108 protein-coding genes and 1 tRNA gene (1 of these 109 running past the window's edge) are annotated in these 113,423 nt (G+C 62.7%); 63 read left to right on the plus strand and 46 right to left on the minus strand.

Features of this window, described 5'->3' with window-relative positions; translation table 11 throughout:
- Together LLW23_RS10280 and LLW23_RS10285 are read right to left on the minus strand one after the other, a co-directional pair.
- A protein-coding gene (locus tag LLW23_RS10280) for an SDR family NAD(P)-dependent oxidoreductase (RefSeq protein ID WP_228945222.1) crosses the window boundary here: on the minus strand, window positions 1-765 show its 5' portion. The gene continues 18 nt to the left of window position 1, outside the view; the window shows 765 of its 783 coding nt (coding positions 1-765); the start codon lies at window positions 763-765; its stop codon lies off the left edge, out of view.
- Between the two features lie 125 nt (window positions 766-890).
- Window positions 891-2,096: an acetyl-CoA C-acetyltransferase gene (locus LLW23_RS10285; RefSeq protein ID WP_228945224.1), complete on the minus strand. Its 1,206-nt coding sequence runs from the start codon at window positions 2,094-2,096 to the stop codon at window positions 891-893.
- Between the two features lie 80 nt (window positions 2,097-2,176).
- Here LLW23_RS10285 and LLW23_RS10290 point away from each other — a divergent pair, with 80 nt between their 5' ends.
- Window positions 2,177-2,842, plus strand: a complete 666-nt coding sequence (locus LLW23_RS10290) for a nitroreductase (RefSeq protein ID WP_228945226.1) — start codon at window positions 2,177-2,179, stop codon at window positions 2,840-2,842.
- An 88-nt stretch (window positions 2,843-2,930) separates the two neighbouring features.
- Here LLW23_RS10290 and LLW23_RS10295 read toward each other — a convergent pair whose 3' ends face one another.
- The 3 genes from LLW23_RS10295 to murI form a co-directional block, all read right to left on the minus strand.
- Window positions 2,931-3,800, minus strand: a complete 870-nt coding sequence (locus LLW23_RS10295; RefSeq protein WP_228945228.1) for a 3-hydroxybutyryl-CoA dehydrogenase — start codon at window positions 3,798-3,800, stop codon at window positions 2,931-2,933.
- A gap of 190 nt (window positions 3,801-3,990) precedes the next feature.
- Window positions 3,991-5,235 (minus strand): 5-aminolevulinate synthase, encoded by a 1,245-nt coding sequence (gene hemA / locus LLW23_RS10300; protein ID WP_228945230.1) that lies wholly within the window; start codon window positions 5,233-5,235, stop codon window positions 3,991-3,993.
- Window positions 5,236-5,321: 86 nt separating this feature from the next.
- Entirely contained in the window at window positions 5,322-6,110 is a 789-nt protein-coding gene (gene murI, locus LLW23_RS10305; RefSeq protein WP_228945232.1) for a glutamate racemase, read from the minus strand.
- Between the two features lie 116 nt (window positions 6,111-6,226).
- Between murI and plsY the strand changes: the two genes are divergently transcribed.
- From plsY to LLW23_RS10320, 3 genes are all read left to right on the plus strand, one after another.
- Window positions 6,227-6,811 carry a glycerol-3-phosphate 1-O-acyltransferase PlsY gene (gene plsY, locus LLW23_RS10310; protein ID WP_228948539.1) on the plus strand — a complete coding sequence of 195 codons (585 nt, stop codon included), beginning with the start codon at window positions 6,227-6,229 and terminating at the stop codon, window positions 6,809-6,811.
- A complete protein-coding gene (gene dprA, locus LLW23_RS10315) occupies window positions 6,804-7,898 on the plus strand; it encodes a DNA-processing protein DprA (RefSeq protein ID WP_228945234.1) in 1,095 nt (364 codons plus the stop codon). Before plsY ends, dprA begins: the two co-directional genes overlap by 8 nt.
- A gap of 154 nt (window positions 7,899-8,052) precedes the next feature.
- Window positions 8,053-8,232, plus strand: a complete 180-nt coding sequence (locus tag LLW23_RS10320; protein ID WP_228945236.1) for a hypothetical protein — start codon at window positions 8,053-8,055, stop codon at window positions 8,230-8,232.
- A gap of 141 nt (window positions 8,233-8,373) precedes the next feature.
- Here the strand turns inward: LLW23_RS10320 and LLW23_RS10325 are convergent, their stop codons facing one another.
- The 4 genes from LLW23_RS10325 to LLW23_RS10340 all read right to left on the minus strand — a co-directional run bounded on the left by LLW23_RS10325 (window position 8,374) and on the right by LLW23_RS10340 (window position 11,090).
- A complete protein-coding gene (locus LLW23_RS10325) occupies window positions 8,374-9,837 on the minus strand; it encodes an ammonium transporter (protein ID WP_228945239.1) in 1,464 nt (487 codons plus the stop codon).
- 38 nt (window positions 9,838-9,875) lie between these two features.
- The gene (locus tag LLW23_RS10330) at window positions 9,876-10,214 is read right to left on the minus strand and encodes a P-II family nitrogen regulator (protein WP_228945240.1); all 339 of its coding nucleotides are present in this window, start codon (window positions 10,212-10,214) and stop codon (window positions 9,876-9,878) included.
- A gap of 130 nt (window positions 10,215-10,344) precedes the next feature.
- Window positions 10,345-10,542 (minus strand): putative signal transducing protein, encoded by a 198-nt coding sequence (locus LLW23_RS10335; protein WP_408641942.1) that lies wholly within the window; start codon window positions 10,540-10,542, stop codon window positions 10,345-10,347.
- A complete protein-coding gene (locus tag LLW23_RS10340) occupies window positions 10,542-11,090 on the minus strand; it encodes a pyridoxamine 5'-phosphate oxidase family protein (protein ID WP_228945242.1) in 549 nt (182 codons plus the stop codon). The genes LLW23_RS10335 and LLW23_RS10340 overlap by 1 nt, the downstream gene beginning before the upstream one ends.
- 50 nt (window positions 11,091-11,140) lie before the next feature.
- Here LLW23_RS10340 and LLW23_RS10345 point away from each other — a divergent pair, with 50 nt between their 5' ends.
- Both LLW23_RS10345 and LLW23_RS10350 read left to right on the plus strand, forming a co-directional pair.
- Window positions 11,141-11,386 carry a type II toxin-antitoxin system CcdA family antitoxin gene (locus LLW23_RS10345; protein WP_228945244.1) on the plus strand — a complete coding sequence of 82 codons (246 nt, stop codon included), beginning with the start codon at window positions 11,141-11,143 and terminating at the stop codon, window positions 11,384-11,386.
- On the plus strand, window positions 11,386-11,682 hold the full coding sequence (locus LLW23_RS10350) for a CcdB family protein (RefSeq protein WP_228945245.1): 297 nt from the start codon (window positions 11,386-11,388) through the stop codon (window positions 11,680-11,682). Before LLW23_RS10345 ends, LLW23_RS10350 begins: the two co-directional genes overlap by 1 nt.
- On the opposite strand, the gene tldD is transcribed toward LLW23_RS10350, so the two are convergent.
- Both tldD and LLW23_RS10360 read right to left on the minus strand, forming a co-directional pair.
- The gene (tldD, locus tag LLW23_RS10355) at window positions 11,679-13,103 is read right to left on the minus strand and encodes a metalloprotease TldD (protein ID WP_228945248.1); all 1,425 of its coding nucleotides are present in this window, start codon (window positions 13,101-13,103) and stop codon (window positions 11,679-11,681) included. The genes LLW23_RS10350 and tldD overlap by 4 nt on opposite strands.
- A gap of 64 nt (window positions 13,104-13,167) precedes the next feature.
- Window positions 13,168-13,398 carry a zinc-finger domain-containing protein gene (locus LLW23_RS10360; protein WP_228945250.1) on the minus strand — a complete coding sequence of 77 codons (231 nt, stop codon included), beginning with the start codon at window positions 13,396-13,398 and terminating at the stop codon, window positions 13,168-13,170.
- A gap of 65 nt (window positions 13,399-13,463) precedes the next feature.
- Here LLW23_RS10360 and LLW23_RS10365 point away from each other — a divergent pair, with 65 nt between their 5' ends.
- On the plus strand, window positions 13,464-14,384 hold the full coding sequence (locus LLW23_RS10365) for an ABC transporter ATP-binding protein (RefSeq protein WP_228945252.1): 921 nt from the start codon (window positions 13,464-13,466) through the stop codon (window positions 14,382-14,384).
- 110 nt (window positions 14,385-14,494) lie between these two features.
- On the opposite strand, the gene LLW23_RS10370 is transcribed toward LLW23_RS10365, so the two are convergent.
- A complete protein-coding gene (locus LLW23_RS10370; RefSeq protein ID WP_228945254.1) occupies window positions 14,495-15,424 on the minus strand; it encodes a DUF808 domain-containing protein in 930 nt (309 codons plus the stop codon).
- Window positions 15,425-15,698: 274 nt separating this feature from the next.
- On the opposite strand from LLW23_RS10370, the gene LLW23_RS10375 reads away from it, so the two are divergent.
- The 5 genes from LLW23_RS10375 (at window position 15,699) to LLW23_RS10395 (ending at window position 19,614) form a co-directional block, all read left to right on the plus strand.
- Entirely contained in the window at window positions 15,699-17,759 is a 2,061-nt protein-coding gene (locus tag LLW23_RS10375; protein ID WP_228945257.1) for a S9 family peptidase, read from the plus strand.
- Window positions 17,756-18,199, plus strand: a complete 444-nt coding sequence (locus LLW23_RS10380; RefSeq protein WP_228945259.1) for a DUF2059 domain-containing protein — start codon at window positions 17,756-17,758, stop codon at window positions 18,197-18,199. The genes LLW23_RS10375 and LLW23_RS10380 overlap by 4 nt, the downstream gene beginning before the upstream one ends.
- Window positions 18,196-18,756, plus strand: coding sequence for a DedA family protein (locus tag LLW23_RS10385; RefSeq protein WP_228945261.1), 561 nt, complete (start codon window positions 18,196-18,198; stop codon window positions 18,754-18,756). The genes LLW23_RS10380 and LLW23_RS10385 overlap by 4 nt, the downstream gene beginning before the upstream one ends.
- Window positions 18,753-19,145, plus strand: coding sequence for an acyl-CoA thioesterase (locus LLW23_RS10390; protein ID WP_228945263.1), 393 nt, complete (start codon window positions 18,753-18,755; stop codon window positions 19,143-19,145). Before LLW23_RS10385 ends, LLW23_RS10390 begins: the two co-directional genes overlap by 4 nt.
- Before the next feature lie 79 nt (window positions 19,146-19,224).
- Window positions 19,225-19,614, plus strand: a complete 390-nt coding sequence (locus LLW23_RS10395; protein ID WP_228945265.1) for a VOC family protein — start codon at window positions 19,225-19,227, stop codon at window positions 19,612-19,614.
- A gap of 24 nt (window positions 19,615-19,638) precedes the next feature.
- On the opposite strand, the gene LLW23_RS10400 is transcribed toward LLW23_RS10395, so the two are convergent.
- The 5 genes from LLW23_RS10400 to sucC form a co-directional block, all read right to left on the minus strand.
- The gene (locus tag LLW23_RS10400; RefSeq protein ID WP_228945266.1) at window positions 19,639-21,231 is read right to left on the minus strand and encodes an ABC-F family ATP-binding cassette domain-containing protein; all 1,593 of its coding nucleotides are present in this window, start codon (window positions 21,229-21,231) and stop codon (window positions 19,639-19,641) included.
- Window positions 21,232-21,368: 137 nt separating this feature from the next.
- Window positions 21,369-22,025, minus strand: coding sequence for a phytanoyl-CoA dioxygenase family protein (locus tag LLW23_RS10405; RefSeq protein ID WP_228945268.1), 657 nt, complete (start codon window positions 22,023-22,025; stop codon window positions 21,369-21,371).
- A 72-nt stretch (window positions 22,026-22,097) separates the two neighbouring features.
- A complete protein-coding gene (locus tag LLW23_RS10410) occupies window positions 22,098-23,027 on the minus strand; it encodes an electron transfer flavoprotein subunit alpha/FixB family protein (protein WP_228945269.1) in 930 nt (309 codons plus the stop codon).
- Window positions 23,028-23,121: 94 nt separating this feature from the next.
- Window positions 23,122-23,871, minus strand: a complete 750-nt coding sequence (locus LLW23_RS10415; RefSeq protein ID WP_228945271.1) for an electron transfer flavoprotein subunit beta/FixA family protein — start codon at window positions 23,869-23,871, stop codon at window positions 23,122-23,124.
- Window positions 23,872-23,984: 113 nt separating this feature from the next.
- Window positions 23,985-25,184 (minus strand): ADP-forming succinate--CoA ligase subunit beta, encoded by a 1,200-nt coding sequence (gene sucC, locus LLW23_RS10420; RefSeq protein ID WP_228945273.1) that lies wholly within the window; start codon window positions 25,182-25,184, stop codon window positions 23,985-23,987.
- A gap of 145 nt (window positions 25,185-25,329) precedes the next feature.
- On the opposite strand from sucC, the gene LLW23_RS10425 reads away from it, so the two are divergent.
- Both LLW23_RS10425 and LLW23_RS10430 read left to right on the plus strand, forming a co-directional pair.
- Window positions 25,330-28,035 (plus strand): ATP-dependent DNA helicase, encoded by a 2,706-nt coding sequence (locus LLW23_RS10425; RefSeq protein WP_228945275.1) that lies wholly within the window; start codon window positions 25,330-25,332, stop codon window positions 28,033-28,035.
- A 12-nt stretch (window positions 28,036-28,047) separates the two neighbouring features.
- Complete coding sequence (locus LLW23_RS10430; protein WP_228945277.1) at window positions 28,048-28,587, plus strand: SixA phosphatase family protein; 540 nt, start codon at window positions 28,048-28,050, stop codon at window positions 28,585-28,587.
- A 119-nt stretch (window positions 28,588-28,706) separates the two neighbouring features.
- Here the strand turns inward: LLW23_RS10430 and LLW23_RS10435 are convergent, their stop codons facing one another.
- On the minus strand, window positions 28,707-33,329 hold the full coding sequence (locus tag LLW23_RS10435; RefSeq protein WP_228945279.1) for an NAD-glutamate dehydrogenase: 4,623 nt from the start codon (window positions 33,327-33,329) through the stop codon (window positions 28,707-28,709).
- 80 nt (window positions 33,330-33,409) lie between these two features.
- Window positions 33,410-34,465, minus strand: a complete 1,056-nt coding sequence (locus LLW23_RS10440; RefSeq protein ID WP_228945281.1) for a PAS domain-containing protein — start codon at window positions 34,463-34,465, stop codon at window positions 33,410-33,412.
- A 141-nt stretch (window positions 34,466-34,606) separates the two neighbouring features.
- On the opposite strand from LLW23_RS10440, the gene LLW23_RS10445 reads away from it, so the two are divergent.
- The 4 genes from LLW23_RS10445 (at window position 34,607) to LLW23_RS10460 (ending at window position 38,802) form a co-directional block, all read left to right on the plus strand.
- A tRNA-Thr gene (locus LLW23_RS10445) sits at window positions 34,607-34,682 on the plus strand.
- Between the two features lie 747 nt (window positions 34,683-35,429).
- Window positions 35,430-36,050, plus strand: coding sequence for a class I SAM-dependent DNA methyltransferase (locus tag LLW23_RS10450; protein WP_228948541.1), 621 nt, complete (start codon window positions 35,430-35,432; stop codon window positions 36,048-36,050).
- Window positions 36,051-36,662: 612 nt separating this feature from the next.
- Window positions 36,663-38,159, plus strand: coding sequence for a GMC family oxidoreductase (locus LLW23_RS10455; RefSeq protein ID WP_228948542.1), 1,497 nt, complete (start codon window positions 36,663-36,665; stop codon window positions 38,157-38,159).
- A 28-nt stretch (window positions 38,160-38,187) separates the two neighbouring features.
- The gene (locus tag LLW23_RS10460) at window positions 38,188-38,802 is read left to right on the plus strand and encodes a LysE family translocator (RefSeq protein ID WP_228945283.1); all 615 of its coding nucleotides are present in this window, start codon (window positions 38,188-38,190) and stop codon (window positions 38,800-38,802) included.
- 271 nt (window positions 38,803-39,073) lie between these two features.
- On the opposite strand, the gene LLW23_RS17610 is transcribed toward LLW23_RS10460, so the two are convergent.
- Window positions 39,074-39,391 (minus strand): DUF6771 family protein, encoded by a 318-nt coding sequence (locus LLW23_RS17610; RefSeq protein ID WP_333473762.1) that lies wholly within the window; start codon window positions 39,389-39,391, stop codon window positions 39,074-39,076.
- Here LLW23_RS17610 and LLW23_RS10465 point away from each other — a divergent pair.
- The 7 genes from LLW23_RS10465 to LLW23_RS10495 all read left to right on the plus strand — a co-directional run bounded on the left by LLW23_RS10465 (window position 39,324) and on the right by LLW23_RS10495 (window position 46,558).
- Window positions 39,324-39,737, plus strand: coding sequence for a hypothetical protein (locus LLW23_RS10465; RefSeq protein ID WP_228945285.1), 414 nt, complete (start codon window positions 39,324-39,326; stop codon window positions 39,735-39,737). The genes LLW23_RS17610 and LLW23_RS10465 overlap by 68 nt on opposite strands.
- Before the next feature lie 38 nt (window positions 39,738-39,775).
- On the plus strand, window positions 39,776-40,096 hold the full coding sequence (locus LLW23_RS10470; RefSeq protein WP_228945287.1) for a hypothetical protein: 321 nt from the start codon (window positions 39,776-39,778) through the stop codon (window positions 40,094-40,096).
- A gap of 185 nt (window positions 40,097-40,281) precedes the next feature.
- Window positions 40,282-40,524, plus strand: a complete 243-nt coding sequence (locus LLW23_RS10475; protein WP_228945289.1) for a M12 family metallopeptidase — start codon at window positions 40,282-40,284, stop codon at window positions 40,522-40,524.
- Between the two features lie 170 nt (window positions 40,525-40,694).
- Window positions 40,695-42,113 carry a class I SAM-dependent DNA methyltransferase gene (locus LLW23_RS10480; protein ID WP_228945291.1) on the plus strand — a complete coding sequence of 473 codons (1,419 nt, stop codon included), beginning with the start codon at window positions 40,695-40,697 and terminating at the stop codon, window positions 42,111-42,113.
- Between the two features lie 130 nt (window positions 42,114-42,243).
- Window positions 42,244-43,884, plus strand: coding sequence for a restriction endonuclease subunit S (locus LLW23_RS10485; RefSeq protein WP_228945293.1), 1,641 nt, complete (start codon window positions 42,244-42,246; stop codon window positions 43,882-43,884).
- Window positions 43,881-45,473: a restriction system-associated AAA family ATPase gene (locus tag LLW23_RS10490; RefSeq protein ID WP_228945294.1), complete on the plus strand. Its 1,593-nt coding sequence runs from the start codon at window positions 43,881-43,883 to the stop codon at window positions 45,471-45,473. Before LLW23_RS10485 ends, LLW23_RS10490 begins: the two co-directional genes overlap by 4 nt.
- A gap of 2 nt (window positions 45,474-45,475) precedes the next feature.
- Window positions 45,476-46,558, plus strand: coding sequence for a hypothetical protein (locus LLW23_RS10495; RefSeq protein ID WP_228945296.1), 1,083 nt, complete (start codon window positions 45,476-45,478; stop codon window positions 46,556-46,558).
- 443 nt (window positions 46,559-47,001) lie between these two features.
- On the opposite strand, the gene LLW23_RS10500 is transcribed toward LLW23_RS10495, so the two are convergent.
- The gene (locus LLW23_RS10500; RefSeq protein ID WP_228945298.1) at window positions 47,002-47,214 is read right to left on the minus strand and encodes a helix-turn-helix domain-containing protein; all 213 of its coding nucleotides are present in this window, start codon (window positions 47,212-47,214) and stop codon (window positions 47,002-47,004) included.
- A gap of 85 nt (window positions 47,215-47,299) precedes the next feature.
- Here LLW23_RS10500 and LLW23_RS10505 point away from each other — a divergent pair, with 85 nt between their 5' ends.
- Window positions 47,300-48,415, plus strand: a complete 1,116-nt coding sequence (locus LLW23_RS10505) for a hypothetical protein (RefSeq protein ID WP_228945300.1) — start codon at window positions 47,300-47,302, stop codon at window positions 48,413-48,415.
- Window positions 48,416-48,840: 425 nt separating this feature from the next.
- Here the strand turns inward: LLW23_RS10505 and LLW23_RS10510 are convergent, their stop codons facing one another.
- Both LLW23_RS10510 and LLW23_RS10515 read right to left on the minus strand, forming a co-directional pair.
- Entirely contained in the window at window positions 48,841-49,167 is a 327-nt protein-coding gene (locus LLW23_RS10510) for a hypothetical protein (protein WP_228945302.1), read from the minus strand.
- 67 nt (window positions 49,168-49,234) lie between these two features.
- A complete protein-coding gene (locus LLW23_RS10515; protein ID WP_333473763.1) occupies window positions 49,235-49,450 on the minus strand; it encodes a helix-turn-helix domain-containing protein in 216 nt (71 codons plus the stop codon).
- 234 nt (window positions 49,451-49,684) lie between these two features.
- Here LLW23_RS10515 and LLW23_RS10520 point away from each other — a divergent pair, with 234 nt between their 5' ends.
- The 8 genes from LLW23_RS10520 to LLW23_RS10555 all read left to right on the plus strand — a co-directional run bounded on the left by LLW23_RS10520 (window position 49,685) and on the right by LLW23_RS10555 (window position 55,661).
- Window positions 49,685-50,278 (plus strand): DUF805 domain-containing protein, encoded by a 594-nt coding sequence (locus LLW23_RS10520; RefSeq protein WP_228945304.1) that lies wholly within the window; start codon window positions 49,685-49,687, stop codon window positions 50,276-50,278.
- A 171-nt stretch (window positions 50,279-50,449) separates the two neighbouring features.
- Window positions 50,450-50,797, plus strand: a complete 348-nt coding sequence (locus LLW23_RS10525; RefSeq protein WP_228945305.1) for a hypothetical protein — start codon at window positions 50,450-50,452, stop codon at window positions 50,795-50,797.
- An 89-nt stretch (window positions 50,798-50,886) separates the two neighbouring features.
- Window positions 50,887-51,270 (plus strand): hypothetical protein, encoded by a 384-nt coding sequence (locus tag LLW23_RS10530; protein ID WP_228945307.1) that lies wholly within the window; start codon window positions 50,887-50,889, stop codon window positions 51,268-51,270.
- A gap of 15 nt (window positions 51,271-51,285) precedes the next feature.
- Entirely contained in the window at window positions 51,286-51,591 is a 306-nt protein-coding gene (locus LLW23_RS10535) for a hypothetical protein (protein WP_228945309.1), read from the plus strand.
- Window positions 51,592-51,661: 70 nt separating this feature from the next.
- Window positions 51,662-52,117 carry a hypothetical protein gene (locus LLW23_RS10540; protein ID WP_228945311.1) on the plus strand — a complete coding sequence of 152 codons (456 nt, stop codon included), beginning with the start codon at window positions 51,662-51,664 and terminating at the stop codon, window positions 52,115-52,117.
- A 368-nt stretch (window positions 52,118-52,485) separates the two neighbouring features.
- Entirely contained in the window at window positions 52,486-53,760 is a 1,275-nt protein-coding gene (locus tag LLW23_RS10545) for a virulence-associated E family protein (RefSeq protein ID WP_228945313.1), read from the plus strand.
- Between the two features lie 342 nt (window positions 53,761-54,102).
- Window positions 54,103-55,233 carry a site-specific integrase gene (locus LLW23_RS10550; RefSeq protein WP_228945315.1) on the plus strand — a complete coding sequence of 377 codons (1,131 nt, stop codon included), beginning with the start codon at window positions 54,103-54,105 and terminating at the stop codon, window positions 55,231-55,233.
- 86 nt (window positions 55,234-55,319) lie between these two features.
- Window positions 55,320-55,661 carry a hypothetical protein gene (locus LLW23_RS10555; protein ID WP_228945317.1) on the plus strand — a complete coding sequence of 114 codons (342 nt, stop codon included), beginning with the start codon at window positions 55,320-55,322 and terminating at the stop codon, window positions 55,659-55,661.
- Between the two features lie 52 nt (window positions 55,662-55,713).
- Here LLW23_RS10555 and LLW23_RS17615 read toward each other — a convergent pair whose 3' ends face one another.
- Complete coding sequence (locus tag LLW23_RS17615; protein WP_333473764.1) at window positions 55,714-56,271, minus strand: thermonuclease family protein; 558 nt, start codon at window positions 56,269-56,271, stop codon at window positions 55,714-55,716.
- 194 nt (window positions 56,272-56,465) lie between these two features.
- On the opposite strand from LLW23_RS17615, the gene LLW23_RS10570 reads away from it, so the two are divergent.
- Window positions 56,466-56,765, plus strand: a complete 300-nt coding sequence (locus LLW23_RS10570) for a putative quinol monooxygenase (RefSeq protein WP_228945318.1) — start codon at window positions 56,466-56,468, stop codon at window positions 56,763-56,765.
- A gap of 2 nt (window positions 56,766-56,767) precedes the next feature.
- Here LLW23_RS10570 and LLW23_RS10575 read toward each other — a convergent pair whose 3' ends face one another.
- From LLW23_RS10575 to LLW23_RS17535, 4 genes are read right to left on the minus strand one after another with little or no spacing between them, the layout of a single operon-like run.
- A complete protein-coding gene (locus LLW23_RS10575; RefSeq protein ID WP_228945320.1) occupies window positions 56,768-57,817 on the minus strand; it encodes an amidohydrolase family protein in 1,050 nt (349 codons plus the stop codon).
- 21 nt (window positions 57,818-57,838) lie between these two features.
- Window positions 57,839-58,045, minus strand: coding sequence for a hypothetical protein (locus LLW23_RS10580; protein WP_228945322.1), 207 nt, complete (start codon window positions 58,043-58,045; stop codon window positions 57,839-57,841).
- Window positions 58,046-58,055: 10 nt separating this feature from the next.
- Window positions 58,056-58,262 (minus strand): DUF6961 family protein, encoded by a 207-nt coding sequence (locus tag LLW23_RS10585; protein ID WP_228945324.1) that lies wholly within the window; start codon window positions 58,260-58,262, stop codon window positions 58,056-58,058.
- Window positions 58,262-58,396, minus strand: coding sequence for a hypothetical protein (locus LLW23_RS17535; RefSeq protein WP_270049230.1), 135 nt, complete (start codon window positions 58,394-58,396; stop codon window positions 58,262-58,264). The genes LLW23_RS10585 and LLW23_RS17535 overlap by 1 nt, the downstream gene beginning before the upstream one ends.
- Window positions 58,397-58,806: 410 nt before the next feature.
- Between LLW23_RS17535 and LLW23_RS10590 the strand changes: the two genes are divergently transcribed.
- Window positions 58,807-60,348, plus strand: a complete 1,542-nt coding sequence (locus LLW23_RS10590; protein ID WP_228945326.1) for a sensor domain-containing diguanylate cyclase — start codon at window positions 58,807-58,809, stop codon at window positions 60,346-60,348.
- A gap of 125 nt (window positions 60,349-60,473) precedes the next feature.
- Complete coding sequence (locus LLW23_RS10595; RefSeq protein WP_228945328.1) at window positions 60,474-60,833, plus strand: response regulator; 360 nt, start codon at window positions 60,474-60,476, stop codon at window positions 60,831-60,833.
- A 16-nt stretch (window positions 60,834-60,849) separates the two neighbouring features.
- Here LLW23_RS10595 and LLW23_RS10600 read toward each other — a convergent pair whose 3' ends face one another.
- Window positions 60,850-61,851, minus strand: a complete 1,002-nt coding sequence (locus LLW23_RS10600; protein WP_228945330.1) for a sensor histidine kinase — start codon at window positions 61,849-61,851, stop codon at window positions 60,850-60,852.
- A 293-nt stretch (window positions 61,852-62,144) separates the two neighbouring features.
- Between LLW23_RS10600 and LLW23_RS10605 the strand changes: the two genes are divergently transcribed.
- Both LLW23_RS10605 and LLW23_RS10610 read left to right on the plus strand, forming a co-directional pair.
- On the plus strand, window positions 62,145-65,966 hold the full coding sequence (locus LLW23_RS10605) for a PAS domain S-box protein (RefSeq protein WP_228945332.1): 3,822 nt from the start codon (window positions 62,145-62,147) through the stop codon (window positions 65,964-65,966).
- Complete coding sequence (locus tag LLW23_RS10610) at window positions 65,959-66,330, plus strand: response regulator (protein ID WP_228945334.1); 372 nt, start codon at window positions 65,959-65,961, stop codon at window positions 66,328-66,330. The genes LLW23_RS10605 and LLW23_RS10610 overlap by 8 nt, the downstream gene beginning before the upstream one ends.
- A 51-nt stretch (window positions 66,331-66,381) precedes the next feature.
- Here LLW23_RS10610 and LLW23_RS10615 read toward each other — a convergent pair whose 3' ends face one another.
- The 10 genes from LLW23_RS10615 to LLW23_RS10660 form a co-directional block, all read right to left on the minus strand.
- Complete coding sequence (locus LLW23_RS10615; protein WP_228945335.1) at window positions 66,382-66,669, minus strand: hypothetical protein; 288 nt, start codon at window positions 66,667-66,669, stop codon at window positions 66,382-66,384.
- A 237-nt stretch (window positions 66,670-66,906) separates the two neighbouring features.
- A complete protein-coding gene (locus LLW23_RS10620) occupies window positions 66,907-67,767 on the minus strand; it encodes a plasmid partitioning protein RepB C-terminal domain-containing protein (RefSeq protein WP_228945337.1) in 861 nt (286 codons plus the stop codon).
- Between the two features lie 26 nt (window positions 67,768-67,793).
- Window positions 67,794-68,687 carry a plasmid partitioning protein RepB C-terminal domain-containing protein gene (locus LLW23_RS10625; protein WP_228945340.1) on the minus strand — a complete coding sequence of 298 codons (894 nt, stop codon included), beginning with the start codon at window positions 68,685-68,687 and terminating at the stop codon, window positions 67,794-67,796.
- Window positions 68,687-70,180, minus strand: coding sequence for a recombinase family protein (locus LLW23_RS10630; RefSeq protein WP_228945342.1), 1,494 nt, complete (start codon window positions 70,178-70,180; stop codon window positions 68,687-68,689). Before LLW23_RS10630 ends, LLW23_RS10625 begins: the two co-directional genes overlap by 1 nt.
- A 983-nt stretch (window positions 70,181-71,163) precedes the next feature.
- Window positions 71,164-71,394 carry a hypothetical protein gene (locus LLW23_RS10635; RefSeq protein ID WP_228945344.1) on the minus strand — a complete coding sequence of 77 codons (231 nt, stop codon included), beginning with the start codon at window positions 71,392-71,394 and terminating at the stop codon, window positions 71,164-71,166.
- 118 nt (window positions 71,395-71,512) lie between these two features.
- Window positions 71,513-72,439, minus strand: coding sequence for a carbon-nitrogen hydrolase family protein (locus tag LLW23_RS10640; protein WP_228945345.1), 927 nt, complete (start codon window positions 72,437-72,439; stop codon window positions 71,513-71,515).
- A 562-nt stretch (window positions 72,440-73,001) separates the two neighbouring features.
- Entirely contained in the window at window positions 73,002-75,392 is a 2,391-nt protein-coding gene (locus tag LLW23_RS10645; RefSeq protein WP_228945347.1) for a hypothetical protein, read from the minus strand.
- Window positions 75,389-76,729, minus strand: a complete 1,341-nt coding sequence (locus LLW23_RS10650; RefSeq protein ID WP_228945349.1) for an NACHT domain-containing protein — start codon at window positions 76,727-76,729, stop codon at window positions 75,389-75,391. The genes LLW23_RS10645 and LLW23_RS10650 overlap by 4 nt, the downstream gene beginning before the upstream one ends.
- Window positions 76,719-77,897, minus strand: coding sequence for a Fic family protein (locus tag LLW23_RS10655; RefSeq protein WP_228945351.1), 1,179 nt, complete (start codon window positions 77,895-77,897; stop codon window positions 76,719-76,721). Before LLW23_RS10655 ends, LLW23_RS10650 begins: the two co-directional genes overlap by 11 nt.
- 440 nt (window positions 77,898-78,337) lie before the next feature.
- On the minus strand, window positions 78,338-79,714 hold the full coding sequence (locus LLW23_RS10660) for a hypothetical protein (protein WP_228945353.1): 1,377 nt from the start codon (window positions 79,712-79,714) through the stop codon (window positions 78,338-78,340).
- 137 nt (window positions 79,715-79,851) lie between these two features.
- On the opposite strand from LLW23_RS10660, the gene LLW23_RS10665 reads away from it, so the two are divergent.
- Together LLW23_RS10665 and LLW23_RS10670 are read left to right on the plus strand one after the other, a co-directional pair.
- Window positions 79,852-80,655 (plus strand): hypothetical protein, encoded by an 804-nt coding sequence (locus LLW23_RS10665; RefSeq protein WP_228945354.1) that lies wholly within the window; start codon window positions 79,852-79,854, stop codon window positions 80,653-80,655.
- A 37-nt stretch (window positions 80,656-80,692) separates the two neighbouring features.
- The gene (locus LLW23_RS10670) at window positions 80,693-81,082 is read left to right on the plus strand and encodes a hypothetical protein (RefSeq protein ID WP_228945355.1); all 390 of its coding nucleotides are present in this window, start codon (window positions 80,693-80,695) and stop codon (window positions 81,080-81,082) included.
- Window positions 81,083-81,526: 444 nt separating this feature from the next.
- Here LLW23_RS10670 and LLW23_RS10675 read toward each other — a convergent pair whose 3' ends face one another.
- Window positions 81,527-81,739, minus strand: a complete 213-nt coding sequence (locus tag LLW23_RS10675; protein WP_228945357.1) for a helix-turn-helix domain-containing protein — start codon at window positions 81,737-81,739, stop codon at window positions 81,527-81,529.
- A 233-nt stretch (window positions 81,740-81,972) separates the two neighbouring features.
- Between LLW23_RS10675 and LLW23_RS10680 the strand changes: the two genes are divergently transcribed.
- A complete protein-coding gene (locus LLW23_RS10680) occupies window positions 81,973-82,782 on the plus strand; it encodes a DUF805 domain-containing protein (protein WP_228945359.1) in 810 nt (269 codons plus the stop codon).
- 3 nt (window positions 82,783-82,785) lie between these two features.
- Here the strand turns inward: LLW23_RS10680 and LLW23_RS17685 are convergent, their stop codons facing one another.
- Window positions 82,786-83,106: a LysR family transcriptional regulator gene (locus tag LLW23_RS17685; RefSeq protein WP_408641945.1), complete on the minus strand. Its 321-nt coding sequence runs from the start codon at window positions 83,104-83,106 to the stop codon at window positions 82,786-82,788.
- 477 nt (window positions 83,107-83,583) lie between these two features.
- Here LLW23_RS17685 and LLW23_RS10685 point away from each other — a divergent pair, with 477 nt between their 5' ends.
- The 11 genes from LLW23_RS10685 (at window position 83,584) to LLW23_RS10735 (ending at window position 95,897) form a co-directional block, all read left to right on the plus strand.
- The gene (locus tag LLW23_RS10685; protein ID WP_228945361.1) at window positions 83,584-84,567 is read left to right on the plus strand and encodes a virulence-associated E family protein; all 984 of its coding nucleotides are present in this window, start codon (window positions 83,584-83,586) and stop codon (window positions 84,565-84,567) included.
- A gap of 120 nt (window positions 84,568-84,687) precedes the next feature.
- Window positions 84,688-85,362 carry a response regulator gene (locus LLW23_RS10690; protein ID WP_228948545.1) on the plus strand — a complete coding sequence of 225 codons (675 nt, stop codon included), beginning with the start codon at window positions 84,688-84,690 and terminating at the stop codon, window positions 85,360-85,362.
- Window positions 85,350-86,375, plus strand: coding sequence for a sensor histidine kinase (locus LLW23_RS10695; RefSeq protein WP_228945362.1), 1,026 nt, complete (start codon window positions 85,350-85,352; stop codon window positions 86,373-86,375). Before LLW23_RS10690 ends, LLW23_RS10695 begins: the two co-directional genes overlap by 13 nt.
- A gap of 30 nt (window positions 86,376-86,405) precedes the next feature.
- Entirely contained in the window at window positions 86,406-87,518 is a 1,113-nt protein-coding gene (locus LLW23_RS10700) for an efflux RND transporter periplasmic adaptor subunit (RefSeq protein WP_228945364.1), read from the plus strand.
- 13 nt (window positions 87,519-87,531) lie between these two features.
- Window positions 87,532-90,609 carry an efflux RND transporter permease subunit gene (locus LLW23_RS10705; protein WP_228945366.1) on the plus strand — a complete coding sequence of 1,026 codons (3,078 nt, stop codon included), beginning with the start codon at window positions 87,532-87,534 and terminating at the stop codon, window positions 90,607-90,609.
- Entirely contained in the window at window positions 90,602-90,901 is a 300-nt protein-coding gene (locus tag LLW23_RS10710) for a DUF3240 family protein (protein ID WP_228945368.1), read from the plus strand. The genes LLW23_RS10705 and LLW23_RS10710 overlap by 8 nt, the downstream gene beginning before the upstream one ends.
- Window positions 90,898-92,157: a TolC family protein gene (locus LLW23_RS10715; RefSeq protein WP_228945371.1), complete on the plus strand. Its 1,260-nt coding sequence runs from the start codon at window positions 90,898-90,900 to the stop codon at window positions 92,155-92,157. The genes LLW23_RS10710 and LLW23_RS10715 overlap by 4 nt, the downstream gene beginning before the upstream one ends.
- Before the next feature lie 128 nt (window positions 92,158-92,285).
- Entirely contained in the window at window positions 92,286-93,005 is a 720-nt protein-coding gene (locus tag LLW23_RS10720; protein ID WP_228945373.1) for a cytochrome b/b6 domain-containing protein, read from the plus strand.
- On the plus strand, window positions 92,998-93,699 hold the full coding sequence (locus tag LLW23_RS10725) for a VIT1/CCC1 transporter family protein (RefSeq protein ID WP_228945375.1): 702 nt from the start codon (window positions 92,998-93,000) through the stop codon (window positions 93,697-93,699). The genes LLW23_RS10720 and LLW23_RS10725 overlap by 8 nt, the downstream gene beginning before the upstream one ends.
- A 106-nt stretch (window positions 93,700-93,805) precedes the next feature.
- Window positions 93,806-94,342 (plus strand): hypothetical protein, encoded by a 537-nt coding sequence (locus tag LLW23_RS10730; protein WP_228945377.1) that lies wholly within the window; start codon window positions 93,806-93,808, stop codon window positions 94,340-94,342.
- Between the two features lie 436 nt (window positions 94,343-94,778).
- Window positions 94,779-95,897 carry a PD-(D/E)XK nuclease family protein gene (locus LLW23_RS10735; protein ID WP_228945379.1) on the plus strand — a complete coding sequence of 373 codons (1,119 nt, stop codon included), beginning with the start codon at window positions 94,779-94,781 and terminating at the stop codon, window positions 95,895-95,897.
- 74 nt (window positions 95,898-95,971) lie between these two features.
- On the opposite strand, the gene LLW23_RS10740 is transcribed toward LLW23_RS10735, so the two are convergent.
- The 3 genes from LLW23_RS10740 to LLW23_RS10750 all read right to left on the minus strand — a co-directional run bounded on the left by LLW23_RS10740 (window position 95,972) and on the right by LLW23_RS10750 (window position 100,824).
- On the minus strand, window positions 95,972-96,655 hold the full coding sequence (locus tag LLW23_RS10740; protein ID WP_228945381.1) for a site-specific integrase: 684 nt from the start codon (window positions 96,653-96,655) through the stop codon (window positions 95,972-95,974).
- Window positions 96,656-96,992: 337 nt separating this feature from the next.
- Window positions 96,993-97,421 carry a response regulator transcription factor gene (locus LLW23_RS10745; RefSeq protein ID WP_228945383.1) on the minus strand — a complete coding sequence of 143 codons (429 nt, stop codon included), beginning with the start codon at window positions 97,419-97,421 and terminating at the stop codon, window positions 96,993-96,995.
- A 79-nt stretch (window positions 97,422-97,500) separates the two neighbouring features.
- On the minus strand, window positions 97,501-100,824 hold the full coding sequence (locus tag LLW23_RS10750) for a PAS domain-containing protein (RefSeq protein WP_228945385.1): 3,324 nt from the start codon (window positions 100,822-100,824) through the stop codon (window positions 97,501-97,503).
- Window positions 100,825-101,182: 358 nt separating this feature from the next.
- Between LLW23_RS10750 and LLW23_RS10755 the strand changes: the two genes are divergently transcribed.
- The 7 genes from LLW23_RS10755 (at window position 101,183) to LLW23_RS10785 (ending at window position 109,907) form a co-directional block, all read left to right on the plus strand.
- Window positions 101,183-102,034 carry a TorF family putative porin gene (locus LLW23_RS10755; protein WP_408641946.1) on the plus strand — a complete coding sequence of 284 codons (852 nt, stop codon included), beginning with the start codon at window positions 101,183-101,185 and terminating at the stop codon, window positions 102,032-102,034.
- Window positions 102,035-102,138: 104 nt separating this feature from the next.
- The gene (gene kdpF / locus LLW23_RS10760) at window positions 102,139-102,228 is read left to right on the plus strand and encodes a K(+)-transporting ATPase subunit F (protein WP_228945387.1); all 90 of its coding nucleotides are present in this window, start codon (window positions 102,139-102,141) and stop codon (window positions 102,226-102,228) included.
- Between the two features lie 14 nt (window positions 102,229-102,242).
- Entirely contained in the window at window positions 102,243-103,946 is a 1,704-nt protein-coding gene (gene kdpA, locus LLW23_RS10765) for a potassium-transporting ATPase subunit KdpA (protein ID WP_228945389.1), read from the plus strand.
- 11 nt (window positions 103,947-103,957) lie between these two features.
- Window positions 103,958-105,985: a potassium-transporting ATPase subunit KdpB gene (kdpB, locus tag LLW23_RS10770; RefSeq protein ID WP_228945391.1), complete on the plus strand. Its 2,028-nt coding sequence runs from the start codon at window positions 103,958-103,960 to the stop codon at window positions 105,983-105,985.
- A 12-nt stretch (window positions 105,986-105,997) separates the two neighbouring features.
- Entirely contained in the window at window positions 105,998-106,570 is a 573-nt protein-coding gene (gene kdpC, locus LLW23_RS10775; protein ID WP_228945393.1) for a potassium-transporting ATPase subunit KdpC, read from the plus strand.
- Window positions 106,567-109,233, plus strand: a complete 2,667-nt coding sequence (locus LLW23_RS10780; protein ID WP_228945395.1) for a sensor histidine kinase — start codon at window positions 106,567-106,569, stop codon at window positions 109,231-109,233. The genes kdpC and LLW23_RS10780 overlap by 4 nt, the downstream gene beginning before the upstream one ends.
- Entirely contained in the window at window positions 109,233-109,907 is a 675-nt protein-coding gene (locus tag LLW23_RS10785) for a response regulator transcription factor (RefSeq protein WP_228945397.1), read from the plus strand. Before LLW23_RS10780 ends, LLW23_RS10785 begins: the two co-directional genes overlap by 1 nt.
- 219 nt (window positions 109,908-110,126) lie before the next feature.
- Here LLW23_RS10785 and LLW23_RS10790 read toward each other — a convergent pair whose 3' ends face one another.
- Both LLW23_RS10790 and LLW23_RS10795 read right to left on the minus strand, forming a co-directional pair.
- Window positions 110,127-110,933 (minus strand): hypothetical protein, encoded by an 807-nt coding sequence (locus LLW23_RS10790; protein ID WP_228945399.1) that lies wholly within the window; start codon window positions 110,931-110,933, stop codon window positions 110,127-110,129.
- A gap of 70 nt (window positions 110,934-111,003) precedes the next feature.
- Window positions 111,004-112,095 (minus strand): acyltransferase family protein, encoded by a 1,092-nt coding sequence (locus LLW23_RS10795; RefSeq protein ID WP_228945400.1) that lies wholly within the window; start codon window positions 112,093-112,095, stop codon window positions 111,004-111,006.
- Window positions 112,096-112,341: 246 nt separating this feature from the next.
- Between LLW23_RS10795 and LLW23_RS17540 the strand changes: the two genes are divergently transcribed.
- From LLW23_RS17540 to LLW23_RS10805, 3 genes are all read left to right on the plus strand, one after another.
- Complete coding sequence (locus LLW23_RS17540; RefSeq protein ID WP_270049231.1) at window positions 112,342-112,473, plus strand: hypothetical protein; 132 nt, start codon at window positions 112,342-112,344, stop codon at window positions 112,471-112,473.
- A gap of 32 nt (window positions 112,474-112,505) precedes the next feature.
- Entirely contained in the window at window positions 112,506-112,724 is a 219-nt protein-coding gene (locus LLW23_RS10800; protein ID WP_228945402.1) for a hypothetical protein, read from the plus strand.
- A 282-nt stretch (window positions 112,725-113,006) separates the two neighbouring features.
- The gene (locus LLW23_RS10805; protein ID WP_228945404.1) at window positions 113,007-113,264 is read left to right on the plus strand and encodes a DUF4214 domain-containing protein; all 258 of its coding nucleotides are present in this window, start codon (window positions 113,007-113,009) and stop codon (window positions 113,262-113,264) included.
- Window positions 113,265-113,423: the final 159 nt, after the last annotated feature.

Raw genomic sequence — 113,423 nt, forward strand, 5'->3', positions numbered from 1 at the left:
GATTGCGCCGTCGAGGCGGACGTCCTCGCCGTTGAAATAACCGTTCTCGATCATCAGCGTGGCGAGCGCGGCATATTCCTCGGGGTTGCCGAGGCGCTTGGGGAACGGGACCGACGCGGATAGCGCGTCCTTCACGTTCTGCGGCGCGGCGGCGAGCAGCGGGGTGTTGAAGATGCCCGGCAGGATCGTGTTGACGCGAATGTTCTCGCTCATCAGGTCGCGCGCGATCGGCAGGGTCATGCCGACGACGCCGCCCTTCGACGCGGAATAGGCGGCCTGACCGATCTGGCCGTCCTCTGCCGCCACCGACGCGGTGTTGACGATCGCGCCGCGATCACCGTCTTCGAGCGGCGGCAGCGTCATCATGCCGGCCGCCGACTTGGCGATGCAGCGGAACGTGCCGACGAGGTTGATCTGGATGATCCAGTTGAACGCCTCGAGCGGGAAGTGCTTGATCGAACCGTCTTCGCGGCTGCGGCTCGCGGTCTTCACCGCATTGCCGGTGCCGGCGCAATTCACCAGGATACGCTCCTGACCGATCGCTTCGCGCGCCTTGGCGAAACCGGCGTCGACCGATGCCTCGTCGGTGACGTTCACCTTGCAGTAGACGCCGCCGAGCTCCTGCGCGATCGCTTCGCCCTTCTCTTCCTGAAGGTCGAAGATCGCAACCTTGACGCCCTTCGAGGCGAGCAGGCGCGCGGTCGCGGCGCCGAGGCCGGAAGCGCCGCCGGTGATGACGGCGGAAATGGTGTTGTCGAGCTTCATGTAATCAGTCTCCCTGACCGCTCGTCCCGAGGAACGTCGAGGGACCGTACCAGGCGACGCCGAGGCGCAAAGCCCCGGCGTCGCTCGAACGGTGTCTCGACTGCGCTCGACACGAACGGTGTTTGTTATTCCGCCGCTTGGGCGGTCTCGCCCTGCCAGTCGCAATTCTCGATGATCGTGACGTTGGCGACACCGCCGCCTTCGCACATCGTCTGCAGGCCATAGCGGCCGCCGCGGCGCTTGAGCTCGTGGACGAGCGTCGCCATCAGCTTGGTGCCCGAGGCGCCGAGCGGGTGGCCAAGCGCGATCGCGCCGCCGTTGACGTTGAGCTTCTCCGCCTTCGCGCCGGTGTGGTGCAGCCAGGCGACCGGCACCGAGGCGAACGCTTCGTTCACTTCGTACAGATCGATATCGTCGATCGTGAGGCCGGCCTTCTTCAGCGCCTTGTCGGTCGCGAACAGCGGCTCTTCGAGCATGATCACCGGATCACCCGCGGTGACGGTGAGGTTGACGATCTTCGCCAGCGGCTTGAGATTGTACTTCTCGAGCGCTTCCTTGCTGACGATCAGCACCGCGCTGGCGCCGTCGCAGATCTGGCTCGACGATGCCGCAGTCAGCACGCCTTCCTCGGACAGCTTCTTGACGCCGGCCATGCCCTCGGCCGAGGCATCGTAGCGGATGCCTTCGTCGCTGGTGTGATGGTCCGCGCCCTCGGCGCCTTCGATCGCGACCGGCACGATCTCGTCCTTGAACTTGCCACCCTGCGTCGCGGCAACTGCCTTGCGATGCGAGTTCAGCGAAAATTCGTCGAGCTGCTCGCGCGTGAAGCCGTACTTCTTGGCGATCATCTCGGCACCAGCGAACTGGTTGAAGTTGATGCCCGGAAACTTCTCCTCGAGCCCAGGCGACTTGTTCTTGCCGAGCCCGGCATCGTAGAACAGCTTGTAGGTCGAGCCCATCGGCACGCGCGTCATGCTCTCGACGCCGGCCGCGATCACGACGTCCTGCGTGCCCGACATCACCGCCTGCGCGGCGAACTGGATCGCCTGCTGCGACGAGCCGCACTGGCGATCGATCGTTACCGCTGGAGTCGACTGCGCGAGCTTCTTCGATGCGAGCACCGCGTTGCGGCCGACCTGGCCGGCCTGCTCGCCGCCCTGGCTGACGCAGCCCATCACCACGTCTTCCACCGCGTCGCCGGGAATCCCCGACCGCTCGATCACGGCGTCCAGCACGGCTGCCGCCAGATCCACCGGATGCACGCCAGCGAGCTTGCCCCCGCGACGGCCGCCGGCCGTGCGAACCGCTTCGACGATATACGCCTCGGCCATCTTTCGACTCTCCATAACAGATGTTATCCCGGCGCCTCATGTGGCGCGATTTCACGCGCTCGGCAAGAGTGGAGAGGCGAATGAACGTATCCGACGCAGTGATCGAGCGGCGCTCCGTGCGCGGGTTCCTCGACAAAGAGGTGCCGCTGGAGGTGCTGAAAGCGCTCGCGCTGAAGTCGGCGCGCGCGGCGACCGGCGGCAATATCCAGCCGTGGCATATCGACATCGTGACGGGCGCGAAGCTCGACGAGCTGAAGGCGATCATGCGCGGCAAGATCGAGCGGCGCGAGACAGAGACGCCCGGCTACGACATCTATCCGCGCGAGATGACCGATGCGACCAAGGCGCGCACGCAGCAGATCGGCGAGATCATGTACGGCCATCTCGGCATCCCGCGCGATGACAAGCGCGCACGCGCGATGTGGTTCGCGCGCAACTTCCAGTTCTTCGGCGCGCCGGCGGCCTATTTCGTGACGGTCGATCGGCGGATGGGGCCGCCGCAATGGTCGGATCTGGGGATGTACCTACAGAATCTGATGCTGCTGGCGGTCGAGGCGGGGCTCGCGACGTGCCCTCAGGAATGCTGGGCGGTGTATCCCAAGACGGTCGAGGCGTTCCTGGGCACGCCGGCGGAGCGGATGCTCTTCTGCGGCGTGGCGATCGGCTATGAGGATGCGGCCGATCCGGCGAACCGCACGCGCAGCCCGCGGGCGCCGGAAGAGGAGTGGCTGACGGTTCTGGCGTGAAGAAAACCGCTCCAGCTAATCCGTCATTCCCGCGACGGCGTTCGCGGGAATGACGGTGGTTTGTGTTGGAGCGGGCCCTAAACGATCCTCACCGCGTCGGGATCGGCGTCTCGCCCGTGTAATCGTAGAAGCCGCGCTTCGTCTTGCGGCCGAACCAGCCGGCTTCGACGTATTTCACCAGCAGCGGCGCGGGGCGGAACTTGGGATCTCCGGTAGTCTCGAACAGCACGCGGGTGATTTCGAGACACGTATCGAGGCCGATGAAGTCGGCGAGCGTCAGCGGGCCCATCGGGTGGTTGAGGCCGAGCTGGCAGGCGAGATCGATGTCGCGGATCGTCGCGACGCCTTCGCCGAGCGCGAAGCAGGCCTCGTTGATCATCGGCATCAGCACGCGGTTGACGATGAAGCCGGGTGCATCGTTGGCGCGCACGACCTGCTTGCCGAGCGCGGCGGCGTAGGTTTCGATCGTCGCGACGGTTTCGTCCGACGTGGCGAGGCCGCGGATTACCTCGATCAGCCCCATGACGGGCACCGGATTGAAAAAATGCACGCCGATGAAGCGTGCGGGATCGGGCGAGGCTTGCGCGAGGCGTGTGATCGGGATCGATGAGGTGTTCGAGGCGAGCACCGCTTGGTGGCCGAGCACTTCGCCGACACGGGTGAAGATGGTTCGCTTTACCTCTTCGCGCTCGGTGGCGGCTTCGATGACGAGGCCGCAGGCGGACATGCCCTCTACGCCTTCGATCGGCTCGATCCGTTGGAGTGCCTGTTCGCGCGCTTGCGGCTCGAGTTTGCCCTTTTCGACCGCGCGGGCGAGCTGCTTGGCGATGCCTGCCTTGCCGGCCTCGGCGCGTGCCTTGTCGACGTCGCTGAGGAGGACGCGGTAGCCGGCCTGGGCGGAGACCTGCGCGATTCCGGCGCCCATTTGCCCTGCGCCGATGACGCCGACGGTGTGCATGATCTTCTCCTCGTTGCTGTTTCTCCCGCCGTTCGTCCCGAGTAGCCATCGAGCTACGTCGAGATGGCGTATCGAGGGAGGGTTGTGGGGCGAGCCTGTCTCGATACGGGTTCTCGGCTACGCTCGAACCCTACTCGACACGAACGGTGGGGGTGGGGCGATCGGGGACTTTACCGCGGGCTGCCGGCCCTCACGCCGCCTTGCGCAGCTCCAGACGGTCCCAGATCTCGGCCAGCGCGTTCGTCAGTTCCTGCATCATCGCTTCGCTGTGCGCGGGGCCGGGGGTGAAGCGCAGGCGCTCGGTGCCGCGGGGGACGGTCGGGTAATTGATCGGCTGGACGTAGATGCCGTATTCGGCGAGCAGCACGTCGCTGATCTTCTTCGCCTTCACCGGATCGCCGACCATCACCGGCACGATGTGCGTGTCGCCCAGCATCACCGGCAGCCCGGCATCGGCCATGATCGTCTTGAGCCGTGCGGCGGCGGCCTGCTGGCCCTCGCGCTCGACCGACGAGGCCTTGAGATGGCGCACGCTCGCAAGCACGCCGGCGACGAGCACTGGTGACAGGCTGGTGGTGAAGATGAAGCCCGGCGCGTAGCTGCGGATCACGTCGATGATCGTACGGTCGGCAGCGATATAGCCGCCCATGACGCCGAATGCCTTGCCGAGCGTGCCTTCGATGATCGTCAGCCGGTCCGCGAGCCCCTCGCGCTCCGAAATGCCGCCGCCGCGCGGGCCGTACATGCCGACGGCATGGACCTCGTCGAGATAGGTCAGCGCATTGTACTTGTCCGCGAGGTCGCAGATCGCGGCGATCGGGGCGACGTCGCCCTCCATCGAATAGACGCTTTCGAACGCGATCAGCTTGGGCGTCGCGGGATCGTCGGCGGCGAGCAGTTCCTCGAGATGCGCGAGATCGTTGTGGCGGAAGACGCGCTTTTCGCAGCCCGCATTGCGGATGCCGGCGATCATCGAGGCGTGATTGAGTTCGTCAGAATAGATGATGCAGCCCGGCAGCACCTTGGCGAGCGTCGCCAGCGTCGCTTCGTTCGAGACATAGCCCGAGGTGAAGAGCAGCGCGCCTTCCTTGCTGTGCAGGTCGGCAAGTTCGCCCTCCAGATCGACGTGGTAATGGGTGTTGCCGCCGATGTTGCGCGTGCCGCCCGACCCGGCGCCGACATCATGCAGCGCCTCTTCCATCGCCGCGATCACCTTGGGGTGCTGGCCCATCGCGAGATAATCGTTCGAGCACCACACCGTGATCGGCTTTGGCCCGTTGTGCCCGGCAAAGCAGCGTGCGCTGGGGTACGCACCCTTGTTGCGCAGGATATCGATGAAGACGCGATAGCGGCCCTCGGCGTGGAGGCGGTCGATCGCCTGCGAGAAGGCGCGGGTGTAATCGACCGGCTTGGCGGCAATGGTCTCGATAGACATGGTCGAGGCGCATAAACCCCCCGACGCGCGGTTTCCAGCGGATTCGGGCACTTTCGGTGATCGCTTCCCTCACTGGGGTCCGCGCGTCACCACTGCTCGATCGTCTCGAAGCCGTAGCGTTGCAGCGCGATCGGCAATCCGTCGCCAATCGCACCGGTGAAGACCGCGGCATCGGGCTGGTCCCGCACGAACGCCTGCCCGGCGGTGAGATAAGCGACTCGCCGGGCGATTCCAGCACCGCCATCGACGAAGGTGACGGGACGCGGGATAGCGTCGGCGAGCTCGTCCGCGAGGAGCGGGAAGTGAGTGCACGCGAGCACGACAGTGTCGATCGCATCGCCACCTTCTGCGGCCAGCATCGGTGCGATTGCATTGCGTACCGCGCCGGCGGGGAGGGGCTCGCCGCGCAGCTTCGCTTCCGCCAGCGTGACGAGATCGGCCGAGCCGTGGCGGATCACGCGGCAGTCGCTGGCGAAACGCGCGGTGAGATCGTCGACATAGGCCTGGCGCACCGTGGCGGCCGTGCCGAGCACGCCGATCGTGCGCGTCATGCTGCGCTCGGCGGCGGGCTTGATCGCGGGCACGGTGCCGACGATCGGCACATCGAGCGCGGCGCGAACCGCGCCCAGCGCGATCGTCGAGGCGGTGTTGCACGCGATGACGATCAATCGTGGGCGGTAGCGTTCGGCGAGTCGCCCGAGCAGCGCGGGCACACGCGCGGCGATTTCCGCCTCGTCGCGCGTGCCATAGGGGAAGCCGGCGCTGTCGGCGGCGTAGACGAAGCGTGCCTGCGGCATCGCCATCCGGACAGGCGCGACGATCGATAGCCCGCCAACGCCGGAATCGAAGAACAGGATCGGTTGATCAGCGTGCATGAGCGCCGCCTTAACGATCGGGTCACCGTTGATATAGGTCAGTGGCCACAAGGCGATCGTTGAGTTATCGTCACGAGAAGCGGGAGGGATCGCACCTGATTACCGAGGTCGTTTGGATGCCGCCGCTCGCGGCGTTGCTGCTTGGCTATCTGCTTGGGTCGATTCCGTTCGGCGTGCTACTGACGCGCATGGGCGGGGCGGGTGACCTGCGCCAGATCGGATCGGGCAATACCGGCGCCACGAACGTATTGCGGACGGGCCGCAAGGGACTGGCGGCAGCGACGCTGCTGCTCGATCTCGCAAAGGGCTGGGCGGCGGTAGTGATCGCGTCGGCACTGTTGCCGGGGAACGAGCAACTGGCCGCCGCTGGCGCGTTCGTCGGCCATTGTCATTCGGTGTGGCTGCGCTTTCACGGCGGCAAGGGGGTGGCGACGCTGATGGGGATCGTGCTGGCGCTGCATTGGCCGCTCGCGCTGGTCTATGCGATCGTCTGGATCGGGCTGCTGGCGCTGCTGCGGATTTCGTCGGTGGCTGGCTTGGTTGCGGCGGCGAGCGCGCCGGTTGCCGCGGCGGTGCTCGGCGAGTTCGATCTTGTGCCGTTGCTGTTGTCCCTGGCGTTGCTGGTGCTGTGGAAGCATCGCGAGAATGTCGGCCGGTTGATCGAAGGAACGGAGCCGCGCATCGGCACGCCGCGTGGCTGATGCCGATGCGACGCAGGAAGACCATGATCGGCTGCGGCTGATCCGCACGCCGGGCGTTGGCCCGGTCACCTATCGCCATTTGCTGCGCCGCTTCGGCAGCGCGCGCGCCGCGATCCATGCCTTGCCGGATCTCGCGCGGCGTGGCGGCGGACGCGCGAGCGTGCCGGCCGACCCGGCACTGATCGCGCGTGAGATCGCGGCGGTGGAGCGGCTTGGCGCGCGCTATCTGTTCATCGACGATCCGCTGTATCCGGCGCTGCTCGCGCAGCTCGACGACGCGCCGCCGGTGCTGACGCTGCGCGGGACGCTGCCGCCGGCCGAGGGGCTGACGGTGGCGATCGTCGGCGCGCGCAATGCCTCGGCCGCCGCGTGCCGCTTCGCGCGCGGGATCGCGCATGACCTTGCCGCGCAAGGCGTGACGGTCGTCTCCGGGCTCGCGCGCGGGATCGATACCGCAGCGCACATGGGGGCGGGCGCCGCGACGATCGCGGTGATCGCGGGCGGGATCGACGTCGCTTATCCACCCGAGAATGCCGAGTTGCAGGAACGCGTTGCGGGTGAGGCGCTGCTGCTGGCCGAGATGCCGCCCGGCACCGAACCGCGGGCACGGCACTTTCCGTATCGCAACCGGATCATTGCCGGCCTGGCGCACGGCACCCTGGTGGTGGAGGCGGCGCCGAAATCGGGCTCGCTGATCACCGCGCGGCTAGCGAACGAGGCGGGCCGCGAAGTGATGGCGGTGCCGGGCAGCCCGCTCGACCCGCGCGCGCAAGGATGCAATCTGCTGATCCGCGAGGGCGCCACGCTGGTGCAGAGCGCGGCCGACGTGCTCGAGCAGATCCGACCGTTCGATGCGCGGTTGGTCCGCTCCCCGACGGAGCGCTTTTTCGCCGAGCCGGCGGCGGACGCCGATGATGTGGCGCGTTCGCGAGTCATCGCGCTGCTCGGTCCCGTTCCGGTGCCGGTCGACGAAGTGATCCGCCAATCCGGTATTGCTGCAGCGATTGTGCAGATGGTGTTGCTCGAACTGGAACTTGGCGGCCGGCTGGAGCGCCACGCGGGCGGGCGCGCTAGCCTGGTGGCTTAAGGAGCGCGGCCGGCAGGGATGCGTCAACCCGCCCGCCGCATTCAACTTAACATAGGCAAGGCAATCGAGCTGTGTCATCTAGGATGTGACACGCATTTGATACCGCGGGGCGCCTTTGGGTACGGCAGCGTGACATAACCTGCAGGGCAGTGCGATGCACGCCGTGCTTACTCTGCTGAAGGGGGTGCAAGTGCTCGATACGACGCGCGAAATCATCGCTTACGGCCTGATCGGGCTGTTGTTCGTCATCGCCGTGCCATGGCTCGGCTTCACGCTGGCGCGCCGAAAGCGGGAGCGACTCCGGCGTCAGGGCATCAAGACCTACGGCCACTGATCCCTCCAGCGCCTGCTTCAAGGCGCGCCTTTCAACGACACTCCGCGAATAAAAAAGGGCCCGGTACTTTCGTACCGGGCCTTAGTGCGTCCGCAGGAGGAACATGGTTTGGGAGCCGGCCGCAGCCGGCGCCCAATCTCGTCAATAATTGTAGGCGCGTTCGCCGTGCTCGTTGATGTCGAGGCCTTCCGCCTCGACCTCGGCCGATACACGCAGCCCCGTCGTCGCCTTGAGCAGGAAGAACAGCGCGGCGCTGACCACACCGGACCACACGAGCGTGGTGCCGACCGCCCAGATTTGCGTGATCACCTGCCCAGCGAGGTCATATTCGCCGGCCTTGGCGACGGGCGCGGTGTAATCAATCCAGCCTTGCCCGCCGAGCGACGGTGCCGCGACAATGCCAGTGCCGATCGCGCCGATGATGCCGCCGACACAGTGGATGCCGAACACGTCGAGCGTATCGTCATACTTCAGCGCGCTCTTCACCTTGGTGACGAACAGGAAGCACACGCCCGAGGCGACCGCGCCGAGGATGATCGCAGTGCCCGGATGGGCGAAGCCCGCCGCCGGCGTGATCGCGACAAGCCCCGCGACGACGCCCGAGGCGGCGCCGAGCAGCGACGGCTTCTTGTGCATGATCTGATCGATCACGGCCCAGGTAACGCCGGCGGCGGCCGTGGCGGTGAAGGTGTTGATGAAGGCCAGCGCACCAAAGGCATTCGCCTCGAGCCCCGAGCCGGCGTTGAACCCGAACCAGCCGATCCACAGCAGCGACGCGCCGATCATTGTCATGGTCAACGAATGTGGCGGCATCGGCTCGGTGCTGTAGCCGCGACGCGGGCCCATGATGATGCAGCCGACCAGCCCAGCGATGCCCGCGTTGATGTGGACGACGGTGCCGCCAGCGAAGTCGAGCGCGCCCCAGCCCCACAGGAGGCCGCTGTCATCGGGTGCAGCCGGCAGGAAGTCTGGACCCGCCCAGTACCATACCATGTGCGCGAGCGGGAAATAGGCGAGCGTCAGCCACGCGACCACGAACAGGATCAGCGGGGTGAACTTTACCCGCTCCGCGAATGCCCCGACGATCAGCGCCGGCGTGATGCAAGCGAAGGTCATCTGGAAGATCACGAAGACATATTCGGGCAGATAGACGCCGTTCGAGAAGGTCGCCGCGAAGGTGGTCGGGCTGACCCCGGCGAGGAAGGCCTTGTCGAGCCCGCCGACCAGCTTGGGGAAGGGCGTCCCGGTGGAGGTGAAGGCCATCGAATAGCCCCAGCCGAACCATACCAGCGCCGCGACACATACGATCGTCAGCACCTGCATCAGCACCGACAGCATGTTCTTGGTGCGAACCAGGCCGCCGTAGAACAGCGCCAGTGCCGGCACCGACATCATCAGCACGAGCGCCGATGCGATGAGCATCCAGGCGACATCGCCCTTGTTGACCATTTCCGCAGTCGGCACGAATGGCGCAGCGGCGGCGGCGGCGGCAGCGGGTGCTGCGGCATCGGCTACGTTGCCTGCGGCATCCTGCGCCCAGGCGGGCAGCGCGGCGAAAAACGCAGCGCCCAGCCCAGCGGCTCCTGCAAATTTGCTAAGCTTCATATCCACCCCCCTCGTGGTGTCTGGTTCGTTCGCGGCGCTCACAGGGCCGTGTCGTCAGTTTCGCCGGTGCGGATGCGCACGGCCTGGCCGACATCCAGGACGAAGATCTTACCGTCGCCGATCGCGCCGGTGTTGGCCGAAGCCTGGATCGCCTCGACGACGCGATCAGCGAGGCTCGCGGCGCAGACCACCTCGACCTTGATCTTGGGCACCATGTTGGTGCTGTATTCGGCCCCACGATAAATCTCGGTCTGGCCCTTCTGCCGACCGAACCCCTTCACCTCGGTGACCGTCATCCCCGCCACGCCGATGCCGGTAAGGGCTTCCCTCACCTCGTCGAGCTTGAACGGCTTGATGATGGCAATGACCAGTTTCATCGCGCCCCCTTCGCGTTACCCGGAGGAGGGATACGCAACGGCCGTGCCAAGTGCGCTGCGTCGGTAACGAAGGCGTAACGATGGTTAACCAGCGTTAGTTTTTGTGCAGATAATTGATGCTGCCTTAAAATCAGGCAGGGTCGATTATCTGCCTGGCGCAATCGAGATCATCCTCGTCGATCATCACGCGGACGGGGATCAGCAGCCAGCTGCCGTCGGCGATCGAGGATCCACCATCGAACGCGTGCGCTTCGATGCCGTCGCTGGCGAGCCGACCGACGATGATGTTCGCGAGATTGCGGTCGTAGCGTCCGAGCTCGACCAGCATCAGGCCGGTACGGTGGGGTTGCGGACGGGCAGGCCATCGATGCTGGTCGTGCGCGCCGCGTATTTGGCGAAGCGAGCGGGGTCGCCGTGCTTTTCGTGGTACTTGCTCAGCGTGTCGCGCTCGCGTTCGAACGCCATGTACGGCACACCCCAGCCGCACGATGTCTGCACCTCGTCGATCGCCACGACGAAGATCTGCCGCGTGCCGGGCAACAGCGTGAAGTGGCTGGCCGTGATGCCCCAGTCGGCGTCCTGCGGCAGGACGGGGCGGCCGTGGCCGTATATCCGGAAGATCAAAGCTGGGTTGTCGAACGCGCAGAACATGATCGTGATGCGGCCGTCGGCGAGAAGGTGCGCATTGGTCTCGTTGCCTGATCCGGCCACGTCGAGGTAGGCGACGGTGCGATCGTCAAGCACGCGGAAGCTGTCCATGCCTTTGGGGCTGAGATTAACCCGCGTGCCCTCCGCCGCGGTGGCGACGAAGAAGACCGGTTGTTTGGCGACGAACTCGCGATGCGCTGGCAAGAGGGCAGGGAAGAACTCGGCCATCGCGGATGCTCCTCGTTGACGCGCAAAGAGCGCGCGCATAGTTTATGCGCATGAAACACGATCCGATCGCGTCCGGCAAGCGCAAGTCCGTGAACCTGTCGATAGATACCGGGGTTGTTTCCGCGGCGCGAGAGGCAGGTATCAATCTGTCGCAGGTCAGCGAAGCAGCGTTACGGGTCGCTGCAAAACGGGCGCTGGAAGTGCGGTGGCGTGAAGAACATCGCGAGTGGATCGAAGCGAACAACGCCTGGGTTGATGAACACGGCTTGCCGCTTGAAAAGTATCGTCTTTTTTAATGGCGAAGTTTGACGTTTATCCGGATGGAGAAGGCGAATATTGGCTGGACTGCCAATCCGACCTTCTCTCTGCGCTCAACAGCCGGCTTGTGGTGCCGCTTCGTAACGCGGAACGATACAATAGCTCCGATCACCGGCTCAATCCGCGCTTCTCAATATGCGGAGAAGAGTGGGTGATGCTGACGCACTTCGCCGCTGCGGTCCCGGCGAAGGTGCTGCGTCAGCCGGTCGCGTCTCTCATCGCGCAGGAATATGAGATCGGACGGGCGTTAGATGTCCTGATCGGCGCCTACTAAGCGGCGGTTCCACCCACCGTCAGCCCGCCGACCAGCAGCGTCGGCTGGCCGACGCCCGCCGGCACGCTCTGCCCGCCCTTGCCGCACATGCCGATGCCTTCGTCGAGTGCGAAATCGTTGCCGACGCCGAGTACCTTGGTCAGCACGGTCGGGCCGTCGCCAATCAGCGTTGCGCCTTTGATCGGTGCGCCGATCTTGCCGTTCTCGATCTTATAGGCCTCGGTGCACGAGAAGACGAACTTGCCCGAGACGATATCGACCTGGCCGCCGCCGAAGGATTTGGCGAAGATGCCATTCTTTACACGTGTGAGCAGTTCTGCGGGATCATCATTGCCGCCCTTCATGAAGGTGTTGGTCATGCGCGGCATGGGGGCGTGGGCGAAGCTTTCGCGGCGGCCGTTGCCGGTGGCCTCGACGCCCATCAGGCGGGCGTTGAGGCGATCCTGCATGTAGCCCTTGAGGAAGCCGTCCTCGATCAGGATCGTTTCCTTGGTAGGCGTGCCTTCGTCGTCGATCGTCAGCGAGCCGCGGCGATCGCGGATCGAGCCATCATCGACCACCGTGACGCCGCGTGCGGCGACCTGCTCGCCGATCCGGCCGGAGAAGGCGCTGGTGCCCTTGCGATTGAAGTCGCCTTCGAGCCCGTGGCCGATCGCCTCGTGCAGCAAAATGCCGGGCCAGCCTGGCCCGAACAGCACGGTGAACTCGCCGGCGGGCGCCGCGACCGACTCGAGATTGACCAGCGCCTGCGCCAGCGCCTCGTCGATTGCGCGGTTCCAGGTCGCGGGCTCGAAAAGCGAATCGTAGAGGTAGCGGCCACCGATGCCGAAGGTGCCGGTTTCGCGGCGGCCGTTCTGCTCGACGACGATCGAGACGTTGAGGCGCACGAGCGGGCGCACGTCGGTCGCGACGAAACCGTCGGGGCGGACGATCTCGACCACGCCCCAGGTGCCCGACAGGCCGACCGAGACCTGCGCGACGCGCGGATCGCGGGCGCGTGCCGCGGCGTCGATCGTCTGGCACAGGTTCACCTTGTCGGCGAACGGCACGAGATCGAGCGGATCGCCATCGGTGTAAAGCCGCTGGTTGGTGCGCGCGGGCGGCGCCGACTTGGGGCCGGTCGACGGATCGATCAGTTGCATCGTCTCCGCGGCGCGCTTGATTGCGGCTTCGGAGAGTTCGCTGGCGTGCGCGAAGGCCGTCGTCTCGCCCGACACGGCGCGCAGGCCGAAGCCCGAATGCGTGTCGTAGCTTGCCGTCTTCAATCGCCCGTCGTCGAAGCCGAACGCTTCGGACTTGCGATACTGGAGATAGAGTTCGCCATCATCGGCCTTGCCGAGCGCATCGGCGGTCAGCGCCTGCGCCGCCTCCGGGCTGAGCGTGTCGCGGTAGAGGAACGAGCGGGGATCGGTTGCGGTCATCGCATGAATGTAGGGCGTTGCCGGGCCATGGCAATCGTTACGTCACGTCGCCGTGGCGCCGGCCTTAGCGTCCTGCGCCGTCGCCGTGGTCGTCCAGCGCGCTCTGGTCGGCGCCATCCGCCGGGCCGCCGATCAGCACGAAGCGGCGGTCGCAATAGCCGCAATCGACATAGCCGAGCTCGCTGATTTCCAGCCACACGCGCGGGTGGCCGAGCGCGGCGGGGAGGCCATCGTGGGCGCCGTCGCAAGCGACACGGTGCTGCGAGACGCGGGAGGTTTCGGAAGGCGGTACCATGTGCGTCGCGTTAGCAAGGCGGTAGAGTGCTAGCAATCGCACGCGTGCAGGCTTAACCGCGCGACATGACCGATGCCGCGATCGCGATCCACAATCTCTGCAAAACCTATGAGGGCGGCAAGCGCGCGCTCGACGGGGTGAGCTTCGACGTGCCGCGCGGCACGATCTTCGGGCTGCTGGGGCCGAACGGCGCGGGCAAGTCGACGCTGATCAACATCCTGGCGGGGCTCGTGAACAAGACGAGCGGCACGGCCTCGATCTGGGGCTTCGACATCGATGCCCACCCGCGCAACGCCAAGGCATCGATCGGGATCGTCAACCAGGAGATCCTGTTCGACCCGTTCTTCACGCCGGTAGAGACGCTGGAGATCCAGGCCGGGCTCTATGGCGTGCGCAAGAGCGAGCGGCGATCGATGGAGCTGCTGCGTGCCGTGCATCTGGAGGACAAGGCATCGGCCTATGCGCGCACCTTGTCTGGCGGCATGAAGCGACGGCTGATGGTGGCTAAGGCGATGGTCCATTCGCCGCCGGTGCTGGTGCTCGACGAGCCGACCGCGGGGGTCGATATCGAACTGCGGCAGCAGCTGTGGGCCTATGTGCGCGAGTTGAACGCCGGCGGCGTGACGGTGGTGCTGACGACGCACTATCTCGAGGAAGCCGAGCAATTGTGCGACCGAATCGCGATCATCAACCACGGGAAGGTGGTCGCCAACGAGCCGACCGGGCAACTGCTGAGCCGGGCGCAGGAGAAGGTGGTCGCGGTCACGGTGGAGCGCGATGTCGCGACGCTGCCGCAGGCGGTGTGCTTCGAGAAGATCGCGCTGAAGGGCGCGCGGACGCTGGAGATCACCTATTCGAAGGACAAGGTGAACGCGGGCGAGGTGCTGGCGGCGGTGCAGGCGGCGGGGTTCGGCATCGTCGATGTATCGACGCGCGAGGCAGATCTGGAGGATGTGTTCCTGAGCCTTACGCGGGCAGTGGCGTAGGTTTTTCCGTCATGCCGGGCTCGTCCCGGCATCCACCTGTTAGCGCATCCAGCGCATGAAGGAGTCGCGGCGCCGTGGATGCCGGGACGAGCCCGGCATGACGATGACGCTCAGTGCTTCTTCGGCTTGAGGTGCAGCAAGCCGACGATCACGCCGCCGACGATGATCCCCACCACGGCCGACAGCCCGGCATAGACCAGCCATTCCAGCATCGGGCCGATTGCCGCCACGGAACGGCCAGCAAATTCCGATGCGTGGTGAATCCATTCGGGCAATGGAGTCAGGTGATATTCCTCCAACCCGTGGACGATGATCTGCCCGCCGACCCACAGCATCGCGGCGGTGCCGATGATGCTCAACGCCTTCAAGACCACCGGCATCGCTGAAACTAGCCCGCGGCCGATCGCCTGCGTGCCGGCGCCTTCGCGCGCGGCCAGCGCCAGGCCGAAATCGTCCATCTTCACGATCAGCGCAACAACGCCATAAACCGCCACGGTGATGACCAAGCCAACCAGTGCAAGCGCGATGCCCTGGTTGATGAGGCTTTGATCGGAGAGTTCGGCAAGCGCGATCGCCATGATCTCGCCCGAGAGGATCAGATCGGTGCGGATCGCCCCCGCCACCTGTCGGTCCTCGAGCTGCTTGGGATCGGTGATCTCGGCCACTTCGGCGGCATGATGCGTGCCGGTGAACGCCTCGAAGATCTTTTCGCTGGCTTCGAAGCACAGGTAGGCGCCACCGAGCATCAGGATCGGCGTGATCGCCCAGGGCGCGAACGCTGACAGCAGCAGCGCGGCGGGGAGCAGGAACAGCAATTTGTTGCGCAGGCTGCCCAGCGCGATTTTCCAGATGATCGGCAGTTCGCGTGCGGGGCTGAGCCCAGTGACGTAGCGCGGCGTGACCGCAGCATCGTCGATGACCACGCCGACTGCCTTCGATCCCGCTTTCGCAGAGGCGGCAGCGACATCATCGAGGCTGGCGGCGGCGAGCTTCGCGATGACGGCGATATCGTCGAGCAGCGCGACTAGGCCTCCGGCCATGCAGTACGTTCCTTATTGCGGCGTTCAACCGTGCCATCGCGCACCGAGCGCGTGTGGGCAAGCGGCCAATGCCGAGTCACCAGCACGAAAAAAAGGCCGATCCAAAGGACCGGCCATGATAGTTTTTAGGAGAGGATGCCTGAAAGGCGTGACCCTTGTGCGCCGCAGCATCATGCGCTGCAACTGCAAAAACAGTCGACTTAGATGCAGTTCTTGCAATCATAGCTGCGCTGCGGTGGATCGACTCAGGCGCGCAGCGGCCTAAGGAAGGGGCATGAGTCTTCCCGCAGCCCCCATCGCCGCCACCCGCCCGCATTCGTTCGAGGCACACGGCGTCACCATCGAGGATCCCTGGGCGTGGCTGAAGGATCCCAATTACCCAGACGTCGACGACAAGGACGTGCTCGCATACCTCGAAGAAGAGAATGCCTATTTCGAGGCCGCGATGGCGCCGCATCGGCCGCTGATCGATCGCCTGTACGAAGAGATGAAGGGCCGCATCAAGGAAGACGAATCCTCGGTGCCGCAGAAGGATGGGGACTGGCTCTACTGGGCCGCGTACGAGACCGGCGGCGAGTATCGCAAATGGTGGCGCAAGCCGGTCGCGGGTGGCGCGGACCAGTTGCTGCTCGACGAGCCGGCGCTGGCCGAGGGCAAGGAATATTTCCGGCTCGGCGCATTCGCGGTGTCGAACGACGCGACCAAGCTTGCCTATGCGATCGACGACAATGGCTCGGAGCGGTTCACGATCCATGTGAAGGATCTCGTGACCGGTGCGCTGCTGCCCGACACGATCCTCGGCATGCTTTCCGACATCGTCTGGGTCGCGGACGATTCGGCGTTCCTCTACGGACTCGCCAACAAGGAATGGCGCACCGACAATGCGCGGCTGCATCGCCTCGGCAGCGATCCGGCCGATGACGTCGAGCTATTCCATGAGGACGATGAGGGCTATCGCGTCGGCGTGTCCGAGACGAGCGACCGGCGCTGGATCGTCATCGCGACGGGCGATCATGTGACGAGCGAAGTGCGGCTGTATCCGGCGAATGATCCCCTTGCCGAGCCGATCCTGGTGGCGCCGCGCCAGCCGGGCCGCGAATATGATGTCGAGACGCATGGCGACAAGCTGTTCATCCACACCAACGACATCGACCCGATGTGGCGGCTCGTCACCGCACCGCTTTCGGCGCCCGGCGAGTGGACCGAACTGATCGGGCCGAGCGCTCATTTCTACATGACCGGCGTCGAATGCTATCGTGACTTCTTCGTCGTCGAGGGGCGCGAGCAGGGCCTCGATCAGGTGGCAATCCACCGCTACGATTCGCCGACGGTGGGCGAGCGGATCGCGTTTCCCGAGGCGAGCTATGCCGCCGGGCTGGGCGACAATCCGGAATATGATCAGACGATCCTGCGCGTGAGCTATGAGTCGATGGTCACGCCGGGCACCGTCTATGATTATGACGTCGCGACGCGCGCGCTGACCGTGCTGAAGATGCAGGAAATCCCTTCGGGCTATGACGGCGACCGGTATCGCACCGAGCGGCTGCACATTGCGGCGCGCGACGGGACGCAGGTGCCGGTGTCGATCGTCTATCCGGCTGACTTCCCGAAGGACGGCAGCCGGCCGTTGTTCCTCTATGCCTATGGCGCGTACGGCCATGCGATACCGCCCGGCTTCTCGACGGGGCGGCTGTCGCTGCTCGATCGCGGCTTCGCCTATGCCATCGCGCATATCCGCGGCGGGGACGATCTGGGGCAGCAATGGTATCATGACGGCAAGCTGGCGAAGCGGACCAACACCTTCACCGATTTCGTCGATGTCGCGCGCGGGCTGATCGATGGCGGCTGGACCAGCGAAGGGCGGATCGCGATTGCGGGGCGATCGGCGGGTGGTGAGCTGATGGGTGCGGTGGTCAATTCAAACCCCGAGCTGTGGGGCGCGGTGATCGCCGACGTGCCGTTCGTCGACGTGCTCAACACGATGCTGGACGACACCCTGCCGCTGACGCCGGGCGAATGGCCCGAATGGGGCAATCCGATCACCGATCCCGCCGCGTTCCAGCTGATCCGCAGCTACAGCCCGTACGATAATGTGCGGGCGCAGGATTATCCGCCGCTGTTCATCTCGGGCGGGCTCAACGATCCGCGCGTGACCTATTGGGAGCCCGCGAAATGGGCGGCCAAGCTGCGCGCGACCAAGACCGACGACAATATCCTGCTGCTCAAGACCAACATGGGCGCTGGGCATGGCGGCAAGTCCGGGCGGTTCGAGAGCCTGCGCGAAGGTGCGGAGGAGCATGCGTTTGTGCTGTGGCAGTTGGGGGTGGAGGGATGATGCTTTTGGCTTTTGCTCTGGCGCAGGCGGCGGCCGTGCCAACGACGGACGCGACCGCGCTTGGCGCGCGGCTCGCACGCAGCGGATCGATCATGGCGCTGCTGCCGATGGTCGCGCAAAAGGACACCGAGGAGCTGGTCGCGGCGCATCCCGAACTTTCAGCAGACGAGCAGCAGAAGCTTCGCGAGACCGCAAAGGTGACGTTCGAGGCTGGCATGACGCGGATCGAGACGGCGTTCGGGACGGCTTATGCGAAGCGCTTTACCGAGGCCGAGTTGCGCGAATTGGTGGCGCTGGCCGAGAACCCTGCTCAGCGCAAACTGCGTGAGGTGCAGCCGGCGGTGATGGCCGAAGCGCTGGGATCACTCGGGTCACTCGATCTCAAGGCCGACATCGCGGCTGCATTCTGCCGCGACACCGGCAAGCTCTGCAAGCGGTGACGATCGAGGCGATCGTCGCGCGCTGGGGGGTCGCAGCGGTGTTCGCCGGGGCGATGCTCGAAGGCGAGACTGCTGTGATCGCCGGCGGACTGATCGCGCACCAGGGATATGTCGCCTGGCCGTTCGCGCTCGCGGCGGCGGCGCTCGGTTCGTTTCTTGCCGACCAGTTCTTCTTCGCCGCCGGGCGCCGCTATCGTGATCGCCCGCTGGTGCAACGCTGGACGCAGAAGCGGGCGTTCGCGAAGGCGCTGCAATTGCTCGAACGCTATCCGACCGGCTTCATCTTCGCGTTCCGGTTTCTCTATGGTTTTCGCACGGTGAGCCCGATCGCGATCGGGACGAGCCAGGTGCCGCTGGCGACCTTTCTGCCGATCAACGCGGTCGCCGCGATCGTCTGGGCGGCGTTGTTCACCGCGCTCGGCTATTGGTTCGGCGAAGCGGTGACCGAGGCGGCGGGGCGGCTGCGACCGAGCCGACATACGTTGCTGATGGGCATCGCGGTGCTGTCGAGCGGCTTCGCGATCTTCCAGTTCGTGCGCTGGTGGAGGGGGCGATGAGCTTCACCAAGGTCTTCACCGCCGCGCCGGCGGACATCGACGAGCTTGGCCACGTCAACAATGCGGTGTGGGTGCGCTGGGTGCAGGAGCTTGCGGTTGCGCACTGGGAGTCAGTGGCGCCGGCCGAGCATCGCGCCGCCTTCATCTGGGTCGTGACGCGGCACGCGATCGACTATCGCGGCAATCTCGCGGTTGGGGCGACGGCGACCGGCGAGACGTGGGTGCCCGAGCCGCCGCGTGGGGCGCGCTTCGATCGCCATTTCCGCTTCGTCGATGCAGACGGCAAGACGCTGGTGGATGGCGTGACGACCTGGGCGCTGCTCGATCGCGCCAGCGGCCGGCTGCTGCGCGTCCGCCCCGAAATCGCCGCGCCGTTCCTCGAGGGCTGACTTGTTCCTGCCATCGCGCTGACGCAAGACGGCGGCTCGCCCGCCGGAATACCGCCGGGCCAATCTGGGGAGAGGATCTATGTACAGCCACATGATGGTCGGATCGAACGACATCGATCGGTCGAAGAAGTTCTATGACGCGCTGTTCGGCGCGGTCGGCGGGAAGCCCGGGTTCCAGGACCCCAAGGGCCGGCTGATCTACATGCACAATGGCGGGCTGTTCCTCGTTTCGCAGCCGATCGACGGCGAGCCCGCGACGCACGCCAATGGCGGCACGATCGGCTTTGCGATGGACGGGCCGGAGCAGGCGAACGCCTGGCATCAGGCGGGCGTCGAGGCCGGCGGCACGGCGATTGAGGATGCGCCGGGCGTGCGCGCGGGCGGCGGTATGGGCGATCTGTACCTCGCTTATCTGCGCGATCCCGATGGCAACAAGCTGTGCGCGCTTCACCGCATGCCGGCGGCCTGATCGACTCCTCCCCCTCCGTCGACTTCAGGCGGCGGGGGAGGGCAGCGCGATGCGGCGGGTGAGCCCGATGGCGTCGAGGAACGCCGCATCGTGGCTGACCACCAGCAACGCGCCATCATAAGCGTTGAGCCCCGCCTCGACCGCGGCGATCGATTCGAGATCGAGGTGGTTGGTCGGCTCGTCGAGCAACAGCAGCGACGGCAGGATCGGTCCGCCGAGGACGCAGGCGAGCCCGGCGCGCAGGCGCTGCCCGCCGCTCAGCGTATCGACGCGCTGGTTCGCGGCATCGGCGCGGAAGCCGAACCGCGCGAGCGCAGCGCGGCAGGCGTTGTTGTCCATACCGGGGTTCAGCCGCGCGAAGTTCGCCGCGATCGTTAGCGATGGATCGATAAGACTCACTTGCTGGTCGAAGAGCGCGAACGGCACGCGGGTAGCGATGTGGCCCGATTTCGGCGCGAGCGTGCCGGCGATCAGCGCGAGCAATGTCGACTTGCCGGTGCCATTCGCGCCGGTGATCGCGATTCGCTCTGGCCCGATGATTTCTAGCGACACGTTATCCAGTACCAGGACGCCATCGGCATAGGCGAAGTGCAGTGCGGCGACATCCAGTACGCGCTGGGATGCGGCGAGGCCGGTGGTGGCGATCGTGATCGCGAGCGGATCGACGCGTTCGATCCGTGCCTTGGCATGCGCCACGTCGCGCGATGCGTCGGTGATCTGGCGCTCGGCCAGCCGCGCATTCCCGCCGCGAGTTCTTTCTGCGCGATCGCGGCGCATCCCGAGCAGGACCTTGGGCATGTCGCCGCGCACTGCCTTGCGGGTGCCGGCGGCGTCGCGGCGCTGCTGACGTTCGACGGTTTGCTGCACCGTCTGTTTTACGCGCGCCATGCGTTGCTCGGCCGCCTCGGCAGCCTGTTCGGCGGCGGCAAGTTCGATCGCCTTGCGTGCGCGATAGGCGCTCCAATTGCCGCCGTAGCGTTGTGCGCCAAGCGGCGTCAGCTCGACGATCGCGTCCATTTCCTCGAACAGCGCACGATCATGGCTGACAACGATCGCGCCCGTGCGCCAGTCGCGCAGCAAATCGAGCACCGCTGCCCGGCCCTGCGCATCGAGATCGTTCGTCGGCTCGTCGAGCAGGAGGAAATCCGGCGCGGCGAAAATCGCGCCGGCCAACGCGGCGCGAGTCCGCTGTCCGCCGGAGAGATGCGCCAGGGGTTTGTCCAGCGGTGCATCCAGACCCATCGCCGCCAAGGCTTGTTCCGCACGTGCTTCGAGCGTCCAGTCGATGTCGGTGAGCTCTTCGATGGAGGCCAGACCCGCCTCCGCCCGGTGCAGCGCGGCGAGGACAGTTCGGATACCCATGAGATCGGCGATCGATTCGTCCGCTGCGGTATGCGTCAGCTGCCGGAGGCGGGCGATCGAGCCGGACCGCGTGATGCTGCCGGTGCTCGGCGCAAGATCGCCAGCCAGCAACCGCAGCAGCGTGCTCTTGCCGACGCCGTTACGGCCGACGATGCCGACACGTTCGGCGGAGAAGCTGATCGAAACGTCGGTGAGGACGGCGTGGCCGTCAGGCGTGGACCAGCTGAGGTTGGTCGTGGTGAGCGAACTTGGCACGGGCGTGAACTTTCCTGGCGGCAAGGCGGGGCGTTGCGGGCAGGGACATGTTCACGACGGGGGCTCCTCGAAGAGTTGCGGAAATAAACGTCAGCGGGATCCGGCGCAATGCGGCGCGCGCTACTAAACGGCGGGTTTTAAATCCCGAGCCAAGCCAAGGGTGATGGCAACGCGCTAGCCGCATAATCGACCTGAAGCACGCGGCGGTGGTCCGATCCCTGTGCAGCGGCGGACGCATGAACGATGGCGGTGCGGTACGCCCAGACGTCGCCCGCGCTCGCAAGGCAGGTATATTTGTCGCACCGGCTGACCAGCGCTTCGATCGCGTTATCGGTCAGCCGCCCGGCACCGTGCGATCCGCGAGCGATCAACAATGGCGCGTTGTCGGCGGGCACGTCGTCGAGGTGGATACGCAGGGTGAGCATCGCCTCGATCACAGCGAAGGGGGGTTCGACGTGTTGCAGATCGGCCTTCCGGCTCCATGGACCAAAACCGGGCACTTCATGTCGTTCGCGAACGACGATCGTGCGGTCCTGATGCCAGCCGAGCGACCAGTTCGTCGCCGGTGTCTTGTCGAACAGGATGGCGCGGACGGGCCGGGCGGCGGGGCCGAGATAGCTTTTGGCGATCGCGCCGATCGCCGGCGTGGCGAGTATGCGGCGTAGCGCGGGATTGCCGTGAAGCCGGATGCCGGCCCGGTCAGGCGACAGAGTCGTTGTGACGTTGCGGAGGCCTTCGAGAATCGAAAGGGCGGCACCCGCATGGAGTGCCGCCCCGTCCGTGTCGAAGTTCATACCCGAACTCGCCGTCGCGGCGGAGCAAGTCGCGCTGCAACAACCACTACGGCGAAGCCGTCGTCCAGGAGCTCAGAGCTTCTCGGTCAGCTCCGGGACGACCTTGAACAGATCGCCGACGAGTCCAAGGTCTGCGACCTGGAAGATCGGGGCGTCTTCATCCTTGTTGATCGCGATGATGACCTTCGAGTCCTTCATGCCCGCAAGATGCTGGATCGCGCCGGAGATACCGACGGCGACATAGACTTCGGGGGCGACGATCTTACCGGTCTGGCCAACCTGATAGTCGTTCGGGACGTAGCCCGCATCGACCGCAGCGCGACTGGCGCCGACGCCGGCACCGAGCTTGTCAGCGAGCGGCTCGATGATCGAGCGGAAGTTCTCGCCGTTCTGCAGCGCACGGCCGCCCGAGACGATGATTTTCGCGCTGGCGAGCTCAGGACGCGCGCTCTTGGCGATTTCCTGGCTCTGGAAGGTCGATAGGCCCTTGTCGCCGGTCGAGGATACCGCCTCGATCGTCCCCGAGCCGCCCTCGGCCGCTGCCTTTTCGAAAGCAGTGGTGCGGACGGTGATGACCTTCTTGGCATCCGACGTCTGCACCGTGGCGATCGCATTGCCAGCGTAGATCGGGCGCGTGAACGTATCTTCGCTCTCGACCGACAGGATGTCGGAGATCTGCATCACATCGAGCAGCGCGGCGACGCGCGGTGCGATGTTCTTGGCCGAGGTGGTCGACGGCGCGACGAATGCGTCGTGGTGACCCATCAGCTCGACGATCAGCGGCGCGACATTTTCGGCGAGCGCATGTGCGAACGCATCGTCGTCAGCGACGTGGACCTTGTCGACGCCGGCGATTTTCGCTGCTGCCTGTGCGACGCCGTCGATGCCCTTGCCCGCGACCAGCAGGTGGACTTCGCCCAGTTTCGACGCGGCGGTCACCGCGGCGAGCGTTGCATCCTTGACGGTCGATCCGTCATGCTCGACCCAAACTAGAGTCTTCATCTTGAACCTTCCTCGGGGCGTCTGCCCCTCTCATCCGTTCGTTCGAGAGCCTTTCGACAAGCCTTGAACGAACGGGCTTTTGGTTGCTTCCGGCTTACTTGGCGATGCCCATCGCGTGCAGCTTCGTCACCAACTCATCGACGTCGGCGACCTTGACGCCGGCCTGGCGTTTGCCCGGCTCGACGACCTTGAGCGTCTTGACGCGCGGCGCGACATCGACGCCGTAATCGGCGGCGGTCTTCTGCGCCATCGGCTTGGACTTGGCCTTCATGATGTTGGGCAGCGAGGCGTAGCGCGGCTCGTTGAGGCGCAGATCAGTGGTGACGATCGCTGGCAGCTTGTAACTGTCGACTTCGAGCCCGCCATCGATTTCGCGCGTAACCGTCATCGTGTCACCCGACACTTCGACCTTCGAGGCGAACGTGCCCTGGCCCCAGCCAAGCAGGCCGGCGAGCATCTGGCCGGTCTGATTGTTGTCATCGTCGATCGCCTGCTTGCCGAGGATGATCAGCTGCGGCTGTTCCTCGTCGACGATCGCCTTGAGCAGCTTGGCGACGCCGAGCGGCTCGACGCGGTCTTCGGTGACGACGAGGATCGCACGGTCCGCACCCATCGCGAGCGCGGTGCGCAGCGTTTCCTGCGCCTTCTGTTCGCCGATCGACACCGCGATGATCTCGGTAACCACGCCCTTTTCCTTCAGGCGGATGGCTTCTTCGACCGCGATCTCGTCGAACGGGTTCATGCTCATCTTGACGTTGGCCAGATCGACCCCCGTCCCATCCGCCTTCACGCGGGGCTTCACGTTATAGTCAAGCACGCGCTTGACCGGGACTAGCACCTTCATTCCGCTCTCCAAATCGTCACCCCGGCAAACGCTGGGGTCTCCCGGTTAGGTCGCGCTCCATGTCGGGGAGATGCCGGCTTACGCCGGCATGACGATGGAGGCAGTTCGAATTCTTATGCCGCCTTCTGCACCTCGGCGACGATCTTCTTGGCAGCATCGCCCAGGTCGTTGGCCGGAACGATCGCGAGCCCCGAGGTGGCGAGGATTTCCTTGCCCTTCTCGACGTTCGTGCCTTCCAACCGAACCACCAGCGGCACCGAAAGGTTCACTTCCTTCGCCGCGGCGACGATGCCGTCGGCGATGATGTCGCATTTCATGATCCCGCCGAAGATGTTGACGAGGATGCCCTTCACGTTCGGATCGGCGAGAATGATCTTGAACGCCGCGGTCACCTTCTCCTTCGAAGCGCCGCCGCCGACATCGAGGAAGTTGGCGGGGAACATGCCGTTCAGCTTGATGATGTCCATCGTCGCCATCGCGAGCCCGGCGCCGTTGACCATGCAGCCGATGTCGCCATCGAGCTTGATATAGGCGAGGTCGTACTTCGACGCCTCGAGCTCGGCAGGATCTTCCTCGGTCTCGTCGCGTAGTTCGACGAGGTCCTTGTGGCGGAACAGCGCGTTGCCGTCGAAGGCGACCTTCGCGTCGAGCACCAGCAGCTTGCCATCGTCGGTAACGGCGAGCGGATTGACTTCGATCTGCTCGGCATCGGTGCCCATGAAGGCATCGTACAGCTGCGACGCGGTCGAGGCGGCCTGCTTGGCGAGATCGCCGGTGAGGCCGAGCGCGCCCGCAACGGCGCGGCCGTGATGCGCCTGGAAGCCGGTCGCGGGATCGACCGAGAAGCTATGGATCTTCTCGGGCGTGTCGTGCGCCACGGTCTCGATGTCCATGCCGCCCTCGGTCGATACGACGAAGGCCACGCGGCCAGTCGCGCGATCGACGAGCAGCGCGAGGTAGAATTCCTTGGCGATGTCGACGCCGTCGGTGACGTACAGGCGGTTGACCTGCTTGCCGGCATCGCCGGTCTGGATCGTCACCAGCGTGTTGCCGAGCATCTCGGTCGCGGCGTGGCGAACCTCATCCTCGGTCTTGGCGAGGCGGACGCCGCCCTTGGCCTCGGGCGGCAGCTCGACGAACTTGCCCTTGCCGCGGCCGCCGGCGTGGATCTGCGCCTTGACAACATAGAGCGGCCCGGGAAGCTTTTTCGATGCCTCGACCGCCTCGTCGACGGTCAATGCGGCATAGCCGGCGGGCACTGGCACACCGAACTTTGCGAGCAGTTCCTTGGCTTGATATTCGTGGATGTTCATGCCGGAGCGCGCCTCACCATAACAGAAGTCATGCGGCCTTAAGCACAGGGGGGCGGGGGAATCCAGCCTTGGCTTCAGGTTTGTCGGTTCCCAAGGGGCATCGCGACGCTGGATACGGTTGCCGCTTTGTTCTATCGACCCGAGCGTGACGTCGCTTCCGTACCCTGCGCTCCACGCCAGCCATACCGGTATCTGGATCGCGCGTGGCGATGAGGTGCGGCAGGTGTCGCGGGGCGAGGCGATCCGTGCGGCGGCTGATACGCCGATGATCGTGATGAATGCACCGCTGATCGGGCAGCGGCTGGGCTATGCCGATCTGTCGGGGCTGGACCTGCTCGAACTGTTCGCGTTCCTGCGGCCGGCGCGGTTCATGGTGCCGACGCCCAAGGGGCTCGCGACGGTGACTGGGCTCGACTTGCCCGCGGACGATGCCGCGGTGGCGCCGTTTCTGCACGCGGCGGCCGAGCGGCTGCTGGCGATCCCGGCGGGCGAGTGGGCCGAGCGCGAGGGCGGGTGGACGGCGGCGCAGTCGCTGTTCCGGCTGCGCTGGTCGTGGGCGCCGCTGCTTGTCGAGCGGATCAGGAAGCCGGCGCAGAACGAACGCTGGCTGTTCTCGAAGCTGCCCGAATGGGACGAGGCCGCGCCGCGCCCGGCGCCGCGCACCGTGACGATCGATCAGGCGGCGACTCAGGCGACGCTTGCGACGCTGGTGGGGCAGGGGGCGGAGACGCGGCCGGGGCAGCGCGCCTATGCCGCCGCCGCCGCGGATGCCTTCGCGCCGCGGACGACGCGCGAATCGCCGAACCTGGTGCTGGCGGAGGCGGGGACGGGGATCGGCAAGACGCTGGGTTATCTGGCGCCGGCGAGCCTGTGGGCGGGCGCGGCGGGCGGGGCGGTGTGGGTATCGACCTATACCAAGGCGCTGCAGCGGCAGCTCGGGCACGAAACGCGGCGCGTGTATCCCGACGATGCGGTGCGGCGAGTAAAGGTCGTCACGCGCAAGGGGCGGGAGAATTATCTGTGCCTGCTCAACCTGGAGGATGCGCTGCAGGGCGGGTTCGCGGGGCGTGCGGCGGTGCTGGCGCACCTCGTCGCACGCTGGGCGGCGTTCAGCATCGATGGAGACATGGTCGGCGGTGATCTGCCGGGCTGGCTGACGACATTGTTCCGGCGCAACGGATCGACCGCGCTGACCGATCGGCGCGGCGAATGCGTCTATGCTGGGTGCCCGCATTACCGGAAATGCTTCATCGAGCGTGCCGCGCGCGCCTCGGCCGAGGCGGACATCGTGATCGCCAACCATGCGCTGGTGATGGTGAATGCGGCGCGCGGGCGCGAGCAATCGACCCGGCCGACGCGCTACGTGTTCGACGAGGGGCATCATTTGTTCGATGCGGCCGATTCGATGTTCGCGACGGTACTGAGCGGGCAGGAAACGATCGAGCTGCGGCGCTGGATCGTGGGGCCGGAAGGCGGCAGCCGGGGGCGGCGGCGGGGGCTGGCGGCGCGGCTGTCGGACGTCGCGAGCTACGACGAGGCGGGTGGGCTGGCGATTGCGGATGCGGTGCGCGCGGCGCAGGGGCTGGCGGCGGACGGTTGGTTGCAGCGTGTTGCCGAGGGGCAGCCGTTCGGCCCGATCGAGTCGCTGCTGGCGAGCGTGCGGGGGCTTACCTACGCTCGCGCCGAAGGGGCGGAGGATGCGGGCTATGGGCTGGAGACTGAGCTTGCCGAACCGTCGCCCGAGCTGATTGAGGCGGCGGCGCCGGCGGCGCAGGCGCTCGATGCGCTGTATCGGCCGCTGGTGGTGCTCGGCAAAAGGCTCGAGGCGGTGCTGAGCGATGCGCCCGACTGGCTCGATGCGGCGGCGCGGGCGCGGGTCGAGGGGGCGATCGCCTCGCTGGGGTGGCGTGCAGAGACGGTCGCGGCCTGGCTGTCGCTGATCGCGCGGGTGGGCGGCCCGGCGAGCCCGGACTTCGTCGACTGGCTCGCGGTCGATCGAATCGAGGGCCGCGAGTTCGACATCGGGCTGCACCGGCATTGGCTTGATCCGACGCGGCCATTTGCCGAGATCGTGCTGAAGCCGGCGCATGGCGCGCTCGTCACCTCCGCGACGCTGACGGCGGGTGGCGATTGGGAGACGGCGGAGGCGCGCGTCGGGGCGACGCATCTGCTGCGCCCCGCGGCGCGGTTTCAGGCGGAGAGCCCGTTCGATTACGCCGCTCGTGCCGAGGTGCTGGTCGTGACCGACGTGAAGCGCGGCGACGTGCCGGCGCTGAGCAACGCCTATGCGCGGCTGATCGAAGCGGCGGGTGGCGGCACGCTGGGGCTGTTCACCGCGATTCGGCGGCTGCGCGGCGTTCATGCGCGAATCGCCGACCGGCTGGCGCGCGCCGGGTTGCCGTTGCTGGCGCAGCATGTCGATCCGATCGACACGGGCACGCTCGTCGATATCTTTCGCGACGATCGGCACGCGTCGTTGCTTGGGACGGATGCGCTGCGTGATGGAGTCGACGTGCCCGGTCATTCGCTGCGGCTGGTCGTGATGGAGGGCGTGCCGTGGCCCAAGCCGACCGTGCTGCACGCCGCGCGGCGGCTGGCGGGCGGGGGGAGTGCGTATGATGATCGGATCGTGCGGGCGCGAATGGCGCAGGCGTTCGGGCGGCTGATCCGCTCGGCCGACGACCGCGGCGTGTTCGTGCTGCTGTCGGCCGCGACGCCCTCGCGACTGCTCGATGCGTTTCCGCCCGGCGTGCCGATCGCGCGGGTGACGCTCGACGAAGCGATCGCGCGAGTCGCATCGCGGCTTTCCTCGCGCGCCGCCTTGGGGCATGAGACGGCTCCCGCATCCTAACGGAGATCAGGCGTGAAGACGTTGACGCTGCTGCGCCACGCCAAATCGGGTTGGGACGAAGGCGTCGCGCGCGATTTCGACCGGCCGCTGAATGCCAAGGGCCGCAAGGCTGCGAAGGCGATGGGCGAGCATCTGAAGAGCCTCGACGCGACGTTCGATCACGTCGTCGCCTCGCCGGCGCAACGCGTGGTGGAGACGCTCGCGGATCTCGCGGGAGGCTTTGGCGCCGAGATCGAGCCGGCGTGGGACAAGCGGCTTTATCTTGCCTCGGCGGCGACGCTGCTGGACGTGGTGCGCGAGACGCCTGCGGATGCCGACACGCTGCTGGTGATCGGGCACAATCCGGGGCTGGAGGATTTCGTGCTGCTGCTGATGGAGGGCGGCGAGCCGGCACTGATCAAGGCGGCGGAGGACAAGTATCCGACCGCGACGGTGGCAGAACTGACGTTCGCGGTGGACGACTGGACCGATGTGGCGCCTGAGACGGGAATGCTGACGCGGTTCATTCGGCCGCGCGATATCGATCCTGCGCTTGGGCCGGACGAGGATTAGGCCTCCACCGAACGCCTCATGGAGGCTAGGGATCGGCTTTCGCGGCCCTCTTGATGCGAAGCGTTTGCGGACGGGCCCCACCCCAACCCTTCCCCTGAAGGGGAGGGGCTTAGAAGAACTTACCGCCCCAGCAGCATGCGCGCCTGGCTGGCCACTTGCGCCAGCATCGCGGCGCTTGGGGCGGCGGATTGGCGGGCGCGGGCGACGACGGCGCTGAATTGCGCGACGCGGGCGGGGTTGTCGCGCAGCCACGCCTCGACCGCGGCGTCGGGATCGTGCTTCTTGTCGCGCGCCAGGAAATCGAGCCGCATCTGCTCGAAATCGCGCACCAGCCCGGAGACGAGCAGTCGCTCCCACGGATCGGACGCGGCGAGACGCGCCGCCGACGCCTGCGCCCAATCCAGACCCAAGGCTGCGCCGAGCCGCGTATAGGCGCGGGTCAGCTTGGTTTCGTCAGTCTTCGATTTGGTGCTGAGATCGACGAGGCCGATCGCACCATCCATTTCGTGTAGCCGCACGACACGCGCAGCCAGCGCATCGGGCGCCCCGGCGCGCGCGAGCGCGGCGGCGATCCGCGCGCTTTCGGCACGCGCTTCTTCGAGCAGCAAGTCAGTCGCGTGCGTTTCGAGCCTGGCGACGCCCTTGCCGATGCGATCGAGCACCGCGCTGGGCAGGCTGCCCGGGGTGATGACGCGCAGCAGATCGGCGACTTGCGAGCGGACCGCGCGTGCAACGCCGCCGAACAGCGCGAGCCGGCCGGCTTCGGACATGGTGGTCGTCTCGATGTCGCGCCACAGATCTTCGAGCGCGAACAATTTCTCGACCACTACGAACATCGCCGCGACATCGCCGAGTGCCGCGCCCTCTTCCTCGGCCAGCTCGAACGGCACCAGGATGCCGATGCGGTTGACGATGCGGTTGGCGAGCTTGGTCGCGACGATCTCGCCGCGCAGCTGGTGCCTGGCGATCGCCTTGGCATAGGTCTCGCGCATCGCAGCCGGGAAGGCGGCGAACAGGTCGGGTTCGAGCAACGCATCTTTGCCGAGCCCGGCGTTCTCGACCGCATCCTGCAGCGCGAGCTTGGCGGTAGCCAGCAGCACGGCAAGTTCCGGCCGGGTCAGCCCGTGGCCTTCGCCAGAGCGGCGCAGCAGATCCTCGTTCGGCGCGAGCCCCTCGACCTGGCGATCGAGCCGGCCGGTCGATTCGAAGATCTCGATCGCGCGCACGTAGCTCGGCACGCCGCGCGCGCCGGCGCGCTCGGCGATCGACAGCGCGAGTGTCTGGAGGCGATTATCCTCCAGCACGAGATGCGCGACATCATCGGTCATCGCGCCCAGCAGCGTGTTGCGATCCTCGAACGAGAGCCGCCCTTCCGCCATCTCGCGATTGAGCGCGATCTTGATGTTCACTTCATTGTCCGAACAATCGACGCCGGCCGAATTGTCGATGAAGTCGGTGTTGATCCGCCCGCCATTGAGCGAGAAGGCGATGCGCCCCGCCTGTGTGACGCCAAGGTTCGCGCCCTCGCCGATCGCGGTGGCGCGCAGATCCTCGGCATCGACGCGCAAGCGATCGTTGGCGGGATCGCCGACCGCGGCATTGTTCTCGGACGCGGCCTTCACATAGGTGCCGATGCCGCCGAACCAGATCAGATCGACCGGCGCCTTCACGATCGCCGAAATCAGCGTGCCCGGCTCCAGTTCGTCGACCGCAATGCCGAGCGCCGCCTTGACCTGCGCCGATAGCGGAATCGTCTTGGCGCTGCGCGGGAACACGCCGCCGCCGGCGGAAATCAGGCTCTTGTCGTAATCCGCCCAGCTCGACCGCGGCAGCGTGAACATGCGCGCGCGCTCGACCCAGCTGGCCGAGGGGTCGGGATCGGGATCGAGGAAGATGTGGCGGTGATCGAACGCCGCGACGATCTTGAGCGTCTGTGAGAGCAGCATGCCGTTGCCGAACACGTCGCCCGACATGTCGCCGCAGCCGACGACGCGGATGACGTCCTTCTGCACATCGACGCCGCGTTCGGCGAAGTGGCGCTGCACCGAGACCCATGCGCCCTTGGCGGTGATGCCCATCGCCTTGTGGTCATAGCCCTGGCTGCCGCCGCTGGCGAAGGCATCGCCCAGCCAGAAGCCGCGTTCGAGCGCGATGGCGTTGGCGATGTCGCTGAAGGTCGCGGTGCCCTTGTCGGCGGCGACGACGAAATAGGGATCCTCGCCGTCGTGGACGCGCACGCCTTCGGGATGCACCACCTTGCCGCCGACGATATTGTCGGTGATCGACAGCAAGGTGCGGATGAAGATGCGGTAGCTTTCGGTCCCCTCGGCCAGCCAGGCGTCGCGATCGGTGGCGGGATTTGGCAGCTGCTTGGGATAGAAGCCGCCCTTTGCGCCGGTCGGTACGATGACCGCGTTCTTGACGCGCTGCGCCTTCATCAGCCCAAGGATCTCGGTGCGGAAATCGTCACGCCGGTCGGACCAGCGCAGGCCGCCGCGCGCGACCGGGCCGGCGCGGAGATGGATGCCCTCGACGCGCGGCGAATAGACCCAGATCTCGCGCCACGGCAGCGGCGCGGGCAGATCGGGAACCTGGCTGCTGTCGAGCTTGAAGGCGAGCGCCTCAGCGCCGGCCGGGGCGAAGGCGTTGGTACGCAAGGTGGCGGAGATCACCGCCTTGAACGCGCGCAGGATACGATCGTCGTCGATCGCCGCAATCGCATCCAGACCTTCGGCGATGGTTGCATCCACCGCCGTCAGATCACCCGACGCTTGCGGATCGTGCGCCAGCGTGAAACGGTCGATCAGCGCCTTGGCGAGCACCGGCGCCCGTTCCAGCGCATCCACGACGGTCGCCAGGCCATAGCTCAGCCCCGTCTGGCGCAGGTAGCGGAACCAGGCACGATAGAGCAGAACCGCCGAGGGGGTGAGCCCGGCGGCGGTCATCAGCCGATTGAACGCATCGTTTTCCGCCTCGCCCTTCAGCACGGCAGCGATGGCGCCTTCGAGCATCGCGCGATCGAGTTCGGCGACATCGCTGGGCAGGCGGACGATGAAATCGTGGACGAAGCTGTCGCTATCCTCGCGCAGCCGCGTGGGCAGTTCGCCGATCACGCGATAGCCGAAATTCTCGAGCACCGGCACCGCTTCGGACAGCGCCAAGGCGCCGTGCGACTTGTAAATCTTGAGTCGTTGGTCCTCGCCGGCGACCGGCGGGTAGATGCGTACCGCGCGATCATCAGGATCGCTCAGATCGGCGATGCTCAGGATGTCGTCGGCAGCCTCCTCGGGCGTGCTGACATTGCGATAGTTCGGCGGGAAGGCGTCGGCCCAGCGCAGCGTGAGGCGGGCCGCGCGTGCCGGCGCGATGCGCTCGGCCAGCGCCGCTTCGACATCGCGATCCCAGCCGCGCACCATCTTTTCCAGCCGCGCGTCGAGCAAGGCCGCGTCGGGCATCACGCCGGACTGGCGCAGATCGATCGTGAAGCGGATCATCGCGACGTTGCCGTCCTCCAGCGCGATCGACCAGTTGAGGATCGCGCCGTTCGCCGCCTTGGCCAGCATCTCGCCGATCGCGATGCGGCGCGCGGTCGTCAGATCGTCGCGCGGCAACCAGGCGAAGGCGAACAGATGCCGGCCGAGCGCCGAGCGCATCAGCACAAGCTTTGGCCGCGGGCGATCGGCCAGGCTCATCGCGGTGAGCGCGAGCGTTTCGACGCCATCGGCGTCTACCGCGGTGACCAGGTCGTGGGGCAGCGCGGCCATCGCATGCGTCAGCGCCTTGCCGGCGTGACCGGCCGGATCGAAGCCGAGCTTCGTTTCCATGTCGGCAAGCCGCTGGCGCAGCACGGGCACGCTACGCGGCGGCGCCTTAAGCGCGGCGGACGTCCACAGGCCGGCGTGGATCGACAGGCCGACGATCGTCGCGCCCTGCCGGATCGGCACGACGACCAGGTCGATCGGCACGCGGCGATGGACCGGCGAGATAAGGCTCGACTTCAGCAGCAGTGGCGCTGGCTTGCCGCCGGCGAAATAATCGAGCGCCAGCCGGCGCGAGCGATCGGCAAGCAGCGGCGGCTCGTGCGCGTTTCGCGAAAGGCCAAGCGGTTCGCCCTCGACCTGGCCACTCGCCATCCAGCGCTCGTGCCCGAGCAGGGTGAAATGGCGATCGAGGAACCAGCGCATCAGCGAGGCGCCCTCGACGTCTCCGCCGGTATCCTCGATCATGCCGGCGTCTGCGGCGAGCGTCGCCTGCATCCGCCGCCAGTCCGCGACGGCGACGCGCACGTCAGCGAGGTCCGCAGTGAGATCTTCGACCAATTCGCGCCGTTCGCGCGCGTCGGCACGCTCGGTCTCGATATAGATCATCGATTCGCGCATGCCGGCGTCACCGACGCCCTGCAGCACGCCTTCCGCATCACGCGTGACGGACACGACGGGGTGGATGATGCGATCGATCGCGATATCGTGTGCGCCGATTGCGCCGGCGATCGAATCGACCAGGAATGGCATGTCGTCGTTGACGATCGCCAGCCGCATTCGCCGCGTGACGCCGTCACCAGGCAGCGCTTCGAGCGCAATCGCAATGGTGCCGGGCGCGCGCCGTTCGGCGGTGGCGGCAAGGAAAGCCGCGGCCTCGGCCTGCTCCGCCGGGCCGAAGCCGTCCAGTTCGCCGGGTAGCGCCCCCTTGGTGAGCCGCTCGGCCAGCGCTTGCGTGAGCGCTTTCATCGATGCTTTCGACATGGCAGAGCCTATGCGCCGGCGCGGCGCGCGGCTCAACCCTTGTACGTCATGCTAGTATCTATTGCGACGATCCGCGCGTTTCAGCCGATCGCCGTCGATGGCTTGCGTCGCGCCGCGCGGGCTGCGGCCACGACGGCCTTGATGCCGCCCGGATGCGTTTCCAGGAAGCTCGGCAGACCGCCCGACGGCACTCCGGCTGCCGCGCCGGCTGCGAGGACGGCGGCGAGTTCCGTCACCTTGTCCTTGTCGCTTTCCGGGCCGAAGACGAGCCGCACCAGCGGCGCCATCATCGATCCGCCGCGCGTGAGCGCGATCCCGGCGTCGGCCAGCAACGCATCGAGGGCTGGCCGATCAGCGGCGGCGACGATCGCGAGGTCATGCGCCTCGCCGAGCGCACGGTATAACGCAGCGCGACTGCGCCGTTCGGCCGCATCGGACGCAGCCGCAGTCCCGCGCGCGAACGCCAAGCGATCGGCAAGCGCGCCTTCGCTCACGCCCTGATCGTTCGCGGCGCTCGGCCCGTCGGCCCACACCGTCGCTGGCGCCGCGACCTTCGGCGCGCTGCGCACCGCCGCGGCAAGCTCGGCGACGAGCTGCGCCTGTTGGTCGACGCCGACGACTTCCTTCCAGTTGATCACGCCATAGATGTGATCGATCGTGATACCGTTCGACGAGAAGGGCATCAGAATCCCGCGATACATCATGGCGTGGCCGCGCGTGCCGACGAACTCGGCCTCGAACCCGATCGGTGCGCGATTCGCGATGATCTGCAAGGTGTGATCGGTCAGCCGCGACAGCAGCGAGCGTGCGGGCACTTCGGACAGTCGCGTGATCGTCTGATCGAGTGCGCATTCCTCGCGCAGCGCGCGGCCGAGGAAGCGGATCGCGGGATCTTCAATGCCCCCGGTGAAATCCAGCAGCACGCTATGTGCGCCGAAATCGGCGTTCCCGGCGGGATCGAGATGCTCCACCGCCGGGAAATCCTGCCCCTTCAGCAGCGACACCCAGTAATTGTAGGCGCGCACGTGCATGCGCCGCTCGTCGGTGCCGATCTCGATCGTCGCTTCACCGACCCCGCCATCGGTGGGATCGTTGCCGCCGTCGTCGTGCGCGCGATCGAAGCCGCGGATATCCATGCCTACAGTCCTTCGGACGCTGTGCCCCTGCGCTCCTCTTGCAATCGTTTTGGTAAAGGCGACGTAAAGCCGCGCGCCCGCTTGCGCGACGAAAGCCCCGCTGCTAGGCGCTGCGCCTCGACGGGCCCTTCGGGCGCGTACGCCGCTTTAGCTCAGCTGGTAGAGCATCGCATTCGTAATGCGGGGGTCACAGGTTCGAGTCCTGTAAGCGGCACCACCTTCTTTATGGCACTTCCGCAAGGGAAACGGCGGCGGCTGAGGCTAAGGGGCTTTGGCTTGGGGAACCACGTGGGTCCTCGCTGGGACGCTTTCAGTAGGAACGTCCGGCGGACCAATCAGCGCTGCGACCCTCGCATCGATCACGCGCGGATAGTGAAATGTGTGCTGTTCAGGGTGCACCGCGGGAGAGCCGAATAAGCGAGCGGCACAGTTGTTCGGAGCTGGGCGTCGAACGGCCATCGATACGCTACGTCTCTCACCGGCCGGATCAAACGCCGTGGGTTATGCACATCCGTGATATAGCGGAACGCGGACACGCTACGGCTATTTCGCGGTCTGAATCCTGCTGCACGTGGAAGGCTGAGCCGTGAACCACAAGTGCGTCTACCAGCTCTACCAGCTCTACCGGAATGATGGACTGAGCCTTGTGTCAGCGCGGCCAACTGCGATCGGTAATCTGTGGCGCTGGCGAAAAGCGAAACGGCTGAGCTTGCTTTGCCTCGCGCAACTCACTCCGGCCGCAGGCTCGCCCCTCGTACTCGGTTTCGCTCTGTCGGTTTACAGCATTAAGGTGCACCTCAAGATGGCGTCACCCTAAGCCACCTGATACATCAACCACTCCGATGGACTGCCGGAAAGAGACACGAGCTTCAAACCGCTGCGATTGCCTGCCCTTCACTTGATGCCGACCCCAAGTGCTTGTCCGGATCAAGACTGACCCTTGTGAGAATGGAGCGTGACCGAGATGAGCCGACTTTTGAATAGCGTTTATAAGGCTGCTTCGGTCGAAGCGCTTGAATCCTATTATGATAGCTGGGCCTCTGATTACGAACGGGAGATGTTCGACAGCGGGCTTCGCTTGCCTTGGATAAGCGCCGCACTGTTCTCGCGAGTCGCACCAGATCCGAACATTGCGGTGATTGATGCCGCTTGCGGGACCGGTTTGCAGGGAGAGGCCCTTGCTTTGGCAGGATACCGCAATTTGACAGGCGTCGACCTCTCCACCTCAATGTTGAATATTGCAGCCGGAAAAGATATCTATAGGTCGCTACATCATATTGCGATCGAAAGAATGGACTTTGATGATCAAAGTTTCGATGCCTGTATTTGTAATGGCTGCTTTACTCCCGGACACGCTCCGTCGTCTTCGATGCGTGAACTTACACGAGTTGTTCGCGTCGATGGGGTGATAGTTTTCTCGATCCGTGTCGATGGCAACCTTGGACGGAGTTATTTAGAAGAGATGGAATCCTTACTGAATGAAGGTCGATGGATGATTATCTTTCAGACGCGGAGCTTCTTTTCGATGCCACTTACCGAGCCGTACATGCAGCACCAGGTTTTTGCAGTTAAAAAGATCAAGTAATTCAAGCCCAGAATGTACTGATTGGAAACGCGATGCGATCGGTATACCTATTATCTGTCGGCGTATCTCTATTATGCTGTATATTGTTTGCATCAATACTGTTCGTGAATACCATTCAAATCGGAGATGGCGGAACTATTCTGATAGAATCAGTAAGAAACTTCATGGTTTTAGTTTCTGCTATGCTGTATTTGGTCCTTTTTTGGATTGTGATTACATATCAGTCATCAAATAGGATTGAAAAAATTGCAGAAAGCGTTACTGCCATAATGCTTCTTGTTTGTCTTAATCTGGTTTTCGCTTTAGTGTACCGTACCACCGGCGTCTACGTTGGACGGAGTCTGGTGATTCCCAACTCTAATGACGCGATTGAATTTTCTGTTTGCTCTTTCATTGGTATAAGCCACTATAAATACAGCGCGGGCCCGGCGATATCGGCAATTTTCTTATATCAAAGCGTATTAGGATATCTCGTGCTACCGATACTAATCACATTTTTTGTTAATTTTATTGATCGAGGCGATAATACGTCTCTCTCTGTAAATTAGTACACCAGTGATTAAGGCTGATTATGTTGTTGTCGGTGGAGGAACAGCTGGCTGCATTGTAGCAATGCGCCTAGTCGAAGCTGGTCATACGGTCGTACTCGTAGAACAAGGACCGGCTGAGAGATCCGAAACAATCCGGATGCCGCTTGGCCTTAGGTCAGGTTTGGCGCGCCCCCACACTAGGTACAAATCTCTATCAAGCGCAAGACAAGTGCACTTAGCCGGTCGCGCGGTTGACCTCCATCACGGAATTGGCTTGGGCGGATCCGCCGCGATTAATGCGATGATCCATACGCGCGGTAGTCCCGACATTTATGACCGTTGGAACATGCCGGGTGTCAATACCGATTGGTCCTACCAGGCCTGCCTTCCCTTTTTTCGGAAATATGAACGGGCTGCTCACGGGGCTTCAGAGTGTCGTGGGCGAGACGGTCCCCTACATCTAACACAGAGCGCCAATTTAGAGTCATGCGAACGAGACTTTATTAACTGTTGCGGACTCGTCGGCCTAGGAGAAAACTCGGATTTCAACACCTACGGGCTATTAGGCGCCGGCGCGTTTGATGTGTCGATCTATAAAGGTGTTCGACAGGACACTTACGAAACTTTCCTTCAAGCGATCATGCATTCTAATTTGCTAACTACATTTACCGGGAGCGTAGCAACGCGAATCCTACTGGACGGAAAGCGTGCCCGTGGAATTGCGCTTTCGCGGGATAACGGTGATGAGATTGAAATCGGATGCCGTCGAGATGTGATTGTCTGTGCTGGAGCGTTGGGTTCTCCTCAATTGTTATTTAACTCGGGAATTGGCGATGGTGCCGCGCTTCAATTGGCGGGAATAGACTGCAATCTTCATCTGCCGACAGTTGGCAAAAATCTACAAGACCATGTCGAATTTCACATTCCCGTTAAGACCGTAAGGTCGAAGAGTCTCAACTTTTCGATGGCAGCAGCAAGATGGGGTTGGCGGCTGCTTCGAAGAGGAAAGATGATCAATGCGCCAGTACGGGTCGGCGCCTTCTTGGGAGGAGAGAACGCCGAGTTAGGATTGATCCAGTATCACTTTTATCGATGGTTGCTCCGGGATGACTGGGCCCCTGACTACGGAACCCCAGGTTTCCAGATTAGTGTTGGCCTTGTTCGTCCCAAGAGTAGGGGTAGCCTCGAATTTCGGAAGAACGATCTCGTTGCGAATCCATCCTATCTCAGTCACGACGATGATGTCGCCGCCATGGTGCGTGGTATTCGCGTCTTGAGATCAGTCATCAATCGCATGGTTGATGTTGATAAGACAGCTGGAATTCCATTTGAACCAGTCGGTGAGCAGGAATTAGTTAGTCACCTTCGAGCCAAATCAACGAGCTCTTTTCACTATTCCGGGACGTGTGTTATGGGTTTGGCCGGGTCCAGTGTAGTTGACGGGACTTTGATGGTGCACGGCGTGACGGGGTTGCGTGTTGTGGATGCTTCAGTTTTTCCCGTTCTTCCCAACACCAATACGGGTGCGAGCGTATGTATGGTGGCTGAGAAGGCGTGTTGGCACATACTGAATACATAAAGAAACTTGGAGACTAGCTGGATTCGGCATGAACAATGGCCTTCTATTCACTTTGATATTGGCCATGCTGGTGTATTCCGCCAAACCTGGGCCTGGAGCACTTGCAGCTATTTCTCAGCTGGTAACTCGAGGTTGGCCGGCCACGTTAGGGTTTAGTCTAGGCAATCAAATTGTTGATTTAGGGGTGCTAATACTTCTTACCGTAATCTATTTTAATTTCGGTCAGCTTCCAATAATTTCGCTGGCGAGGACCATAGCAGCAGTGTTCTTACTGCTTTATGCGCTGAGGGCTATATATGCTCAGATAAAGCACCAAGAATTAATTAAAGAATCAGGTATCGCGAAAGGGAGCTTTCGAAGCGGTTTTAAATGGGGCATATTAATCAACGTATTTAATCCTGTTATTTGGTCGTTTCACTCCGTGCTGGTTCCGTACATTATTTCATCGACTAGTCCATTCCTTTACATGATGCTGTTCTGTATTATACTCATGGTCTGTGATGTGACTGGGCGCGCTATGTACCTTGGGTTCGCCGGCATGCTGAAAGACCATTTTCAGTATACTTCGACGTGGCGGGCAATATCAATCTTCTTTAATATTGTGTTCGCTTTTATCGCGATCGCACTATTGGTCTATTCGTAGCTTATCGACTGGACATTAATCTTCTTGTTTAAAGCCTCGAAATGGCGGCTACAGCGCTTCCTTCAATCTAAATAAGTCAAAGCTAAATTCCGGCTTTGTACCGACCCACTGCGACCGCAAACTCACGTCGGGACTCACGCAGGAAGCTGCAGATACCCCGATGAGCGCGCAAAGGATCAACAGGGTGGGCTCTTCAACGAGCAAACGCCGTCCAGAAACGTAGCCGGTATCGCTAGTGCGGCAGCCAAACCTTATAACACCGTCAGGGGGATCACATCTTTGGTTCTGTAGGTTGGTTGCGTCCGATGGGGTGCGAATGCAGGTGACGGGCTTCTTTGCGAAGGCGTTCGTTGGGTGCTGTGAGTCCGACGCGAGCCCAGGCGGGGGCGGTGAGGAGGGTGTGGGCGAGGCTGGTCTGAAAGTCGATCACGGATAGAACAAACCACGAACGATCGATTCGGTTCAAGGGCGATTGCGGCGGCGGTTCGCGTTGCCGAAGTTCTGAGGGTACAGATCGCAGCATGACCGACCTCCCACCCGCATCGCTGCTGCATGGCGTGAATGCCGCCGTCTGTGACGCGCTGGGCATCGCGAACCTCCGTCACCGTTCCGCCCTCCACTCGTTGCAGATTCCCGCCGGCGTCGACATCGCCTCGATCGTGCATGAGGTAATCGCCGCCAACTGGTCCGCTGGAGGCGCAAGTGAGAACAAGGATCGGTCGCGTCAGAACTGGCGTTGGACGCTTCAGCCACAGATCGGCGGCGCCAACCGCAGCCCTGAAGTGGTGCTCGAACGTGCGAGGCCGCAGGGCGTACTGACTGGGCCAACCAGATACCGGTCGCGTCCGGTCTCATCGAGGGTGCCTCCGACGGCCGACGCGCAATCGATCTCGCGCAGCGTAAGGACGACGGCAGCTACGAACTCATCGAGCTGAAAATCGCCAGCGACACACCCCTTTACGCGGCAGTCGAGTTGCTCGGCTACGCCAGCCTGTGGCTTCTCGCTCGCAGGGATCCGCCCGCGACCAACCCTGTGCTGCTCGCCGCCGAACGCATCGATCTGCGCGTTCTTGCGCCGAACGCCTTCTACGCCCCGTTCGATCTGCAAGTTTTGGAGCGCGCAGTTCATGACGGTGTATGTTCGCTTGGTGCTGCCGAAGGTATCCAGCTGTCATTCGCGTTCGAGGTGCTGTCGCCGGTAATCGCTGGGATTCCGCTACCTGCCGGTGCGACGCTTCTGAATGAGCTCGGCTGCCGCGGTTCTCTAAATAGCGACCAGTGTAGACGCGCTTGATGACCGTCCAGACGCGCTCGATCGAGCTTATTCCTGCCCAAGCTCAGCCAACGCGGAGAAGTGGGCCGATAGCCGACCGGCAAAATTCGGCTCATGGACGGCCAAATCAGACCTTCACTAAGCAACCTTGATTTCGAACCGCCCCAGACCGGAGGCGCCGCACGAGCTGCGGCAGAAGAGCCGATTTGCAGCAGGTTTCGATCAGCCAGTGGGTCAGCGTCCATGAGATCGGCCATGCGATCGGACTGTGGCACGAGCAGAGCCGCGCGGACCGCGATACCTATGTCCGCATAGATCTGACGCAGGTCGCGCAGGCCGATCAGCACAATTTCGACGTGCATGACGGCAGCATCATCAAGGCGCGCTCGACCTTGAGCGCAGGCGACATCGCCGCCGTCCGCGCGCTCTACAGCGGTCTGAACTGGTAGGACAGGGATCGTAGCGCAGAACGGATGGGGCCCTCCCCCCAAGGCTTGTGCCGCTCGCCCTTGCGCAATCTGCCGTTTCCTGATCGATTCAACCTCTATAGGATCATGCGCCTGGCACTTAGCATCAACCGAGATCAGAGCTGAATTTTGGACAAGCGATTGAATTATCAATGAAAAGTGAGAACGTTGTCCAGAAGATCTGGGCCTTGTGCCACATTCTGCGCGGAGACGGGATCAGCTATCATCAGTATGTTTCTGAACTGACCTATCTCCTATTCCTGAAGATCGCAGAAGAGAATGGCATCGAGAAGCTCCTCCCGTCCGGGTACCGCTGGCGCGACTTGGTCAAGCACCCTAAGGACGGGTTGCTCGGCTTCTATCAAGAAATGCTAACTCACCTCGGGACCAGCGCCGACAGCGAAGTCATCAAAGCGATCTACGCTTTCCCAACGACCGTGTTTTCCCATTCCGAGAACCTCCACGCGGTCGTCGACGGGATTTCAAAAATCGGCTGGAATGACGTAAGCGGCGACCGATTCGGCGAGATCTACGAAGGTCTGATTGAAAAGAGTTCCCAAGACGTGCGGTCGGGAGCGGGCCAGTATTTCACCCCCCGCGCGCTGGTGAATTCCATGGTGCGGGTCTCCAGGCCCGGTCTGGGCGAATTGATTCAGGACCCGGCTGTTGGCAGTGGCGGATTCCTGATTACGGCCGACCGTTTTTTGCGTTCAAGGCATTCCGGGAGGGAATACGAGGCCAATCCGCCCAAATATCAAGGCGTCGAGATTGAGAAGAATACGCGCAGAATCTGTCTGATGAACACTTTCCTGAACGGGCTCGATGCCGAAATCATTCAGGGCGACGCACTAACGGATGACGGCTGCAACCTCGGCTCGGCAACGCTCATCCTAGCGAACCCGCCATTTGGCAGCAAAGCGGGAAGCCGCCGCGCGCTTCGCGCGGACTTTCCATACCGCAACTCCAATAAGCAGCTCGCTTTCCTGCAGCACATCTATCTGACGCTCAGTGACAACGGCCGGGCCGCGGTGGTGCTTCCCGACAACGTCCTGTTTGAAGATGGGGTCGGCCGCGCCGTTCGTCAGGACCTGATGACAAAGTGCAGCCTTCATACGATCCTTCGGCTTCCCAAGGGCATTTTCCCGGGTGCGGGGGTGAAGACCAATGTGCTCTTCTTCCGCAAAAACCAAGGAGCCGCGACCGACAACATCTGGTTTTATGACCTGCGCACAAACATGCCGGCATTCGGCAAAACCAATGCATTGCTTGACTCTCATTTCGCGGAGTTCGAGCGCCTGTTCGGCGCCGATCCCAGCGGCACGTCAAAGCGAAAGGACGGAGGCGAGAACGGCAGATGGCGCAAGCTGTCGCGCGAGCAGATTGCAGAGCGCGGTGACAATCTCAACTGGCTTTGGCTGCGCGACGAAAGTGGCGAACAGGACGACGCCATGCAGGATCCTAATGAGATCCTCGCCGCGATTATCGGACACTTGCGCTCAGCGCTGAATGAAATCGATGCCCTGAACGCAGAGGTTGAAGGCGACGACTTTGAGCTGAAGCCCGCGCCATGAGCGTGAAGCAGCGGCGGATGTCCCGCGCTTCCGACTCAATCGGCTCGAAGCACAGGGCGATGCGAGGCGCCACCCTCACCGCCGGAATACTTGGGCGAACCCTGTATCTACGGGCAAGGGCGCTGGCATCATGACGAAGCTTCCAGCCGGCTGGGCCCGCTCCACGCTCGGTCGCATCGGCACTCTTTATACGGGACAATCGCCGAGCGCCGATACCGTCAATCAGGACGGGCACGGAATCACGTATATCACCGGGCCGGAGCAATGGGACGGAAGCGGGTTTCACAAGCCAAAATGGACGACCGATCCGCGTCGGACCGTGCCCGAGGGCTGCATCTTCATCACCGTCAAAGGCGGCGGCGTCGGCAAGACCTTTCCGGGTATTCCGTCCGCTATTGGACGCGATATCTATGCCTATGAACCCAGCCCTGAATTGGACTTCCAGTTCATTTTGCGGACAATCGCTTATCGCGCAAGCGAGATCATAGAACAGGCCCAGGGCGACATCCCGGGGCTTTCAAAGCATCACATTGAAAACTATTCGGCCGCAATCCCACCCGTATCGGAACAGCGCCGCATTATGACGAGGCTGGACGATGTCGGCGCACGCATCGATCTTGCGCGCAACGAACTTCGCCGGATTTCGCCTTTGGTCGATCAGTATCGGCTCAATCTTCTGCGCTCTGCTTTCCGCGGAGAGCTCACGGCAGATTTTCGTGGTCAACAGGAACTCGAACCCGTCGCTGTTCTGCTTTCGAAAACGGAGCAGCCCGACCCGGCTCGTGGCGGGCGGCAGCCGACTAACGAAATTATCGCGGGCAGAGGCGGCATATCGGTCAACAATCCGGGCACTGCTCTCCCTGCCGGCTGGGACTGGGTTCCGCTATTGCGTATTGCTCGCCAGGAGACCGGACACACGCCAAGCCGGTCGCACCCCGAATATTGGGACGGCGACGTACAGTGGGTCGGGATTCCGGACGCCAACCGCAACCATGGCGGTGTTATCGATGGGACAATTCAGACGATCAATGCCGCTGGGCTTGCCAATTCGTCAGCGCGCCTTCTCCCGGCAGGAACGGTTGTCCTCTCGCGTACGGCCTCGGTTGGGTACGTCGCTATCATGGGCCGCGAAATGGCGACTAGCCAGGATTTCGTGACCTGGACCTGCAGCCCCGCCCTCGATCCCAAGTATTTGATGTACGCTCTGCTGTCCGAGGGCGACGAGATCCGCGAATTTGGGCGGGGAACGACCCATACGACGATCTATTTTCCCGAGATTAGGGCGTTCAACATCAAACTCGCACCGCTGACGGAGCAGCGGGAAATCATCCGGCTGGTCGAGGATGCCTTGGCCCGCATCGACGCGCTCGCCCGCGAGGTCGAACGATCGTTGCAGCTGGTCGCCAAGGCGGAACAGCGCATCCTTGCCAAAGCATTCGCAGGGCAGCTGGTTAAACAGGACCCCGACGATGAAGCCGCCGACAATTTACTGGAACGCATCCAGTCGCTGCGAATCAAAACTGTTGCCGACGCGCCAAAGCGTCCGAAAGCGAGACTAGTGAAAACGGATCCCAAGCAGGCCATCTTGAAGGACAGCGCCGATTGGCCCGCGAAGGGGCTTGCGTTCGAAGCAATCGCTCAGCGGATAGTGCTGCCCTATGGCGATGTGCGTGACGCCTTGTTCGAGCTGCTGAGCGACACGTCGCCCAAATTATCACAGGTGTTCGACAAGGATGAAGAGCAGATGCTGCTCAGAAGGGCGACATCATGAGGCTGCGGCTGCTCAAGATCGAGCGCTCGGGAACAGGTGGCGGCCTGTTTGACGGCACGGAAATCTGGTTCGGTCGCGACGATAACGGCAAGACGGACGAACCTCTCGCGCCCTTGTGCATGATCGGTCCGAACGGATCCGGGAAGTCGCAATTCCTCCAGCTGATTGCGGAGATTTTTCAGGCTGCGTGGCACGCGCATGACCCTGCCGAGGAGCGGCGCAGCGCCAACGACGAGATTCTGTTCGATCTTGAATATGTCATCCGGCCTCCCAGTTCAAAGGTCTTCCAGACAGCACGCCTCGTGCGGGCGCTGAAGGGGAAGAAGCCCGGACCGATCGAATTGTTTCTTGAGGACGGCAATACGATCTCGGCGGGAGATTCCGCGTTCGGCCAATTTCTACCGACATTGATCATCGGCTACACGTCGGGTGACAATGAAACACTGAGCCTACCGTTCCTTGCCAGCAGAAGCGGATATGCTCGCGACGTGGCCAAAGCCGCGCGGCAGGCAGGCGCGGGAGCAGTTCTCGACAACCGGTTGATGCTTATCGACTATGGCACTAACCTCGAGGTGTTGTTCTCCAACCTCATGCTGGGCTCCGACTCTGTCCGGACGGAGCTACTTCGGCATGCCCGCCTTGGCGACCTCGCATCCTGCCGTTGCATAGTGCGCCTTGCCCACCCTGCCGTTCCGAAAATTCCGAAGAAGAAACGCGTCTCGTCTCGCAAGGGCATCCAGCTCACCGAGGAACTCGAAACGGTCATCGCCAATCTTCAACGCATCGCGACCTGTTGGCACGTCGATGACAAGACCGAGACCTACACCTTCGACTTCTTGATCACAGAGGCCACCCGGCAAGCGTTCGCCCACTTCTGGTCCGATGCCTTCTCGCTTTACCGTTCGCTGCACAAGCTCGCTTTGCTCAACGATCTCGCTATCCCGCGGCCGGCGCGAAAGCGGTTCGACAAGGCCGTAAAGGAGCGGCGCTTTGCGTCTAGGCTCCCCGAGCCCCAGCAGGAGGACATGGTGTTCAGCTTCGAGGAAGTCAGGTTCTGGCCCGAGAAGTCCAGGTCCAACCCTGTCGACTATGTCTCGCTCTCAGACGGCGAACATCAGCAAGCGTTGATCCTCGGCACGTACGCCATGATCGCCGACACTAATGCTCTGTTCCTGCTCGATGAGCCGGAATCCCATTTTAACCCCAAATGGCGCGTCGAATTCGTCCAGCAATTGATGAAGATGGTCGGGAAGCGCGGCAATCAGGAATTTCTGCTGACGACGCACGCCCCGTTCGTGCCGTCGGACATGCCAAGAGACCAAGTGATGATTTTCTCGAGGGATGAGAAGACAGGCAAATTTGCGGTCCGTGATCCACAGATCGAGACTTTCGGAACGACATTCGACCGCATTCTCGAAAGTTGTTTTGGGATCCGCCCGCCCAATTCGCACATTGCAGAGAAGGAAATCGAGAAACTGCTCAAGTCGAACAATGTCGCGGAGATCGAGGAGGCGTTCCAGGACCTTGGTCCCTCGATCGGGAAAGCCCTTCTGGCCGATCATCTGCGGAAGCTGAAAAACCAGGCCTAAAGATGCTCTTCGCATATCCGATTGAGGCAGTGGGTGAGAACTGGCTGAATGCTCTGGCTGTCGATCTCATGCTGGCCGGCATGCAAGCGATCGATGCCGGCGCTGAGCCTGCGGCCTGGCCGGAATGCGTGCCGGAAGATCGGCGCGATGTTTTGGCTCCGCTCACAGGCTTCTCGTCGAAGCTCGCTTGCCTCCTTCAGAGCTATTCCGAAGTGGCCGTGGCGGAACGACCCGGCGTCCAGGCCGCAATCCTGCGGCAGACCGCCCTTCCCAACGTCTTCAACGATAATGTGCCCTGCCCAGCCATCAACTCGCTCCCTCAACCGGTCAGAGCGCCGGCGCGCGCACTTGGGAAATATCTCTTCGGTCAATTGTCGAGCATTAAAGAGGGCGACCATGTCCTTCGCGACAATCAGTACCGGGTGATCCGCGCAGCCGAAATCAAGATCTGCCCTTTCTGCGGGCTGAACTACTTCCGCGCTGTCGACGCCCCACGACATGCGCTCGACCATTTGCTTGCAATCTCTATATACCCTTTTGCCGCTGCGGATCTTCGTAACCTTCCTCCGACGTGCGACGAGTGCAACTCGATATACAAGCACGCGATCGATATTCTGATTGGCGACGGCGGTCTCCGACGTCGCTGTTGCGATCCCTATTCCGGTCCGACCTATCGCATCTCGCTTGAAGGCAGCGAGTTCTTCAACGGCAACGAGGTCCAGGGCTATACGCTGCCGCGATGGAACATCGACTTCGTTGGTGAGCAGCCCGACCGGGCCGACACGTGGAATGCGGTCTATCAAATCAAGACCCGGTACACGCGGGATGTCCTTGACGCCGATTTCCTCTCCTGGATCGACCATTACTGCCGATGGTTCGTTAGGGAGCTCGGGCGAGATCAGGACGCAGACGCCGTTGCGGCGCAGATTCCGCGCTACATCGAAAACATCATTCAGGACCGCTTTGCGGATCGCGCATTCCTGAAGGCAGAAGCTTTTCGGCTGCTGGACGCGTCCAGCAAGGATCCGGAGATCGGGGAAGATGTGCGAGAATGGCTGTGGGGTTTCGTCCAGTATGCCAGCTAGGCTGTGGTAACTGCTACCACAGGGAGGTCGCGGGTCATGAGCTCTTTTCCAGACCTGATGGCGCTTTAAATTGAAGACAGAAATCGACCGGCCCCAGGCGATCGACCGGTCAAGTCCTCCTTTCGCTAGAAGCTACACCAAGATTCGGACCTGTCCGGACGGACCTACGGCTACATTCGAGGGTGCTACTGAGCGCCTGTGGCGCGAGTTCACTCAAGATGGGATCCAAGTTGCCACGACAGCGGATCTGCTGCGGCAGGATAATCGGCGCTGCAAAGTGACTGGCATCTCAACGTCCGCTTTAGGTGATGCCTTTTGCAGGTGATGCCTTTTGCGCGCCGAATGGCCGCAAATAGGGCGCAAAGCCGCCGGTGCTGTCGAGGGTTAGAGGCCGAACGCGAGAAACTGGGTACCTTATATAGATTAGCCCGAGCAGTCCGCCTTCACTCGCCCGGACGCAGCAGCGATGACGCCTCGACGCCCAGCGCGTCCGCTAATCGCCCAAGCGCCCGCACCGACGGGTTTCTCGTGCCCCGCTCAAGGTCGCTGACATAGCTGCGCTTCATATCAGCGCGCAGCGACAGCTCCTCCTGCGACATCCCCTTCAGCTTTCGCTGGCGACGCACGTTCGCGCCGAGGAGTTGCACCAGATCCATCCACGCAACTGGCCGAAGACCAGCGGGCACCGCTGCTCTTCGGGGAAGCGTCGGTAGGCTTGATCGCCCCTTATGGTCGTGATCAATGCGCCTGATGAATGTCGAACTTCCGCCGCACATCATCGTGCGCCAACTTCTCCGGCAGCAGACCACCCGCAAGCGAGAATTTACGTCGTGGCTGAGTGCTGCGTTCGACGCTGAGTGGGCGACAGACCGACCAAAGGGCGATGCGCTCATTCGCTTTGTTACTGGGTACCAAAATCAGTTAAGCTCCGCTGGCAACTTTGCGGAATCAGAGATCGGCTCGGCCGACCGGCTCAAGCTTCGATCAGCAAGTGAATATCGTACGAGATCGTACATCCTTTGGCCGATCACACTAGGCCAGTTTCTGGAGGTGGATGCGGCGTATACCGAGCAGGGGCTGATGCTAACTCAAGTCGGGGGGCATTTCACTCCGACGAAGGCCATGATCTACGACGGCCCCACCTTTTTCGTCTGGACCGAGCATGCACTTAGGCGCTTTTGCGAGCGGGACCCAGCCGGCCAGGACATTGCTACCGTGCTCACAGATGCCGGCTTACAGCTAGCGAGGTCAACGGCGTTAGCAGTCGCGCTTCGTATTACAAAAGGTGAAACAGAGGAAAATTTCAATCAAACCTGCTGGTTGCCGTTCAATGATGGACTGGTTGTTCTCACGAAGCGTTCGGTGACTGCCCATCGAAGCACTCAGCAACTAGGCTGGAAATTTAACCTAGCTAAGAAATCATTTTCCAACATTTTTGTAAAACCAGCATCAATTAATCCAGTGATGGTGCGTTCGGATCAGGGAGAACACCGCAACCAAGACCTGATATCCGTAACAAGTTGGTTTGTGACGACTTACATCGGCCTCCACCAACTATCTCCGCTTCAACGAGCATACCGCGACACGTTCGAGAATTTCGAAGCGGCCGTTGGTGAGTCGGCTAAGGATAGGCTATTCAAGCTTGGATTTGATCCATTCTACTCTCAGCCCGGCATTGAGATTCCAGACGAGCAAATCGAGGGGCGCCCTACAGTGTTGTGGCAAGAAGCAGCAAGGTTGCTTCAGAACGTCTCTTTCGTCGCTCATGCCCGGCAGCCGGTTATGCAGATCCTGGATGGCGAACTAAGTTCGGCGGCTTACCGAAGGCTGATTGAACGACGTCGATCAGCGACGTAGCCGCGCGCAAATCCAGTCATCTTATATAGAAGGCTGACCAGCACACCGCGATCGCCTGCAAAGGGCTATTGCGAAGCGCCACCAACCCTTCCAGGGTCGCCGTACCTCTTGTGAAAGCCAGGGGGTGGGGCGTGGTAACCTCTTTGTACAGCACCTCGGTCGCCGATTTCATCGGGGCCGGGTGGTATGCGCGCATGTCCAGCCGGTCCGCCGGTAAAGGCGCATGCGCTCGTTGCTTCAGCGGGTTCCTAACATCCGGCTTCGGCCGCCGCTCCCGAGAGGAACATAGGGGTGGCTCGAGGTTAAGCCGAAGGTCACGCCGTCTGCGGGCGAGACCACGATGACAGCATCAGTACGGCACGCCAGCCTACCTGTCACGGTATTCATCTGATGCTCTTCTCACCCAAACATCCACGCTCTCGCGCCTAACGCTCGCCCGCTCTTGGATTCTTTTCGATCCGATATACCGTTTGCCGATCTGACGACAATTTGTCGGAGCCATCCGGATGCCGGATAACTTTTAGTCCCGAGACGCGACCATCATCAACCGCCGCCTTGAAGTGCTTAGCAAACACTTTTTTATTCTCTTGTTCTTCCCAATATTCACCATAGATGTCGTTTATTTTCCAGTCGCCGTCCTCAGTTACCTGCACTCTCCACTGCGCGATCTCAACCTGTTCGTCGGTCAAGACACTAGACGAACCCGGACTGTCATAATTATCAACCATCGTATTGCTACCCTGCTTTGCCATCAAAACCTGTCGGAACTAGGTACCCGCCGTCATTGCCGTTCGCGACAGTTAATGCTGAGCAAGGCACTCATTTGAAAGGTTGTTCCAAAAGTGTTTGTGGCTCGACGCCTAGCGCGTCCGCCAACCGGGCGAGCGCCCGCACAGATGGGTTCCTCGTGCCCCGCTCAAGATCGCTAACGTAGCTGCGCTTCATGTCAGCCGCCAGCGACAGTTCCTCCTGCGACATCCCCTTCAGCTTACGCTGACGCCTCACGTTCGCGCCAAGGAGCTGCACCACATCCATCCATGCAAGTGGCCGCAGACGCTTGTCCGGGTCTGTCCCCCAAACGTGTCAATTTCACTTGCTCTATCAGCTTCTTCAGGCAATCCATCCGTCCTGAAGGGCGGCTCGAAGGTCTGAGCGAAGGTCGCTCCCATCGGGGGCGGCATCACATGACAGCATCGATCCACAACGTCGGCGCACCCGCGTCCGGCGTGATGCTGCGCGTCCAACAACAATCTCAACAGGAGACCAACCATGGTCGATCACAACGCATTGAAGAACATCGAGGAGTTGCATCGGCTCAAGACCGAGGGCGTCATTACCGAAGACGACTACGAGAAGGCCAAGGAGCGCATTTTGTTCGGAGCAAAGGCGCCTGCAGCTGGATCGGGCCTTGCCTCGTTCATGCCAGCCGCAAGCCCCGTGCCACGTCCCGCCGACGACGACCACTTCGGCTGGATCACGCTGCCGCTCAAGCGCTACGCCGACTTCAAAGGCCGCTCGTCGCGCAAGGAGTTCTGGATGTTCCAACTCGTGTTCGTCGCGATCGGGGTCATCGCGATGATCGGCGGCGTCGACCTGCTCGCCGGCACCGGCGGCCTCGGTGGGCTGACGTTACTGCTGACTTGGCTGGCGCTGATCGCGCTGATCGTGCCGCTGCTCGCGGTACAGGTGCGACGGCTCCACGATCAGGATCGCTCGGGCTGGCTCGCGGCGTTCAACCTGCTGCCCTACGTCGGTGCCCTCGTCGTCTACATCTTGATGCTGATGGAGGGGACCCCCGGCGACAACCAGTACGGTCCCGATCCAAGGTCGACTGACACGATGGATCATCACGTCGGCACCTGAGACAGAAATGCCAAGACCGCACTTTCGTCCACCACCGCGACGCCTCTCGAAGCGCGCGCCGATGAAAACCTAGGCCTTCGAGCCGCCGCCGACCACGACCCGACGCCCCCCCAAGGCCCCTGCGACATCACGTTGCGGGGGCCTTTTTCGTTCCTTTTCAGGAAAATGGCCATGCTGACCCTCAACGACCGCGGCGCGCTTCGAGGTGCGATCCGCGACCCCTCCCTCGATCCCCGGGTGCGCGCCGTTCTGCGGCTCCGCTTCGACCAGCTCGGCGGCACAGGCGCTGCCTTCCACGTCGTCGGGAACGCCGATCTAGTTGCCGATGCAGAGGCGGCAGTCGGGTTCCCCATGACCCTTGATGGCGAGCCCTGCTGGGAATGGCTGGAACGCCACCCCGGCGGGATCACAGAAATCGTGTTCGTGCTCAGCGATGACGGCCCTGCACAGGTTTTGCTGGTGCCTGGCAACGCTGACCCCTCGATCACCAGCCTACTGCAGGAGCACGCCGACGGCTGATCCTGACGACCACACCACTGAACCGACCAACCCGCACCGTCCAGGCACCTGCCTCGGGCGGTTTTTTCATGTCCGAAAGGAATGCACAAATGATCCCGATCTACGACCGTCCGTCGGCGGAGCGTGCCCTGGCATGCACCCTTGATCCGCCAATAAGGGCTGCCCTTGAGGCGGAGTTGGCGCTGCTCACCAGTGGCGAACACGATCTGACCGACTGGACCGACATCATCGTGGTCCAGCTCGGCGACACGGAGGAAGAGATTGTGCGGGAGGCCGGCTTCTCGCCCTTTAAGAATCCGCTGTCAGGGCTGCGCTTCGACGAGCCCGGCTTTGAACCACCATGGAATTACCTGTCGTTGTGCGGCGGCGTGTTCCGCCTCGTGGTCACCTTCGGGAGCACGTTCGCGACCATCCTGCTGATCCCCAACGATGCCGGCCCGCTGGCCCGTCTTTGCCGCAAGTACGCGGCCTAGCTCTGGAGACAAACCATGAAAGAGTTTCTGACATTCCTGACCGCCGTCGTCATCCTTGCGATTGCGCAGACCCTTACCTCGCTACTTGGAATCGTGCTGCTAATCTTCGCGCTTCTAGGCGTTATTGCGTATCCCCAGCGCACGTTCCAGCTAATCGCCTCGCTGAGTTTGCTCGTGCTGGCCCTGAAGGAACCAGCCTACTGCATCGCCGCGTTAAGCGCGATCGGTGCCGTTGTTTTGCTTTTCGACAGGTTGCAAACACGTTCGAAGCAGCCAGTGCCGCCGGGACCGCCATTGCTAACGCACGATAGCGACCACTAGACGATGCCAACGCGTGATCGAACGATCACTACCTTACCCCCCACCAGCCGCACAAAACAGGAATGAAGCAATGTTCGTGACGGTGACGGGGTGGCGACTGCGATCGCGATTGCAGGACGAGTTCGGCATCCCGGGCCAACCTGCCGACAACGACCCCCGCCTAGTCGGACCGTATGAGGTGTGGGGCCGCTCCTTCTACTGGCGCTACGACGAGGGTACGACCAGCTGGGAGGTCGTTTCGCCAGAAGACAAGTCGCTCAACGAGTATGCAAGCCTGCGCGGCCAAATCTGCGCGCTAGCGGAAGGCGAAGGCGCCGGGCTTCCTGAAGACGAACTCGTGGCGCTTCTCATCCAGGCCTGCATCGTTACCGGGCTAAATCGACGCGCCGACATCATGGACTCAGTTGAGTTCGCCACCCTGCTCGACGCAACAGTCATTGGCCGTGTCCTCACCAGGCACCGGGGTCGCGATGCCAGCCGCCATCTTTGGTGGGTTGACGATAACAAGACATACCACCTTCACTGATTAGGACCGAGCTTACCACACGCCACGCTCGCGACACCAATGTGGGGCAGCTTACCCTACCTATAATAGCGCCCGATTACAGACACTTAGGTTCCCGTTCGATTAACGCTCTGCGTAACAGCTTTTGCGCTGAGCAGGGAACGCCTGCGTATCCGGCTGAAAGGCTGCTTCGCAGGATAGCCGGAGCACATCCGGCGAAAGGCTCGTAGAACAGCATTCATCCGATCGAGCGCAGCTAAGGCACGTTCGGCAGGGAAGATGCAGCCCCGTACTTAGAGCCGCGGGCACACCTCCGCGGGATCACCGCAGCGCAAGCACAGCGTCTGTAGTCGATCGTCCCATGGCGATCGCACAAAGAAGCAAAATTAATGTCGAAAAAGCAACCAATCACCGGGTGGCCTGATGGGCCGCCACCGGGTTCTAACCGTACGCCCACGACGATCGCCAATGTTCAGCACATGCTGCTCCACGAGGGCATCAGCGTGCGCTACAACAGCATCAAGAAGGACTTGGAGATCACTGTACCGGGAGAGCCCGGCACACTCGATAACGCAGCCAACGTGCGCATGTCGCGCATCTTCAGCCGCGGGACCAAACACGGCCTGTCCACCCGTCACCTCGCCGAGTTCGTGCAGGTGATCGGCGACGACAACGCGTACAATCCCGTCGCGGACTGGATCGGCAGCAAGCCGTGGGACAAGGTCGATCGTCTCCCGGACTTCTTGTCGACGATCACTACGGCAGACGACTATCCGCCCTCGCTAAAGGAGACACTCGTCTCGAAGTGGCTGCTGAGCGCAGCGGCGGCGGGCCTCGCTGAACCAGCGTTCAAGGCGCGGGGCGTTCTCGTGCTCCAGGGACGGCAAGGCATCGGCAAGACGAGCTGGATCAAGCGGCTCGTGTCCGATGAAGCACTACGAGACGAGGTGGTGCGGCTCGATCATCACATGGATTGGTCGAACAAGGATTCCCTGCTGGGGGCGGTGAACAACTGGATCGTCGAACTGGGCGAGCTGGAAGGCACTCTCCGTAGGGATCTTCCGCCGCTGAAGAGTTTCGTCACAGCGGATGTCGATAAGGTACGCCGGCCCTACGAGCGGCGCGAGTCAGTCTATCCGCGGCGCACCGTGTTTGCCGCCACGGTCAACGATGCCAGCTTCCTGATCGATCCGACAGGCAATTCGCGCTGGTGGACGCTCGCAGTCGAGAGCCTCAACTATCTTCACACGATCGACATGCAGCAACTGTTCGCACAACTTGCCGAGCGCATTGACAAGGGCGCGACGTGGTGGCTGACCGCCGATGAAGAGGCCAGGCTGGAGGCCTGGAATGCGCGGCACCGAGCCGCGAGTGCGATCGGCGAGCAGGTCGTCGAAGCGATCGACAGCACCAAGCCAGTCGTGTTCCTATCGGCCAGCGATGTGCTGCGCTGCATCGGGTACAAGCAGCCGACCAATGCGCAAGCCAAGGAGTGCGGAACGGCGCTGCGCGAACTCTACGGCGATCCGAAAAAGCGCGACGGCACGATGAAGTGGCCCGTGCAGTTGCGCGAGCCGGCCGCCGACACGTGGGTCCGGAAAACGGAAGAGCCGGTGCTGCTCCACCCGGACCTGCCGGCGAGTCAACAAAACGACGTGTTCTAACCTCCCCGTCGCCGTCGTGGATCATCCATGGCGGCGGCCTCGCGCCGGGGGGCAGAGGGTAGCAGAAATCGAAAATCGAAAAAAATAATAGAGCCTGCGACGAAAGTCGTCGGGCCTGCCGCCACCTGCCCCCCAGCCCCCCGCCGCGTCGTGACCGCAGAACGCGGCCACGCCCCCGGCCCCTCCAGGGCGCCCCCAGAGCACCGCCGGGCACCGATCCGGCCCCGCGGATGCATGACCCCATGCCCGTCCCGCCGCGCGTGCCCTCGGGCCACTCTGGCGGCGCGCCACAATCACCCATTCAGAAGGATAATCATCATGCCAAAAGCAAAGCTCGACCACGTGTTCGCCCTCACCGCCCGATGCGAGGAAGGTCGAAAGAAGACCGATTACTACGACGAGGCCGTGACTGGCTTTGTGCTCGAATGCCGCTCGACCGGCGGTCGAACGTATTACCTCAGGTATGAAGACGCCGCGGGCCGCCAGAAACAGCATAAGATCGGCCGCTACGAGGATGTCAGCTTCGCGGCGGCAAAGAAGGCGGCGCAGCGGCTACGATCCGAGGTCGTCATGGGCGGCGATCCCGGCGCCACGAAGGCGGCGATCAAAGCCGTGCCTCTCTACGCCGAGTTGGCCGCGATGCATATTGCCGATGCCGAGCTCCACCAGCGCAGCTTCAGCACCACGAAGAGTTATATGGAGAAGCACATCGTGCCCAAGTGGGGCAGGGTGCGTCTCACCGACATCGACAGCCGGGCGATCGCGCAGTGGCTGGCGACGAAGCGTGATGAGGGGCTCGCGCCTGCGACGGTCCTCAAGATCAAGATGATCTTCAGCCGATCGTTCGAGCTAGGCGCACGCTGGGGCATTCCCGGCTGCGATAAGAACCCCGTCCGCGCGGTGCAGTCGAAGCCGGTGAACAACGCGCGTCAGCGCTACGTCACGGCGGAAGAGGCCGCCCGTCTCATCACGGCGGCCGAGGCGTCCCGCAACACGCAACTGGCAGCGATCGTGCAGCTGCTCCTGCTAACCGGCATGCGTGTGTCCGAACTGCTGTCCACGCGGTGGGCGGATGTAGACCTAGACCGCCGCACGCTGTTCGTGCCGACCTCGAAGACGGGGCGATCGCGACACGTGCCGTTGGCGCAGGCCGCGGTGGACGTGCTCTCGGACTTACCAAAGGGCGAGTTCCTGTTCCCGAACCCGCGCGATCCGAAGAAGCACCTGACGACGATTAAGCATGGGTGGCAAACGGCGCGGGATGTCGCCAGGCTGCCGGGGCTGCGCATCCATGACCTGCGCCACTCCGCCGCCAGCTTCATGGTAAACTCGGGCGTCGACCTCTATAGCGTGGGGGTCGTATTGGGTCACGCCAACGTCGCCAGCACGGCCCGCTATTCCCATCTCGCGAACGACACGTTGCTCGCCGCCGTTGAGGCCGGCGCGTCGAAGCAGGCTCAGCAGACAATCTAACCGTTCTCTCCCGATCCATTCGCTAGCGCGCTGCTGGTGGATGGGTCGGGGGCGGCTCCCTTATTTTTTTCGCGAAGGAAACACCAATGCCCGGAACCGATCACATTCAGATTCCGCCGTCGAAGAAGACCGAACACCGCCCTTCAAAAGCAGCGATCCTCATGTCGGACGCATCTCGTGAACAAGTTGCCGCCGTGTTCGACGGCATTGATGACCTACTCGCAGCCTGCCGCGGTGCCCCCTATGACGATCGCCTTACGGTATTGATTGCTGCCCTGATCGAACGCGGTATCAACACTCGTTCGCGAATTGTCGGAGCTGCGCGAACAAAGGCTTTCAATGCTGAAAAGACCGGTAAATTTCTGACGAAGGCGACCGGTATTTCATGGCGGCGCAGTAAGGCAGGTACCTACAGCCTCATCAACTGACGGGGCGAAACGTACCGCGCGCTATGGTTTGCGTCCCGATGCCTTAGTCCCCTCATCGGCGGCGGAACGGTTCGCAGGCGATCCCATCTCCGTCGCCGTCCATGTGCGCGCCGTATCCAGGCTGCCCGCGGTATAAGGGCGCAGCACCTGCCGCACGGGCGGCGGCACAGTTGCGGAACGCGCCGTAGCTGGAAACTGGCTGGCGGGCGGGCCGACGCGCCACCGATCGAACGGAGGCCGCCGCCGGATCGACAACTTGAGTACCGCAACTGAGGGTGACGCTGCCGACTGGATCCCATTCCGCTCGATAGACGGCGTACCCCTTCTTCAACTGAGCACACGACAACTCTGTCCCGTTGACCCGTACCCTCGCGAGCGTCCGGCCATAGTCGTCGACTCCGTCGCGTTCGATCTCGGCCGAGCCGCGGGCCAGCGAAGCAAGCGAAACCTGAGCAGCGATCGGGTCACCCGGCGCGCAGTCCCGTCCTTGAGCACAGTGGCCGGGCAGTTCGGGCGCGTCGATGCCGATCAGCCTGATGCGCTCCGCGCCGCACCTGAGCGTGTCGCCGTCGATCGCGATGAGTATGCAGGCGAGGGCTACGAAGGACATGGCGGCGGCCCGTTGAAGGTTGCAGGTCGGCGAAGGCTAGCCGTGCTGCATTGCCCAAATACTAATGCTCAGCTGCATGACAGACCGGTTGCCGCCATTTACCTCTCCTTGAGCGATCTACAGCGCCGGGAAAGGGCGGGTCGCTTGTCACGGCGGTTTGAACAGCCCACCCTGCTGCTCGATAGGAGAGCTCTATGCCAGTCAAAGTCGTCGCGTTCGTGTCGGTCAAAGCCGGGGAGGACGAAGCCTTCGTCGCCGCCGCTCAAAGCTGCGTCACGGCCTCACGGGCTGAAACGGGTGTTTTGCAGTATGATCTGTGGCGGGAACCCGAGGGCGAGCGACGGTTCGTGTTCGACGAGCTGTACGTCGATGACGCGGCCGTCCAGGCGCACATGGCCTCCGACCACTTCAAGGCGTTCGGCTTGGCGTCACGCGAGTTGGCGACGGCGCGTCCCACGATCGTCGTCTCCCACCCGATCGACGTCGCCCGCTAGCGCTAGCCGGTCAGGAGCTCTTCGAGGCGATAGAAGCGCGCAGCCGCACCCGCAAACAGCTCGTGCTTATCCTCGGGGCTCGCACCTGATGCGATCAACTTAAAGGCGTTCCACAGCGTCGCGTAATCTGCGCCCCAACGATCGACGGGGAAATTGCTCTCGAACATCGCGCGACGAGCGCCGAACGCCTCGATCGAGGTCTCGACGTAAGGGCGGAACAGGCCGGCCAATGTCTTGGCATCGGTGCGCGTGTCCGGCCCAAGGTCCCCGAGCGCGCAGAACGGCATCGCGAGCCCGCCGAGCTTCACCATCACGTTCGGGCAGGTCGCGAGCTCGTTGATAGCTGCTCTCCAAGCGGAGAACCGCTCCTGCTGCCGACCCTTGTAGACGCCCAAGCCCAACGGGGTGCCGACGTGATCGAGCACGATGGGCTGGTCAGGAAAGGCGCGCGCCAGGCTGGTGACATGAGCGATTTGCGGTTCGAGAACCCAAGCGTCGAAGGTCAATCCGCGCTTGCCCAGTTCGGCGAAACCTTCGCGGAAGCGCGCATCGCCGTACAAGTCGGCGGGCGTACCTGCGAGCGGGCCAAGCACCTCCGGATCGGTATCGTAAGCGGCGATATGGCGGATGCCACGGAAGCGTCCGTTGCCTGCCGCAATCTCCGCGTCCAGCACGGGACCGACGGCGGCGCCGAGCGTCAAATCAGCATGCCCGATGATCCCGGCGCAGGCGCGGAACGCTCCGTAAATGCCGCTTGCAGAACGTGCCGCAACGCCGTTCACGACCTCCACTTCGCCGACCGGCTTCATCTCAGGCGGCCCATCCGCGCGATAGAAAGCGCCACACTGAAGGAAGACCGTGCCGATCACATTGTGCCCTGCCTCGCGACAGTCTCGAAACAGCTCTTCGAACAGATAGCGTGGGCTCTGCCGCGCGATCCTGCCGAACGGATGCGTAGTGTCGGGCATGTGCGGCAACAGCGGACCGAAGTCCCACAGATGATGGTGCGGATCGATGATCGGCAGGTCGGGATCCAGGATCTCAGCGATCATATCTGTTCTCCATGCTGCTGCTCAGTCGCGCGGGCCGGGCTTCACGTAGGCATCTTCCTCCCACGAACAGCGCGGCCGTCGATAACTGCCCGGTTGAGGGATCCCGAGCCGCTCCAACAGGTTTCGCCACAGGCTTATCAGGGTGATCCCGGCCAACACGGCGGCGGCGCCGAAAAGGGCGATCGGCGCGAAGATCAGCAGCAGGGGAAGAAGCAGAAACTCGCGCACGGCCGCAGTCTCAATCTTTCCGCGGAAGGGCGCAAGACAACTGTTGCTGCCGTTGCTCGACAGCTTCCCAGAGTTCAACGCCGATCGTTTCGCCCGCCGCCGTGGCCGCCGCGATCCGTTCGGCCGCGTGCGCTCGCGCATGCTCGCCGTGAACACGCTCAACCTTAAGCGTCAGCGCCCACAACTCGCGATCGGTGATCGTGGCCGGCAGCGGCATCAGTCGTGCAGGGTGAAGGCAAGCCAGATCGTCATCGCCGCGGCGATCCAGCGCCAACCGCGCAACGCCGACTTGCCCCGCGGTACCGTGCCGACGAAATCGGGATGATACAGCTTCTCGCCCGCTCTGGTCATGAGGTGCAGGCTGCTCCCTCACCGGCTTGTCCGCAAGCGGGCGGACACACTTTCTCCAACATCGCCAGACTACGAATCAGCAGATGTTCCTGCCATGTTCCGTTCATGGGTTTGCCACGCGTCCGAAGCCTCCACGACCTTCACCGGCACGACGCCGATCTGAAGGTGCGGTGCCTGCGTTGTCGCCACGTCGCAATCTTCGACGCCGCGCGCATCATCGCCTACTTCCACAGTCGCGGCTGGAACATGGCGTGGGAGTTGGTGGCGACCCACTTTCGTTGCGGTCGGTGCGGCGTGAAGCAGGTCGAGTGCGGCATCGCGCCGAAAGCGAAGCACCTGCCGTTGCCCGTTCCTGAGCCGCTAGAACCTTCTCGCCGTGAGTTGAATGAGCACGTGCGGCGGACACGGGGATGACATCCGATCGCGGCGGTCCCGGCATGATCTCCTTAATCATTCTACGATTAACACATCGACGCCGTTATGAGGGGGAAGTCACCGTGGAGCGAATGGTCCGCACCTGCCGATCGTTGTTGGCAATTCAAGAGCGGATAGTCGAAGCGCGCGGACACGTTCCTAGCATTCTGGACATCGTGATTGCGGAGGTTCCACTGGCGTTCCCGCAAGCTGCGGGAGCCGTGGTCAAGCTTCTGGAAGGCAACGCACTAAAATATGCTGCCGCTAGTGGACCCGCCACTGCGTTGCTGGGTCACTCGGTGCCGCTTCACGAAGGATTCGCACGTGCTTGTATCTTAAATTGCGAGCCCTTCCGTTGCGACGACTCCGAGGGTGAACCGGATCCTCATCGCGAGGAATGTCGCCATTTCGGTGCGCGATCCATCGTCGTTGTTCCGTTGCTCGTCGGAGATGATGCTCAAGGCGTTGTTACGATCTACTCAAACGACCAAGGAGCATTCGACGACAGAGACTTGCTGTCAGCTTGTTTGGTGGCGTCACCAATATCGTACGGGCTCTCGATCGCAGCCGCGCAGGAGGCAAACCGTCGATTTCAGGCCACGTTCGAACAGGCTGCGGTCGGAATTGCCCACGTCTCACCGCGAGGCGATTTTTTGCGCGTGAACGAACGCTTCTGCGCTATTACCGGTCGTGATGCAGCTGACCTTCTATCCGGCGGCTTTCAAAGAATAACCCATCCAGACGATCTCCAGGCCGATCTGCACGACGTCCAAAATCTATTGGCTGGCCGAAAGCAGCAATACTCGATGGAAAAGCGCTATTTACATCCAAAAGGTGGTGTAGTTTGGATAAACCTTACCGTCTCACTTGTGAACTTGCCGAATGGCGAGCCTGAGTTCTTTGTGGCCGTGATCGAGGACATATCGGAGCGAAAAGTGGCCGAGCAACTCGCGTCATACGATCCCCTCACTGGGCTACCGAACCGCCGCCGCACAGAAGCAATGCTGGACGCAGCCCTTGACAAAAGTGACAGCGACGACCTTCCGACGGTGATTGCCTTTCTTGATCTCGATAACTTCAAGTCTGTGAACGACACCCTCGGTCATTCCGAGGGCGATCGTTGCCTTGTTGCCGTCGCCGAAACATTGCAGCGGCAGGTCCGGCGTGGGGATGTTGTCGGCCGCATTGGAGGTGACGAGTTTGACGTCATACTGAGAAGCTCGCGTGACGATGCTGCGGCCTTGCTAGCACGCTTAGAGAAGCAGGTGCGGAAGCTAGGCGTTAAGCACGATTGGCAGATAGGTCTGAGCGCTGGCGCAATCGCCGTCGAACCCGGCTCAACCCTTCCGCGGGAGCGCTTGCTTCATCTCGCAGACCTACTGATGTATTCGGCGAAACAATCTTGGAAAGAGGCGCGGCGGAGTGAAGGCAGTGTAGTCGAACGCGTTTTTCCAATCGAAGACGCTTTCAACATCCTCAATGTCGAGCACTTTGGCAAATTCCTTGGGAGCGCCCCGCCTGCTCTCCGGGTCGTTTAACGAAGGGGCGACAATCCGCCTTTTAGCCGATTAAGGCATGAGCCCGATCCCGTTAAGCCTCAAACAATCAACATAAATCAGGAACCACCTCCGCCCTTGGCGATTGATGACGGTGGAGCCCGTCTATGTGCCATGTTCTTGTTATTGAAGACGAATGGGCGATCGCGGATCTGATCTGCGATTACCTCAGTCCCAGAGGCGCAACATCGTTCGACGTAGCCATGACGGAGCGCGAAGCGGTCGACCTGGCGACACTCCGGCCTCCGGACGTGATCACTTCTGACGTGCGGCTGATAGAGGGCACAGGTCCGTGCGCGGTTGCATCCATCCATGAGCGGCTTGGAATTGTGCCAACGATTTTCATCACCAGCACGCCGGCTGAATGCGAGCCATGTGATCACGCCATCGCGATACTGCAGAAGCCTTTCGCCCGCGCCGCGCTGACGGAGGCCTTTGCTGTGGCGCGGGCGGCGCACCGACCCTGATGCACGGCTAGATTGCTTAGAATGACAGGCGAGATCGCTTGAAGCACAGCGTAACGATCAATCCGCCGTCGGACCACTCATAGTCGATGGAGCCTCCCAACTGACCGGACACACTGCGCTTGACGAGCTGGCTGCCGAAGCCGGCTGGATTATCGGGTGCTTGGACGGTCGGGCCGCCTCGCTCTACCCACGTCAGGACAATCTGATCGCCTTCTGTCGCGCTGGAAAGATCGAGCGTGCCCGTTAGCTCAGAAAGCGCTCCATACTTCATCGAGTTGGTAGCAAGCTCGTGAATAACGAGCGCGATCCCCGTTGCCGCTGCCTCTCCTACGGCCGTGCGCTCGACCGCAACCCGTATTCGCCCCTTGAAAGCCCCGAGATCATCATAGGGTGCAAGCAAAATTGATAGCAAATCACCAAGTAGTGCGGCAGGCCCCTCGCCAGCAGTTGTCGGACGAACCAGATCATGTGCTCGGCCTAGAGCTGCCAGTCGCCCTGTTAGCTCACGTGCCATGTCCTCCGCGTTAGCCGCGGATCGCAGCGTGATCGTGGTCAGGCCCGAGGCGATCGCGAGTAGATTTTTGACCCGGTGGCTCATCTCGCCGGCCAGGAGCTCATTACCTTCCTCGGCTTGCTTCCGACCAGTGACATCAAGGAAGATGCCGAACATGGTGCGGCCGACAATACCAACATCTTCCCCTTGTCCCCGCGCCGCGATCCAGCGAACTTCGTCGCCGATCATGATGCGGAAATCAGTCTCATAGTTTCCTAAGACCGCCCGGGTCGCAGCGAAGGCTGCTCGCACTCGGTCGCGATCTGCCGGATGGATGTGCGCCGACAGCTCCGCAAATGTCACCGTGTCACTCCACGGCACCCCCCACAGCTCGAAGCCCCGAGCATCCATGGTCAGCAGGTCCGTGTCGACGTTCCATGCCCAAAGAGCGATGCCAGCCGCGTCTATCGCGAGGCGAAGGTGCTCTTGTTGCCACTCGTGATTCTTGGGTAGATCCGCCGTCACGCCGTGCCTTCCATCAAACCTCAACCCTTATAGGTTCGTCGCTCGGAGAGCCAATGCGGCACGACGTGCAGACAGGGTTACCCTTGACTAGCGGTCCTCCGACGTGTCGTCATCGCCCGATCGGGCAGGTTGAGTTTGGCTGGCCCACGTAGGCTCAGCTGTGTTGATCGCGGAGGTAGGAAGATGACCTTTCGAGCAACCACACAGTCGCGCTCGATCAGGCCGCACAGCATTTGGAGTGTAAATCGAAAAGAGGCTCGGTCCTTTCACGTTTTGATGAGCGTTATATTCGCATGAGTACTGGCCATTCGAGCTGCGGCGTTGATGGTGTCATCATCACCAGCGACCTTGATCGTCGGCCCTCTCGGGCGTCCGATTTCGAGGCTGAAAATCGCGCGCTCGCTGCACTTGCTGAAACGATGAGCAGCAAACCGGACACTGTGCTTCAGCGGCTCGTTGATACGGCAATGGAGCTGACACGCTCCGATTCCGCCGGAATAAGTATGTTGGAGTCGGGCGGTGAACACGGAACATTCCGCTGGGTCGCCACGACTGGTGCTTGGGGTCCATATCGCGATGGCACGATGTCGCGGGAGGATAGCCCCTGCGGCGAGGTCATGGCGCGAGAAGCGGTACTGTTGGTAGACCATCCGGAGCGTGCCTTTCCGGCGCTTCTGCAAGCGCAGCCCGCTATCGGCGAAGGACTATTGGCCCCGTTCTGCATCAACGGCACGCCTGTTGGAACGATCTGGGTCATCAAGCACCACCCAGAAGGGCGGTTCGAGAAGGAGGATGCCCGTCTTCTCAAGAGCGTTGCCCAGTTTGCCTCACTAGCGCACCAGACGGTCCTGGCGATCGGAGATGCGCGAGCCGGGAAGATGGAAAGCGATACTCGCCTTCGTGCGCTGGCGCGTGCGAGTTCGGATGTGTTCTACATCATGAACCCCGACATGAGCGAGTTGCGCGAACTGACGGGGGGCGACTTCATTGTCGACACGACCAGTCCCAGCCGGGCCTGGCTGCAGGACTATATTCCATCGGAAGATCATGCGCGCACGGCCGCCGCCATTGCCGAGGCGATCCGCACCAAGAGCGATTTCGAGCTTGAGCATCGCGTATATCAAGCGGACGGTAACATCGGTTGGGCGCTGTCCCGCGCCGTGCCAATCCTTGGGTCCGACGACGAGATCGTGGAGTGGTTCGGTGCCGCCAGCGACATAACCGCGCGCAAATCCGTTGAAGCGGCGCTGCGCGAAGGCCAAGAGCGGCAGGCATTTCTGCTGCGCTTGAGCGATGCACTGCGGGCGGAGCCAACCGCCGAAGCCGTGACGGATCGCGCCCTTCACATGCTCTTTGAGCAGATGCGGCTCGATCGTTGCTACATCGGGATCTACCGGTTGGCGGAAGACATTGGTGAATTTCCGTACCAAGTGCACGACGAACGCTTGCCTTCGTTGCCAGCGCAGGTGCGTTTGTCCGATTTCCCTGAAGCTCTTAAGGCCGCTTTCAGTCGAACATTGGTGATCGACGACGCCGCGCAAATGGAGGACCTTTCGGACAGCGACCGGGCCAGTTTTAGTGGTCTGGGATTGCGTGCCTTGATCGCTGCGACCGTGCGCAAAGGCGAGAACAACCCGCTTTGGGCGGTCGTAGCTGTCTCGACCCGCGCTAGAGACTGGACGCCGGGCGAGGTCTCCCTGGTTGAAGAATTTGCCGAACGCACCTGGGCAGCGGTGGAGCGCGCTGGCGCCGAGGCCGCGCTGCGCGAGAGTGAATCGCGATACCAATCCCTGTTCGCCGCGTCGCCGGTGCCATTCATGGTGCTTGCGCCAAATGCGCCGGATTTCACGATAACCGCCGCAAACGATGCGTATTTTGCCGCAACTCTGACGACACGTGACACCCTCATCGGTCGCAGGTTGTTTGATGTCTTTCCTGATGACTCTAGCCGTCCGGGCCAACTCGGGTCTGAGGCGCTCGCCCTTTCACTAGACCGCGTTCTGACAACGCGGAGGACCGACGTGATGGATCGCGTGCGCTACGATCTTGTCACCGCCGGCGGCTTCGAGCCACACTGGTGGGAGGCGATCAATGCGCCGATGCTCGATCAAAAAGGCGAGATCACCGCCATCATTCATCAGGTCACCCGGGTGACCGAGCAACACTATGACGAGGTCGCAGAGGTTAAGGAACAAGAGCGTCGGGCGTTTCTGCTGAGACTAAGCGACACGGTTCGACCACTCACCGATGTTTCCGCCATCGAACGAGCCGCCGTGAAATTGCTTGGCGAGGAATTGGGTGTAAGCCGCGTGCTTTACGCGACGGTGCATACCGACGACGCGAGTTGGAGCGTCCAGAATGATTATTCGGACGGCCTGCCGAGTTGCGCAGGAACCTACCCACTATCGGACTTCCAGCAGAAACGACTACCCGGTTGGCAAGCGGGACACATGTCGAGCGTGGCTGACAGCGAAGCCAATCCCTTGTTCGACGATATCGACCGGGCAGCTTATGCGTTGTTCGGCGCGCGCGCCGCGATTGGCGTGCCGATGGTCAGAGGCAATCGATTTGTCGCGCTGCTCGCGATCAATCATGCCGAGCCGCGTAAATGGACCGCGGGTGAACTGGAATTGGTGCGCGAAACTGCTGAACGGACGTGGAACTACCTGGAGCGGGTCCGCGCCGAAGTTGCGCTGCGTGAAAGCGAAGCACGGCTCGCTGCTGCGATCGAGAGCGTTCCCCTAGGACTGGCTGTGATCGACATGTCCGGCTCGACTGTGGTTGCGAACCCAGAGTTCCAGCGATTCCTGCCAACCAATCTCATTCCTTCTCGCGATCCCGTACGCGGCGAACGCTGGCGCGGCTGGGATGCAGAAGGGCGCCCCCTAGAACGGACAGACTTTCCCGGGGCACGTGCTATGCGAGGCGAGCGCGTCGTTCCCGGTCAGGAGATGCTTTACACGGATGACAGCGGCCGGGACGTTTGGACCAGCGTCGCTACTGTGCCGATCCGCGATGGAGACGGGCAAGTGGTGGCGCAAGTCTGTGTCGTCAGTGACATTGACGCACTTAGACGGAGCAGCGACGCGTTGCGGGAAAGCGAGGAGCGCTTTCGACAGTTCAGCGACGCCTCTACCAGCATCTTGTGGATCAGAGACGCGGCGACTCTGCAAATGGAATTTGCAAGTCCTGCCTTCGAGGCGATCTATGGCATCCCTAGCCCAGATCGCGGCGGCGACCCCAGCCTCAGAAGCTGGGCACGGCTGATCGAGCCGGAAAGCCGCAAATCCGTATTCGAAAATTTTCGGCGTGTGCGTAGTGGTGAGCGAATTGAGATAGAGTTTCGAGTCCGACGCGCTTCCGATGGCGCGTTACGCTGGATCTACGATACCGACTTCCCGCTGCGAGACGCGGCCGGCAAGGTTCGCTGGGTCGCAGGGCTCGGTGCCGATATCACCGACGCTAAGGAAAGTTCCGATCGCCAGCAGATCCTTGTTGCCGAGTTGCAGCATCGCACCCGCAACCTGATCGGCGTGATCAGATCCTTGTCGGAAAAGACGTCACGGGCGAGCGTCGATCTGCCCGACTTTCGTGGGCGGTTCAGAACGCGGCTGGATGCGTTAGCGCGTGTTCAGGGTCTGCTTTCACGCCTCAACGATCATGATCGCGTCACTTTCGACGAGTTGATCGACGCCGAACTCTCGGCGCTGCACGGCACCGCGGAGCGGGTGAGCGTCAGTGGCCAAAAAGGCATCCGATTGCGCTCCTCAATGGTGCAGACTTTGGCAATGGCGGTGCACGAGCTGGCGACGAATGCGGTCAAATACGGAGCGCTTGGGCAATCGAGCGGGCATTTGACGATCACCTGGGAATTGGACCAAACCAAACCTGATCAGCCGCTCCTTAACATCGATTGGCGCGAGAGCGGCGTCGCCATGCCATCAATGCAGACGCAACGAGCCGGCGGACAAGGACGAGAGTTGATCGAACGCGCGTTACCTTACCAGCTCAGTGCCAAAACCAGCTACAAACTGGGGCCGGATGGCGTGCACTGCACCATTTCGGTTCCGGCGGTCTCGACCAGTGCGAGCCCTTCGAATGACGAACATGCCTGATCGCACCTTGCGTAACTGCCGCGTGCTTGTTGTCGAGGACGAATACATGCTGGCAGACGAATTGACGATGGAATTGGGCGATGCTGGTGCGGTTGTTATCGGACCTGCCGGGACGCTTGAGGATGCTCTGGCGCTGATCGAAGCCGAGCCGAAAATCGATGGCGCAATCCTCGACGTCAACCTCCGTGGCGTTCTGGTGTTTCCGGCCGCCGACGTGTTGGCTGGTCGCAACGTCCCTATTATTTTTACCACTGGCTACGACGCGGGGGTCTTCCCGATGAGATTTGACCACGTTCATCGATGCGAGAAGCCAATCAGCATCATGTGCGTGACAGAAGCGATCGGACTTGTGATCCACGGCTGAGCACAGGGTCGCAACAGTGCTTCAAGGTTGCGCGCCTGCGCAACGTTTACTTCAGCCGGCGTTTGCCCGTGCACGTCCGGCCTTACCGCGACGGCATGGCTCGGTGTTCTCGTAATCGGGCGCCTGAACACCTGCGACACGCACCTTGCGATCGTCGGCGCACCAGAGCGGGCCGTCGCCGTCGTGGACCTTAACGACTTGGCGAATGATCGAAGGCGATATTTCGGCAATCACACTTTTCCTCAAGGGTAATAGCATTCGCATGGCGCTTGGCAGCATCGCCGCCGCCAGCGGCTTTACGTGCGTCTTAGAATCCGAATTTTGCACAGCAGTGATCACGAGCTTGTCCTCGTTAGTAGGGGCGATACGTCGGAAGTCGTAACGCCGCGATCTTGCACGGCCTTTGGTTCGTGGTGCGCCGTGCGCTAGTGGGCAAGCGAGCGCACGGCACACCGAACCCTATCGGGCTCTTGGTGGGCTCTGAGCGGGTTCGCCGCCGTCCCCACCGCCGCGATCGATCCGCCCCAACGTGCGGCGTCTCCCGCGGTCCCCGCGCTTATCGGGTCCGGGTCCCCATCATGCCGCCTTCTGAAGTTCGGTGATTTTCTGAAACTCGCTCAACAGGTCGGCGTGATGCTGTGCGAGGTGCCGAACAACGCGAACATTCCCGAGCAATCGCTGTACGTATCCGACGGCCAAGACAAGATCGAGATGATCGGCGCCGTAGGATTGCTCGATCAGCTTGAAGTCTCGGTCCAGAGCCGCGGACTCTCGCTCCATCAGCGATAGCTGTTCCTCAGTCAGGCCACGAACCGCTTTCGCACGTCCTTCAACGAGATCTTCCTCCGCGGTCCCTGCAACGATCGCTTTTGCATGAGAGGTGGAATAGCGGTTCAGTGCGATCATCATCTCGGCGGCCACGATCTGCCGCATAGGCTTAAGCCGCCGGAGTTCGACGAACGCACCCATCGGCAGATGCTTATCGCGCAGCAGGTCGGCGGCCTCGGGACAGATCCCAGCCAGCAGGTTCCGCTTCTTTCTGATATGTTCGATGTCGACATTGAGCGCTCGCGCAAGGCGCTGTTCCGATACGCCCTTCTTTACGGCATTCAGGATCATCTTGTGTTCTTGAATGATCGCAATCCGACTAACGCGGCGATTGTATGTGAATGCCTCGTCCTCGGTCGCGATCAGGCAAACGACCTCGGTTTCGCCCCGCTGGCGAAGTACCGCGATACGCAAATGCCCATCAAGAAGGTGGTAGCGATTTGGGTCAACCGCGTCTCGCGCAACCACCGGCGGCTCAATGATGCCCACCTCTGCGATTGAGGCGGCAATCTGACCATACTTAACTGATTCAAGAACCTTAGGCGGCACTTCCCGCAAAGGGAGAATATCGCTGAGTGGTATACGGTAGGTCGATGCCTCAAACGCCAAACCGACCGGCGGTGTGTGTTTGGGTCTCACAATCTCGTACTCGCCAAAGGTTTAATTCGAGCGCCAAGGTTTTCGGGCATCGTCGAAAGGTCTTCGTCCTCCAACAGGGCGATAAATTGCTCGTCGCGTGACAGCCTGCGCAGCGCCTCGGTTATGAAGAGCAGGCGGCCCTTGGTTGCTTCCGTGCGTCGGATCAGTGCGCGCTTACGGTCAGTATCATCGCGATAAGCCTTCACGAGAGCGTCGGCTGACAATTGCTCGCGTGCTTTGCCTCCAGTCGCAGCAAGGCCCTTACCGCGTCTGCGTCGCACCTCGATCAGCTTCTTGGCAGCGAATAGCTTCCTGCCTTTGAGGAGGCCCTTTTCGTAGGCGTTCGAAAGTGCCGCTTGGATGTCGTGGTCTTCAGCCTCCGCGATTTCGACCGCGACACTCACCGGAATGATTCCACTTTCGACCGAGCGCAGAAGGCGTTGCTCGCCCTTCTCGATCAAGCGCGCGACGCCATTCACATATTCCAGCGAGAGTCCGGTTTTGCGTGCAATCTCCGTCGAGGCATAGCCACGCTCCTGCATCCCACGGATATCGTGCAGCAGATCGATCGCACGGTGTTGTCGGCGTGCACAATTTTCCACGAGGCTCGCGATCAAACAATCCTCGGCATCTGCGGTCACAACGAGCGCGGGCACCTCGCGCTGGCCAAGCGCTTTGTATGCTTCCAGGCGCCCCTGACCACACACCAGATCGTAGAACGGGCCGCCGGCTTCCATCCTCCGGGTTACGGTGATCGGCTTCTTGAGGCCCAGCTGCGCGATGTTGTCGACGATCTCCTTGAACGTCTTCTTGTTCCGCACTCGCGGGTTCACGATCGTGATCCGGCCAACCGGTATCATCTCGACACGTTGGGAAGGCAGCGCAGGCATCAGGCAGCACTCCTCAAACTTACACGAGCGGTCATTCGGTAGAACGCGTCGAGCGTGTCGAATCTGTAAGCATCGAACGACAGGCCGTTGTATTCGGCGAGCCGGATGACCGCGTTCTGCATGTCCAGGCGTGGGAGCAAATAGAAGTCGTGAGGCTGGCTGTTCGAACTGTTCATCCTAACCGCGACCGTGATGTCAGGCTGCAGCGCTGTATCAAGGCGCAGCTTCCAACGCTGTGAGCCAGCGGCCGTCTCGACGCATCGTACGATGACGATCGACGCGGTGAACTCGTTATTGATCGTGAGAAGGTCGGTTTCCGTATCCTGCTTGGCGCAGCCGCCGGCCGATGCAATGCCGTCGAGAACCGACCCAACAATACTCGGATGAAAGTCACGCAGCTTGCGATTGATTTCGAGGTAGCGGTAATCATGGTCGGGTGCGAAGCCAACGAGTGAGTAGGCTCGAAGCAGGCCACCAAAACGCGAACGAAAAGCGCTGCTTGACGGGTAACCTTCCATCTCATCGATGATAAGGCCGGAAAGGAAACCTTGCCGTTCAAGGATGTGGGAGAGCAGTTCCAGCATTCGCTCATCGCTGAGTCGATCAGAACGCGTAGATATGATTTGTTGGGCGCGCCTGAAATCGATGGGGTCGATGATCGCCTCGAAAACACCGTCCGCACGGACCCAATCTTCCGGAGCGTTCTGCACGTGAGCAGCTTTGAGCTTGAACGACGTGCGAGCCCAGACGTTGTTGCCAATATACTTCTCGTTGATCAGTATCTGGTGGACGGCACCTCGGCTCCAAGGCCGATCCAGACCGGTTGTCACACCTTGTCGGTTTAGCAGCTCGGCAATTTGGCGCTCGGACAGTGCCTCGTCGATAAATTTCCGATAGATATCACGGACGACATCGAGTTCGGCTGTCGGTCCAGGAACCAGAACGACCCGGTCGGTTGCGATGCTCTTGTGCTCTCCGCGATCCAGCAGCCCCTTAGATACTCCCGATTGATCGACCAGCATACGCCGTAAGCCAAAGCCAGCGACGCCACCTTGCCGGTAGCCGAGCCGGATCAGATTGGATTGACCAGCGAAAACCTTGACTGACAACTCACGGCTGTACTCGCCCGCCATAGCGCGCTTCACCGTTTTGATGATCGACGATCCGATGCTGCCGTCATTCTCGAATTGTTCGGCGCAATAGTGGACATGAACACCTGCGCGGCGGCACCTCAACTCGTACGATGCCGCCTCATCGGGATCCTGAAACCTTCCCCAGCGACTAACGTCATACACCAACAACGCATTGAAATCCGGGCGTCCGCTTTCAACGTCTCGTAGAAGCTGCTGCAGAGCAAGGCGACCGCCAATGTTCAGACCGCTCTTCCCCTCGTCGGCATAGGTCCGAACAATCTCGTAGCCACGCTTTTCTGCGTATCGACGGATCGCCTCGGATTGGTTGTCGGTGGAGTATTTCTGATGCTCGGTGGACATCCGAACGTACTCCGCGGCCCTAACAAGCGGGGCGATGGGAGCGGCGTTAACACCGTCAGGATGCGTCCACTTTATTACCATCGCCGGCCCCAAATGGCTCGGCGGCAAAAGCCGCTGCTAACAGGCCACTTAAAGCAAAAGGCGAGGAACTATGGTTCCTAAAAGCGGTACTCGAGTTCCCAAACTGCGGTTTGAGCTTTCGGATGTCGAGCTTGCGGCACTTATTGCCTCTGCCTTGCAGCACGAGCTAGGCGGCAGCCGACGGGCGTCGAAAACGATCATGGCGTGGACGCACGTTACGGATCACACGGCACGCGCTTGGCTGAACGGTCGCAAGAGCCCAAGTAGCCTTCACCTGCTGGCGCTAGCTGCCCACTCGCGATCAGTAATGAACGTCGTGCTACGAGTGACCGGCAATCAGCGGGCTGAGATCGACCTTGATCTTAAGGCGCTCGAAGACGAGCTCGAAAATGCGCTAGCGGCGGTCCGAACGTTGCGAGCGGGGGAGGCAGCGGCATCCAACAATCCGCAGGTATAGCGCAGGTCGAGTTTCCGGCTATTCCCAAGCCAAAGCGCTTTCGCTAGGAAGCACCCTACACGCCGCACCGGGCCAACCTGGGATGCGGCTGGGTCGGTTCGTAGCGGGGGACGTAGTGTCCACTTAAGTAACTGAAAAATAACGCAACTTGCGGGTGTGTCACTAGCCTTCGTAATGCGGGGGTCACAGGTTCGAGTCCTGTAAGCGGCACCACCTTCTTTATGGCGCTTCCACAAGGGAAGCGGCGGCGGCTGAAGCGAAGGGGCTTCGGCTTGGGAACCTACGTGGGTCCTCGCTGGGATGGCTTTCAGTAGGAACGCAGGGCCGCTGCTATGGCGGTGTGACCCTCGCATCAATCATGCGTGGACAACGGGGTGGGCACAGGCTTCGAACCGCCAACTGGCCGTAGCCGAACGGCGGCCCTCGCTCCCAAAGGGACGCCTACTCAAAACGGTGCGCTGATCCAAAAGCCAAGAGCAATGAGCAACGCGAATACCAAAAATCCCGCAGCGCCTGCAGCTCGACGCCAGCCCGGCAGCGCCTGATCGAGAAACGTTGGCCGGAACTCTGGACCTGCCCCGCGCAGGAGTTCCTGGGTGGGCGTACAAAAGAGATAGCCGAACGTGAGCGCTATGGCGGCACCTGCGAGCATCATCGAGATTGCTAGTGCGCTCATAATCTGCCGCCCGCCTCGATCACCGTTGCTGTTTGATCTAACGACATCCGCCGTTCCACGATCCCTTATCTGTCGTCATTCGGCGCTGGCGTTCCGTACGATCTCCTGTCCTCAACGATCAAGTCCCGCTGAACACCGTACCGCTACGTGCACGTTCATCGACGTGTAGGCTGAAGATGTCCGGTCGGGAGTAATGGCCGACCACGTCGAGTTCGTAGCGGGCGCGGATCAGTTCGGCCGTATCTATCTCGGCGGTCAGCAAATCCGTCTTACCCTCCATCGGCCCGGCCAGCACATCTCCCATCGGGCCGACGATCATGCTGCCGCCGCCGATCAGCGGGCGATTATCGTCCCAATGCTCGACCGTTATCCCAAGTTCGGCGGGCGTCGGCTGGACCTGGCAGCAGCTGATCACGAAGCAGCGCCCCTCGTGCGCGATATGCCGCATGGAGCTGCGCCATACGTCGCGTTCGTCCACTGTCGGGGCGCACCAGATCTCGACCCCTTTGGCATACATCGCAGTGCGGAACAGCGGCATGTGGTTTTCCCAGCAGATTGCCGCGCCCAGCTTGCCGGCGGCGCTATCCACCACCGGCATCGTCGAACCATCCCCCTGCGACCAGATCAGGCGCTCGGTGCCGGTCGGCATCAGCTTGCGGTGCTTGGCGACTATGCCGAGTTCCGGTTCGATGAAGACGGCGGTGCAGAACAGCGACGAACCCGAGCGTTCGATAACGCCCAGTACCAGCGTCGCGCCCGTGCGGCTGCTCAGTCCGGCAAGTTCGGCCAGCTCGGGGCCATCCATGTCGATCGCATTGTCATAATAGCGAGCAAAGGACTCCCGCCCCTCCGGCATCCGAAAGCCCAAACGGGTGCCGAAATGCTCGCCCTTCGGATAGCCCCCTAGGAGAGCCTCCGGCATAACGACCAAGCACGCAGTCGATGCAGCTATGCGATCCTCGAACGCGAGGACGTTGGCGAGAGTTGCTTCCTTGCCCGCGTAATCAGATCCGATTTGCAGGGCGGCGACAGTAAGCTTGTTCATTGGCGGATGATAAGCGCTGTGATCAAGCGGTGAAAGAAGGCTCGGTGTTTTTCGAAAAGGCAGTAGTACTGCGCAATGTCGGCTTAGTGGCGCCACCTTCCTTATGGCGCTTTTAAAAGGAAGCGGCGGCGGCTGAGGCGAAGGGCTTTGGGTTGGGAATCCACGTAGGTCCTCGCTGGGACGCCTTTCAATAGGAGCGGCCGGCTGCTCCATGATCACGGTGGCCATCGCATCGTTCATGCTCAAACGGAAACCATTGACGTGCCGCGTCGGGTGGTGGGATGCTTGTGAAGGCTCGTTTCGCTGGTGATCGGCAGGCGCTTTCGAAAGCACGGACCTGATGGGTATTTTGGACCCGAGATAGTGGCCGGAAGTGAGCCGCTTGCCGACTGTCAGCTCTTGGCTTGGGATGTGCGAAAGCTGCCATGCGCAAAATTGGGTACTGGACTGTTAATCGAGGGGCCGGATGTGGGCCCGGAGCGGACTGATCGACTGTCAACTACCGGAGCGCATTTTGGACTGTTGAGCCTCGAAGGCGCCGCGGGTCGCTTGGTCCAAGATCTCACGAAGCGGCTCCGTCAGTTGAATTTATCTTTGTGAAGTCGTGAACCTGTTCGACCGACCACAAGGGCTCATCAGCGTCCTGCGTCGCGCGCTGGCGCGCCCGCACCGCCATCCAGCTGCGATATTTCGGCTCGGGATGATCCCGCTCCAAGGCCTTCATCGCGGCATAGGCGTCCGGCCCCGGCACTTCGGTCAGCATATTGAACAAAGTGTTGCGCGCATCCTGCGCATTGTCGCGGGTGGTCGGCGAATAGACGCCCTTTCCAGCACGCTCGATATCCTCGGCGACTCGGATGTAGCGATGCATCAGCACATAGAGGGTCTTGAGATCGTGCGCGTTGCGGTAGGCACCGACACGCACGCCGGTGCCGTGCCGATCGCCGAGAAGCGCGACGATGAACTCCTGTGCGAAGTCCGATCCATCTGCCGGTGACAGGCCGGCGAGATGGGCCTCAAGCACCGGAATGGCAGCCGATGGATCGGTATCGACCCACAGCGCGAACCACCGTGGCCGCTGCTGGTCCAACAGCGTTCCGGTCGCCTTGGTCGCTGAAAGCTCGGCAAGGGCTTCGGGTGCAACACCGCTGCCGGCGAGGATATTGAGGCTGTAGCGCAAGGCTTCGGCATTGGGGATGTCATTGGCCCGCAACCAGTCGAGGATCAGCGATCCAACCTCGGCATGCAGCCACGGCGCATGGTAGAGTATGTCATGCAGGACGTAGTGCAGCGGCTGTTCGCCGACACTTTGCTTCAGTTCCCACAACAGCTCGGTCGTGACGGCCTCGCGACCGATCTTGGGAAACGCGCGATATAGCTGCTCAAACCAGCCGGGAAAGCCGTTCAGTTCCCAGGTCACATAGCGAAACGCCAGACACGCTTCATCGGGCGTCAGGCGCTGGGCGAAGGCGCTGTCCTCATTGGCCTCGATCGTGAGACCGGTCGTCGCGAAGATCAGCGAATAAGGCGTCGATCCCGTCTCCCCACATTCCGAGCGCAACGTCGGCCGGTAAATACGCCAATGGGCGATCGCCGCGTCGCGATAGGCGCGCGCGACTGGCTCGCCAAACTCGGGAATCAGCGCACGCCAGTCGGCGCCATTTTCCCGGCTTCTCGAGGCCCCGCTGCTCATCGCGCTGAGAAGCAGATGATACTGATCGCCGCTGAACTCGCCGGGCTTCAAGCCGGTCGGATGGAGGATACGATCGGGATTGGCCTGGAGCGCGCGCACCCAATCCTCCCGATCCTTCTTATGCTTGCGGTCGCGCGCGTCATTCTTCCGCTTCCAGCGACGATGTTCGGCGTCCATCCGCTCCATCGCTGGGGATGGCTTGGGGTTGAGGCGTGTCTCTAGAAATTCAGAGAGACTCGGATCGCCGGCGACAGCCGCGCGAAGCGGGTCGAGCCATGCCGATGGACGATCCGCCTGAATGTATAGCTGGATGCACCGCGAGAGCGCGATGAAACGATCGTCGCCGTCCTTTTCCGCGATCCAAGCTAGGCACCGCTCGAAATCCTCGGGGCCGAACCCCCAGAAATGGCCAATGAACGCCATCTGCCAGTCATCGCGCAGTACCTCGCCCTTGGCTTCCAAACGGGCGCGGCACGCGGCAACGCTTGTCCAGTAGAGGAAGTCGTTGAGTTCGCGCCAGCGCGGCACGTTCTGCGATAGAGAGGTCTTGTATTCGTCGATGTCGCCGCTGCGCCAGAACCGCAACGCGGGCGTGTTGCGCAACACCGCGAGCGCGGTCGGCTGCAATGCCGCCGTCGAGCGCGCGGCGACGAGGCGATCGACCGCGTGCAGGGCTGCCGGCATCAGCCAGGCGAATTCCTCGGACACATGGCATTCGCCACGTTCGACATAGGGCTCGCGCTCAAGGAACCGGTTGAAGCCGTCGATGAGTTGACCCAGCGGATGGACATCGGCCGCATCGGCCATGACCGGCAAACGCTCGATGAATTCGTGCAGCGCATAGACGAGTCCGGTCGCGTTGAAGCGCTCATGGGGTGCGACATGATCGAGCGTTCGCAGGACGAGATCAACACCATGCGTCGTCAGCGGCGCCCAATCGAGCAATTCGGCGAAGACCGCGCGATCGAGCGGCGCTGGATCATCCGCGATCCTGTTCCACAGCTGGTCCTTCAGTTCGGTGGTGCCGACAGACATGACGCCCCGGATCGCTGCGATCCGCGCATATTTGCCCCGCGTGGTGTCGGCCGCGATCTCAAGCAGGAGCGGCGCGCACGACGCCATATCGCCCTGCCAGACGAGCCGGCCGATGAAGAAGACGACATCGTCATTCGATCGATACTTCTCGAGCAGGGCCAGCGTGTCTGCGGCAAGGTCCGGCGTCGCGATGCGCTCGATTGCCGTGTTATCCATCAGGCTCATCCATCCCTCCGCGTCGCGATGCGCTCGACGATATCGCCCAGCATCGCCCGGCGGACATCCAGCGGAAGCCGCGAGGGGTCCCCGCCCTCGGTCGCGATTTCCGGCGCGATCGCCAGTGCCTTGTCGCGCACGGCATCGTCGAGAAGAATGAGCCAAGTGAGTGTCGGGCGCGTGCGGGGAACGATAACCTCCTCCCCATAGCGCTCGCGGAAAAACAGATCCTCGATCCGCGGCCGTTCGCCGGGCCGGTTCAGCAGCTCAATCGCCCATTCGGCGCTCAGCAACTCGCGGATCTCGCGGTGGCGAAAACGAACGCTGGTGTAGACGATGTCGTCGAACAGACCGGTGCGGAGCAGTGCGTCGATTTCTGCATCGGTCCACACTTCGAGCAGGACGCGTGGGTCGATCCGATCGGGGCTATGCACGCCATCGGGAAGGCAGATTACCGCCTTACCCGTCATCATCACTGCGCCGGCCAGTATCTGCGCGCCGGTCCGCATTTTTGCCGCGTCCAGTCGGACAGCAGCCGTCGGTGCCGACAGTGATGCCAGCTGCAAGGCGATCATGCGCTGGAGCACCTCGAAACGGCTGCCGAGCTTGTGGTCCGCAATCCAGACGCGGATCAGCGCCTTAAGGTCGAAGGGCCGTTCGGCTAACTGCAGCAGGTCCGCGCGCTTAATGGCATCGACGAAATCCGAGACGTCGCTGACGCCATAGTGGCTGGCGAAGAGACCGATCTCGTCCTCGTTGAGCCCGGTCAGCCGAAACAGCTTGAGGGTCGGATCGCTGTCACGGCTCGTATCGTCGTCGCGTTCGAACGGCTCGGGCTCGCCATAGGGCAGGTGCTGTTCAATGAGCGTTTGGTCGGGCAGCGCGCGCCACGCATCCTCGCGGCTGGTGATGAAGATGCGCGCGCGGTCCAGCGCCGCATGGCACCGCGTCCCGAAGATCCGCACGGCGTCCTCAAGCGCGCGCGGCGTCTCTAACTGCGCTTCGTCGACGGAATCGAGGAAGAACCACGCCTCGTCCGTCGATGCGAGCCAGGTAGCGAATTCGGCGGCAGTGCCGACCTCGAACGCCTGCTCGAAATTGCTGTCGATCTTTTCGATCCGGATGAAGAATGCGTTGCGACCACGCTCCTTGATCCGCCGCGCGCGCGTCTGCGCCTCGAATGTCTTGCCGGCGCCCGGGTCGGCAATCACGAGCACACGATACGCATCCTCGATCTCATGCCATCGCTTCGGCTTGCCGCTGCCCGGCATGAGGAAATCCCACTCCGCCGACCGGGACGACATCGGCGTGAAGCGCCGGATCAGCTCGACGATCTTATCGGTCATGGCGCGAACCTGCGTTGGCCGGATACAGGTTGGGAAACCAGCGCTCCGCCACATCGGCCGAGAAGGCGAGCCGGAGCGGCGCGCGGTGCGAGGATGCGGTGAGCATCCTGCGTTCGACCAGACCCGACGTTACATTGCGCGCGCCGCGCTCCTCATAGCCCGTAAGCGAGGGTATCTTTGCGCGCTCGACCTCACCGCTCATCACCGCCTCGCGCAGGACGGCGAAGCTCCCCCGCAGCAGGCGTTTGGCGCGAACCTCCTCTTCGATGTGGATTTCCATGCGCGTCAGGAGCGTCATCGGCTCAAGCAGACCGCTCATAAAACGGATCTGGTCGACGGACCGATCGAGGAAGAATTTACAGAACTCGATCAGGCCGCGCTGTGTGAGATTACCCCGACCGTCGCGGTCGCCCTCTCGCTGTCCGTCCGCCTGCGCGAGAAGCGCCTTGTAGCGCTCCTCGTCGCGCGCCAGCCCGCGCGCGACTGACCATAAGCTGGTGCCGATGCCGAGACGTTTGTAGAGCGCGTGCGACATCAAGCGCGCGACCCGGCCATTGCCGTCGAGAAACGGGTGAATCCAGAGAAACCGGTGATGCACCGCACCGACCGTCTGTATCTGCCGCGTCTTGCTGAGAGGCGGCGACCCATAGGCCGTATCGAAGCGTGCCATGAAGCGCGGCAAGTCTTCATGCGGGGGCGGTAAGTGGCGCCCGACATCGACATCGCGCTTGCGCCAAGCACCAGGCACGATTTCGAGGCGTTCGCCCGTCTTGTCGTCAGTAACGAACAACATTTCAGGCGGGAGCCGCGAACAGAATTCTTCATGAAGCCACGAGGCATAGGCAGCAGAAGCCGGCCAGGCATCCGGGTCGCGGCCGGTGTCGATCAGCTGTTGGACATGGATATGAGCGACAGCTTCCTGCTGCAGATCACGCTTCTTCGGCTCGATCGAGAAGTCGTTGGCAAGCGCCCGATCGATGTCGCGCGGATGCGTGTCATGCCCTTCGATCAGGTTTGAGTAGTAGCAATTCATCGACCGAACGAGATCGCCGATCGAGTTGCGGAGAATTGGATGGATACGCCCGGCCAGCTGGTTGGCTTCCGCGATTAGGGGCAGAATGTCATCGTCGAGAAGGCGAGACGCCTCCTCGGGGACCATCGGCTCCATCGTTGTCACATCCATGCTGGATCCTACCGGATCTCATGCCGGATTGGAAGCTCAACAACATGTTGAGATATAACGCTATTTTCTAGCTTTATATAGAAACATGCCGGATCATATGCCGGTTTCTCTGCCGGATCACACTAACGTTAGATGAGTCGGGCAACGTCGGTCGCGGACTTAAACCGCTCGAAACCCAACCGGCAGTCAAGTCGGGGCGGCGCAGATGAGGAAACTTACGATTCCTGCTATGTGCGCATGATCGACTGCGGGACTGTGTTCACCGGATTTCATGCCCAGCGATGCGGGCTTTTCGACCACGGATGCCGATCGTCTGTCGCCGTGGCTGACGCGCGAGCTCGACAAGCGCAAGCGGTGCGGGCCTCAGGCGAGAGCGGGGGGTGATACGAAAGTCCCTCGTCGACAATGCAGATTAAATCCCAGCGCTATTCTCGCCTAGTTCCGTCGTTGCGGAACCGCCTGATTTCATCGCTGTCGTCGCCTCGCAACAGCGGCAGTAGCAAATCGCGAATTGGCGGCGCTTCGCGAAATTGCAGATTGTCGAGGTCGATCAGCTCGCCGAGCGGGCGCTCCTGATCGGTCGCCGGAACGATAAACCGCTCGACCACATCGCCGCGCATATTGCCGGCGGTCACTCGCACCTCGATATGTGCGGCTTCGCCGGTACGCTCAATCGGCTCGATCACCGCGGTGAGCGTCTGGACGCGCCCATGCCGGAAATCCTGGCAACGATACTCGACCTGAACATCGGGATCCTCCGATTCCTCGATACCGAAACTCGTGCGGTCGGTCCGCGCCAGGTTGTGCGACAGGCGTGGGATCTTGGTCAGAAAGTCGCTCTGCGTGGACGGCGGCGGCGGCCCGAAGACGTCGACGACGTACGGCCCGTCATGCAGCACGGCATTGCCCGAGCGCAGCTCGACGGTGACATGCTCGGCAGCCAGGACACCGAAATTCTCGATGGTGACCTCGAAACCATATTGCGAGAACTGACGAGCCACTCCGAGATGGATATTGGGCACATCGATCGCCTTCAGCGCCGCCGCATAGTCGTCATAGTCCTCGTCATAGTGGCTGTTGATGTGCAGCCCATGCACCATGAACCCGCCTGTATGTTGGCGCGGGTGCTTGGCGAGGATCATCCGCGTCACGGGATCGACGGTCTCGGCGGGAAGCTGTGCCAGGCGAAAGCGGACAAGCGGGGGCTCGTGCAGCATGCGGATCCCGATGCGCAACTGGGGCTCGCTCGCTTGCAGCAGCCGCACGCGCTGTTCGAGTTCGGCGACGCGCCGATCGGTCGGTGACGGCTCGGGGTCGAGCAGCCAGCTCTCGTCCGGCTTGATCGCCTTCAAGCCGTGCCGGCGCGCCGCCGCTCTCGGCCGGCTGTCGAAGCTCATCACCTCGACACGGGCCGGATCGTCGACCAGCGCATGCATCGCCTGCGCCACGATCCTATCGTCGCCATTGTCGCGCTCCAGATCCTCAAGACGCTCCCAGTCGATGCGTCCCGCCGGGACATAGGCAATGTCGATCCGGACCGGCGCTTCCGTCAGCATCGCCGCGCCACCGCTTTCAATCGAAGGCTCGAGGAGCCGATTGAGATCGCGCGCGCGCAGCCCAAGCCGCCCATCCCGTTTGCGCGCATCGACCTCGGCGCTCACCTGAGGAAGCACCAAGAGCAGGATCGGGCCATTCGAGATCGTCGACCAGTCGAGCTGGGTCAGCGGACGCGCTTCGAAGATCATCTGCGTATCAAGCGCGAGGAGACGATCGTAGCCGCTTGTATCGAGCCTGGAGTTCATGGGTAGATGTGGCACCAATATCGATGTGCCGGCAAACAGGAACAGTCCGTGCCTCCATTTTCGGCGCGTTCCTACGATATGTTGGACGATAATGTGACGTGCCGATATCGCGCTGCTTCACCGGGAAGATGAGGCTGATGAAGTTCGATTTTGACACTATCGGCGAATGGGCACCGCGGCTGTCCGCCGCGCTCGATACCCTGGTGCCGGCCGGGCTACGCGAGCGCGTTGCGGCGGGACCGATCGAATGGCTCGAAGACGCGCTCGACATCGTCCTCGAGGAGATCGCGCGCAACGGCCTTGTCGATGCAACGCGCGAATGGCTGCGCGGCCAGACGATTGTCGCCTATCATGGCTCGCGGCTCTCACCGGAGGAGATCGCCTCCGTCCGTACTGCTGGGCTGAGGACACTCGATCCTGTGGCGCGCAAAGGCCAGCTCGCGCAGATACTCTCGCGCCATCCGGGTTGGGCGCAAGCTAGTGTCGGACTCGACGCCGCGATTCGCGACTTTGGCGACGGCCAATTCGGGCGGCGGCAAGGGCAGGCTCATTTGACGATCTCCCGCGGCGCATTGCTTACCGCCTTCAATCACTATCTCGTCGAGGGATCGGAATTTGATCAGGTCGTCGCGGTCGAACTGCTCGGTAAGGACGCGAGAGCGATTTTGCAGGAGGGCCGGTCGCCTGTGCTGTTTACCGTCGAAGTGCCTGGAGACCGCGCGCTCGATCTCGCTGAGCGATGGCTCCGCAATGGCGAAATGCCCGGCCTAATCCGTCACGCCCTGCAGTTCTGGGCCAATTGGCTGCACGATCCCGCTCTCGATCCGGGAACGCAGCATGTCGATTTCGGGATGATCTTCTATGAGGGAATTTCGCCCGACTGGATCACAGACGCAGCGTTGATCGACGAGGCCCGGCTCCTAAAATCCTATCACCGCTGAGAGTTACGGCTGAGATTATGGATTGGGGGGAACGAGGATGCCCAAACTCAGTGTCGAAGGACCACAGGCGAGCGAAGCCGGCCGCTGGCTGGTGCGTCTTAATATCCGCCATCGCGCCGGGGTTGAACGCTATGGCGTCGCGCGGCTGACCAACAATGCCAATGGCAGCGGACTGGATGTCCTGCTGCTCGGCCACGATCGCGACGACGCGATCTTCATGCCCTATGACATCCGCGAGCGCCTCGGCGTCGCCAAGGGCGGCGAACTCGATTTCTCGCTGCGCAAGGTCGGGCTCTGGGGCTTACTTCGCTGGTATGTGCGCTCGCCCGATCCCGCCGTGTCCATCCCCGCTTGGATCGCGGTGATCGGCCTCGCTCTCGCAATCGTGGGGATCGTCCTCGACGCGTTGCCGCTCATCTGCACCTAGCATCCGGTCCTACGCCGTGCTTCACATCGCGCGGCCGACGCGACAGACGTTGCGCGACGTAGCTGCGTTTGCCGACGCTGAGGAGATGCTGGCTAGGAGCCAGCTGGGTTATGTCAGCTTCGGGCCGAGCTGACTCTGCAAGCCGCCAGTCCGCAATCGGCCCAGCTTGAGTCGTAACGCCAGGGCGCGCGAACGTGCGCTGAACGTCGGCTTCTGACAAGAAGCTGACGCTTAACCTGCGGCATGGGAACGACGGCTTTGTCCCAAAGTCGATCGTTCTCGCTGCGAAGCCGCGCCAGATGAACAAACGGCAGGTTTCGGGATCCCGGCCGAACGAGCTGAACGGCTGGTTTGGGCGCAAAGCCGCCGGTGCTGCTGTCGAAGGTCAGAGGCTGCACGCGAGAAACTGGGTACCTTATATAGATAGGCCCGAGCAGTCCGCCTTCACTCGCCTGGACGCAGCAATAATGCCGGCTCCACGCCCAACGCATCAGCCAGCCGACCGAGGGCCCGCACCGACGGGTTCCTAGTGCCTCGCTCAAGATCGCTGACGTAGCTGCGCTTCATGCCGGCTTCCAGCGACAGCTCCTCCTGCGACATCCCCTTCAGCTTACGCTGACGACGCACGTTCGTGCCGAGGAGTTGCACCAGATCCATCCACGCAAGTGGCCGCAGACGCAGGTCCGCGTCTGTCCACCAAACGTGTCAATTTTGCTTGCTCTATCAGCTTCTTCAGGCAATCCATCCGTCCTGAAGGGCGGCTCGAAGGTCTGAGCGAAGGTCGCTCCGGAGAGGGGCGGCATCACCATGACAGCATCAACACACCGTCGGCGCACCCGCGTCTGGCGCGATGCTGCACGTCCATCATCCATCGCAACAGGAGGCTGATCATGGTCGATCAGAACGCATTGAAAAGCATCGAGGAGTTGCATCGCCTCAAGACCGAGGGCGTCATCTCCGAAGACGACTATGAGAAGGCAAAGGAGCGGCTGCTGTTCGGTGCCAAGCCGGCGGCTCCCGGTGCCGGCCTCGCCTCGATCCTTCCCACTGCCGGGCCGGTGCCGCGCCCCGCCGAAGACGATCACATCGGTTGGATCACACTGGCGATCAGGCGGTATGCCGACTTTACAGGTCGCTCCTCCCGCAAAGAGTTCTGGATGTTCCAGCTCGTATTCGTCGCCATCGCGATGATCGCGTTCGCCGGCGGTATCGATCTGTTTGCCGGCACCGGTGGGATTGGCGGCCTGACGCTGGTGCTGACTTGGCTGGCGCTGTCGGCGCTGATCGTCCCTCTGCTCGCAGTAGAGGTGCGACGGCTACGGGAGCACGTTCGCGACCATCCTGCTGATCCCCGACGATGCCGGCCCGCTGGCCGATCTTTGCCGCCGTCAAACCGGAGACACACTGTGAAAGCAGCAACCCCGTTCTTTACTGTCCTACTGGTTCTGGCGGTCGCGCAGATCCTCACGAAGGCACTGGTCATAGTACTCTTGATCCTTGGGCTGCTCGGCGCCTTCGCGCTGCCGCGTCAAACGTTCGGGCTGATCGCTTTGTTCGGACTGGTCACGCTCGCTCAGCAGAAGCCAGCCTACTGCATCGCCGCGCTGGGCGCGATCGGCGTCGTCATCGTTATAACCGATCGGCGCCAGCCGACATCCATGCCACCGCCGCTCCTGACCGACCAGCGGGAGGGGCGTTGATACCTAAGGAATGGGGACATTTTTCCCAGATACCCTGAACCCCGAAGTCGAAGCAGCCGGCGTTGAGCATTGCCGGCTGTCCCGCAAGCGCGCGAGCACCTCCTTAGCCGTGATAAGGAACTCCTCGCCGAAAGGCGAAAGCGTCGCTGGGGACGAGCCGTCGAACAGCGGTGACCCCAACCATCGTTCGAGTGCTTGAACGCGGCGGGTGACTTGCGACTGGTCGCTCCCAAGCGCCTTTCCCGCAGCCGTGTAAGTGCGCCGCTCCGCTACGGCCACGAACGCGTCGAGGCATGCAATCCGTAGGTCGTCCTGCCCGGCCATAGAACCCTTCCGCACCGATTCGCGGCCGCAAAACGCACCGCCACAGCCCTCAATATCAGCGCTGAAAATAAATGTAGTTATGCATAATGCGCATGGCTCTGCGTTAGGTGGCTCAAAGGTTAGCCATGCAGTAAATGCAGAACAGCGGAAACCCCGCAGCCATTTACAAAGCAAGGTCGCGTCGTACCTAGGTGATGTCTAGCACGGATGGCGCCGATTACAGTTGTTCGAAGCGTTGTCTGGGTTGGCCTAACACAGGCTAGATCAGCGAATTGAGGCTCGCTGATCAGCCGCTCTTTGAAACTGTTAAGAAGCGATATCGCGTACTACGCGGTTGCATTTCGGGCGATCGTGGAATCGATCGTCGGTTGCGACGGCGTGTGCGCAAGCCCGCGGCGATTCCGTCGTGGGTGAAGTGTCGACCCGATGGGTCGGCCTCAACCTCTGAGGACAGATATGAATACAAATCGAAAGGTCTTGGACTTCCCGGACCCGCCCGCACCGCGTTCGGACCGGCCGCCGGCGACCATCGCGAACGTCGACTGCCTTCTAAAGCACGCGCGCATCACGGTGCGGTACAATGAAGTTTCGAAGCGCGACGAAATCGAAATTCCCGGACGGGCGGGATCGCGTGATAATGTGGACAATGTGACGCTCACCCATATCGTCAGTCTCGCGGCTGAGTATCACATGCCCACAGGAAACGTGCCGGGGTTCGTCGAGGCCATTGCAAACCGCGACGCCTATAACCCAGTACGAGACTGGATCATCAGTCGCCCCTGGGACGGGATCGACCGGCTCTCCCTCGTGTATGCAACCGTGGTCGCACAGGAAGGATACCCGGAGAACCTAAAGGCAACCCTTCTGCGGAAATGGCTCCGCAGCATAGCAGCCGCTGCAACGCGAGACAGCTTTCGCAGCCGGGGCGTGCTGACCCTTCAGGGGCCGCAGGGAATAGGTAAGTCGAGCTGGATCAAGTCTTTGATCTCCGACACGGAGCTCGCCGACGCGGTGATCAAGCTCGGCCATCACATGGATGCCTCGAACAAAGATTCAGTGATCGGGGCGATCGGGTACGCCATCGTGGAGCTTGGCGAGCTCGATAGTTCGTTCAAAAAGGATCTCGCCCGATTGAAGGGCTTCCTGACGGACGACACTGACCGTGTCCGGCGGCCATACGACCGGCGGGAATCAAGCTATCCCCGCCGCACCGTATTCGCCGCCACGGTAAACGAGCATCAGTTCCTCCAGGACCCGACCGGCAACACACGGTTCTGGACCATACCGGTCGCGAGGCTCGACTGGCAGCACGGTATCGACATGCAACAGGTGTTCGCTCAGCTTGCGACCGAGGTCGAAGCGGGTGCGCCCTGGTGGCTGCCCGTCGCTATGATCGGCGTGGCGGTGTCGTCTGTGCGGGCGATTACCAACGCACTGCGGCTGCGGCGGATCGCCCTTTAGCCCAATGGGCCTGACCCTACTCAAGATTGACTTCCTTGGGCCAAGCTATTGCGCGAAGCGTCAGGCTGCGGTCAGGCTCTGCCGGTATATCCGCGCCCGGAATTGTCCTGTTTGGAAACCATGGCCCGCATTCTCATCGTCGAAGACAATATGCGCTTGGCGGGGCTCGTTGCGACCGGGCTGCGTGATCAGGGTCACGTTTGTGACCATGTATCGACGCTTGCGGAGGCAACGGCTGCGCTTGCGACGTATGGCTTCGATGGGATCATTCTCGATCTGGGGCTGCCCGACGGCGACGGCATCGACTGGCTTCGGCATCGTGCAGGCGGGGAGCCACCTGCGCTCATCCTCACGGCGCGCGATGCGCTTGAAGACCGGGTGAAAGGTCTCGATGCAGGTGCCGACGATTATCTCTCCAAACCATTCGCAATGGATGAACTGGGGGCACGCCTGCGGGCGATGTTGCGGCGGCCAGGCGCGCGTGGGCAGACCCGGCTGCTGCTTGGCAACGTCGCGTTCGATCCAGCGACGCAATTGGCGGTGATTGCAACGATCCCGCAGGAATTGACCCGACGAGAAGGCGCGCTGCTCGAACTCCTGCTGCGCCGGAGTGGCGAGGTCATCCGCCGGGGTGTTATCGAGGACAACCTGTACAAGTTCGACGAGGCGGTGACCCCCAACGCTGTGGAGGCGATCGTATCGCGGTTGCGCCGACGACTGGACGACGCAGGCGCCGACCTGGACCTGCATACGGTGCGCGGCGTCGGATACATCCTTCGGAAATGCGGCGCGTGATCCGGGAGCCATCGATCACCCGCCGCCTGACGCGCAGCCTGGCAATCGTCGGAGGCCTCGGCGCGCTGCTGCTGCTCGTCGTGATCGGAATCGAATACCGACTGTCGTTCAGCCATCTGTCGGGCGGCGACGCGGTTGAGCTGGCACTGCACGAACTTGCCGAGCACGTCTTGTTGCCGATGGCTGTCCTGATCATCCCCATGGCATTGGCCGGACGCTGGGCAATCCGCCGTGCCATGGAACCGTTGCGGATCGCGGCGGAAGAAATCGACGCCCGCACTTGCGAGGTGCGCGGTGTTCGGGTTTCGGCCAGCGCTCTGCCGCAGGAGGCGCGTCCATTCGCCGAGGCGATCAACCGCACGCTTGAACGCGTCGATCATGCCGCCTCCATGCACGAGGCCTTTGCCGCAGATATCGCGCATGAACTGCGCACGCCGCTGACACTGTTGTCGCTCGAACTCGACAGCCTGGACGCGCCCCAAGCGGCGCAGTTGCGGGAAGACGTCGCCCAGATGCGGCGTCTGATCGATCAGCTGATGCTGCTGGCGCAGGTCGAGGCCGACGCCGCATCGCAAACGTCACCGAGTCGAGTCGATCTGACCGATCTGTCCGGCGACGTGGTCGCGCGAATGGCACCCATTGCCCTCGACCGCGCCGTGAACCTTGAGCTTGTTTCCGAAGCGCCCGTCTGGACCTCAGGCCGCCGCGAGGCAATCGGAGCCGCACTCCGAAATTTGTTGGAAAATGCGCTGCGCGTGACGCCGGAAGGCGGAACGATCGTCGTGCGCGTCACGTCCGACGGGACGATCGCGGTGCGCGACGAAGGCCCTGGACTGGATGCGGCATCCCTGGCGGCGCTGGTCCAACGGCATCGTCGCGCCGATCACGCCAGCCGGGACGGCGCAGGGCTTGGCCTGGCGATCGTCGATCGCATCATGAAGGCGCACGGCGGCACGCTGAGCGCCGCCCCGGATCACCGCGAAATCCGACTGAACCTGCCCGTGTCAGGCTGACGTCAGACTGGGCCGGTAGCGGTGCTGGCCATGAAGCATCGAAACATGATCCTGGGCGGCGGCGCGGTGGCCGCGATAGGGGCAGCGGCATGGCTGCTGTTGCCCGGCATTGAGGCCGAGGCGCCGCCAGCGAAGGAAAGCCAGCCAACCGCCAAATCGGGTCAAATCATCCTGTCCGGTGCCCAGCTCAAAAGCCTGGGGATAGAGATCGCCGCCGTAGAGCCGGCAGAGACGATCGCGCTGGCGACCCTGCCCGCGCAGATCGCGCCGCCGCCCAACGCGCGGGTTGCCGTCGCTGCTCAGCTTCCGGGCGTCATCACGCGCATCTTCGTGGTTGATGGCCAGACGGTGTCCAAAGGCCAGGCGCTCGCCACGGTCGCCAGCCGCGACGTCGTCAGCCTGAGCGCCGATCTGGCGCGGGCGCGATCGCGCAATGCCGCGGCCAGCGCACAAGCCGGTCGGCTGCGACAGCTCGCGCGCGAAGGCGTAATCGCGCCATCGCGATCGGACGAGGCTTCGGCACTGGCGCGCCAAAGCGCTATCGACGTCTCCGAGCAGAACCGCCTTATCGCACTGCTGGGCGGCGGACGCGCCGCCGGCGCGGGCTATACGCTGACGGCGCCGATCGCAGGCCGGATCAGCAGCATGACGGGCGAAACGGGCAAGATGGTCGATCCCGCATCGGCACCCTTCGTCATTGACGGTTCCGGCGTGTTGCAGGTGACCGCGCAAGTGCCACAGCGGTTGATCGGCTCGGTACGTCCCGGGATGCAGGTCAGGATCGGTGCCGACGGCGTCGGCACGGTGATCGCGGTTGGAAGCACGATCGATCCGACGACACGATCGGCAACACTTACGGCGAATGTCCCGCCGGCACCGGGCATCTCGGCAGGAAGCGCGACGAGCGTCGTTGTCGAGGGGCCCGCCCCCCCGGGGACGGTGCGTGTGCCGGCTGCCGCCATCACCGAGATCGATGGTCGGAAGGTCGTCTTTCTCGTCGTCCGCGGCGGGGTGTCGGTTCGACCGGTATCGATCGCGGAAGGGTCGGGCGATCACGTGGTTGTGACGCGCGGTCTGACGCGCGGGCAGCGGGTGGTCACGCGCGGTATCAGCGAGCTCAAGACGCTCGCCGGCGCGAACTGACAGGGCGCGAACAATGCTGCGGACCCTTCTCGCCCGGGCACTTTCGTACCGGCTGTTCGTGATTGCCGCCGCGGTCGCGCTGGCCGGCCTTGGCGGATGGGCGTTCGTCACGCTCCCGATCGATGCGTATCCCGACATCGCGCCGACTCAGGTCAAGATGATCCTGAAGGCGCCGGGGATGACGCCGAACGAAGTCGAAACGCGAATCCTCGCGCCCATCGAGCAGGAAATGCTCGGCATTCCCAAACAGTCCATACTGCGCGCCACCGCAAAATACGCCATCGCGGACATCACGATCGACTTTGCCGACGGCACCGACATCTACTGGGCGCGGCAACAGGTCAGCGAGCGGCTCGCCGGTGTAATGGGTGACCTGCCGGCAGGCGTGACGGGCGGCCTCGCGCCGATTTCCACTCCGCTGTCCGAGATGTTCATGTTCACCATCGACGGGCCACAGTCGCTGCAGGATCGGCGGACGCTGCTCGACTGGACGATCCGCCCGGCGCTGCGCACGGTGCCCGGTGTCGCCGACGTGAACGCGCTTGGCGGCTTCGCGCGGACGTTCGAGGTCCGGCCCGATCCGATCGCCACCGCCGCCGCCGGACTGACGTTCACGGACATCCGCGCGGCGATCGACCGTGGCAATCGCAACGACGGCGCGGGCCGGCTGGCCGATGGCGAGAATGCGCTGATCGTGCGCGCGGTCGGTGCGATCGCCACGGTAGGGGACCTGCAGGCGCTGGTCCTGCGCACCAACGATGGACAAGTGCTGCGACTGGGCGACGTTGCCACCGTGACGATCGGCAGCCTCACCCGATACGGCGCGGTCAGCAGCGACGGGCGCGGCGAAACGGTCGAGGGACTGGTCATTGCGCTGCGCGGTTCGGATGCGCGCCAGGTCGTCGCCGGAGTGAAGGCGAAGCTCGCCGACCTGACCCGCACACTGCCCGCCGGCACCACCATCAACGTCTTCTACGACCGTTCCGACCTGATCACCCGCGCAGTCGGCACCGTGGAGAAGGCGCTGGTCGAGGCGACGATCCTCGTCGTCATCCTGCTGATCCTCTTCCTGGGCGACTGGCGGGCCGCTGCGATCGTCGCCGTGACGCTGCCAATGGCGGCGTTGATGACGTTCATGCTGATGCGCGGCTGGGGCCTGACGGCCAATCTGATGAGCCTCGGCGGGCTGGCGATTGCCATCGGCATGCTGGTCGACGGTGCGGTCGTCGTGATCGAAAACGTCGTCGAGCGATTGTCGCAGACAAATGACGGCGACGAGACCCCCCGGCTCAATCAAATCTTCCGGGCCACGAGCGATGTCATCGTTCCTGTCTCGGCCGGGCTGCTGATCATCGCCCTCGTCTTTCTGCCGCTCGTGTCGCTCGAAGGGCTGGAGGGCAAGCTCTTCGCGCCGGTCGCATTGACGATCATGTTTGCGCTGGCGGCCGCGCTGTTCCTGACGCTGACGTTGGTACCGGTGCTCGCCTCGCTGGGCTTGAAATCGCACGCGCACGGCGAGCCCTGGATCATGCGTCAACTTTCCCCGCGCTATCACGCGCTGCTGGGTGGAGCCTTTGCGCGCAAGCGGCTCGTCTACGGCCTGTCCGCCGCCGGGCTGGCCGTCGCCGTGATCGCCTATGGCGCCGTCGGCAAGACCTTCATGCCGCAGATGGACGAAGGCTCTGTCGTGATGCAGCTGGTCAAGAGCCCCAGCATCGGACTCGATCATTCGGTGCGCGGCGACCTGGCCGCCCAGCGTGTCCTGCTGAACACCGTGCCGGAGGTGCAGCGCGTGATCGCCCGGGTCGGCTCGGACGAGCTCGGACTCGATCCAATGGGCCTCAACGAAACGGACACATTCATCGCCCTCAAGCCTCGCGCCGACTGGCGTGGGAACAAGGACACGGTGGTCGAGGCGATGCGAAAGGCGATGACGCAACTTCCCGGCATCGAGGCGAGCTTCACCCAGCCGATCGAAATGAGGGTTTCCGAGATGCTGACCGGCGCACGCGGTGACCTGGCGATCAAGATCTTCGGGCCGGATAGCGCAACGCTGGGCACGCTGGCAGGAAAGATCCAGTCGGTGCTCGAATCGACAAGCGGCGCGACCGAGGTGATGACCGTCGCGAACGACCGGGTCGACTACCTCCAGCTCGATATCGATCGGCTCGCTGCCGGTCGCGCCGGGCTAACGGTGGACGAAATCGAGGACGGACTGCGCAGCCAGCTTGAGGGCATCCGCGCCGGGATCGTTGCGGAGAGCAACCGGCGGACACCGATCGTCATCCGGGGTGCCGAGGGCGTCCGGAGCAGTCCCGCGCTGTTCGCCGACCTGTTGCTGCGATCCTCTACAGGCCAGACCGTCAGGCTTAGCGACATCGCGACGATCCGACCGGTCGCTGGTCCGGTGAAGATCGATCATGAGAACGGCGCCCGTTATGCGCTGGTTCAGGCGTTCGTTTCCGGCCGTGACCTGGTCGGCTATGTCGATGAGGCAAAGACAGGGGTCGCTGCGAAGGTCCCGCTGCCGGCCGGCTATCGCCTGGTCTGGGGCGGGCAGTTCGAGAACCAGCAGCGTGCGGCCGCGAGGTTGTCGCTGGTCGTGCCGATCGCGATCCTGCTGATCTTCTTGGTCCTGCTCGCCACCCTGCGGTCGCTCCGGGCGTCCTTGCTGATCCTCGTCAACATTCCCTTCGCGATGGTCGGCGGGATCGTCGCGCTGTGGGCGACCGGCCAGTATGTGTCGGTGCCCGCTTCGGTCGGCTTCATCGCCCTGCTCGGCATCGCCGTCCTCAATGGTCTCGTCCTGATCGCCTACTTCCGGCAGTTGCGCGAAGAGGGCGTACCGATGGCTGAGGCCGTTCGGACAGGTGCCGAGCGTCGCCTGCGCCCCGTGCTGATGACCGCCAGCATCACCGCGTTCGGCCTCGTCCCCCTGCTGTTCGCCAGCGGGCCGGGATCGGAAATCCAGCGCCCGCTGGCGATCGTCGTGATCGGGGGCCTCGTCACCTCCACGCTGCTGACGCTGATCCTTCTGCCGATCCTGTTCGAGCGCTTCGGCGAAAGTCGACGGGAGATGGTCAATGGTTGAGCTTTTGCTGACCTTTCACGCCGGCAAGATCGATGCAGCGGCGATCGGCGACGCGCTACGCGTCGTGCTGCGTGTCCCGGTCCATATCCGTGACGAGGCCGTGCTTGGTCTCGACTTTTCGGACGCGACTACCGCTGAACGGGTGACCGGGTCACTGAACCGCACCGCGATCGAACTGATCGTTGAAGCAGACGGTATGCAGGACGTGATCGCGATCGTCGAGCGCACCAAGCGCAGTGGCCCGGTGCGGTGGCAAGCCATTCCAATTTCTGCGCGAGGCCGGCTGTCATGATCCGATACACGATATCCATGGGGCTCGCCCTGTGCGTGCTTGCCGCGCCTGCGCGTGCGCAGCAGCTTGACGAGCGCCCTGATCTGCCTCCGCCCGCGATGGTCACCACCGCGCTTGACGAACACCCTTCGGTGCTCGCCGCCGGCGCACGCGTCACCGCGGCGCAGGCGCAGGCCGGTGCCCTGACAAAGGGGGCGCATGAATTCACCGTCACCGGATCCGCGATACGGCGCAGCGTCGATCGCGAGGGAAGCTATAAGGAGTTCGACGCCACCGTCTCGCGACCGTTCAGACTGCCGGGCAAGGCGGCGCTCGACCGGAAGACCGGCACCGCTGGCATCGCCGCCGCACAGAACCGCATGGCCGATGCCCGCCATCAGGCAGCGCTGGAGCTATCGCGACTCTGGTTCGACTGGATCGGCGCGGGCGCAACCGCGGACACAGACGCGAGCAACGTCGCCAACCTGGAACGCGCGTTGGCCGCGGTGCGCCGCCGGGCGCAACTCAGGGACGCCTCGACCCTCGATGTCGAGCAGGCACAGTCGGCACTCTCCCGCGCGCGGGGTCAACATGCAGACTCGCGCGCGCTGATGGCAGAGGCGCAAGCCCGGCTGCGCGCGACCTATCCGACGATACTGCTTTCGGTAGCTCCGCCGCAGCCCGGTATCCCTGCCGAACCGACGGTCAGCTTTCCCGCGCTGGGTCGATTGGTGATCGAGCGCAGCCACGAAATCGCCGCAGCCCAGGCTGACGCCGATCGCCTCGGCTTTGCAGCGCAGCGTGCGCGCGCGGACCGCATCGCCGACCCAAGCCTGGGCATCCGTGCGTTCAGCGAGCGCAGCGGGATGGAACGCGGCCTTGGTATGGTCGCCACGATGCCGCTTGGCGGGGGATATCGGCGGCTGGTGGCCGCCGAGGCGGTCGCTCAAGCGGGTGCAGCGGTGCAGGAGGTCGTTGCCGTCCGCCGGTCTGTCGAGGCGACAGCGGCGGCCGATGTCGCGCTGGCCCAAGCGCGCCTGGATAGCTGGAACGCGGTACGCGAAGCAGCTTCAAGCGCGGAATCGGTGGCCGCCCGAACGCTGTCGGGCAATCGGCTGGGTGCCATCGAACTTGGCGATCTGCTGTATGCACAGCGCCAGGCCAATGACGCACGCCGCGAAGAAGTGCGTGCGCGCGTCGAAGCACTCCGCGCGATCCTGAAACTGGAAATCGATTCGCACGTCGTCTGGATCGATACCGACGATCACGACGCGTGACCGTCCAAAGCGCTGCCCGGACGCCTGCGGTAAACCCGCATAGCGTCGTAACTGAAAGGGCCGCATCGCAGCCGTCAGGCCAAGGTCAGGATCGATCCCTACCGCAGTCTCCAGAAAGGAGATCGAGCATGACCGGTATAACGATCGCAGCAGCGCCCGGAGTCAAAACCATCAAGGTCTGGGATCTTCCCGTCCGCCTGTTCCACTGGCTGCTGGTCGCGACCATCCTCGTCGCGTTTCTCTCCGCCGAGGAAGGCAGCCCCCTTTCCGCCTGGCACATCCCAGCCGGTTGGATCGCAGCGGTCCTGATCGCCTTCCGCCTGGTGTGGGGCCTTGTCGGTGGCGAGCATGCGCGGTTTGCCGATTTCCTCAAGCCTGGGCGCATCGGTCACCATCTTGCGGGTCTCTTCTCGGGCAGACCGGAGCGCTCGATCGGGCATAACGCCCTTGGCGGGGTGGCAATCATCGCGCTGCTCGGGACGGTCGCTGGCATCATCTACACCGGTGCGACGATGCGGGGCGATACCGGCGAGGAACTGCACGAAGCACTCGGCAACATCCTGCTCGGCCTGATCGCGCTGCACGTCGTTGCCGTCATCGCGATGTCGATGCTCACCAGGGACAATCTGATCGCGGCGTTCATCACCGGGCGCAAGCGTGCCGATCTGCATCCGGGCGTCCCCGATGCGCGCGCGCCCATCAATCTCGCCATCCCTGTCGCGATAGTGGCCATCGGGGGTGCCGCTTACGGCATCACATCGATCGATCCGCTCGCTTTCAACTCTGGTGCGCATAGCGAGGCCGGTGAAGCGGAGGGCGGCGAAACAGGCGGGGGCGACGATGACTAGAATGGCGGTCCACCGCGAACGTCATCTCGTCTCGCGCATCGGCTGGCTTCGTGCCGCGGTGCTTGGGGCGAACGACGGGATCGTCTCTACGGCAAGCCTCATCATCGGCGTGGCAGCGGCTGCGGCAAAGCCCGGCGACATCCTGATTGCCGGTGCCGCAGGGCTTGTCGCGGGTGCGATGTCGATGGCGGCAGGCGAATACGTCTCTGTCAGTTCACAGTCCGATACCGAGCAGGCCGATCTGGCGCGCGAACGGGCCGAGCTGGCGGATGACGTCGACGCCGAGATCGCAGAACTTGCGGGCATCTACGTCAGGCGCGGCGTTGATCCGGAAACCGCCGACACGGTGGCGCGGCAGTTGATGGCGAAAGACGCGCTCGCGGCACACGCCCACGACGAACTCGGAATTTCTGATATGACGACGGCGCGGCCGATCCACGCTGCCCTGACTTCGGCTGCGACCTTTACGGCGGGCGCTGCCCTGCCGCTGGCGATGGTGTTTGTCGCGCCCAGCGAGTGGCTGGTCACGATCGTCGCCGCAGCATCTTTGCTGTTCCTTGCTTTACTTGGAAGCATTGGCGCACGCGCGGGTGGTGCACCGATTGCCGCCGCTACGGCTCGTGTCACTTTCTGGGGCGCGCTGGCGATGGCGCTGACGGCGGGGATCGGGATGCTGGTCGGCACGGCGGTGTGATCGCCAACCCAGCCTACTCGTCGCCGCCGTCAGGATCGCGTCGGACCGAAGCCCTGGTCGGCGCATAGCGGCGGGGGATAGACTTAGCACTGCGTTTCAGAAGCAGTTGTCACTCAGCCTGTGCCGCAAAATCGACGGTTACACCCCGGAATTCAGTTCACGAGCAGCAGGGCCGGTCAAAATGATCAAACCACAGACGATGAAGCAGATCCGCCGCGTCCACTATTACGTCGGTGTGTTCTTCACCCCGGCGATTCTGCTGTTTGCACTCAGCGGCGCGCTGCAGACGTTCCGACTGCAGGAAGAAAAGGGTTATGGCGGGACGCCGCCGGCGTGGATTGTCTGGATGGCGAGCGTGCATAAAGACTCATCGACGCCGCGAAATCAAAGCACGGAGCACAGGGATGAGCGCCCTGTTGCAAAGACGATCGAAAAGGTCGGGCCGACCGCAAACGTTCCGCCGGCAAAACCAGCGCCCTCCCGGCTGCCGATGCGAATCTTCGTAGCCTTGTTATCAATCGGGCTTATCGTATCGTCATTGCTCGGCTCTATGATCGCGCTGAACAACAAGACGACGCGGCGCACGTCGATCCTGATGCTCGGAGCCGGAACGATCCTGCCGCTGCTGCTAATGATGGGCTAGCGATATCGCCGAGCAGCATTAACGCTCGTTTCAAGTGGCGTCAGGGTGGTCGGTGCGCGACGGCGGCTCGTAGGCGGGAAGGACTTAAATCGAATGCATCAGGCTCGCGGCACGCAGATTTTCCAAAAATCTGAGTGCCCATCTTTGTCCCCTATGGGGCCGCTTACAGGACTCGAACCTGTGACCCCCGCATTACGAATTCCTGTCTTGCACCCTTAATAGTCGTTATAATTCAGATGGTTGTGAGGGTCTGACGTTCATCCCTAGGTTCAACCCACGCCCTTCCCAGCTGTATGGAATATCCCATCGATACAGTTGCCTGCTGAAAGGCCCTTCGCCGGGAGAAGACGCAAAACTCGACCTGCGCTAGACCCGGAACTCCGGTAGGGGTACGAGATCCGTAGGGCAGCAATCGTCCTCGTTGGGGAACGTCCAAATGCCCAGCCTGTATAGCCGGCTCTTTACCTATCGCGAGCGGCGCGACCGAAGCCCCTTGGAGGACTTTTTAACCGAGGGGCTCGCCGACCTGCTGAACCGGTTTCCGGAGCCTCTCGCTCGAAGCGTTGTCTCCTTTTTGCTTTCGAACAATGCTGAGGCAATCGCGAACGTTGGAAAGCGATGGCGCTGCGGCGCATCGGTTATTTGGACGACCCAAAAAATCATCGACGGCGGACGGATTCTAGATCTCTTGCTGGAGATTGATGGGATGCCCATCATGGTAGTCGAGAACAAGATTGGTGCTGGATTCCAGCACCACCAGCCCGATCCCGAACAAGCAGATGGTTCAGGCGTCCAGCATCAACTGGCCACCTACGGACACTGGCTCGCACGAGAGACGGATGCAGAGTGGGGAGGAGCGCTAGTTCTCCTCACTCACTGGACCCCCGCCCCCGCCGACTTCGCACGCGGGGCCGAAGTTTTTGGGTGCAGATACCGCAGTACGATCCGATGGGCAGAGCTCTCGCGGTGGTTGAAGCGGTCCTCGGAGAGCGCTGAGCATGGAGAATCGGACTGGGCGCGCCTGTCGGCGGAGATGAACTCTTTTCTGAAGGAGCAAAAGATGGATAGCGAGTTGGCGACCGGGCAAGACCTAGCTGCTTTACGGATTTACGTAGCGTCAGCTGACAGGGTTCGAAATTCGGTAGAGAGCATCTGGGAAGGTGCAAAGTCTTTCTGGCGGCCGATATGTCAAAATGCAGCTGTTCCTATTGAGGTGTCAACGGCCTATGGCTGCGTCTGGAAGTACCGTTATTTAGCTCGATCGGACCTGAGAAGTAGCTACTTGGCTGTCGGCATTCGATACCCAGACATTGGAAGCTACTCGTCCGATTTTTCTACGGATGGTGGACCATATTTTTTCGTCGAGATTGGTTCTGACGATGATGGCTCTGCTGTAAACGACTTAGCCTTACCCGACGGTTGGCTCGTGCGGGATGACATGCGAATGGCAACTCTTCCATTACGTGAACTGTCGTCGCACGCTGAGCTACAGGTCGCTGAGGCAGAAAAATGGGTCCGCAGTCGCTTGGGTGAGGTAGTAAGTGCACTCACGTAAAAAAATATAGGTCGCAAGGTGCCCTCCGGTGACCTGGGGGTCACTGGAGAGCTAGCTTGGTCTGCTTTGCAGTTTTAAGCGGCAGCAGCACTGATTTTTAGGTTAGCCGCTCCTGCCTCTACAATCGCCATAAGACGGCTGTTCGAGACATGAGAATAGCGCGCAGTGCTTGCGTGTGACTGATGCCCTAAAACCTTCCCGAGGCTATGAAGATCGAAACCTGCGTCAATAGCCGATGACGCGAAAGTATGTCTTAAATCGTGGATCCTGGTGTCTGGCAGCTTGGCTTCTGCTCGCGCGGTCTGCCAAGCATGCTTAATGGTCGTAAGATGCTTGGTTGGATCGGACGTGTTTGGGAACAGGTATTTACCGCCGTCGACCTTGGGTATGAGTTCTATCATCTCGATCGCTGCGGCGCTTAGGAGCCTCGAACTAACGACCGGTTTCGACGACGGTCGCATGAACGATGCGAGGGCCAACGCCCTCATGAAGCCGCCCGCCGTTCCTTGCGAAAGCCGTCCCAGCTCGGACCCACGTGGGTTCTCAAGCCAAAGCCCCTTCGCCTCAGCCGCCGCCGTTTCCCTTGTGGAAGTGCCATAAAGAAGGTGGTGCACCACTTTCTTTATAGCACTTCCAGCAGGAAACCGGGGCTGAGGCGAAAAGGCTTCGGCTTTGAAGCGCACGTAAGTCCTGGCTGGAATAGCTTTCAGTAAGGAGGCGGGCGGTTTCATGAATGCGTCGGCCCTGGCATCGATCATGCACGGAGAGTTAGGCGTACCAAGGCGCAATGGAGCGCGCTGATAAGGTCGACTCGGATGCGCTAGGTCTAGATCGAGATGCTACCCAAGCACGACACTCGCCGGCATTAAAGAGCTAACCCCGGCGGTGCCCGGTTCGGCCTGCAAGGCTCTTATTCAGCGCGGGTTTGCGAGGCTGTCTACTTCTACGGCTTCGCTGCCTAAAACACCCTTGCCATTGTTGGCGGCAAATAAAGAATGATCGTTATTCGGCGACAATCATCTCGATTGCGCCAGTGCGAGTGAGACCACTAGGAAGCCGGGCGCCGATCGCCCCATAACGCTAGCAGCGCAGAGCTCAGCTCGGACGATATTGCCCGAAGCCGGCTTGTCGGCGGTGCGGTGTCGGGGAGGTCTTGGCCTTTTTTGCCAGTAGCTCATCAACCCTGAAGAGCAGTTCGGCCGGGTCGAACGGCTTCGTCATGTAATCGTCTGCACCTTCGTAATATCCGAGATCGACATCCTTGCCGCTCGTCCGTCCCGTTAGGAGCAGGACCGGTAGCTCGCAGAATTCGATCGAATTGCGCAATTCGCGCAGCACCAGCAGCCCGCTGAGGCCGGGCATGTTGCAATCGAGAATCACCAGATCGGGTTGTCTCGCGCGAATCGCGTTGAGCGCGTCGCGCCCGTCCGGCAAAACCCCGGCGGCGTGGCCGCCGGCGATGAGCGCCTCACAGGCGATCTCACCCACAATCTCGTCGTCTTCCGCGATGATGATCCGCGCCATGTTTGATCCAACTCCGCTGATGTCGATGTAACCCGCCACCGCGAACGTCATAATGCTAGGAAAAGATTAACATCTTGACTCAGGCCGCCGCCAGAAGCGCCGCCAGCGCATCGGGCAACTTGTTGTCGCGCTCCGCACCGCTCCATGTGCGCATGCCAAGTTCCAGATCGCGCGCGCGCTCGCCCAAGGCCGGATCGCCGAACATCGCCGCCGTTCCGGCAAGTTTGTGCATCATCTCCGCCAGCTCCGTGAAATCGACATGCTCGAAGCTGCCAGACCGAAGCAAGGCGCCGATCGTCTCCAGCGCGTCGTTTCGGCGTCTCGCATAGCGTTCGCGGACATTCGCGCTCAGCGCCGGAATGGTCGCGGCGGGCCTGACGGTCAGCTCGGTCCATCGAGTCAGCGCCGAGCGAAGCTCGTCCAGATGAACCGGCTTGGCGAGATGGGCTTGCATTCCGGCATCGAGGCAGATCGCGATATCATCGGCATAGGCATTGGCAGTCAGGGCGACGATCGGCAGCCGATCAGCGGCGATGCCGCTGTCGCGAATGGCGCGGGTCGCATCGATGCCACCAAGCACCGGCATCTGCATGTCCATCAGCACGATGGCATAAGGATTGCCGGCAACAGCGGCGTCGCGGACCATCGTCACGGCTTGTGCGCCATCGGCGGCGATGTCGCAGTGGTAGCCAAGCTGCCGCAGCATGGCGCTCATCAGCAACTGATTCACGTCGTGATCCTCCGCAACCAGGACTCGTTTGGCGTTCTCGTCCGTGGATACTGCAGCAATCGGTTCAGCGGTCGATGTGACATGACGGGCGGCTGCGCGGCGCTCGACGGCAGCTTCCAGCGGCAGCGTCAAATAGAAGCGGCTCCCTTCGCCCGGCGCGCTTTCCAGCTTCACCGAGGCGTTCATCAGACGCGCCAGCTGAACGCTGATTGCAAGGCCGAGCCCGGTGCCGCCGAATCTCGAGACGATGCCGCTGTCGGCTTGGACGAATTGTTCGAAGATCGCCTCCTGACGGCTCGCATCGATGCCGATGCCGGTATCTTCGACCGCGATGATCACCTCGGACCCGACCCCTGACCATGCGCGCAACGAGACGCTGCCGCGTTCGGTGAATTTGATCGCATTCCCGAGCAGGTTGAGCACGATCTGCCGCAGGCGCAGGCCATCTCCCATCACCAAGGGCGGTAACGTCGATGAGAGATCGATCTCGCCGCGCAGCCCCTTCTTTGCGATGGCAGGGGCGACGAGCTTCATGCAGGCGTTGAGCGCATGCGTGAGATCGAATGGCTCGTGCGCGATCTTCATCTGATTGGCCTCGACCTTGGATAGGTCGAGAATGTCGTTGAGCAAGCGCATCATCGCACGACCCGAGTCAGCGATCAGTTCGACCTGCTTGCGCTGTTCGGGGTGCAGATCGCTTTCGCGAAGCAGCTCGGTGAAGCCGATGACGCCGTTCATCGGCGTGCGGATCTCGTGGCTCATGTTCGCGAGGAAGTTCGCTTTCGCGCTTACTGCCGCCTCGGCCTGCAGGCGTGCTTCGCGAAGCTCGTCGTCGGCACGGACCTGGTCGGTTACGTCGCGACATACCGAAACGACGCGCGGCGAATCCTGGTACGCGGCAATGCGCGCGGAAACGTCGATCCAGACGTACACCCCATCCTTCCGTCGCATCCGGAAGCGCAGCGTGACCACTTCACCGGCCGGCCGCGATCTCAGCTCGCTCCATTGCCGGTCAAGCAGGGCACGATCCTCGACCGGCGCATAATGATACGGTGTGGTCCCAATCATCTCATCGGGCGCATAGCCGAGCACATTGCGTGACGAGGGCGAGACGAAGACCAGTCTTCCCTGTTCGTCGGTGATGACGATGAGATCGCTCGCTTCTTCGCTGATTAGGCGATATTGCGCGTCTTGCGCATGCCGCTGGGCCTCAGCCGTCACCTGCTCGGTAACGTCCTGCAAAACGCCGAACAGACCGATCGGCACGCCATCCGGATCAAGTTCAATTTCGGCGCGTGTGAGGACATGGACGATTGCACCGTCCGATCGGATGACACGTGACCGCGAGGTGAATCCCGTCGCGCTCGCCAGTGCTTCCGTGACAGTCGCTTTGACATGATCGATGTCGTCCGGGTGGTACACGGCCAGCGCGGCTTCGAGCGTCGGCTCGACCCCCGGCGCGAAGCCGTAGATGCGCAGGATTTCCTCGGACCAGAACATCTTGCGGGTGGTACGATCCAGCCGCCAATGACCGAGCTGCCCCATCGCTTCGGCCATCGTCAGCAAGCGATTGCTTTCGCTGACGCGCCGACTGGCCTCAAGAAGAGCAATTTCGGATTCAACCGCCGGTGTTACGTCCTGCAACACACCGAACAATGCGCTGATCGTGCCGGTCTCGGACCGCTCCACGCGCCCCCGCGTGACGATGTGACGAACCGAACCGTCCCGGTTGATGAGTCGCGCTTTCAGATCGAAGTCAGCACCTTGCGAAATTGAACGATCAAGCGCTTGCATGACGCGCGCGCGGTCGTCTGGATGATATGCCGCGACGGCCTCATCCACGGTCGGTACGTGGTCAGCCGGAACGCCGTGGATCGAGCATACGACTTCGGACCAGAACAGACGCTTTTCGGCGACATCGAGCCGCCAGTGGCCGATTTGCGCGACGGTTTCGGTCATCGTGAGCAGCCGGTTCGCCTCGCCCAGCGTGACCAATGCCGAACGTGACACCGTCTCCGCCTGCTCGAGCTTGGCATTGTCGCACTCGAGCTGCGCGATCGCCGCCGCCAGCATCCGCATGCGCCGGCGACGATCGAAGAATGCGGCGCCTGCCAGCACGATCGCGAGCGCGAGGCTGGCGATCACGACAACGCGGGCGATCGCCTGGAGCCGGGTCGATTTGCTAAGTCGACGGCGGAGTAGGCGATCTTCGGCTTGCCGAAACTGGGTGAGCGTCTCTCGAATGATCTGCGTGGCCGATTGGGGCGTCTTGCCACGCACTCCGATGCCCGCCGCAGACGGGATCGACTGACTGGTGAGCGTCATATCGACGCAGCGTCGTAGCTGGAGAAGGCGAGCGTGATGGTCAGGATTGTCACGCGTCTGCTGCGCCAGTTTCTCGACCGCAACTGAGAGGTTCCGACGACCACCGGCAAGGCCGGAAGCGTCGTCACCTTGCTTGGGAATCGCATACCTGCGCTGCTCCACCTCAATCAGCGTCGTGGCCATTTCTACGCGGTCGAGGAGAGCCTTCACCGTAAAGGTGTGCCGGACCCAGCTATCGGCGGTTCGCTGTTGCCGGTTCAGCCACACCGCCGATATGCCGCAGCAAATCAGCAGCGCAAAACCAAGCACCAAAATGGTTCGCGTGATCCAAGGCGTTCGACCTACCATATCGCGCTTCCCAGCCTGATCATCGATCAGGCTTAGCGGCGATTTGCTTAACTAGTTGTGCGTCAGGTCATCTCCCTGGAGGCCGCTCCCGTTCGATTCGCGGCGCGCCGCCGCAAGAAGACGCGGCTGGCAGACGGCCCGTGACGCCGCTGGGCTCCCCGATTTACGGGCTCACGACCTGGCTCCTGAGGCGCGGTTCTGAGTTGCCAACGGTGTCCCCGCTATACGCAAAACATATGCGGAATGCCGGGAATCGCGCTCGAATAGCTATCGCGGCCGGCCTTATTTGACGTCCCACTATTCGCTGCGTCGGCGTCATTTCCCGCGGCCGCGAGCGGTAGCGTGGAGACCAAGTACCGTGCCGATCCGATATATTACCGCCGCCGTTGCGGCGACTTTTGCCTCCGCCAGCGCCACGCTGGCGCAATCGACGGACACTTCCTCCCCGCCCGTCACGGTCAGTGGATCGGCAACGATCGCGTCCGACTACCGCTTTCGCGGCGTGTCGCAGACTGATCGCGAGATGACGGTCCAAGGCGGCGTCACCGTCGCTCACGACAGCGGGGTCTACGCCGGCTTGTGGGGATCGAACCTCGCAGGCTGGGGAACGTTCGGCGGGGCGAATGCGGAGCTCGATCTGATCGCAGGCTACCGCACAAAGCTAAGCGACAGCGCGACGCTCGACCTCGGCGCGGTCTGGTACATGTATCCCGGCGGCGCGGACAAAACCGACTTCGTCGAACCCTTCGCCAAGCTGACGGGAACGACTGGCCAAGCGACACTGACCGCCGGCGTCGCTTATGCCCCGAAGCAGGAGGCGCTGGGCCGCTGGTATTTCACTGGTGCCGATGCCGCCGCCGGGGTCTTCAACGATCCGGGCGCGAAGGACGATAACCTCTACCTCTGGGGCGACGCGTCGGTCGGCGTTGCCGGCACGCCGCTGACCGCCAAGGCACATCTCGGCTATTCGGATGGCAATCCGGGGCTTGGCCCGAACGCAACTAGCGTCGCACCGACGGGGCGTTATTGGGACTGGTCGGTCGGTCTCGACGCGGGCTGGCACGGGCTGGTGCTGGGCGTCGCCTATGTCGGGACAGACATCTCGGATCGCGACGCCGCTTATCTGCGGCCAAGCTTCAGCAAGGGACAGGACGGCACCGGTAATATCGCCGGCGGCACCGCGCTCGTCTCGCTGACCGCTGCGTTCTGAGGGGACCGCGATGCAAGACATGATCTGGCTGTCGATCCTCGGCGGGCTGGTGGCGCTGACGCTCGCCTACGCCCGCCTGTGCGACCGCGCGTGAGGAGCCCGCGATGACCATCGACCTCTGGCTCGCCGCGCTCTGCGCCGCCGGGCTGCTCGCCTATCTAGTGGCGGTCCTCCTCCGCCCCGAACGCTTCTAGAAAGGAGCGATCCAATGACCATTCAGGGTTGGGGCCTAATCCTCGCCTTCGTCGCCGCGCTGCTGGCGCTCGCCAAGCCGACCGGCTTGTGGCTGTTCGCGCTATACGAAGGACGCCGCACGCCGTTGCATGCAGTGCTCGGCCCCGTCGAGCGCGGCTTCTACGCTCTTGCCGGGGTCGATCCCGCGCAGGAGCAGGGCTGGCGTCGTTATGCCGTGCACATGCTGGCATTCAATGTTGCGATGCTGGCGCTAACTTATGCGGTGCTGCGATTGCAGGGGATGCTGCCGCTCAATCCGCTGGGCCGCGACGGCATTGGCGCGGACGGTGCGTTCAACACCGCCATCAGCTTCACCACCAACACCAATTGGCAATGGTATTCTGGCGAGGCCGCGCTGTCGAACCTCAGCCAGATGCTGGCGCTGACCGTACAGAACTTCACCAGTGCGGCGACTGGCATTGCGCTGGCCTTCGCGCTGTTCCGTGGCTTCGCGCGACGCGAGGCGGCGGCGATCGGCAATTTCTGGGCCGATATGACGCGGGTGACATTGTATCTGCTGCTGCCGGTCTGCGTCGTCTACGCGCTGTTCCTGGTCGCGAGCGGCGTGCCGCAGACGCTGGCCGGATCGATCGACGTCACCACATTGGAAGGTGTTCGTCAGACGCTCGCGCTCGGGCCGGTTGCCAGTCAGGAAGCGATCAAGATGCTCGGCACCAATGGTGGCGGGTTCTTCAACGCCAATTCGGCGCATCCGTTCGAGAACCCCGGCGCGCTGACGAACTTCGTGCAGATGCTGTCGATCTTCGTGATCGGCACCGGGCTGACGTGGACGTTTGGCAAGGCGGTCGGCGACACGCGTCAGGGGTGGGCGATCCTTAGCGCAATGATGCTGCTGTTCCTGGCGGGGGTCGGCATCACCTATGCGCAGGAAGCTGCGGGCAATCCCGTGCTGCACGGGCTCGGCGTTGCTGGCGGCAACATGGAAGGAAAAGAGGTCCGCTTTGGCATCGCCGCGAGCGCGCTGTTCTCGGTCGTCACCACCGCGGCGTCGTGCGGCGCGGTCAACGCGATGCACGACAGCTTTACGCCATTGGGCGGCATGATCCCGCTGCTGAACATCCAACTGGGCGAGGTGGTGATCGGCGGCGTCGGGGCGGGCATCTACGGCTTCCTGCTGTTCGCGATCCTGGCGGTGTTCGTCGCCGGGCTGATGGTTGGGCGCACGCCCGAATATGTCGGCAAGAAGATCGAGGCGCGCGAGGTGAAGCTGGCGGTGCTCGCGATCGCCATCCTGCCGCTGTTCATCCTCGGCGGAACGGCACTGTCGGTGGTGGGCGAGGCCGGGCTCGCCGGCCCGCTCAACAAGGGGCCGCACGGGTTCAGCGAGATCCTTTACGGCTTCACCAGCGCGGTCGGCAACAACGGCTCGGCCTTCGCCGGGCTCACCGCCGGCACGCCCTGGTACAACGGCCTGCTGGGAGTCGCGATGTGGTTCGGGCGGTTCTTCGTGATCGTGCCGATGCTGGCGATCGCCGGCAGCCTAGCGGCCAAGCGCCACACCCCTAGCGGCGCGGGATCGTTCCCGACCACCGGCGGCCTGTGGATCGGCCTGCTCGTCGGCATCATCCTGGTGCTCGGCGGCCTCACCTTCCTGCCGAGCCTCGCGCTCGGTCCCATCGCCGATCATCTAGCGATGATCCGCGGCCAGCTTTCGTAAGGGACGCCGTCATGGCCAACGCCCAAAGCCTGTTCACCGCCGACCTGATCGTGCCTGCGATCGGCGGCGCCTTTCACAAACTCGATCCGCGCCAGTTGATCCGCAACCCCGTCATGTTCACGACGGCGGTGGTCGCGATACTGGTGACTGTGCTGCTCCTCATCGGGCAGGATGATCTTTCCACCGGCTTCAAGCTGCAGCTCGCCGGATGGTTGTGGCTGACCGTTCTGTTCGGCACGTTCGCCGAAGCGCTCGCCGAAGGACGCGGCAAGGCGCAGGCGGCAAGCTTGCGCGATACCAAGGCCGAGTTGAAGGCCAAGCGATTGATCGGCGTCGGCGATACCTGGGAACTGGTTCCAGCGACGCGCCTCTCGGTCGGCGACGTCGTGGTGGTTGAAACTGGGGACCTGATCCCGTCCGACGGCGACGTGGTCGCGGGCGTCGCGTCGGTGAACGAAGCGGCAATCACCGGTGAAAGCGCGCCGGTGATCCGTGAAGCCGGCGGTGACCGGTCGGCGGTCACCGCGGGCACGCGCGTCATCTCCGATGCGATCCACGTCCGCGTGACGGTCGAGCCGGGCCAGGGCTTCCTTGATCGGATGATCGCGCTGGTCGAAGGCGCGGAGCGGCAGAAGACGCCTAACGAAGTCGCGCTGACGATCCTGCTCGTCGGGCTGACGATCATCTTCCTGATCGCGGTCGGGACGATTCCCGGCTTCGCGTCGTACGCAGGCGGATCAATCCCCGTCGTCGTGCTGGCGGCGCTGTTCATCACGCTGATCCCGACGACGATCGCCGCGCTGCTGTCGGCGATCGGCATCGCGGGCATGGACCGGCTGGTGCGGTTCAACGTGCTCGCGAAGTCAGGCCGTGCGGTCGAGGCGGCCGGCGACATCGACGTGCTGCTGCTCGACAAGACCGGCACGATCACGATCGGCGACCGTCAGGCGAGCGAGTTCCGACCGGTCGGCGGCGCGAGCGTCGAGGAATTGGCCGATGCCGCGCTGTTCGCCAGCCTGGCGGACGAAACGCCAGAGGGCCGCTCGATCGCTGCCCTAGCCCGTGACCGCTACAGCCTGTCGCGCGAATTGCCTTCCGACGCCGAGGTCATTCCCTTCACCGCGCAGACCCGCGTCTCGGGCGTGCGCACCGCTGACATGCTCGTACAGAAAGGTGCGGTAGATTCGATTCTGCGCGCCAATCCAGGCTCCGGCGAAACCGCCGCTGCGACCGAGTTGCGCCGCATCACCGACGAGATCGCCCGCGCCGGTGGCACGCCGCTGGCGGTAGCGAAGGACGGGCGGCTGCTCGGCGCGATCTTCCTCAAGGACGTGGTCAAGGCCGGTATCCGTGAACGCTTCGGCGAATTGCGCGCGATGGGCATCCGCACCGTCATGATCACCGGCGACAATCCGCTGACCGCTGCAGCCATCGCCGCCGAGGCCGGGGTCGACGATTTCCTCGCTCAGGCCACGCCCGAGGACAAATTGGAGCTGATCCGCAAGGAACAGCAGGGCGGACGGCTGGTCGCGATGTGTGGCGATGGCACCAATGATGCACCCGCGCTCGCCCAGGCCGATGTCGGCGTCGCGATGAACACCGGCACGCAGGCCGCGCGCGAGGCAGGCAACATGGTCGACCTCGACAGCGACCCGACCAAGCTGATCGAGGTCGTGGGCCTAGGCAAGCAATTGCTGATGACGCGCGGGAGCCTCACGACCTTTTCGGTCGCCAACGACGTCGCCAAGTATTTCGCGATCATCCCGGCGATCTTCGTCGCGCTCTATCCTGGTCTCGGCGTACTCAATGTGATGGGGCTATCGAGCCCGACCAGCGCGATCCTAGCCGCGATCATCTTCAATGCGCTGGTCATCCCTGCGCTGGTGCCGCTGGCGCTCAAGGGCGTCGCCTATAAGCCGATGGGCGCCGGGCCGCTGCTAGCGCGCAATCTCGGCATTTACGGCCTTGGCGGCCTCGTCGCGCCGTTCATCGGCATAAAGCTGATCGACCTCGTGGTCGCCGGCCTCGGACTTGCGTAAGGAATTGGAACGATGAATCAGGATTTCACTTCGGCACTGCGCCCGGCGATCGTCATGACGTTGTTGCTGACCGGGCTGCTCGGCCTGGCCTATCCGCTGGCGATCACAGGCGTCGGGCAGGCGCTGTTTGCCCACCAGGCGAACGGCAGCCTGATCGAGCGCGACGGCCGCGTCATCGGGTCGACTGTCGTCGGCCAGGCCTTTGCCAGCGACCGCTACTTTCAGACGCGTCCGTCGGCGGCCGGCAGTGGCTATGATGGTCTGGCATCGAGCGGATCGAACCTTGGCCCAACGAGCCAGGCCCTCGCCGATCGCGTCGCCGCCGATGTCGCGACGCGGCGTGCGCAGGGTGTGACCGGACCACTTCCCGCCGACCTCGTCACCGCGAGCGGATCGGGGCTCGATCCCGACCTGTCGCCCGCCGCCGCGCTGGTGCAGGTGCCCCGTATTGCGCGCGCGCGCGGGCTTGCCCAAAGTCGGGTGCGCGCGCTGGTGGAGGCCGCAATCGAACGCCCGCTGCTCGGCGAGCCGCATGTCAACGTGCTCGCGCTCAATCGCGCGGTTGATGCCGCGGGAGGCCGATGAACGCACCCCGGCCCGATCCCGAGGCCCTGCTGCGCCACGCGGCGCAGGAGGGGCGCGGGCGGCTCAAGATTTTCCTCGGCGCCGCGCCCGGCGTCGGCAAGACGTTCGAGATGCTATCCGAGGGACAGGCGCGGCGCCGCGAGGGCGTCGATCTTGTAGTCGGTGTGGTCGAGACGCATGGCCGCGCAGAGACTGAGGCGCTGACCCGCGGGCTGGAAATCGTGCCCCGCCGCGCCGTGCCGCATGAGAGCCACGTCCTACACGAGATGGACCTGGACGCGGTACTGGCGCGCGCGCCGCGGCTGGTGCTGGTCGACGAGCTTGCACACAGCAATGCTCCCGGCAGTCGCCACCCCAAACGCTACCAGGACGTCGAGGAACTGCTCGCGGCGGGGATCGACGTCTATTCGACGATCAACATCCAGCATGTCGAAAGCCTCAACGACATCGTCGCCGGCTTCACCCGGGTCCGCGTCCGCGAGACCGTCCCCGACCGCGTACTGGAAGCTGCCGACATCGAGGTCGTCGATATCCCGCCCGACGAGCTGATCGAGCGGCTGAAAGCCGGCAAGGTCTATCTGCCGCACGAGGCGACGCGTGCGCTTGACCACTTTTTTTCGAAATCAAACCTGTCGGCGCTGCGCGAACTGGCGCTGACGCGGGCGGCGCAAGCGGTCGATGCGCAGATGCTCGACCATGTCCGCGCTATGGGTCTCGGTGGTACCTGGGCAGGCGCAGAGCGGATCGTCGTTGCGATCAACGAGCTAGCTGGGGCGGATGGCCTTGTCCGCGCGGCCAAGCGGGTCGCGGATGCCATGCGTGGCCCATGGACGGCTCTGTTCATCGAAACGCCGCGTGTTGCGGGTTTCGTCGATGCCCAGCATGCGCGGGTCGCCGCGACGATGACACTGGCGACGCAGCTCGGTGCGACGGTCGCCGTCGTACCGGCCGCCACCGTGGTCGATGGGATCAAGGCGTTCCTCGTCGATGCGCGCGCCACCCAACTGGTGGTCGGCAAATCGCAGCGATCGCGCTGGTTCGAGTGGCGTCACGGCTCGGTTGTCGACCGGCTGGTGCGCGAGACGCCGAGTGTCGCGGTTCATGTCCTCCCGATCGACGCCGACCACGCAGCGCCGATCGCTGAACGCCAACGCAGCGCGGTTTGGGGATCGTCCGGTGGCTATGTCCTGACCACGGCGATGGTCGCCGGCATTACGGCGGTCGCCAGCGCACTGTTCCAAGTGCTCAACCTCGGCAATGTCGCGCTGTTATACCTCCTTCCGGTGATGGCAGCGGCAAGCCTTTACGGGCTGCGTACCGGGCTGTTCGCCGGCATCGCTTCCAGCCTAGCGTACAACTTCTTTTTCTTGCCGCCCACGGGCACGCTGACCGTCAGTAATCCGGAGAATGTCGTATCGATCTTCGTCCTGCTGGGCGTTGCCGTCGCGACCAGTCAGCTGACCTCTCGTGTGCGTTCCCAGGCCGACCTCGCCGCGTCGAGCGCGCGGACCAACGCAGCCCTGACCGGGTTCCTGCGCCGTCTGACCGAAATCAACGATCCTGAGACGATCGGCCGCGAAATCTGCGCCGAAATCGCGCGCGTTCTCGACACGCACACCATCCTTCTCGCACCGCAGACCAGCCGTGCGATGACATTGGAGGCCGCCGATGCCGAGGGATATTCGCTCGGCACGCTCGACTTTGCCGCGGCGCAGTGGGCCTATGACAATGCGATGGTCACCGGGCGAGGATCGGCGACGCTGACGGCATCGGACTGGGTCTTCCACCCGCTGGTCCATCGCGGTCGCACGCTCGCCGTTTTAGGCCTCGCGCGCGATGGCAGCGCCGATCCGGTGCGCGCCGACAGGCTGCCGCTGCTGACGAGCCTGCTCGACCAGGGCGCGCTCGTCCTCGAACGCATGCGGCTCGAGAGCGAGATGCGTGACGTCGAGACCGTCCGCACGCGCGACCGGCTGCGCGGCGCGCTGCTGTCCTCGGTCAGCCACGACTTACGCACGCCATTGACCGTGGTGCGCGCCGCGGCTGCCGAGCTGCGCCATGGCGTCACACCTGAGCTCGTCGCCACGATCGAGCAGGAGACCCGGCGGCTTGACCGCTTCGTTGCCAATTTGCTCGACATGGCGCGGATTGAATCCGGGGCGCTCAACCTCGCGATCGAGCCGATCGACCTCAGCGATGCCGTAGCTGGCGCATCGCACGACGCGCGCGCGGCTTTAACCGGGCACCCTATTCTTCTAGACGTTCCGCCTGTCCTGCCGCTGGTGCGCTGCGATCCACAATTGCTGCACCATTGCTTGCTGAACCTGCTCGACAATGCGGGGCGCTACGCCGATCCAGGCAGCGAGATCCGCATCGCGGGCGAAAATCGCCACGGTAACCTGCGGCTGTCGGTCATCGACACCGGCCCCGGGCTGCCGCCGGGCGAAGAACAGGCGGTCTTCGATACCTTCCGTCGCTTCGACGGATCGGATCGATCGACCGGCGGCACCGGCCTCGGCCTTGCGATCGTCAAGGCGTTCGCCGAGGGGATGGGACTGTCGGTCGAGGCGCGGAACCGTGACTCGGACGAAGGCGCAGTTTTTACACTCGTTTTTCCAGCGAGCGCAGTCGTCCGCACGACCGCCGGGGAAGGGGACATCTGATGGCGCTGGTCCTGGTCGTCGACGATGATGCCGCCATCCGCCGCCTGCTGCACCAGACGCTGGAGCGCGCGGGCTACAACGTGATCGACGCCGACGACGCACGTTCAGCGATGACGGCCGTCGATCATCACGATCCCGACGCTGTGCTGCTCGACCTCGGCCTGCCGGGCCGTGACGGGCTGGAACTCGTGCCGCTAATAGCCCGCCGACCGGCGACGGCGCTGCTGGTCGTCTCGGCCCGCGAAGGCACGGATGACAAGGTCGCTGCGCTCGACCTCGGCGCCGACGACTATGTCACCAAGCCGTTCGACAGCGAAGAGCTGCTCGCGCGACTACGCGTCGCGCTGCGGCGGCGCGATACGGTGACCGGACGACAGATTCAGGTGGGCGATCTTTCGATCGATCTTGCCGATCATCTCGTGCGGCGCCGCGGCACCGAGGTACACCTGACGCGCAAGGAATATGAGGTGCTGACGATGCTCGCCGAGCATCCGGGCCGGGTGGTGACGCACAGGCAGCTGCTGGAGCGGATTTGGGGCAAAGCCGATCCCCGCGTCGAATATCTGCGCATCGTAATCAGAAACCTCCGCCAGAAGATCGAGGCGCCGGATCCGATCGGTAGCCTGGTCCAGAACGAGCTGGGAATAGGGTATCGACTGAAGTGCGACACTTGAAGTGTTGCCTCGCTGAATAGCGGACGATGTCATGGATAAGGGTGCTCTTCGGATGGCGACCATTTCGCGCACCAGGGCCGGCTGCTCGCCGCGGCGCTGCCGGTGCCGATGCAGCAGGAGCATATTCGGTGTGCAGACCCCCGATATCCGCAGCTTCTCGGATGTCAGGCGGCGCGGCGACGTAGCTGCGCCTCGTCGTCGACCGTGAAGTGCCGAAGGTCAGCGCATCGTCACCGGCCAGCGATCAATCGACATTGTACCGATGCCGGACACCGGCTCAACGCCCAGTGCGATCCCGGACATCCACTCGTTACCACTAATGCGCCCCTTCTGCTGCAGCCAGCGTAGCACCGGCAGCATATCGAGCGTTCCGGTCATCGGCAGATCCTGCGGTTGCTCCGGCGCGATCATGCAGAATTTCTCGCCAATCCGCACCATCCAGCGCCGGCCCTGTTCATCGACGTACCGCCCGACCGGCGTTGCCGAGTCAAAATAGGCCCTAGTGTTAGGCGGCATATGGAAGAACCAACCGATCTCGATTACCTTCGCATGCACATTGGTGGTGCTCGATCGCAGGTAGAATTCGGTCAACACATTGCCATCGCCGAACCGGTTGGACAGGCGAAAACTGTAGCTCTGACGCAGTTCTTTGAGGTCGCGCACGCGGATCGGTGCAACCGGCTTTTCCGGCACACCGCCATCATAATTGCCGTACATCACGGCGTTATAGCCCCATACACCAAGGCCGAAGTGCGGCACCAGCGGCGGCCAGCGCCAATGCACGACGGATTTGTTCGGGAATTCGCTAAGGTTCAACACCACGGCGTCCGCATGCGGTGCCCATGGCTTCAAGATCGTAACCGTCTCGCCCGCCCACGGCATGGCGAAGGCGAAGAACCGGCCTTTGGTGAAGGGCGTCTTGGATGGGAGGACGATCTGGTCGGAGCCTGCTGACGGCCGGGTAGCCCAGATCGTCAAGGCCAGCCCAAGGAACACGACGAAGATGGCAATCGTCGCGATGCGCAACCACTTCACGTTTTAACTCCGGCGCTGCGATGGTGATGCCGTCGATCTGGTAAAATCGCGGGCGGGACGATCAATCAACCAGCGGCGGATGATCTGCGGATGCGTTTGCCGGATAGCGTCGCTTGGTCGCTCTGGTCAACAATGCCCGGGCGGCCGAAGTCAGTGGCACCTCACAGAAATAATAGGCGAATAGCCCAAGTGCGATCGATGCGGCGATGAGCAAGATGGCAATGGGCAGCGCCAAGGCGTCAGCGACGACGATCGGTGTCAATGTTGCCAGGATCAGCGGATGTACGAGGTAGAGGCTATAGCTGGACTTGCCCAATTGATCGAGAACGCCGATCCGTCGCCGGCTACTTGCGGGCTCGCAGATTATCGTGCCCATCACAATAAGGACCGCGAGCGGCGCGAAGAAAATGAATCTGGGCACAGCGGGGTCGAACAGCGCGAGCGCCAACAGCGCAGATACGATCGCGCCTATACCAAGAAGGCGAGGTGCGCGCATGATGATGCTTCTATAGCGGCCAATCACCATCCCGGCCACGAATTCTAGCGGCATCGGGCTGGTCATGCGGACAAGGATGGTGTTGTCCGGCGGCACGACAAGACGCAGGCTTGCGATTAGGATGAACAACGTGGCGATTACGATGATGCGCCGCGTGACTGGCACTCTGAGAAACGCCGCGAAAACTAGGTAGAAATAGATTTCGTAGTTCAGCGTCCACCCAGGCCCCAAAACCGGACTGATTTCATTTACGCGTGGATTGAAGTGAAAGATGAAGAACAATGACTTGAGCAGTTCATCGAACGAAGGAAGCAGCTGGCCGCGAACGTAAAGGATGGCGACCATGATCATGGTTGCCATCCAATAGAGCGGCGCAACCCGGGATAAGCGCGATATCATAAAGCTCTTGGGGTCGACCGGACGCCCCGAGGTGGACACGACCATCACAAAGCCACTGATGACGAAGAAGATGTCTACGCCGGAGGCGAGCCAATGCGCCCTGCCGTACTCCGTCACGAAATGCAGATCGTAGCCGACGTGGTACAGCACGATCATGAAGGATGCGACGCCGCGGAGATACTGAACGGAAATGAACACGCTGTCGTGACAGGTGCTTGGGACGTGGTCGTTAGCGCCAATTCCCCGGCGAAGCGTCATCCAGGCATCCTCCAATCGTCGTGCGGACCTGAGCGGCACGATTGTCTCGCCCCGCCGGCCGACATTCGGGCACACTAGCTGGAAAGGCGATCGAGGGCTTAAGGCTTGCGGTGGCGATTACCTAGGGTGCAATCCGCTCCCGGTCGTGTAGATGAGGATAAGGGTGGTCAATGATCACTCTGACGCTTCAGTACCATCGGCGGCGGCAATGCATTGGTCGGAACGTCGCTGCTCAAGGAGTGTAAGATGGCAAAAGGTCAGCAAAAGTCGAGCAAGGAGCTTCGCAAGCCGAAGGCCGAGAAGCCGCCGAAGCAGAACGCGTCGAACCCGTCGACCAAGGGGACGCCTGCCGAGCAATCGCCGGCACAGCGCAAGTGAAGTCGGTCGTAAGTCCAGGTGGAATTTAAGCTATGCGGTTTGTTCAAATCGAAATTGCGCCTTCAGGCAAGGCGCTGATTGATATCGACAAGCTTACCCATGCGGTGCCGCAGGAGCAGGGCACGCGGCTGTTCCTTGGCGCGCAGTATCTCGACGTGCCGCACTCGCTCGACGAACTGGAGAATGTTCTTGCGGGACGCGAGCGGACCAATGCCGGTGAAGGCGGCATGGCGGGTTTCCACGTGCGCTGAGGCGCGGAATGACCTTTGATACTGTTTAATGTCGTCCGCGGACATTGTTTATCAAGGCTACCGTCGAGCGCGTCAGCGCGTTTGACTCAACCTCGCACGCGCAGTTGTGCTGTACAGTTTCAAGCGTTGATTACCTAACAAGTTGCAGTCCGGAATTTTGCCGTTTGCAAGGTAAAAGCATATTACCACCGAAACGAATTTAATTCGACTTAGAATCTTCGAGCTGTTATTCGACTTATGCAATTGTAAATTAGAGTGACTGTTTCGGGGGGGGGTACGCTTTTGCTGAAGCCGCTTAAGGGCAAAGGGGCATCGATCGCGCGCGCGCTTGATTTCGGCGCGTCGGACGCGACCGCATTTGTTGACGTTTGCTATCATGCGATCCTGGGGCGTGCGCCGGATCAAAAGGGTTCGGCAAGCTACGCCGAAATGATCACGAGCGCCCCTGACCGGGAGACGCTGATCGCAGTCGTGCGCTCGATCGCAATGAGCGAGGAAGCGCGCGACTATCGTGAGCATCACTTGGCTTCACGGCGCTGACGGCCAGACTTACAGCGTGACGGCGTGAGCCAGAGAAGCCAGCGACACAGCCAAGAGCAACCCCAGGTTCAGCCACATCAACTGCTTTGAATTGTCGCTGTCACGCATTGCCTGAAATCCCGTTGAACGGGACGGCGCTACTGCGGACGCAGCGCTGTC

This window comes from Sphingomonas radiodurans (assembly GCF_020866845.1).
Classification (GTDB): Bacteria; Pseudomonadota; Alphaproteobacteria; order Sphingomonadales; family Sphingomonadaceae; genus Sphingomonas; species Sphingomonas radiodurans.

Excerpts from the sequence above, each read along its gene's own strand:
- LLW23_RS10285 (WP_228945224.1), bottom strand. The coding sequence starts at position 2,096 with ATGGCCGAGGCGTATATCGTCGAAGCGGTTCGCACGGCCGGCGGCCGT.
- LLW23_RS10290 (WP_228945226.1), top strand. The coding sequence starts at position 2,177 with ATGAACGTATCCGACGCAGTGATCGAGCGGCGCTCCGTGCGCGGGTTC.
- LLW23_RS10295 (WP_228945228.1), bottom strand. The coding sequence starts at position 3,800 with ATGCACACCGTCGGCGTCATCGGCGCAGGGCAAATGGGCGCCGGAATC.
- hemA (WP_228945230.1), bottom strand. The coding sequence starts at position 5,235 with ATGTCTATCGAGACCATTGCCGCCAAGCCGGTCGATTACACCCGCGCC.
- murI (WP_228945232.1), bottom strand. The coding sequence starts at position 6,110 with ATGCACGCTGATCAACCGATCCTGTTCTTCGATTCCGGCGTTGGCGGG.
- plsY (WP_228948539.1), top strand. The coding sequence starts at position 6,227 with ATGCCGCCGCTCGCGGCGTTGCTGCTTGGCTATCTGCTTGGGTCGATT.
- LLW23_RS10320 (WP_228945236.1), top strand. The coding sequence starts at position 8,053 with ATGCACGCCGTGCTTACTCTGCTGAAGGGGGTGCAAGTGCTCGATACG.
- LLW23_RS10325 (WP_228945239.1), bottom strand. The coding sequence starts at position 9,837 with ATGAAGCTTAGCAAATTTGCAGGAGCCGCTGGGCTGGGCGCTGCGTTT.
- LLW23_RS10330 (WP_228945240.1), bottom strand. The coding sequence starts at position 10,214 with ATGAAACTGGTCATTGCCATCATCAAGCCGTTCAAGCTCGACGAGGTG.
- LLW23_RS10335 (WP_408641942.1), bottom strand. The coding sequence starts at position 10,542 with ATGCTGGTCGAGCTCGGACGCTACGACCGCAATCTCGCGAACATCATC.
- LLW23_RS10340 (WP_228945242.1), bottom strand. The coding sequence starts at position 11,090 with ATGGCCGAGTTCTTCCCTGCCCTCTTGCCAGCGCATCGCGAGTTCGTC.
- LLW23_RS10345 (WP_228945244.1), top strand. The coding sequence starts at position 11,141 with ATGAAACACGATCCGATCGCGTCCGGCAAGCGCAAGTCCGTGAACCTG.
- LLW23_RS10350 (WP_228945245.1), top strand. The coding sequence starts at position 11,386 with ATGGCGAAGTTTGACGTTTATCCGGATGGAGAAGGCGAATATTGGCTG.
- tldD (WP_228945248.1), bottom strand. The coding sequence starts at position 13,103 with ATGACCGCAACCGATCCCCGCTCGTTCCTCTACCGCGACACGCTCAGC.
- LLW23_RS10360 (WP_228945250.1), bottom strand. The coding sequence starts at position 13,398 with ATGGTACCGCCTTCCGAAACCTCCCGCGTCTCGCAGCACCGTGTCGCT.
- LLW23_RS10365 (WP_228945252.1), top strand. The coding sequence starts at position 13,464 with ATGACCGATGCCGCGATCGCGATCCACAATCTCTGCAAAACCTATGAG.
- LLW23_RS10370 (WP_228945254.1), bottom strand. The coding sequence starts at position 15,424 with ATGGCCGGAGGCCTAGTCGCGCTGCTCGACGATATCGCCGTCATCGCG.
- LLW23_RS10375 (WP_228945257.1), top strand. The coding sequence starts at position 15,699 with ATGAGTCTTCCCGCAGCCCCCATCGCCGCCACCCGCCCGCATTCGTTC.
- LLW23_RS10380 (WP_228945259.1), top strand. The coding sequence starts at position 17,756 with ATGATGCTTTTGGCTTTTGCTCTGGCGCAGGCGGCGGCCGTGCCAACG.
- LLW23_RS10390 (WP_228945263.1), top strand. The coding sequence starts at position 18,753 with ATGAGCTTCACCAAGGTCTTCACCGCCGCGCCGGCGGACATCGACGAG.
- LLW23_RS10395 (WP_228945265.1), top strand. The coding sequence starts at position 19,225 with ATGTACAGCCACATGATGGTCGGATCGAACGACATCGATCGGTCGAAG.
- LLW23_RS10405 (WP_228945268.1), bottom strand. The coding sequence starts at position 22,025 with ATGAACTTCGACACGGACGGGGCGGCACTCCATGCGGGTGCCGCCCTT.
- LLW23_RS10410 (WP_228945269.1), bottom strand. The coding sequence starts at position 23,027 with ATGAAGACTCTAGTTTGGGTCGAGCATGACGGATCGACCGTCAAGGAT.
- LLW23_RS10415 (WP_228945271.1), bottom strand. The coding sequence starts at position 23,871 with ATGAAGGTGCTAGTCCCGGTCAAGCGCGTGCTTGACTATAACGTGAAG.
- sucC (WP_228945273.1), bottom strand. The coding sequence starts at position 25,184 with ATGAACATCCACGAATATCAAGCCAAGGAACTGCTCGCAAAGTTCGGT.
- LLW23_RS10435 (WP_228945279.1), bottom strand. The coding sequence starts at position 33,329 with ATGTCGAAAGCATCGATGAAAGCGCTCACGCAAGCGCTGGCCGAGCGG.
- LLW23_RS10440 (WP_228945281.1), bottom strand. The coding sequence starts at position 34,465 with ATGGATATCCGCGGCTTCGATCGCGCGCACGACGACGGCGGCAACGAT.
- LLW23_RS10450 (WP_228948541.1), top strand. The coding sequence starts at position 35,430 with ATGAGCCGACTTTTGAATAGCGTTTATAAGGCTGCTTCGGTCGAAGCG.
- LLW23_RS10455 (WP_228948542.1), top strand. The coding sequence starts at position 36,663 with ATGCGCCTAGTCGAAGCTGGTCATACGGTCGTACTCGTAGAACAAGGA.
- LLW23_RS10460 (WP_228945283.1), top strand. The coding sequence starts at position 38,188 with ATGAACAATGGCCTTCTATTCACTTTGATATTGGCCATGCTGGTGTAT.
- LLW23_RS10465 (WP_228945285.1), top strand. The coding sequence starts at position 39,324 with ATGACCGACCTCCCACCCGCATCGCTGCTGCATGGCGTGAATGCCGCC.
- LLW23_RS17610 (WP_333473762.1), bottom strand. The coding sequence starts at position 39,391 with ATGCCCAGCGCGTCACAGACGGCGGCATTCACGCCATGCAGCAGCGAT.
- LLW23_RS10480 (WP_228945291.1), top strand. The coding sequence starts at position 40,695 with ATGAAAAGTGAGAACGTTGTCCAGAAGATCTGGGCCTTGTGCCACATT.
- LLW23_RS10485 (WP_228945293.1), top strand. The coding sequence starts at position 42,244 with ATGACGAAGCTTCCAGCCGGCTGGGCCCGCTCCACGCTCGGTCGCATC.
- LLW23_RS10490 (WP_228945294.1), top strand. The coding sequence starts at position 43,881 with ATGAGGCTGCGGCTGCTCAAGATCGAGCGCTCGGGAACAGGTGGCGGC.
- LLW23_RS10495 (WP_228945296.1), top strand. The coding sequence starts at position 45,476 with ATGCTCTTCGCATATCCGATTGAGGCAGTGGGTGAGAACTGGCTGAAT.
- LLW23_RS10500 (WP_228945298.1), bottom strand. The coding sequence starts at position 47,214 with ATGGATCTGGTGCAACTCCTCGGCGCGAACGTGCGTCGCCAGCGAAAG.
- LLW23_RS10505 (WP_228945300.1), top strand. The coding sequence starts at position 47,300 with ATGCGCCTGATGAATGTCGAACTTCCGCCGCACATCATCGTGCGCCAA.
- LLW23_RS10510 (WP_228945302.1), bottom strand. The coding sequence starts at position 49,167 with ATGGCAAAGCAGGGTAGCAATACGATGGTTGATAATTATGACAGTCCG.
- LLW23_RS10515 (WP_333473763.1), bottom strand. The coding sequence starts at position 49,450 with ATGGATGTGGTGCAGCTCCTTGGCGCGAACGTGAGGCGTCAGCGTAAG.
- LLW23_RS10520 (WP_228945304.1), top strand. The coding sequence starts at position 49,685 with ATGGTCGATCACAACGCATTGAAGAACATCGAGGAGTTGCATCGGCTC.
- LLW23_RS10525 (WP_228945305.1), top strand. The coding sequence starts at position 50,450 with ATGCTGACCCTCAACGACCGCGGCGCGCTTCGAGGTGCGATCCGCGAC.
- LLW23_RS10530 (WP_228945307.1), top strand. The coding sequence starts at position 50,887 with ATGATCCCGATCTACGACCGTCCGTCGGCGGAGCGTGCCCTGGCATGC.
- LLW23_RS10535 (WP_228945309.1), top strand. The coding sequence starts at position 51,286 with ATGAAAGAGTTTCTGACATTCCTGACCGCCGTCGTCATCCTTGCGATT.
- LLW23_RS10540 (WP_228945311.1), top strand. The coding sequence starts at position 51,662 with ATGTTCGTGACGGTGACGGGGTGGCGACTGCGATCGCGATTGCAGGAC.
- LLW23_RS10545 (WP_228945313.1), top strand. The coding sequence starts at position 52,486 with ATGTCGAAAAAGCAACCAATCACCGGGTGGCCTGATGGGCCGCCACCG.
- LLW23_RS10555 (WP_228945317.1), top strand. The coding sequence starts at position 55,320 with ATGCCCGGAACCGATCACATTCAGATTCCGCCGTCGAAGAAGACCGAA.
- LLW23_RS17615 (WP_333473764.1), bottom strand. The coding sequence starts at position 56,271 with ATGTCCTTCGTAGCCCTCGCCTGCATACTCATCGCGATCGACGGCGAC.
- LLW23_RS10570 (WP_228945318.1), top strand. The coding sequence starts at position 56,466 with ATGCCAGTCAAAGTCGTCGCGTTCGTGTCGGTCAAAGCCGGGGAGGAC.
- LLW23_RS10575 (WP_228945320.1), bottom strand. The coding sequence starts at position 57,817 with ATGATCGCTGAGATCCTGGATCCCGACCTGCCGATCATCGATCCGCAC.
- LLW23_RS10585 (WP_228945324.1), bottom strand. The coding sequence starts at position 58,262 with ATGCCGCTGCCGGCCACGATCACCGATCGCGAGTTGTGGGCGCTGACG.
- LLW23_RS17535 (WP_270049230.1), bottom strand. The coding sequence starts at position 58,396 with ATGACCAGAGCGGGCGAGAAGCTGTATCATCCCGATTTCGTCGGCACG.
- LLW23_RS10590 (WP_228945326.1), top strand. The coding sequence starts at position 58,807 with ATGACATCCGATCGCGGCGGTCCCGGCATGATCTCCTTAATCATTCTA.
- LLW23_RS10595 (WP_228945328.1), top strand. The coding sequence starts at position 60,474 with ATGTGCCATGTTCTTGTTATTGAAGACGAATGGGCGATCGCGGATCTG.
- LLW23_RS10605 (WP_228945332.1), top strand. The coding sequence starts at position 62,145 with ATGAGTACTGGCCATTCGAGCTGCGGCGTTGATGGTGTCATCATCACC.
- LLW23_RS10610 (WP_228945334.1), top strand. The coding sequence starts at position 65,959 with ATGCCTGATCGCACCTTGCGTAACTGCCGCGTGCTTGTTGTCGAGGAC.
- LLW23_RS10625 (WP_228945340.1), bottom strand. The coding sequence starts at position 68,687 with ATGCCTGCGCTGCCTTCCCAACGTGTCGAGATGATACCGGTTGGCCGG.
- LLW23_RS10630 (WP_228945342.1), bottom strand. The coding sequence starts at position 70,180 with ATGTCCACCGAGCATCAGAAATACTCCACCGACAACCAATCCGAGGCG.
- LLW23_RS10635 (WP_228945344.1), bottom strand. The coding sequence starts at position 71,394 with ATGAGCGCACTAGCAATCTCGATGATGCTCGCAGGTGCCGCCATAGCG.
- LLW23_RS10640 (WP_228945345.1), bottom strand. The coding sequence starts at position 72,439 with ATGAACAAGCTTACTGTCGCCGCCCTGCAAATCGGATCTGATTACGCG.
- LLW23_RS10645 (WP_228945347.1), bottom strand. The coding sequence starts at position 75,392 with ATGAGCCTGATGGATAACACGGCAATCGAGCGCATCGCGACGCCGGAC.
- LLW23_RS10650 (WP_228945349.1), bottom strand. The coding sequence starts at position 76,729 with ATGACCGATAAGATCGTCGAGCTGATCCGGCGCTTCACGCCGATGTCG.
- LLW23_RS10655 (WP_228945351.1), bottom strand. The coding sequence starts at position 77,897 with ATGGAGCCGATGGTCCCCGAGGAGGCGTCTCGCCTTCTCGACGATGAC.
- LLW23_RS10660 (WP_228945353.1), bottom strand. The coding sequence starts at position 79,714 with ATGAACTCCAGGCTCGATACAAGCGGCTACGATCGTCTCCTCGCGCTT.
- LLW23_RS10665 (WP_228945354.1), top strand. The coding sequence starts at position 79,852 with ATGAAGTTCGATTTTGACACTATCGGCGAATGGGCACCGCGGCTGTCC.
- LLW23_RS10670 (WP_228945355.1), top strand. The coding sequence starts at position 80,693 with ATGCCCAAACTCAGTGTCGAAGGACCACAGGCGAGCGAAGCCGGCCGC.
- LLW23_RS10675 (WP_228945357.1), bottom strand. The coding sequence starts at position 81,739 with ATGGATCTGGTGCAACTCCTCGGCACGAACGTGCGTCGTCAGCGTAAG.
- LLW23_RS10680 (WP_228945359.1), top strand. The coding sequence starts at position 81,973 with ATGGTCGATCAGAACGCATTGAAAAGCATCGAGGAGTTGCATCGCCTC.
- LLW23_RS17685 (WP_408641945.1), bottom strand. The coding sequence starts at position 83,106 with ATGGCCGGGCAGGACGACCTACGGATTGCATGCCTCGACGCGTTCGTG.
- LLW23_RS10690 (WP_228948545.1), top strand. The coding sequence starts at position 84,688 with ATGGCCCGCATTCTCATCGTCGAAGACAATATGCGCTTGGCGGGGCTC.
- LLW23_RS10695 (WP_228945362.1), top strand. The coding sequence starts at position 85,350 with ATGCGGCGCGTGATCCGGGAGCCATCGATCACCCGCCGCCTGACGCGC.
- LLW23_RS10700 (WP_228945364.1), top strand. The coding sequence starts at position 86,406 with ATGAAGCATCGAAACATGATCCTGGGCGGCGGCGCGGTGGCCGCGATA.
- LLW23_RS10705 (WP_228945366.1), top strand. The coding sequence starts at position 87,532 with ATGCTGCGGACCCTTCTCGCCCGGGCACTTTCGTACCGGCTGTTCGTG.
- LLW23_RS10710 (WP_228945368.1), top strand. The coding sequence starts at position 90,602 with ATGGTTGAGCTTTTGCTGACCTTTCACGCCGGCAAGATCGATGCAGCG.
- LLW23_RS10715 (WP_228945371.1), top strand. The coding sequence starts at position 90,898 with ATGATCCGATACACGATATCCATGGGGCTCGCCCTGTGCGTGCTTGCC.
- LLW23_RS10720 (WP_228945373.1), top strand. The coding sequence starts at position 92,286 with ATGACCGGTATAACGATCGCAGCAGCGCCCGGAGTCAAAACCATCAAG.
- LLW23_RS10725 (WP_228945375.1), top strand. The coding sequence starts at position 92,998 with ATGACTAGAATGGCGGTCCACCGCGAACGTCATCTCGTCTCGCGCATC.
- LLW23_RS10735 (WP_228945379.1), top strand. The coding sequence starts at position 94,779 with ATGCCCAGCCTGTATAGCCGGCTCTTTACCTATCGCGAGCGGCGCGAC.
- LLW23_RS10740 (WP_228945381.1), bottom strand. The coding sequence starts at position 96,655 with ATGATCGATGCCAGGGCCGACGCATTCATGAAACCGCCCGCCTCCTTA.
- LLW23_RS10745 (WP_228945383.1), bottom strand. The coding sequence starts at position 97,421 with ATGGCGCGGATCATCATCGCGGAAGACGACGAGATTGTGGGTGAGATC.
- LLW23_RS10750 (WP_228945385.1), bottom strand. The coding sequence starts at position 100,824 with ATGGTAGGTCGAACGCCTTGGATCACGCGAACCATTTTGGTGCTTGGT.
- kdpF (WP_228945387.1), top strand. The coding sequence starts at position 102,139 with ATGACCATCGACCTCTGGCTCGCCGCGCTCTGCGCCGCCGGGCTGCTC.
- kdpA (WP_228945389.1), top strand. The coding sequence starts at position 102,243 with ATGACCATTCAGGGTTGGGGCCTAATCCTCGCCTTCGTCGCCGCGCTG.
- kdpB (WP_228945391.1), top strand. The coding sequence starts at position 103,958 with ATGGCCAACGCCCAAAGCCTGTTCACCGCCGACCTGATCGTGCCTGCG.
- kdpC (WP_228945393.1), top strand. The coding sequence starts at position 105,998 with ATGAATCAGGATTTCACTTCGGCACTGCGCCCGGCGATCGTCATGACG.
- LLW23_RS10780 (WP_228945395.1), top strand. The coding sequence starts at position 106,567 with ATGAACGCACCCCGGCCCGATCCCGAGGCCCTGCTGCGCCACGCGGCG.
- LLW23_RS10785 (WP_228945397.1), top strand. The coding sequence starts at position 109,233 with ATGGCGCTGGTCCTGGTCGTCGACGATGATGCCGCCATCCGCCGCCTG.
- LLW23_RS10795 (WP_228945400.1), bottom strand. The coding sequence starts at position 112,095 with ATGACGCTTCGCCGGGGAATTGGCGCTAACGACCACGTCCCAAGCACC.
- LLW23_RS17540 (WP_270049231.1), top strand. The coding sequence starts at position 112,342 with ATGGCAAAAGGTCAGCAAAAGTCGAGCAAGGAGCTTCGCAAGCCGAAG.
- LLW23_RS10800 (WP_228945402.1), top strand. The coding sequence starts at position 112,506 with ATGCGGTTTGTTCAAATCGAAATTGCGCCTTCAGGCAAGGCGCTGATT.